117 protein-coding genes and 1 pseudogene (2 of these 118 running past the window's edge) are annotated in these 108,457 nt (G+C 67.1%); 57 read left to right on the forward strand and 61 right to left on the reverse strand.

The window, feature by feature from the left end; translation table 11 throughout:
* Both ACTIEF_RS10125 and ACTIEF_RS10130 read right to left on the reverse strand, forming a co-directional pair.
* Window positions 1-310: the 5' portion of a glycoside hydrolase family 16 protein gene (locus tag ACTIEF_RS10125; protein WP_439472013.1), read on the reverse strand. It extends 521 nt beyond the left edge of the window; the window shows 310 of its 831 coding nt (coding positions 1-310); its start codon is at window positions 308-310; its stop codon lies off the left edge, out of view.
* A gap of 404 nt (window positions 311-714) precedes the next feature.
* Window positions 715-1,062 (reverse strand): DUF1428 domain-containing protein, encoded by a 348-nt coding sequence (locus tag ACTIEF_RS10130; protein ID WP_439472014.1) that lies wholly within the window; start codon window positions 1,060-1,062, stop codon window positions 715-717.
* Between the two features lie 173 nt (window positions 1,063-1,235).
* Between ACTIEF_RS10130 and ACTIEF_RS10135 the strand changes: the two genes are divergently transcribed.
* Window positions 1,236-1,763 (forward strand): hypothetical protein, encoded by a 528-nt coding sequence (locus ACTIEF_RS10135; RefSeq protein WP_439472015.1) that lies wholly within the window; start codon window positions 1,236-1,238, stop codon window positions 1,761-1,763.
* Window positions 1,764-1,766: 3 nt separating this feature from the next.
* On the opposite strand, the gene ACTIEF_RS10140 is transcribed toward ACTIEF_RS10135, so the two are convergent.
* Window positions 1,767-1,976 (reverse strand): flagellar hook protein FlgE, encoded by a 210-nt coding sequence (locus tag ACTIEF_RS10140; RefSeq protein WP_439472016.1) that lies wholly within the window; start codon window positions 1,974-1,976, stop codon window positions 1,767-1,769.
* Window positions 1,977-2,081: 105 nt separating this feature from the next.
* On the opposite strand from ACTIEF_RS10140, the gene ACTIEF_RS10145 reads away from it, so the two are divergent.
* Both ACTIEF_RS10145 and ACTIEF_RS10150 read left to right on the forward strand, forming a co-directional pair.
* Entirely contained in the window at window positions 2,082-2,405 is a 324-nt protein-coding gene (locus tag ACTIEF_RS10145) for an Mpo1-like protein (protein ID WP_439472017.1), read from the forward strand.
* A gap of 100 nt (window positions 2,406-2,505) precedes the next feature.
* Window positions 2,506-3,258, forward strand: a complete 753-nt coding sequence (locus ACTIEF_RS10150) for an SDR family NAD(P)-dependent oxidoreductase (RefSeq protein WP_439472018.1) — start codon at window positions 2,506-2,508, stop codon at window positions 3,256-3,258.
* Between the two features lie 62 nt (window positions 3,259-3,320).
* On the opposite strand, the gene ACTIEF_RS10155 is transcribed toward ACTIEF_RS10150, so the two are convergent.
* Complete coding sequence (locus ACTIEF_RS10155; protein ID WP_439472019.1) at window positions 3,321-3,938, reverse strand: 3D domain-containing protein; 618 nt, start codon at window positions 3,936-3,938, stop codon at window positions 3,321-3,323.
* A gap of 219 nt (window positions 3,939-4,157) precedes the next feature.
* Between ACTIEF_RS10155 and ACTIEF_RS10160 the strand changes: the two genes are divergently transcribed.
* Window positions 4,158-4,742, forward strand: coding sequence for a glutathione S-transferase family protein (locus ACTIEF_RS10160; RefSeq protein ID WP_439472020.1), 585 nt, complete (start codon window positions 4,158-4,160; stop codon window positions 4,740-4,742).
* 250 nt (window positions 4,743-4,992) lie between these two features.
* Here the strand turns inward: ACTIEF_RS10160 and ACTIEF_RS10165 are convergent, their stop codons facing one another.
* Window positions 4,993-6,006, reverse strand: coding sequence for a M28 family metallopeptidase (locus ACTIEF_RS10165; RefSeq protein WP_439472021.1), 1,014 nt, complete (start codon window positions 6,004-6,006; stop codon window positions 4,993-4,995).
* A 120-nt stretch (window positions 6,007-6,126) separates the two neighbouring features.
* On the opposite strand from ACTIEF_RS10165, the gene ACTIEF_RS10170 reads away from it, so the two are divergent.
* The 4 genes from ACTIEF_RS10170 (at window position 6,127) to ACTIEF_RS10185 (ending at window position 9,163) form a co-directional block, all read left to right on the forward strand.
* On the forward strand, window positions 6,127-7,155 hold the full coding sequence (locus ACTIEF_RS10170; RefSeq protein WP_439472022.1) for a S1/P1 Nuclease: 1,029 nt from the start codon (window positions 6,127-6,129) through the stop codon (window positions 7,153-7,155).
* Window positions 7,156-7,271: 116 nt separating this feature from the next.
* Complete coding sequence (locus tag ACTIEF_RS10175) at window positions 7,272-8,060, forward strand: RNA methyltransferase (RefSeq protein WP_439472023.1); 789 nt, start codon at window positions 7,272-7,274, stop codon at window positions 8,058-8,060.
* The gene (locus ACTIEF_RS10180; protein WP_439472024.1) at window positions 8,057-8,380 is read left to right on the forward strand and encodes a YnfA family protein; all 324 of its coding nucleotides are present in this window, start codon (window positions 8,057-8,059) and stop codon (window positions 8,378-8,380) included. The genes ACTIEF_RS10175 and ACTIEF_RS10180 overlap by 4 nt, the downstream gene beginning before the upstream one ends.
* A gap of 213 nt (window positions 8,381-8,593) precedes the next feature.
* A complete protein-coding gene (locus ACTIEF_RS10185; RefSeq protein ID WP_439472025.1) occupies window positions 8,594-9,163 on the forward strand; it encodes a manganese efflux pump MntP in 570 nt (189 codons plus the stop codon).
* Here the strand turns inward: ACTIEF_RS10185 and ACTIEF_RS10190 are convergent.
* Together ACTIEF_RS10190 and ACTIEF_RS10195 are read right to left on the reverse strand one after the other, a co-directional pair.
* On the reverse strand, window positions 9,160-9,873 hold the full coding sequence (locus ACTIEF_RS10190) for an NAD-dependent deacylase (RefSeq protein ID WP_439472026.1): 714 nt from the start codon (window positions 9,871-9,873) through the stop codon (window positions 9,160-9,162). The genes ACTIEF_RS10185 and ACTIEF_RS10190 overlap by 4 nt on opposite strands.
* Window positions 9,870-10,127, reverse strand: a complete 258-nt coding sequence (locus ACTIEF_RS10195) for a hypothetical protein (RefSeq protein WP_439472027.1) — start codon at window positions 10,125-10,127, stop codon at window positions 9,870-9,872. The genes ACTIEF_RS10190 and ACTIEF_RS10195 overlap by 4 nt, the downstream gene beginning before the upstream one ends.
* 84 nt (window positions 10,128-10,211) lie before the next feature.
* On the opposite strand from ACTIEF_RS10195, the gene ACTIEF_RS10200 reads away from it, so the two are divergent.
* The 7 genes from ACTIEF_RS10200 to ACTIEF_RS10230 all read left to right on the forward strand — a co-directional run bounded on the left by ACTIEF_RS10200 (window position 10,212) and on the right by ACTIEF_RS10230 (window position 15,195).
* Window positions 10,212-11,318, forward strand: a complete 1,107-nt coding sequence (locus ACTIEF_RS10200; RefSeq protein ID WP_439472028.1) for an S-(hydroxymethyl)glutathione dehydrogenase/class III alcohol dehydrogenase — start codon at window positions 10,212-10,214, stop codon at window positions 11,316-11,318.
* A 64-nt stretch (window positions 11,319-11,382) separates the two neighbouring features.
* On the forward strand, window positions 11,383-11,763 hold the full coding sequence (locus ACTIEF_RS10205; protein ID WP_439472029.1) for a VOC family protein: 381 nt from the start codon (window positions 11,383-11,385) through the stop codon (window positions 11,761-11,763).
* A gap of 82 nt (window positions 11,764-11,845) precedes the next feature.
* Entirely contained in the window at window positions 11,846-12,547 is a 702-nt protein-coding gene (locus ACTIEF_RS10210) for a hypothetical protein (protein ID WP_439472030.1), read from the forward strand.
* 31 nt (window positions 12,548-12,578) lie between these two features.
* Window positions 12,579-13,127, forward strand: coding sequence for a hypothetical protein (locus tag ACTIEF_RS10215; protein ID WP_439472031.1), 549 nt, complete (start codon window positions 12,579-12,581; stop codon window positions 13,125-13,127).
* A gap of 15 nt (window positions 13,128-13,142) precedes the next feature.
* Window positions 13,143-13,976 carry an S-formylglutathione hydrolase gene (gene fghA, locus ACTIEF_RS10220; protein ID WP_439472032.1) on the forward strand — a complete coding sequence of 278 codons (834 nt, stop codon included), beginning with the start codon at window positions 13,143-13,145 and terminating at the stop codon, window positions 13,974-13,976.
* Between the two features lie 26 nt (window positions 13,977-14,002).
* Window positions 14,003-14,974 (forward strand): DUF4350 domain-containing protein, encoded by a 972-nt coding sequence (locus tag ACTIEF_RS10225; RefSeq protein ID WP_439472033.1) that lies wholly within the window; start codon window positions 14,003-14,005, stop codon window positions 14,972-14,974.
* On the forward strand, window positions 14,971-15,195 hold the full coding sequence (locus tag ACTIEF_RS10230) for a hypothetical protein (protein ID WP_439472034.1): 225 nt from the start codon (window positions 14,971-14,973) through the stop codon (window positions 15,193-15,195). Before ACTIEF_RS10225 ends, ACTIEF_RS10230 begins: the two co-directional genes overlap by 4 nt.
* Here ACTIEF_RS10230 and ACTIEF_RS10235 read toward each other — a convergent pair.
* Window positions 15,192-15,422 (reverse strand): hypothetical protein, encoded by a 231-nt coding sequence (locus ACTIEF_RS10235; protein WP_439472035.1) that lies wholly within the window; start codon window positions 15,420-15,422, stop codon window positions 15,192-15,194. The genes ACTIEF_RS10230 and ACTIEF_RS10235 overlap by 4 nt on opposite strands.
* Window positions 15,423-15,629: 207 nt before the next feature.
* On the opposite strand from ACTIEF_RS10235, the gene ACTIEF_RS10240 reads away from it, so the two are divergent.
* The 4 genes from ACTIEF_RS10240 (at window position 15,630) to ACTIEF_RS10255 (ending at window position 21,443) form a co-directional block, all read left to right on the forward strand.
* A complete protein-coding gene (locus ACTIEF_RS10240; protein WP_331046864.1) occupies window positions 15,630-16,241 on the forward strand; it encodes a superoxide dismutase in 612 nt (203 codons plus the stop codon).
* 115 nt (window positions 16,242-16,356) lie between these two features.
* Window positions 16,357-17,931 (forward strand): GH39 family glycosyl hydrolase, encoded by a 1,575-nt coding sequence (locus ACTIEF_RS10245; protein WP_439472036.1) that lies wholly within the window; start codon window positions 16,357-16,359, stop codon window positions 17,929-17,931.
* A gap of 65 nt (window positions 17,932-17,996) precedes the next feature.
* Entirely contained in the window at window positions 17,997-18,935 is a 939-nt protein-coding gene (locus ACTIEF_RS10250) for an MBL fold metallo-hydrolase (protein WP_439472037.1), read from the forward strand.
* Between the two features lie 171 nt (window positions 18,936-19,106).
* Window positions 19,107-21,443 carry a bifunctional diguanylate cyclase/phosphodiesterase gene (locus ACTIEF_RS10255; RefSeq protein ID WP_439472038.1) on the forward strand — a complete coding sequence of 779 codons (2,337 nt, stop codon included), beginning with the start codon at window positions 19,107-19,109 and terminating at the stop codon, window positions 21,441-21,443.
* An 11-nt stretch (window positions 21,444-21,454) separates the two neighbouring features.
* Here the strand turns inward: ACTIEF_RS10255 and ACTIEF_RS10260 are convergent, their stop codons facing one another.
* A complete protein-coding gene (locus tag ACTIEF_RS10260; RefSeq protein ID WP_439472039.1) occupies window positions 21,455-22,630 on the reverse strand; it encodes a serine hydrolase domain-containing protein in 1,176 nt (391 codons plus the stop codon).
* 207 nt (window positions 22,631-22,837) lie between these two features.
* On the opposite strand from ACTIEF_RS10260, the gene rpsD reads away from it, so the two are divergent.
* Together rpsD and ACTIEF_RS10270 are read left to right on the forward strand one after the other, a co-directional pair.
* Complete coding sequence (rpsD, locus tag ACTIEF_RS10265) at window positions 22,838-23,455, forward strand: 30S ribosomal protein S4 (protein ID WP_439472040.1); 618 nt, start codon at window positions 22,838-22,840, stop codon at window positions 23,453-23,455.
* 195 nt (window positions 23,456-23,650) lie between these two features.
* The gene (locus ACTIEF_RS10270; RefSeq protein WP_439472041.1) at window positions 23,651-24,037 is read left to right on the forward strand and encodes a hypothetical protein; all 387 of its coding nucleotides are present in this window, start codon (window positions 23,651-23,653) and stop codon (window positions 24,035-24,037) included.
* 24 nt (window positions 24,038-24,061) lie between these two features.
* On the opposite strand, the gene ACTIEF_RS10275 is transcribed toward ACTIEF_RS10270, so the two are convergent.
* Window positions 24,062-25,168, reverse strand: a complete 1,107-nt coding sequence (locus tag ACTIEF_RS10275; RefSeq protein WP_439472042.1) for an NADH:flavin oxidoreductase/NADH oxidase — start codon at window positions 25,166-25,168, stop codon at window positions 24,062-24,064.
* A 163-nt stretch (window positions 25,169-25,331) separates the two neighbouring features.
* On the opposite strand from ACTIEF_RS10275, the gene ACTIEF_RS10280 reads away from it, so the two are divergent.
* Together ACTIEF_RS10280 and ACTIEF_RS10285 are read left to right on the forward strand one after the other, a co-directional pair.
* Complete coding sequence (locus tag ACTIEF_RS10280) at window positions 25,332-25,457, forward strand: hypothetical protein (protein WP_439472043.1); 126 nt, start codon at window positions 25,332-25,334, stop codon at window positions 25,455-25,457.
* Entirely contained in the window at window positions 25,454-25,837 is a 384-nt protein-coding gene (locus tag ACTIEF_RS10285; RefSeq protein ID WP_439472044.1) for a hypothetical protein, read from the forward strand. Before ACTIEF_RS10280 ends, ACTIEF_RS10285 begins: the two co-directional genes overlap by 4 nt.
* A 43-nt stretch (window positions 25,838-25,880) precedes the next feature.
* On the opposite strand, the gene ACTIEF_RS10290 is transcribed toward ACTIEF_RS10285, so the two are convergent.
* Together ACTIEF_RS10290 and grxD are read right to left on the reverse strand one after the other, a co-directional pair.
* Window positions 25,881-26,309 carry an acyl-CoA thioesterase gene (locus tag ACTIEF_RS10290; protein ID WP_439472045.1) on the reverse strand — a complete coding sequence of 143 codons (429 nt, stop codon included), beginning with the start codon at window positions 26,307-26,309 and terminating at the stop codon, window positions 25,881-25,883.
* Window positions 26,309-26,674, reverse strand: a complete 366-nt coding sequence (gene grxD / locus ACTIEF_RS10295) for a Grx4 family monothiol glutaredoxin (RefSeq protein WP_439472046.1) — start codon at window positions 26,672-26,674, stop codon at window positions 26,309-26,311. The genes ACTIEF_RS10290 and grxD overlap by 1 nt, the downstream gene beginning before the upstream one ends.
* A 135-nt stretch (window positions 26,675-26,809) precedes the next feature.
* Here grxD and ACTIEF_RS10300 point away from each other — a divergent pair, with 135 nt between their 5' ends.
* Entirely contained in the window at window positions 26,810-27,886 is a 1,077-nt protein-coding gene (locus tag ACTIEF_RS10300; RefSeq protein ID WP_439472047.1) for a flavodoxin family protein, read from the forward strand.
* Between the two features lies 1 nt (window position 27,887).
* Here ACTIEF_RS10300 and ACTIEF_RS10305 read toward each other — a convergent pair whose 3' ends face one another.
* The 6 genes and pseudogenes from ACTIEF_RS10305 to ACTIEF_RS10330 all read right to left on the reverse strand — a co-directional run.
* On the reverse strand, window positions 27,888-28,811 hold the full coding sequence (locus ACTIEF_RS10305; RefSeq protein WP_439472048.1) for an oxidoreductase: 924 nt from the start codon (window positions 28,809-28,811) through the stop codon (window positions 27,888-27,890).
* A 2-nt stretch (window positions 28,812-28,813) separates the two neighbouring features.
* Window positions 28,814-29,053 (reverse strand): BolA family protein, encoded by a 240-nt coding sequence (locus ACTIEF_RS10310; protein WP_439472049.1) that lies wholly within the window; start codon window positions 29,051-29,053, stop codon window positions 28,814-28,816.
* 57 nt (window positions 29,054-29,110) lie between these two features.
* Complete coding sequence (locus ACTIEF_RS10315; protein WP_439472050.1) at window positions 29,111-29,629, reverse strand: GNAT family N-acetyltransferase; 519 nt, start codon at window positions 29,627-29,629, stop codon at window positions 29,111-29,113.
* On the reverse strand, window positions 29,626-30,618 hold the full coding sequence (locus ACTIEF_RS10320) for a N(4)-(beta-N-acetylglucosaminyl)-L-asparaginase (RefSeq protein WP_439472051.1): 993 nt from the start codon (window positions 30,616-30,618) through the stop codon (window positions 29,626-29,628). The genes ACTIEF_RS10315 and ACTIEF_RS10320 overlap by 4 nt, the downstream gene beginning before the upstream one ends.
* Complete coding sequence (locus ACTIEF_RS10325) at window positions 30,618-30,932, reverse strand: hypothetical protein (RefSeq protein WP_439472052.1); 315 nt, start codon at window positions 30,930-30,932, stop codon at window positions 30,618-30,620. Before ACTIEF_RS10325 ends, ACTIEF_RS10320 begins: the two co-directional genes overlap by 1 nt.
* Window positions 30,929-31,090: pseudogene (locus ACTIEF_RS10330) on the reverse strand (JAB domain-containing protein); the annotation flags it as partial. The gene ACTIEF_RS10325 and the pseudogene ACTIEF_RS10330, both read right to left, overlap by 4 nt.
* A 135-nt stretch (window positions 31,091-31,225) precedes the next feature.
* Between ACTIEF_RS10330 and ACTIEF_RS10335 the strand changes: the two are divergent.
* From ACTIEF_RS10335 to ACTIEF_RS10345, 3 genes are all read left to right on the forward strand, one after another.
* A complete protein-coding gene (locus ACTIEF_RS10335) occupies window positions 31,226-32,482 on the forward strand; it encodes a tyrosine-type recombinase/integrase (protein WP_439472053.1) in 1,257 nt (418 codons plus the stop codon).
* A 260-nt stretch (window positions 32,483-32,742) separates the two neighbouring features.
* Complete coding sequence (locus tag ACTIEF_RS10340; protein ID WP_439472206.1) at window positions 32,743-33,462, forward strand: tyrosine-type recombinase/integrase; 720 nt, start codon at window positions 32,743-32,745, stop codon at window positions 33,460-33,462.
* A gap of 3 nt (window positions 33,463-33,465) precedes the next feature.
* Window positions 33,466-34,476 (forward strand): tyrosine-type recombinase/integrase, encoded by a 1,011-nt coding sequence (locus tag ACTIEF_RS10345; protein ID WP_439472054.1) that lies wholly within the window; start codon window positions 33,466-33,468, stop codon window positions 34,474-34,476.
* Between the two features lie 57 nt (window positions 34,477-34,533).
* On the opposite strand, the gene ACTIEF_RS10350 is transcribed toward ACTIEF_RS10345, so the two are convergent.
* The 3 genes from ACTIEF_RS10350 to ACTIEF_RS10360 all read right to left on the reverse strand — a co-directional run bounded on the left by ACTIEF_RS10350 (window position 34,534) and on the right by ACTIEF_RS10360 (window position 36,800).
* Window positions 34,534-35,937 carry an exonuclease domain-containing protein gene (locus tag ACTIEF_RS10350; RefSeq protein WP_439472055.1) on the reverse strand — a complete coding sequence of 468 codons (1,404 nt, stop codon included), beginning with the start codon at window positions 35,935-35,937 and terminating at the stop codon, window positions 34,534-34,536.
* A gap of 9 nt (window positions 35,938-35,946) precedes the next feature.
* Window positions 35,947-36,387: an ImmA/IrrE family metallo-endopeptidase gene (locus ACTIEF_RS10355; RefSeq protein WP_439472056.1), complete on the reverse strand. Its 441-nt coding sequence runs from the start codon at window positions 36,385-36,387 to the stop codon at window positions 35,947-35,949.
* Between the two features lie 74 nt (window positions 36,388-36,461).
* A complete protein-coding gene (locus tag ACTIEF_RS10360; RefSeq protein WP_439472057.1) occupies window positions 36,462-36,800 on the reverse strand; it encodes a helix-turn-helix transcriptional regulator in 339 nt (112 codons plus the stop codon).
* Between the two features lie 376 nt (window positions 36,801-37,176).
* Between ACTIEF_RS10360 and ACTIEF_RS10365 the strand changes: the two genes are divergently transcribed.
* The 3 genes from ACTIEF_RS10365 (at window position 37,177) to ACTIEF_RS10375 (ending at window position 41,227) form a co-directional block, all read left to right on the forward strand.
* Complete coding sequence (locus ACTIEF_RS10365; RefSeq protein ID WP_439472058.1) at window positions 37,177-38,910, forward strand: HesA/MoeB/ThiF family protein; 1,734 nt, start codon at window positions 37,177-37,179, stop codon at window positions 38,908-38,910.
* A 29-nt stretch (window positions 38,911-38,939) separates the two neighbouring features.
* Entirely contained in the window at window positions 38,940-39,464 is a 525-nt protein-coding gene (locus ACTIEF_RS10370; protein ID WP_439472059.1) for a Mov34/MPN/PAD-1 family protein, read from the forward strand.
* Between the two features lie 137 nt (window positions 39,465-39,601).
* The gene (locus ACTIEF_RS10375) at window positions 39,602-41,227 is read left to right on the forward strand and encodes a DNA cytosine methyltransferase (RefSeq protein WP_439472060.1); all 1,626 of its coding nucleotides are present in this window, start codon (window positions 39,602-39,604) and stop codon (window positions 41,225-41,227) included.
* On the opposite strand, the gene ACTIEF_RS10380 is transcribed toward ACTIEF_RS10375, so the two are convergent.
* The 6 genes from ACTIEF_RS10380 to ACTIEF_RS10405 all read right to left on the reverse strand — a co-directional run bounded on the left by ACTIEF_RS10380 (window position 41,228) and on the right by ACTIEF_RS10405 (window position 46,715).
* A complete protein-coding gene (locus tag ACTIEF_RS10380; RefSeq protein WP_439472061.1) occupies window positions 41,228-42,088 on the reverse strand; it encodes a DUF3883 domain-containing protein in 861 nt (286 codons plus the stop codon).
* Window positions 42,085-43,830, reverse strand: coding sequence for a DEAD/DEAH box helicase (locus ACTIEF_RS10385; RefSeq protein WP_439472062.1), 1,746 nt, complete (start codon window positions 43,828-43,830; stop codon window positions 42,085-42,087). The genes ACTIEF_RS10380 and ACTIEF_RS10385 overlap by 4 nt, the downstream gene beginning before the upstream one ends.
* 76 nt (window positions 43,831-43,906) lie before the next feature.
* Window positions 43,907-45,214: a hypothetical protein gene (locus ACTIEF_RS10390; RefSeq protein WP_439472063.1), complete on the reverse strand. Its 1,308-nt coding sequence runs from the start codon at window positions 45,212-45,214 to the stop codon at window positions 43,907-43,909.
* Between the two features lie 2 nt (window positions 45,215-45,216).
* The gene (locus ACTIEF_RS10395; protein WP_439472064.1) at window positions 45,217-45,672 is read right to left on the reverse strand and encodes a BglII/BstYI family type II restriction endonuclease; all 456 of its coding nucleotides are present in this window, start codon (window positions 45,670-45,672) and stop codon (window positions 45,217-45,219) included.
* A 214-nt stretch (window positions 45,673-45,886) separates the two neighbouring features.
* Complete coding sequence (locus tag ACTIEF_RS10400) at window positions 45,887-46,108, reverse strand: hypothetical protein (RefSeq protein ID WP_439472065.1); 222 nt, start codon at window positions 46,106-46,108, stop codon at window positions 45,887-45,889.
* 16 nt (window positions 46,109-46,124) lie between these two features.
* On the reverse strand, window positions 46,125-46,715 hold the full coding sequence (locus tag ACTIEF_RS10405) for a hypothetical protein (protein WP_439472066.1): 591 nt from the start codon (window positions 46,713-46,715) through the stop codon (window positions 46,125-46,127).
* Between the two features lie 181 nt (window positions 46,716-46,896).
* On the opposite strand from ACTIEF_RS10405, the gene ACTIEF_RS10410 reads away from it, so the two are divergent.
* A complete protein-coding gene (locus ACTIEF_RS10410) occupies window positions 46,897-47,052 on the forward strand; it encodes a helix-turn-helix domain-containing protein (RefSeq protein ID WP_439472067.1) in 156 nt (51 codons plus the stop codon).
* A gap of 81 nt (window positions 47,053-47,133) precedes the next feature.
* On the opposite strand, the gene ACTIEF_RS10415 is transcribed toward ACTIEF_RS10410, so the two are convergent.
* The 3 genes from ACTIEF_RS10415 to sfsA are packed head-to-tail and all read right to left on the reverse strand — an operon-like array spanning window position 47,134 to window position 49,395.
* Window positions 47,134-47,793, reverse strand: coding sequence for a JAB domain-containing protein (locus ACTIEF_RS10415; protein WP_439472068.1), 660 nt, complete (start codon window positions 47,791-47,793; stop codon window positions 47,134-47,136).
* A gap of 29 nt (window positions 47,794-47,822) precedes the next feature.
* Window positions 47,823-48,647 carry a type I methionyl aminopeptidase gene (gene map, locus ACTIEF_RS10420; RefSeq protein WP_439472069.1) on the reverse strand — a complete coding sequence of 275 codons (825 nt, stop codon included), beginning with the start codon at window positions 48,645-48,647 and terminating at the stop codon, window positions 47,823-47,825.
* Between the two features lie 31 nt (window positions 48,648-48,678).
* Entirely contained in the window at window positions 48,679-49,395 is a 717-nt protein-coding gene (sfsA, locus tag ACTIEF_RS10425) for a DNA/RNA nuclease SfsA (protein ID WP_439472070.1), read from the reverse strand.
* 23 nt (window positions 49,396-49,418) lie between these two features.
* On the opposite strand from sfsA, the gene ACTIEF_RS10430 reads away from it, so the two are divergent.
* Entirely contained in the window at window positions 49,419-50,189 is a 771-nt protein-coding gene (locus ACTIEF_RS10430; protein ID WP_439472071.1) for a competence/damage-inducible protein A, read from the forward strand.
* Here ACTIEF_RS10430 and ACTIEF_RS10435 read toward each other — a convergent pair.
* The 6 genes from ACTIEF_RS10435 to ACTIEF_RS10460 form a co-directional block, all read right to left on the reverse strand.
* Window positions 50,181-51,278 (reverse strand): serine hydrolase domain-containing protein, encoded by a 1,098-nt coding sequence (locus ACTIEF_RS10435; RefSeq protein WP_439472072.1) that lies wholly within the window; start codon window positions 51,276-51,278, stop codon window positions 50,181-50,183. The two genes, ACTIEF_RS10430 and ACTIEF_RS10435, sit on opposite strands and share 9 nt — an antisense overlap.
* Window positions 51,279-51,351: 73 nt before the next feature.
* Window positions 51,352-52,176 (reverse strand): helix-turn-helix domain-containing protein, encoded by an 825-nt coding sequence (locus ACTIEF_RS10440; protein ID WP_439472073.1) that lies wholly within the window; start codon window positions 52,174-52,176, stop codon window positions 51,352-51,354.
* Window positions 52,173-53,279 carry an endo-1,4-beta-xylanase gene (locus tag ACTIEF_RS10445; protein WP_439472074.1) on the reverse strand — a complete coding sequence of 369 codons (1,107 nt, stop codon included), beginning with the start codon at window positions 53,277-53,279 and terminating at the stop codon, window positions 52,173-52,175. Before ACTIEF_RS10445 ends, ACTIEF_RS10440 begins: the two co-directional genes overlap by 4 nt.
* A complete protein-coding gene (locus ACTIEF_RS10450) occupies window positions 53,269-53,679 on the reverse strand; it encodes a flagellar export protein FliJ (RefSeq protein ID WP_439472075.1) in 411 nt (136 codons plus the stop codon). Before ACTIEF_RS10450 ends, ACTIEF_RS10445 begins: the two co-directional genes overlap by 11 nt.
* 13 nt (window positions 53,680-53,692) lie before the next feature.
* Window positions 53,693-55,039: a flagellar protein export ATPase FliI gene (gene fliI / locus ACTIEF_RS10455; protein ID WP_439472076.1), complete on the reverse strand. Its 1,347-nt coding sequence runs from the start codon at window positions 55,037-55,039 to the stop codon at window positions 53,693-53,695.
* A gap of 189 nt (window positions 55,040-55,228) precedes the next feature.
* The gene (locus ACTIEF_RS10460; RefSeq protein ID WP_439472077.1) at window positions 55,229-56,152 is read right to left on the reverse strand and encodes an EamA family transporter; all 924 of its coding nucleotides are present in this window, start codon (window positions 56,150-56,152) and stop codon (window positions 55,229-55,231) included.
* A gap of 83 nt (window positions 56,153-56,235) precedes the next feature.
* Here ACTIEF_RS10460 and ACTIEF_RS10465 point away from each other — a divergent pair, with 83 nt between their 5' ends.
* On the forward strand, window positions 56,236-56,724 hold the full coding sequence (locus tag ACTIEF_RS10465; RefSeq protein WP_439472078.1) for an Lrp/AsnC family transcriptional regulator: 489 nt from the start codon (window positions 56,236-56,238) through the stop codon (window positions 56,722-56,724).
* Window positions 56,725-56,933: 209 nt separating this feature from the next.
* The gene (locus ACTIEF_RS10470) at window positions 56,934-58,373 is read left to right on the forward strand and encodes a methyl-accepting chemotaxis protein (RefSeq protein WP_439472079.1); all 1,440 of its coding nucleotides are present in this window, start codon (window positions 56,934-56,936) and stop codon (window positions 58,371-58,373) included.
* 3 nt (window positions 58,374-58,376) lie between these two features.
* Here ACTIEF_RS10470 and ACTIEF_RS10475 read toward each other — a convergent pair whose 3' ends face one another.
* Entirely contained in the window at window positions 58,377-62,570 is a 4,194-nt protein-coding gene (locus tag ACTIEF_RS10475) for a PAS domain-containing protein (RefSeq protein WP_439472080.1), read from the reverse strand.
* Window positions 62,571-62,783: 213 nt separating this feature from the next.
* On the opposite strand from ACTIEF_RS10475, the gene cysK reads away from it, so the two are divergent.
* The 3 genes from cysK (at window position 62,784) to ACTIEF_RS10490 (ending at window position 65,629) form a co-directional block, all read left to right on the forward strand.
* On the forward strand, window positions 62,784-63,764 hold the full coding sequence (cysK, locus tag ACTIEF_RS10480; protein WP_439472081.1) for a cysteine synthase A: 981 nt from the start codon (window positions 62,784-62,786) through the stop codon (window positions 63,762-63,764).
* A gap of 77 nt (window positions 63,765-63,841) precedes the next feature.
* A complete protein-coding gene (locus ACTIEF_RS10485; RefSeq protein WP_439472082.1) occupies window positions 63,842-65,059 on the forward strand; it encodes a DUF2336 domain-containing protein in 1,218 nt (405 codons plus the stop codon).
* 141 nt (window positions 65,060-65,200) lie between these two features.
* A complete protein-coding gene (locus tag ACTIEF_RS10490) occupies window positions 65,201-65,629 on the forward strand; it encodes a MucR family transcriptional regulator (RefSeq protein WP_439472083.1) in 429 nt (142 codons plus the stop codon).
* Window positions 65,630-65,701: 72 nt separating this feature from the next.
* Here ACTIEF_RS10490 and ACTIEF_RS10495 read toward each other — a convergent pair whose 3' ends face one another.
* The 7 genes from ACTIEF_RS10495 to ACTIEF_RS10525 form a co-directional block, all read right to left on the reverse strand.
* Window positions 65,702-66,796 carry a DUF2336 domain-containing protein gene (locus ACTIEF_RS10495; RefSeq protein WP_439472084.1) on the reverse strand — a complete coding sequence of 365 codons (1,095 nt, stop codon included), beginning with the start codon at window positions 66,794-66,796 and terminating at the stop codon, window positions 65,702-65,704.
* Complete coding sequence (locus ACTIEF_RS10500) at window positions 66,793-67,665, reverse strand: hypothetical protein (RefSeq protein ID WP_439472085.1); 873 nt, start codon at window positions 67,663-67,665, stop codon at window positions 66,793-66,795. Before ACTIEF_RS10500 ends, ACTIEF_RS10495 begins: the two co-directional genes overlap by 4 nt.
* Before the next feature lie 73 nt (window positions 67,666-67,738).
* A complete protein-coding gene (locus ACTIEF_RS10505; protein WP_439472086.1) occupies window positions 67,739-68,491 on the reverse strand; it encodes an ABC transporter permease in 753 nt (250 codons plus the stop codon).
* Window positions 68,488-69,243, reverse strand: coding sequence for an ABC transporter ATP-binding protein (locus ACTIEF_RS10510; RefSeq protein ID WP_439472087.1), 756 nt, complete (start codon window positions 69,241-69,243; stop codon window positions 68,488-68,490). The genes ACTIEF_RS10505 and ACTIEF_RS10510 overlap by 4 nt, the downstream gene beginning before the upstream one ends.
* Window positions 69,236-70,291 carry an ABC transporter substrate-binding protein gene (locus ACTIEF_RS10515; RefSeq protein WP_439472088.1) on the reverse strand — a complete coding sequence of 352 codons (1,056 nt, stop codon included), beginning with the start codon at window positions 70,289-70,291 and terminating at the stop codon, window positions 69,236-69,238. Before ACTIEF_RS10515 ends, ACTIEF_RS10510 begins: the two co-directional genes overlap by 8 nt.
* 634 nt (window positions 70,292-70,925) lie before the next feature.
* Window positions 70,926-71,909, reverse strand: a complete 984-nt coding sequence (locus ACTIEF_RS10520; protein ID WP_439472089.1) for an alpha/beta hydrolase — start codon at window positions 71,907-71,909, stop codon at window positions 70,926-70,928.
* A 56-nt stretch (window positions 71,910-71,965) separates the two neighbouring features.
* Window positions 71,966-73,792, reverse strand: a complete 1,827-nt coding sequence (locus tag ACTIEF_RS10525) for an ABC-F family ATP-binding cassette domain-containing protein (protein WP_439472090.1) — start codon at window positions 73,790-73,792, stop codon at window positions 71,966-71,968.
* Between the two features lie 83 nt (window positions 73,793-73,875).
* Between ACTIEF_RS10525 and ACTIEF_RS10530 the strand changes: the two genes are divergently transcribed.
* A complete protein-coding gene (locus ACTIEF_RS10530; protein WP_439472091.1) occupies window positions 73,876-74,451 on the forward strand; it encodes a TetR/AcrR family transcriptional regulator in 576 nt (191 codons plus the stop codon).
* Window positions 74,448-74,786 carry an SMR family transporter gene (locus ACTIEF_RS10535; protein WP_439472092.1) on the forward strand — a complete coding sequence of 113 codons (339 nt, stop codon included), beginning with the start codon at window positions 74,448-74,450 and terminating at the stop codon, window positions 74,784-74,786. The genes ACTIEF_RS10530 and ACTIEF_RS10535 overlap by 4 nt, the downstream gene beginning before the upstream one ends.
* Window positions 74,787-74,790: 4 nt before the next feature.
* Here ACTIEF_RS10535 and ACTIEF_RS10540 read toward each other — a convergent pair whose 3' ends face one another.
* Window positions 74,791-76,641, reverse strand: a complete 1,851-nt coding sequence (locus ACTIEF_RS10540) for a hypothetical protein (protein ID WP_439472093.1) — start codon at window positions 76,639-76,641, stop codon at window positions 74,791-74,793.
* The gene (locus tag ACTIEF_RS10545) at window positions 76,632-78,338 is read right to left on the reverse strand and encodes an Hsp70 family protein (RefSeq protein ID WP_439472094.1); all 1,707 of its coding nucleotides are present in this window, start codon (window positions 78,336-78,338) and stop codon (window positions 76,632-76,634) included. The genes ACTIEF_RS10540 and ACTIEF_RS10545 overlap by 10 nt, the downstream gene beginning before the upstream one ends.
* Before the next feature lie 100 nt (window positions 78,339-78,438).
* On the opposite strand from ACTIEF_RS10545, the gene ACTIEF_RS10550 reads away from it, so the two are divergent.
* The 4 genes from ACTIEF_RS10550 (at window position 78,439) to ACTIEF_RS10565 (ending at window position 80,879) form a co-directional block, all read left to right on the forward strand.
* Window positions 78,439-78,894, forward strand: coding sequence for a YcgN family cysteine cluster protein (locus ACTIEF_RS10550; protein ID WP_439472095.1), 456 nt, complete (start codon window positions 78,439-78,441; stop codon window positions 78,892-78,894).
* Between the two features lie 169 nt (window positions 78,895-79,063).
* Complete coding sequence (locus ACTIEF_RS10555; RefSeq protein WP_439472096.1) at window positions 79,064-80,224, forward strand: phage portal protein; 1,161 nt, start codon at window positions 79,064-79,066, stop codon at window positions 80,222-80,224.
* A gap of 2 nt (window positions 80,225-80,226) precedes the next feature.
* Window positions 80,227-80,454, forward strand: a complete 228-nt coding sequence (locus ACTIEF_RS10560) for a hypothetical protein (protein WP_439472097.1) — start codon at window positions 80,227-80,229, stop codon at window positions 80,452-80,454.
* Window positions 80,451-80,879, forward strand: a complete 429-nt coding sequence (locus ACTIEF_RS10565) for an HK97 family phage prohead protease (RefSeq protein ID WP_439472098.1) — start codon at window positions 80,451-80,453, stop codon at window positions 80,877-80,879. Before ACTIEF_RS10560 ends, ACTIEF_RS10565 begins: the two co-directional genes overlap by 4 nt.
* Here the strand turns inward: ACTIEF_RS10565 and ACTIEF_RS10570 are convergent.
* Window positions 80,863-81,669 carry a hypothetical protein gene (locus ACTIEF_RS10570; RefSeq protein WP_439472099.1) on the reverse strand — a complete coding sequence of 269 codons (807 nt, stop codon included), beginning with the start codon at window positions 81,667-81,669 and terminating at the stop codon, window positions 80,863-80,865. The genes ACTIEF_RS10565 and ACTIEF_RS10570 overlap by 17 nt on opposite strands.
* Before the next feature lie 107 nt (window positions 81,670-81,776).
* Between ACTIEF_RS10570 and ACTIEF_RS10575 the strand changes: the two genes are divergently transcribed.
* From ACTIEF_RS10575 to ACTIEF_RS10605, 7 genes are all read left to right on the forward strand, one after another.
* The gene (locus tag ACTIEF_RS10575; RefSeq protein WP_439472100.1) at window positions 81,777-83,000 is read left to right on the forward strand and encodes a phage major capsid protein; all 1,224 of its coding nucleotides are present in this window, start codon (window positions 81,777-81,779) and stop codon (window positions 82,998-83,000) included.
* 65 nt (window positions 83,001-83,065) lie between these two features.
* Window positions 83,066-83,332: a head-tail connector protein gene (locus tag ACTIEF_RS10580; RefSeq protein WP_439472101.1), complete on the forward strand. Its 267-nt coding sequence runs from the start codon at window positions 83,066-83,068 to the stop codon at window positions 83,330-83,332.
* 277 nt (window positions 83,333-83,609) lie between these two features.
* Window positions 83,610-84,638 carry a GTA baseplate fiber-binding domain-containing protein gene (locus ACTIEF_RS10585; RefSeq protein ID WP_439472102.1) on the forward strand — a complete coding sequence of 343 codons (1,029 nt, stop codon included), beginning with the start codon at window positions 83,610-83,612 and terminating at the stop codon, window positions 84,636-84,638.
* A 90-nt stretch (window positions 84,639-84,728) separates the two neighbouring features.
* Window positions 84,729-85,646, forward strand: coding sequence for a DnaJ C-terminal domain-containing protein (locus tag ACTIEF_RS10590; protein WP_439472103.1), 918 nt, complete (start codon window positions 84,729-84,731; stop codon window positions 85,644-85,646).
* Window positions 85,647-85,653: 7 nt separating this feature from the next.
* A complete protein-coding gene (locus ACTIEF_RS10595) occupies window positions 85,654-86,817 on the forward strand; it encodes a phosphoserine transaminase (RefSeq protein WP_439472104.1) in 1,164 nt (387 codons plus the stop codon).
* A gap of 72 nt (window positions 86,818-86,889) precedes the next feature.
* A complete protein-coding gene (locus tag ACTIEF_RS10600) occupies window positions 86,890-88,185 on the forward strand; it encodes an adenylosuccinate synthase (RefSeq protein ID WP_439472105.1) in 1,296 nt (431 codons plus the stop codon).
* A 148-nt stretch (window positions 88,186-88,333) separates the two neighbouring features.
* Entirely contained in the window at window positions 88,334-89,140 is an 807-nt protein-coding gene (locus ACTIEF_RS10605) for a response regulator (RefSeq protein WP_439472106.1), read from the forward strand.
* A gap of 49 nt (window positions 89,141-89,189) precedes the next feature.
* On the opposite strand, the gene rpoH is transcribed toward ACTIEF_RS10605, so the two are convergent.
* The 3 genes from rpoH to ACTIEF_RS10620 all read right to left on the reverse strand — a co-directional run bounded on the left by rpoH (window position 89,190) and on the right by ACTIEF_RS10620 (window position 91,612).
* Window positions 89,190-90,077: an RNA polymerase sigma factor RpoH gene (gene rpoH, locus ACTIEF_RS10610; protein ID WP_439472107.1), complete on the reverse strand. Its 888-nt coding sequence runs from the start codon at window positions 90,075-90,077 to the stop codon at window positions 89,190-89,192.
* A 213-nt stretch (window positions 90,078-90,290) separates the two neighbouring features.
* Window positions 90,291-90,599, reverse strand: a complete 309-nt coding sequence (locus ACTIEF_RS10615) for a GNAT family N-acetyltransferase (protein ID WP_439472108.1) — start codon at window positions 90,597-90,599, stop codon at window positions 90,291-90,293.
* 11 nt (window positions 90,600-90,610) lie between these two features.
* A complete protein-coding gene (locus ACTIEF_RS10620; protein ID WP_439472109.1) occupies window positions 90,611-91,612 on the reverse strand; it encodes an RluA family pseudouridine synthase in 1,002 nt (333 codons plus the stop codon).
* A 123-nt stretch (window positions 91,613-91,735) separates the two neighbouring features.
* Here ACTIEF_RS10620 and ACTIEF_RS10625 point away from each other — a divergent pair, with 123 nt between their 5' ends.
* Window positions 91,736-92,374, forward strand: coding sequence for a DUF2799 domain-containing protein (locus tag ACTIEF_RS10625; RefSeq protein WP_439472110.1), 639 nt, complete (start codon window positions 91,736-91,738; stop codon window positions 92,372-92,374).
* A gap of 2 nt (window positions 92,375-92,376) precedes the next feature.
* Here the strand turns inward: ACTIEF_RS10625 and ACTIEF_RS10630 are convergent, their stop codons facing one another.
* The 7 genes from ACTIEF_RS10630 to ACTIEF_RS10660 all read right to left on the reverse strand — a co-directional run bounded on the left by ACTIEF_RS10630 (window position 92,377) and on the right by ACTIEF_RS10660 (window position 99,798).
* Window positions 92,377-93,141: a hypothetical protein gene (locus ACTIEF_RS10630; protein ID WP_439472111.1), complete on the reverse strand. Its 765-nt coding sequence runs from the start codon at window positions 93,139-93,141 to the stop codon at window positions 92,377-92,379.
* A 19-nt stretch (window positions 93,142-93,160) separates the two neighbouring features.
* A complete protein-coding gene (locus ACTIEF_RS10635) occupies window positions 93,161-94,186 on the reverse strand; it encodes a class I fructose-bisphosphate aldolase (protein ID WP_439472112.1) in 1,026 nt (341 codons plus the stop codon).
* An 83-nt stretch (window positions 94,187-94,269) separates the two neighbouring features.
* Window positions 94,270-95,046, reverse strand: coding sequence for a crotonase/enoyl-CoA hydratase family protein (locus ACTIEF_RS10640; RefSeq protein WP_439472113.1), 777 nt, complete (start codon window positions 95,044-95,046; stop codon window positions 94,270-94,272).
* A gap of 12 nt (window positions 95,047-95,058) precedes the next feature.
* On the reverse strand, window positions 95,059-96,255 hold the full coding sequence (locus tag ACTIEF_RS10645) for a phosphoglycerate kinase (protein ID WP_439472114.1): 1,197 nt from the start codon (window positions 96,253-96,255) through the stop codon (window positions 95,059-95,061).
* A 174-nt stretch (window positions 96,256-96,429) separates the two neighbouring features.
* On the reverse strand, window positions 96,430-97,437 hold the full coding sequence (gene gap, locus ACTIEF_RS10650; protein ID WP_439472115.1) for a type I glyceraldehyde-3-phosphate dehydrogenase: 1,008 nt from the start codon (window positions 97,435-97,437) through the stop codon (window positions 96,430-96,432).
* Window positions 97,438-97,555: 118 nt separating this feature from the next.
* The gene (locus ACTIEF_RS10655; RefSeq protein ID WP_439472116.1) at window positions 97,556-99,085 is read right to left on the reverse strand and encodes an ATP-binding protein; all 1,530 of its coding nucleotides are present in this window, start codon (window positions 99,083-99,085) and stop codon (window positions 97,556-97,558) included.
* Window positions 99,082-99,798, reverse strand: coding sequence for a response regulator (locus tag ACTIEF_RS10660; protein WP_439472117.1), 717 nt, complete (start codon window positions 99,796-99,798; stop codon window positions 99,082-99,084). Before ACTIEF_RS10660 ends, ACTIEF_RS10655 begins: the two co-directional genes overlap by 4 nt.
* Before the next feature lie 130 nt (window positions 99,799-99,928).
* Here ACTIEF_RS10660 and ACTIEF_RS10665 point away from each other — a divergent pair, with 130 nt between their 5' ends.
* The 3 genes from ACTIEF_RS10665 to ACTIEF_RS10675 are packed head-to-tail and all read left to right on the forward strand — an operon-like array spanning window position 99,929 to window position 103,251.
* Entirely contained in the window at window positions 99,929-100,630 is a 702-nt protein-coding gene (locus tag ACTIEF_RS10665) for a hypothetical protein (RefSeq protein WP_439472118.1), read from the forward strand.
* Between the two features lie 59 nt (window positions 100,631-100,689).
* On the forward strand, window positions 100,690-101,994 hold the full coding sequence (locus ACTIEF_RS10670) for a S41 family peptidase (protein WP_439472119.1): 1,305 nt from the start codon (window positions 100,690-100,692) through the stop codon (window positions 101,992-101,994).
* A gap of 9 nt (window positions 101,995-102,003) precedes the next feature.
* A complete protein-coding gene (locus ACTIEF_RS10675; RefSeq protein WP_439472120.1) occupies window positions 102,004-103,251 on the forward strand; it encodes a S41 family peptidase in 1,248 nt (415 codons plus the stop codon).
* Here the strand turns inward: ACTIEF_RS10675 and purT are convergent.
* From purT to tkt, 4 genes are read right to left on the reverse strand one after another with little or no spacing between them, the layout of a single operon-like run.
* Complete coding sequence (gene purT, locus ACTIEF_RS10680; protein ID WP_439472121.1) at window positions 103,222-104,418, reverse strand: formate-dependent phosphoribosylglycinamide formyltransferase; 1,197 nt, start codon at window positions 104,416-104,418, stop codon at window positions 103,222-103,224. The two genes, ACTIEF_RS10675 and purT, sit on opposite strands and share 30 nt — an antisense overlap.
* A 15-nt stretch (window positions 104,419-104,433) precedes the next feature.
* Window positions 104,434-105,258 carry an alpha/beta hydrolase gene (locus tag ACTIEF_RS10685; protein ID WP_439472122.1) on the reverse strand — a complete coding sequence of 275 codons (825 nt, stop codon included), beginning with the start codon at window positions 105,256-105,258 and terminating at the stop codon, window positions 104,434-104,436.
* Complete coding sequence (locus ACTIEF_RS10690) at window positions 105,258-105,653, reverse strand: VOC family protein (RefSeq protein ID WP_439472123.1); 396 nt, start codon at window positions 105,651-105,653, stop codon at window positions 105,258-105,260. Before ACTIEF_RS10690 ends, ACTIEF_RS10685 begins: the two co-directional genes overlap by 1 nt.
* A 4-nt stretch (window positions 105,654-105,657) precedes the next feature.
* Complete coding sequence (gene tkt / locus ACTIEF_RS10695) at window positions 105,658-107,607, reverse strand: transketolase (RefSeq protein ID WP_439472207.1); 1,950 nt, start codon at window positions 107,605-107,607, stop codon at window positions 105,658-105,660.
* A gap of 31 nt (window positions 107,608-107,638) precedes the next feature.
* On the opposite strand from tkt, the gene ACTIEF_RS10700 reads away from it, so the two are divergent.
* The 3 genes from ACTIEF_RS10700 to ACTIEF_RS10710 form a co-directional block, all read left to right on the forward strand.
* The gene (locus ACTIEF_RS10700; RefSeq protein WP_439472124.1) at window positions 107,639-108,007 is read left to right on the forward strand and encodes a hypothetical protein; all 369 of its coding nucleotides are present in this window, start codon (window positions 107,639-107,641) and stop codon (window positions 108,005-108,007) included.
* Window positions 108,007-108,318 (forward strand): cell division protein ZapA, encoded by a 312-nt coding sequence (locus tag ACTIEF_RS10705; RefSeq protein WP_439472125.1) that lies wholly within the window; start codon window positions 108,007-108,009, stop codon window positions 108,316-108,318. The genes ACTIEF_RS10700 and ACTIEF_RS10705 overlap by 1 nt, the downstream gene beginning before the upstream one ends.
* Window positions 108,319-108,383: 65 nt before the next feature.
* Window positions 108,384-108,457 carry the beginning of a MarR family winged helix-turn-helix transcriptional regulator gene (locus ACTIEF_RS10710; protein ID WP_439472126.1) on the forward strand. It continues 406 nt past the right edge of the window, so the window shows 74 of its 480 coding nt (coding positions 1-74); its start codon is at window positions 108,384-108,386; its stop codon lies off the right edge, out of view.

Consider the following 108,457-nt stretch of genomic DNA (forward strand, 5'->3'; position numbering starts at 1 on the left):
AATGCTGGCCGCCGTGGTCGGGGGCGCCGGTCAGGCTCTCGCGACGCGCCTCGATGACCAGATTGCCGTTCTCGACCCGGGCGTTCTCGGGCCGTCCGGCGGCGTAATACTGCAGCTCGTTATTGTACCAGCCGGTGCGGTTGGCGTGGGTGTCGTAGGTCCATTTCGCCGGATCGGGCAGGCCGGGCGTGTCGAACTCGTCCGACCACAGCAGCCGATAGCCCTCGGGCGCGACGGCGGGCGCGGTCGGGGTCTGGGCGAAGGCCGGGCTCGAGAGCAGGGCGGCGGCGAGGGCGAGCAGGGTGCGCATGGGGCGGACGATAGCGTGGGTTCGGGCGCGGTCTGTTCAAGCTTGGTGACGGTAGCGGTAACAGCGGCTCCCCACGTCCAGTATCCCTCTCCCGATGGGAGAGGGATTGAGCGCACGGCGGCTTAGCCGTCGTTCTTGCGCGAAAGGGTGAGGGTCGGCTGTATCCTTCGACGCAAGTCGCCGCTCCCGTCAGAGACGCGACCACGCCGAGTTCTGACCGTAGCCCCTCACCCTTTCGGCTGGCGCATCGCTGCGCTCTGCGAGCCTCAAGCCCTCTCCCGGCGGGAGAGGGAGCGCGTTCTCCGACATCGACGGAGCCGCCCTCTCCTGATCGGCACTGCGCGCCGATCTATCCTCTCCATTCGCTTGGAGGCGAATGGAGAGGTGAAACGCATCTCCCCGCCTCAATGCTCCGCGATCACCTCGAACCCCGCATAGATCATCCGCTTGCCGTCGAAGGGCGGTTCGTTGCCCATGAGGCGCTCGTCCTGCATGAGCTTTTCCCAGCCGGCGTCGCGGGTGGCCTTGTCGGGCCAGGTGATCCAGCCGACGGCGACGGTCTCGCCGTCCGCCAGCGCCACGGCGCGCTTGAAGTCGGTCAGCTTGCCGTCCGGCACGTCCTCGCCCCAGGTCTCGGTGACCGACAGGGCCCCGACCTCGCGGAACAGGGGCGAGGTGGTCGCTGAGTGTTCGAGATAGGCGTCCTTCCTGGCGGTTACGACGGGAATGACGGTGATGTCGACGAAGGGCATGATGTGGAAGCTCCTTTTTGGGCGCTAACGCTCGCGACGCGGTCGCTCGCTGGTTGAGCGCGATTGGGGATGTCCGGGGAGGGTGGTTTGGCCGCTCCTGTCCCTGATCCTTCCACATCGACAGCCGCCATAACAACGGTCATCCTGTGGTTAACCTCCGCCGGAGACTCGTCATGATCAGCCTGGCCCATCTGAAGCGCCGTCTGGGGCAGTATGCGGCCCTGTGGGTGGGGAGCTTCCTGCTGTCGGGCGCGGCGATCTGGGTGGGGACGCTGTTCCTGGACCTGATGGACGCCGCCGATCTGGTGCTGCCCGCGACCCTGCTGGGGGTGGTGCTGGGTCTGGGCTGGGGCGTGGTCGCCAGCCTGCTGTCGCGCGAGACGGTGGGGACCAAGCTGGCGGTGCTGGCGTTGGCGGTGCTGCTGGCCCTGCCGCTGCTGTGGGCGCCGGTGTCGGCTGCGGTGGTGTTCGCCTTCTTCGCCGACCGGTCGATCGAATATTCCCACGCCTACGCCGCCTTCCAGATCGGGGTGGCGCGCATCCTGTTCCCGATCAGCGAGGCGTTCGGCGACGGGGACCTGTTCGGCTGGGTGTGGACGGCGTTCCAGTGGGTGTCGAGCGTGGTCGGCTTCTTCTCGGCCCTGGCCAATATCTGGCCGGCGATCAAACGGTTGCTGGGACCGGAGCCCGCCGAGGTCTGAGCCTCAGGCGATGATGTCGAGCAGGGTCCCGTACATCTGGTCGGCGGTCTTCAGCACGGCGACATTGGCCTTGAGCGCGACCTCGGCCTCGATGCGCTCGACGCCCTCGCCCGCGAGATCGGCGAGGGGATCACGCGCGGTGCGCTCGGTGCTGGCGGCGAAGCGGGCGGTGGCGTCGGCGATGCCGGAGGCGGCGACGGCGAAGACGGACATGGGGCGCTCCCGTGGAGAGGGGAGTGTGGGCCGCAAGCCTTACCCGGCGGCTGACAGTCATGGTGAACGCTTGACCCGAGGCGCTTGCGGGCGGAACGTCGGTCCATGACCAGCCAGCCCGCGCCCGGCGAACGCTATCAGTCGTTCCGCCAGTTCTATCCGTATTACATCCACGAGCACTCCAACCGGACGTGCCGACGGATCCACATCGTGGGCTCGGCGCTGGTGCTGGTGGTGCTGGCCGTGGCGGTGGTGACGCTGAACCCGTGGTGGCTGCTGGCCCTGCCGGTGATCGGCTACGGCTTCGCTTGGGTGGGCCATTTCTTTTTCGAGAAGAACCGCCCGGCGACGTTCAAATACCCGCTGTGGAGCCTGATGGGCGACTGGCGAATGTTCTTCGAGACGGTGAGCGGGAAGCGGAAATTTTAACCCGAGATCGTCGTTCCATCGGTCACGTTCCGGCGATCCGGACGGCGAAGCTGGGCGGCTACGCCTATCTGTGGAGCTCCATTTCAGAGGAGCTTTTCGGATGGAACTCAGGGATCAAGCGATCATCGTCACGGGCGGCGCCAGCGGCATCGGCCACTCCACGGCGCTGGAACTGGCGAAGCAGGGCGCTGACCTAATCGTCGCCGACTTCGACCTCGATGGCGCGCAGAGGACCGCGACCGAGGTCGAGGCGCTCGGACGCCGGGCGTTCGCGTTCAAGGTCGATGTGTCCGATCCCGAGGCGGTCGAGGCCATGGTCGCCTTCGCGGTCGAGAAGCTGGGGACCCTGACGGGCGTCTTCAACAACGCGGGGATCTCGAAGGTCCAGTCGCTGCTGGAGATGGACCCGGCCTCGTATCGCCGGGTGATCGAGGTGGACCAGTTTAGCGTCTACTACGGCCTGTATTTCGGCGCGCGGAAGATGGTCGAGCTGGGCGTGAAGGGGGTGATCGTCAACACCGCCTCCATCTATGGCTCGGTCGCGGCCAAGGGCAGCTTCAACTACAACGCGGCCAAGGCGGCGGTGATCGCCATGACCCGGTCGGGCGCGCTGGAACTGGCCGAACACGGCATCCGCGTCGCCGCTGTGGCCCCGGGCTTTATCGACACGCCGATGATGAAGCAGGTGCCGGAAGAGGGCCGCGCGGCCCTGGCAGCCCAGCATGTCACCAACCGGCTGATCCCGCCCGAGAAGGTGGCCAGCGTCGTGGCCTTCCTGTTCAGCGACGCGGCCAGCGCGGTGAACGGATCGACCGTGGCGGCGGACGACGGCTTCCTGGCCTTCAAGGTCTAGAAGGCAAAGAAAAACCCCGGCTCAAGCGAGCCGGGGTTTTTGATGAGCGGTGCTCGAAAGGCTTAGTTCGAAGCGCCGACGCTACGGGCCGAGGCGGCCATCAGGGGCGCACGGCTGGGGGTGGCGTCCCACGACGGCGGGCAGCCGTCGAAGCGGCCGGCGTCGGCGATGGTCAGGGTGCGCATGTTCAGGCGCATGGCCTGCTGCATCGAGCCGCGACCGTGGCCGGTGTACAGGTCGACCTTCTGGCCCTTGATCGCGCCGCCGGTGTCGGAGGCGTACCAGTAGCCGTCGTGAATGGTGCCGTCGGCCATGCGCAGGCCGACCGTTTCACGGATGAACAGGACGCTGCGGCGCGGGATGTAGCGAGGATCGACCGCGACGGTGCGCATGGCGACCGGACGGCAGCCGAGGCTGTCGTTGCCCGTCGCGCCGCCGCCACCCGCGTGATAGAGGCGCGCCGAGGCGCTCCAGCGCGCATCGCCGTCCATCAGGGCCTGTTGTTCGGAGGTCAGCTCGACCACGACGCCGTTGGAACCTTCATTCACGCCATCGGTTTCCTCAGCACCCCACGCCTGCGACGTCGCCGCTTCGTAGGAGACCGGATCCTGGGTGGCGCCCGCTTGGGCGGGGAAGGCCATCGCCCAGAAAAGGGCGAACGCGGCGGCAGTGCCGAGCATGAGCAGACTCGCGGAATCACCGGCCCCTGACGCGTCCGGCGACGGGCTTTTCGTTTCCAATTGTGGCAAAAGGCAGACCTTGCAGGTTTGCTGCGACCACCTGTCCGGATGATCGGTGGATAAGCAGGGCTTCTGCATGGTCTGGCGGAACCATGCTTGGCTGACGCTGACAAGTCTGTAAGCTGTATTCGCAGATCAACAACTCTTTGCTGGCGCGTGATGCTTACTGTCTATGGTGATATTCGGTCGGGCAACTGTTTGAAGGTCAAGTGGTTGCTCGATTGGCTGGGGCGTGATTATCGCTGGGTTGAAACTGATGTCACAACCGGTGTGACCCGAAGCGCACAGTTTTTGGCCCTGAACCCCGCCGGGCAGACGCCGACCATTGTATTGGCGGACGGGCGGCCGCTGGCGCAGTCGAACGCCATACTTGTCCACATGGGCGAGGGCACGGCCATGATCCCCGCCGATCCCTATGACCGGGCGAAGATGTTCGAATGGCTGTTCTGGGAGCAGTACAGCCACGAGCCCTGCATCGCCGTGGTGCGGTTCCAGCGGGCCATCGCCGGGAACGCGGCCGAGGAGATTGATCCCCGACTGGTCGAGAAGGGCTATGCGGCGCTGGCCCGGATGGAGGCCGGGCTGGAAGGGCGCGACTGGCTGGCGGGGGAGGCGGCGTCCCTGGCCGACCTGGCCCTGGTCGCCTACACGCGAGTGGCCCACGAGGGGGATTTTGATCTGGCGGCGTACCCGGCGGTGCGGGGCTGGGTGGCGCGGGTCGAGGGGGTGTTCAACATCCGCTGAATCTTGTCATCCCGGCCGAAGCGAAGCGAAGAGCCCGGACGCTCTTGGCCATCTTTCATGCCCTCCCGGACAGCCCTTGGGCTGAGCCGGGAGCAGGGCAGCGATGGCAGGCTGTCGCCCGGATAGGCGCAAGCGCCTTCCGGGCGTGGCGTAAGGTTTGCGGATCTCGTCCCGGCTCGCCGCTGCGCGGCGGCCGGGATGACAAGCAGGAGAGGGCGCGATCTACTCCCTACTCCCTACTCCCTACTCCCTACTGCCTCGGCTGAGGCCGTCCGCCTTCCGCCCATTCCGGCTTGAAGTCGCTGGTGGCCATCCAGCGGACCGGCTCGACCAGGGACTGGATCGCGCGGGTCATGAAGGGGAAGTCCAGGTTCTCGATGGTGTCGTCGGCGGTGTGGTAGTTCGGAATGGTGGCCCAGCCCGAGATGGTGTGGGCGACCACGCCCTGCAGGGCCAATTGGTAGTTGTCGGACCGCTCGAAGAAATGCTGGTCCGGGTAGATGTCCGGCGCGATCAGGGCGCCGCGTTCCTTCAGCGTCGGGCCGAAGTTGGAGCGTTCGAAGCCGGTCATCATCATGATCCCGGCAGGCATGTTGGGATCCTGCTGCCCGATCATCTCGATCTCGAGGTTGGCGACGATGTCGCTGATCGGCACGGGCGGGTTGCGGGCGAACCACAGGGAGCCGAGCAGGCCCATCTCCTCGGCGCCGTAGCAGACGAACAGGATGGAGCGCTTCGGCTGCTCGCCCGCCGCTAGGGTGCGGGCCAGTTCCAGCACGGCGGCGACGCCAGACGCGTCGTCATTGGCGCCGTGCATGATGACGCCGTCACGGACGCCGAGGTGGTCGAGGTGGGCCGAGATCATCAGCACGCCCGCCGACGGATCCGAGCCCTGCAGCCAGCCGATGGCGTTGGTGGTGATCCGCTCGGCGCCGTCCGGGGAGATCACGTCCCAGCGCGGGCGGCGGTTGGGCTGGGTGGCCGGGCGCTGCACCACGCCCGCGGTCTGCAGATAGCCGGTCATGCCGGGGGCGGGCTTCAGGCCGTATTCCTGGAAGCGGGCGGCGATATAGGCGGCGGCCACGGCCTCGTCCGGAGTGGCGCTGCCGCGACCGCGCAGGGCGTCGCCGGCGAGGAAGGCCTCATGCGCCTCGATCCGGGCCTGTTCGACCATCAGATGCTGCGGCGCGGGCGCTGTCTGGGCCTGAACGGAGGAGGCGAGGGCCAGCAGGCCGGCGGCCAGCAACAGGGAGCGTTTGAACACGGGAATCTCCAATCGACAGACCCCGGTTATGCTGCGGTCACGGTGTCGCAACAAGACTCCTCTGGACCTGACGCCGAGGTGCATCTACCCCCTGAGCCTTCACAGCCCGGATCCCGCCCCATGAAGCGTATCGCCCTCGCCGCCGCCGCCGTCTGCGTGGTGGCCGCCGTCGCCGTCCCCGCCGTCGTTCAGGCCTGGGGCAATACCGGACACAGGCTGATCGGCATGGCCGCCGTGCGCGGTCTGCCGGACGAGATGCCCGCCTTCCTGCGCACACCCGGCGCTGCCGCCGACATCGGCGAACTGGCCCGCGAGCCGGACCGCTGGAAGGGTGGCGGCCAGCCGCACGATCGGGAGCGCGACACCGCCCACTTCGTCGACCTGGATGACAACGGCTTCGTCTTCAACGCCCAGGGGCCGTCGGTCGACAGCCTGCCGCGCCTGAAGTCGGAATATGACGCCGCCCTGATCGCCGCCGGTCTGGATGTCGATGACGCGGGCTATCTGCCCTACGCCATCTGGGACGCCTATCAGAACCTGGTGCGCGACTTCGCCTACTGGCGCGTGCTGAACGCCCAGGAAGCGCGCGAGACCGATGCGACGAAGAAGGCCTGGTATCGCGTGGATCGCCAGCGCCGCGAGGCCCTGATCCTGCGCGACATGGGCGTGCTGGGCCACTACATCGGCGACGGCTCGCAGCCGCACCACACCACGATCCACTACAACGGCTGGGACCGGAACACGCCGAACCCGGAAGGCTTCACCACCTCGCGCCAGACGCACAGCCAGTTCGAGGGCGCCTTCACCGCCCGCGTCGCGCGTCTGGACACCATCGAGGCCGCCATGGCCGCGCCGAAGCTGGACGGCTTCGATCTGCGCGCCCGCGTGCCCGCCTATCTGCGCGAGACGCTGGGACAGGTGACGCCCTTCTATCGTCTGGAGAAGGCGGGCGGCTTCGCCGACGGGGATCGTCGCGGCGCCGAGTTCACCATCGCTCGTCTGGCGGCCGGCGCCTCGGAACTGCGGGACTTCTACATCCTGGCCTGGCGCGACTCCGCCGACGACAGCATCGGCTGGCCCGTCGTGAAGGTCGCCGAGGTCGAGGCCGGGACGGCGGATCCGTGGCTGGCGATGGTCGGCGAGGACTGATCCCAAGCGGGTGAAGAGTGTTAGTGAGCAAGAGGTGAGCGAGATCGCACCGGTGGCCACGACAGCGGCTCACCCCTTCGCTCACTAGCACTGTTCACTTCTTCACCCGCGCTGCCATGTCCGACCTGACCCCTCCCGTCGTCATCCTCGACAAGTCCCAGCTGGCCGACAACATCGGCGCCGTCGCGCGGGTGATGGCCAATTTCGGCCTGTCCGAACTGCGCCTCGTCAGCCCGCGTGACGGCTGGCCGCAGGAGCGGGCCTGGGCCACGGCCTCGGGCGCCGACTGGGTGCTGGACGGGGTGAAGGTGTTCGACAGCGTGGCCGAGGCCGTCGCCGACCTGAACACCGTCTTCTCGACCACCGCTCGCCCGCGCGAGACGCGGATGCCGGTGCGCACCCCGCGTGAGAGCGCCCGCATCCTGTATGACGACACCGCCTCGGGCCTGCGGACCGGCCTGCTCTTCGGCGGCGAGCGCGCGGGGCTGGAGACGACCGACATCGCCCTGACCGCCGGGATCACCACCATTCCGATCGATCCGAAGCACCATTCGCTGAACCTGGCGCAGGCCGTGGCGATCAACGCCTATGAGTGGCGCACCCTGATCCTCGACGCTCCGCCGCCGCGCTTCCGCGAGCAGGATCCGCCCGCGTCCAATGATCTGCTGATCGGCATGTACGAGCATTTCGAGGCGGAGCTAGAGGCCGGGGGCTTCTTCTTCCCGCCGGAGAAGAAGCGGTCGATGAGCCAGAACCTGCGCGTCATGCTGGGCCGTTCGGCGTTCAGCGAGCAGGAGGTCGCGACCTTCCGCGGAGCCATCCATGCGCTGGCCAAGGGGCGCGGTCGGGTGTTGGCCAAGATGGCCGAGGCGCGGGCGGCGGCCGACAAGAAGGATGACGAGTGAAACTCGTCCTCATCTATCCTCTCGCGGCGCTGGCCGAGATCGCCGGCTGTTTCGCCTTCTGGGCCTGGCTGAGGCTGGATCGGTCGCCGCTGTGGCTGATCCCGGGCGTGGCCAGCCTGATCGCCTTCGCCTGGCTGCTGACCCTCGTGCCGACCGATGCGGCGGGGCGGGCGTTCGCGGCCTATGGCGGGGTCTATATCTGCGCCTCGCTGGCGTGGATGGCGCTGGTGGAGAAGAGCCCGCCGGACCGCTGGGACCTGATCGGCGGTGCGGTCTGTCTGATCGGGGCGGGGATCATTCTCCTCGCCCCGCGCGGTTGATCCGGGAAAACGAGTCCTGTAGACGGCGCCTCGTTGGGGAGTAGCCGCCGGCGCCCATAAAGGCCGGGTTCGCGTCAACATACTCGTGGCTTTCCGGCCCGTGGCGCGATCAGTGGACCTCGTGTCCGCCTGGCGAGACCAGCGTGCCTTGCGATCCCCAACCGGCGGGGACGTGAGCGCGCTGTCTCGTGCGTCCGGCGGATTTCAATTCTGATGACCCCTCTCTCCATCGCGGTGTTGTCGCTCAGCATGTCCACCGACGCCTTCGCCGCCGCTGTCGGGCGCGGCGCGGCCAACCGGCCCCCGGTCGCCACCGCCATTCGCAACGGTCTGGTCTTCGGCGTGATCGAGGCCATCACCCCGCTGATCGGCTGGGGACTGGGCCTGATCGCGGCGGGCTTCGTCGAACAGGTGGATCACTGGATCGCCTTCGGCCTGCTGGGCGCGGTGGGCGCCAAGATGCTTTGGGAAGCTTTCCAGCCGGTCGATGAGGATGACGGCGCGCGTCTGGCCCGTAACGGCGTGCTGGCCCTTGTCGCCACGGCGGTGGGCACCAGCATCGACGCGGCGGCGGTCGGGGTGGGCCTGGCCTTCATCGGCGCCAACATCTGGATCATCGCGGCGAGCATCGGCTTCACCACCTTCGTCCTGACCACCATCGGCATGCTGATCGGCAAGGCCGTCGGCGCTCGCTTCGGCAAAATCGCCGAGTTCGTGGGCGGCGTGGCCCTGATTCTGATCGGCGCGTCCATTCTGGCCGATCACATGGGCTGGCTCGCCTAGGCCCTCAGTAGCTGATCCACGAAGGCGGGCACGGTCTCGGTCGCGGGGCCGTACAGGCCCTCGTCGAACAGGCCAGCACCCTGGGTCGGTTCGAGATTGATCTCCAGCGTGCGGGCGCCGGCGCGGCGGGCGTCCTGCACGAAGCCCGCCGCCGGATAGACGGCGCCCGAGGTGCCGATGGAGACGAACAAGTCGGCCTGCGAGATCGCCGCGTCGATCAGATGCATGGCCAGAGGCATCTCGCCGAACCAGACGATGTGGGGGCGCAGCCAGCCTTCGGGGCTAAAGGGGCTGTCGTGACGCGGGTCCAGATCGCCGGGGCAGTCGATGACCCGGCCCGTGGCGGTGCAATGGGCCTTCAGCAGCTCGCCGTGCATGTGGATCAGCTGGAAGCCCGGGGCGGGCGGGACCACGGCGTGGGCGCGGTCGTGCAGGTCGTCGACGTTCTGGGTCACCAGCAGGAAGTCGCCCTCCCACCGCGCGGCCAGTTCGGCGAGGGCGTGGTGGGCCAGATTGGGCTGAACCTCGGCCAGTTGTCGGCGGCGCTTGTTGTAGAAGTCCTGCACCAGGGCGGGATTGGCCGCGAAGCCCTCGAGCGTGGCGACGTCCTCGATCCGATGGCCCTCCCATAGCCCGTCGCTGGCGCGGAAGGTGGGGACGCCGCTCTCCGCCGAAATGCCGGCGCCGGTGAGGATGACGAGGTTTCTCATGGAAGCGCCGTAAGGGAGCGCGCCGCGTACTGAAGAACGTAGGGCTTTTCCGTGGGTGGCCCGTCCGGGAACGCATCACCGAAGAAGGCCGCGTAGCAGTCGAACATGCCCATCTCTTCGCTGAACCCGCAGTGAACCACGATACCGAACTCCGGTGTGAGGAGGTCGCCTCCGTTGACGTAGCTGTCGAGCCGCACGCGCGTGCCGGGGGCGAGGTACTGATCGCCGGAGACTGGATCGATTGCATCAGTCACGGAACGCGCCTCATTCGAAGGAGCGGGTTTCTTGGCGCCCCCGGCTTCGTTTAGGAAGGGGCAGCTTTGCAAGGAGACCTCCCCATGAAAACCCGCGCCGCCGTCGCCTTCGAGGCCAAACGCCCGCTTGAGATCGTCGAGGTCGATCTGGAAGGGCCGCGCGCCGGCGAGGTGCTGGTCGAGATCAAGGCCACGGGCATCTGCCATACCGATGCCTATACGCTGGACGGTCTGGACTCCGAGGGCATCTTCCCGAGCATTCTCGGCCACGAGGGCGCGGGCGTCGTCGTGGAAGTCGGTCCGGGCGTGACCTCGGTCGAGGTCGGCGATCACGTGATCCCGCTGTACACGCCGGAATGCCGCCAGTGTAAGTCGTGCCTCAGCCGCAAGACCAACCTGTGCACCTCGATCCGCGCGACGCAGGGCAAGGGCCTGATGCCCGACGGCACCTCGCGCTTCAGCTACAAGGGTCAGGCCATCGCCCACTACATGGGCTGCTCAACCTTCTCGAATTACACGGTGCTGCCCGAGATCGCGCTGGCCAAGATCCGCAAGGACGCGCCGTTCGACAAGGCCTGCTACGTCGGCTGTGGCGTGACCACCGGCGTCGGTGCGGTGGTCAACTCGGCCAAGGTCGAGCCGGGCGCCAATGCGGTCGTCTTCGGTCTGGGCGGCATCGGCCTGAACGTCATCCAGGGCCTGAAGATGGTCGGCGCCGACATGATCATCGGCGTGGACATCAACGGCGACAAGGAAGAGTGGGGCCGTCGCTTCGGCATGACCCATTTCGTCAATCCGAAGAATGTGTCCGACGTGGTCGCCCATCTGGTCGAGCTGACCGGCGGCGGCGCGGACTACACCTTCGACTGCACCGGCAACACCGTGGTCATGCGTCAGGCGCTGGAAGCCTGTCACCGCGGCTGGGGCGAGAGCATCATCATCGGCGTGGCCGAGGCGGGCAAGGAGATCGCCACCCGCCCGTTTCAACTGGTCACCGGCCGCGTCTGGAAGGGCTCGGCCTTCGGCGGCGCGCGCGGCCGCACCGATACGCCGAAGATCGTCGACTGGTACATGGACGGCAAGATCGAGATCGACCCGATGATCACCCACACCTTCGGTCTGGAAGACATCAACAAGGCCTTCGACCTGATGCACGAAGGCAAGAGCATCCGGTCGGTGGTGGTGTTCTGATCCAAGAGGGTTGTTGAAAGCAACGGACTTGTGCGAGATCAGGTCACCTTGAGGGAGGAGACACATGTTCACACACATCACCGTCGGCGCGAACGACATCGAGGCGTCGCGGAAATTCTATGACGCGGCGCTGGGCGCGCTCGGAATCGAGCCGGGTCAGCCGGACGGCATGGGCCGCTACTGGTGGCGGACGGCGCGCGGCTCGTTCGCGGTCGGCAAGCCCATCGACGGCGACCCGGCCTGCCACGCCAACGGCGGCACCATCGGCTTCGGCGCGCGCGATCCGGAAGCCGTGAAGGCCTTCCACGACGCCGGCGTCGAAGCGGGCGGCACGTCGATCGAGGACCCGCCCGGTGAGCGCAAGGGCCCGTTCGGCGCGCTTTACCTGTCCTATCTGCGCGACCCGTCGGGCAACAAGATCTGCGCCCTGCACCGACCGAAGTAACGGCCGCGCTTGCGACAACTGACCACGTCATTGCGTCGATGTGAACGGGGCTACCAAGCCCCGTTCATTGAAGGGGGACAGGATGAAAATCGACGCGCAGAAGGCTCTGATCGCTTACTCCGGCGTGCTGACGGCGGTGCTGGTCGGGTTGATGGTTTCGGGCGCGGTGCAGGGCGTCGGCCCGGCCCGCTTCACCGAGATCGATGTCCAGCGCATCAATGTGCGCGAGCCGGATGGGACGCTGCGCATGGTGATTTCCAACCAAGCCGCCTTCCCAGAGATCCCCTATCGCGGGCGCGAGGTTCCTCATCCGGGCCGTGACACGGCTGGGATGCTGTTCATGAACGAGGAAGGCACCGAGGTTGGAGGCCTTGTGTTCGGCGGTCGCAATGCGGACGGCGTCAAGACCTCCGGCGGCAGCCTGACCTTCGACGGCTATGAGCAGGATCAGACGGTCCAGATCATGGGCTTCCAGCAGGGCGCGCGACGGGTGTCCGGCGTCTTCGTCAATGACCGGCCCGAGGAGTCGATCGACTATGACGTGCTGACCCGTCTTGCCGGTCTGACACCCGAAGAACAGCAGGCGGCCATGCTGGCGGCCAATATGGACGGGCAGCCGCGCGCCTTCCTGGGGCGTCAGGGCTCGGGGGCGTCGGAACTGGTGCTGCGCGACGGCGCTGGCCGGGCGCGTCTGGTGCTGAGCGTGGCCGTCGACGGTGGTGCACGCATCACCTTCCGGGACGAAAACGGACAGGCGACGCGTGTCGTGACGCCCGAGGGCTGAGGCGGCTGGATTGCGGATGGAGGAGCGGAAGATGAAGGCGAGGGCGGCGATACTGGCGACGCTGGCGGTGATCGGTCTGTCGGCCTGCGACAGGGGCGGCGGCTCGCCCGCGACTTCGGCCGAGACGGTCGCCGAGGCCTGGGTCGGCAAGGCGGTGGTCCTGTACCTGCCCGAGGCCGTGATGAAGAAGCGGATCGCGGTGTCGAGCCTGTCGCCCTATGTGAGCGCCGCGACGCAGGCGACCGAGGGCGCCGTGCGCGCCGCTCCGGTGCAACCGGGGGCGTCGGGCATGCTGCTGCTGATGGTCAAGCCGGGCGAGCGCTCGAAGGCCTGGGTCGTTACCGGCGATCCGGCTCCCGACGCCGACACGGTCGCGGCGGTGATCCGGGCGGTCGAGGCCGTGCCTGCCCCGTCCGTGCGTGAGGGAGCGATCCTGGTCGGGGTTGGCTTCGACGCCTGGGGCGGCGGCGCCCAGCCGGTTGGAGGCCGTCCGCCGATCCCGCGCGACTGGTATGCACATTTCCCGAAGGACGGCGGCCAACTGGACGACGCCTTCATGGCCCGCGTCTGGCCCGACTGACTGGAGTTCGAGTTGATGGAAACCACCAAGACCCACGCCGTCCACGGCGGCGGGCTGCGCTATCTGAAGCACGAAAGTGCGGTGACCTGCACGCCCATGACCCTGTCGGTCTTCGTCCCAGGCGGCGAAGGGCCGTTCCCGGTGCTGATCTGGCTGTCCGGCCTGACCTGCACCGAAGACAATTTCACCACCAAGGCCGGGGCCTATGCCGCCGCCGCCGAGCATGGGGTGATCATTGTCGCGCCCGATACCAGCCCACGCGGCGAGGGGGTGGCGGATGATCCGGCCTATGACCTAGGTCAGGGCGCGGGCTTCTATGTGGATGCGACGCAGGCGCCTTGGGCGCCGCATTTCCGCATGGAGAGTTATGTCACCGGCGAACTGATCGACCTGATCGACCGCGAGTTCCCGACGACCCGGGTCTGCTCGATTTCGGGGCATTCGATGGGCGGCCATGGGGCGCTGACCCTCGCCCTGCGCCACCCAGATCTGTTCCGCTCGGTTTCGGCCTTCGCGCCGATCAGCTCGCCGACCCGCTGCCCCTGGGGCGAGAAGGCCTTTACCGCCTATCTGGGCGAGGACCGGGCCGAGTGGGCGAACCACGACGCGGCCCTGCTGATCGAAGCGGGCGCGGCCAAGGGTGTCTACGACGACATTCTGGTGGATCAGGGCGACGCCGACAGCTTCCTGGTCGAGCAGTTGAAGCCTGAACTGCTGATCGCCGCGGGCGAGGCCAGCGGGCAGAAGGTCACGGTGCGGATGCAGCCGGGCTATGATCACTCGTACTTCTTCATGGCCAGCTTCATCGCGGACCACGTCGCCTTCCATGCGGAGCGGCTGAAGGCGTAAGCTCCGGGCGAACCGGAGCAACGACGATGAAACTTCCCGCCCTGATCCTGTCCGCCGTCCTGCTGGCGGCGCCCGCCGTGGCGCAGGAGCAGATGGGCGATCCGTCGTTCCGCCCGACCGTGGCGCGTCCCGCCTATGGCGCCGACGGGCCGATGATCCAGCTGGATGCGGCGCACGGCAGCGTCCAGACCATCGAGGGGCGCTACGCCGGGTTCGCGGCTCTGGTGCGGGCCGACGGCTATCGCCTCCGGGCCGGGGAGCAGAAGCTGGATCAGCCGGGAGCGCTGGACGGCGTGGATGTGCTGGTCATCTCCAATGCCGTGCGGCCGAGGGACGGCAGCAGCCCGGACGCCTTCACCCCGGGGGAGATCGCGGCGCTGGACGCCTGGGTGCGGGCGGGCGGATCGCTGCTGCTGGCGGCGGATCACGCCCCTTACGGCAGCGCCAATGAGACGCTGGGCCGGGCCTTGGGCGTTGAGATGGGCAAGGGCTACGCCTTCCGGTTCGAGGACGGCCAGATCACCTCGCAGCTGACCTTCTCGACCGAGGCGGGGACGCTGGGCGAGCATCCGATCCTGCGCGGGCGGGACGGGTCGGAGGCGATCCGCCGGGTGCGCAGTTTCACCGGCCAGTCGCTGTCGGGGCCGCCGGGGGCGACGGTGCTGATGGCGCTGAACCCCGACGACCTCGAGGCGGCGGACGTGCGGACGCTGCAGGAGATCAACGCCCGCATCGAGGCCGATCCGTCCAGCCGCGCCGCCGTGCTGGCCGAACTGGCGCGACCGGCCCTGACGGCGCAGGGGCTGGCGTTCGAGCATGGGCGCGGCCGGGTCGTGGTGCTGGGTGAGGCGGGCATGCTGACGGCGCAGGTTTTGCGTTTTCCGAACGATCCCTCGCGCCCTGAACGCGCTTTCGGTCTACAGACCCCCGGCCACGATGATCAGCAGTTCGCGTTGAACCTGCTGCACTGGCTGAGCCGCCTTGAGGGACTGCAATGAGTGACGACCGGTATGACGCGATGTTCGCGGCCCTGTGCAGCGAGGTCGGCTTCTGCCTGCACGACAAGGGACAGAAGAAGGTGATCGCGGCCCTGCCCGACGGGCTGGACGCGGCGACCAAGGTGGCCTTCGCGGCGGCGGGGGTGGACTACCTCAACTCGCTGGGCGACCACCGCCGGGCGGTGCGCGACTGCCTGAAGGCGCACCTGCCGAAGGCCTAACGCTCGTCCTGCACTTCAGCGGCGGGGGCCTGTGTGGTGGTTGTCGTCGTGGTCGTGGTGGTGACGGTCCGCGAGGTCGAATAGCTGATGGTGCAGCCCGGCGCGTTGACGAACTGACCGTCGCTGGTGTGGCAGGTGGAGGTGGTCGTGATCGGCTCGCCGCTCATGCAGCCGCCGAGGCCGAGCAGGGCGGCGGCGAGCAGCAGGGCAGGGCGTCGTAGGGTCATGCGGCGGCTCCGATCTGAAGGTACACCGTCGGATGTCCGGGCGGATCGCGCAAGGCCATCAATCCAAGCTTGACCGCGCGCGACGGATGCAGCCTTTGAGGGGGCGCAGGCGTTTCGCGCCTGAGAAAATCCCGCTGCGGAGTCTTTGGCTGAACGGCCTCGGCGCCTACATGCGGTTCAAGATCAATCTGTCGACAGGAGCCCTCCATGGCCTTCACCCTTCCGCCCCTTCCGTACGCCTATGACGCCTTGGAGCCGGCCATCGACAAGGAGACGATGACCTTCCACCACGACAAGCACCACCAGACCTACGTCGACAACCTGAACAAAGCCGTCGACGCCGACGCCTCGCTGCAGGGCAAGTCGCTGGAAGAGCTGTTCGCGACCATGTCGAAGCTGCCGAAGGCCGTGCGCAACAACGGTGGTGGCCACTGGAACCACAGCCTGTTCTGGGAACTGCTGGCCCCGCAGGGCGAGACCGGCGAGCCGTCTGCCGAGCTGGCCGCCAAGATCGACGCCGAACTGGGCGGTCTGGACAAGTTCAAGGCTGACTTCGACGCCGCCGGCGCCGGTCAGTTCGGCTCGGGCTGGGCCTGGCTGATCCTGCAGGACGGCAAGCTGAAGGTCACCTCGACCCCGAACCAGGACAACCCGCTCATGGACGTGGCCGACGAGAAGGGCGCTGTCCTTCTGGCCGCCGACGTGTGGGAGCACGCCTATTACCTGAAGTACCAGAACCGCCGCGTCGACTACCTGAAGGCCTTCTGGTCGGTGGTGAACTGGAACAAGGTCAACGAGCTGTACGAAGCCGCAAAGTAAGCGGTCCGCCAGTTGGAGATTTGGAAAGGCGCCGTAGCGATGCGGCGCCTTTCTTGTGTTTGGAAATGTTAGCGCTAACATCAATCCTGGCAAACATCTCGCCGGGGAGCGAAACATGAGGGATTGGGCGAAGCACGCGGGGCGTGCGGCGGCGGCGATCGCCGCTTGCGGACTGCTGCTGACGGGCGGCGCGGCGGCGCAAAGCCGGACCATTATCGCCGATGCAGGGGGTGAGAGCCGTCCGCGCGACCGGATGGCCGACTTCTCCATCGGGGCGGATTATCCGGCGGTTACTGGGCGCGAGGACGCGCTGGGCCAGTTGCAGATCGCCCGCGAGGAGCTGGGTTTCCGCTACATCCGCTTCCACGCCATCTTCCATGACGACATGGGCGTCTATCGCGAGGTGGACGGTCAGCCCGTCTATGACTTCAGCAAGATCGACGCCCTGTACGACCGCTTCCTGGCCATGGGGATCAAGCCGTTCGTGGAACTGGGCTTCACGCCGCATGACATGCGGACCTCGGATCAGACGATCTTCTACTGGAAGGGCAACACCTCCCATCCGCAGCCCGAGAAGTGGGACGCGCTGGTGGACGCCTTCGTGCGGCACCTGATCCATCGCTATGGCGCGGAAGAGGTGCGGACCTGGTTCTTCGAGGTCTGGAACGAGCCCAATCTGGACGGCTTCTGGGAGCGGGCCGATCAGGCGGCCTATTTCGACCTGTATGTGCGGACCGCGCGGGTGATCAAGGCGATCGACCCGGCCCTTCCGGTGGGCGGTCCGTCCACCGCCGGCGCGGCCTGGGTCCCGGAACTGCTGGCCTACGCCCGCGAACACGAAGCGGCGATCGACTTCGTGACCACCCACACCTACGGCGTGGACGGCGGTTTCCTGGACGAGATGGGCGTGAGCGATATCAAGCTGCTGCCCAATGAGGACGCGATCATCGGCGATGTGCGCCGGGTGCGCGAGCAGATCGAGGCGTCGGCGACGCCGGGCCTGCCGCTATACTTCACCGAATGGAGCAGCAGCTACAATCCCCGCGATCCGGTGCACGACGCGGCCCTGAGCGCCTCCTACATTCTCAGTCGCCTGAAACCGGTCGAGGGCGTGGTTCAGGGCATGAGCTACTGGACCTATTCCGACCTGTTCGAGGAGCCGGGACCGCAGACACGTCCGTTCGACGGAGGCTTCGGCCTGATGACCCCGCAGGGCATCCGCAAGCCGTCGTGGTTCGCATACAAGTATCTGAACCGGCTGGGCGACCGGGAACTGGCCAACGCTGACACGCAGAGCATCGTGACGCTGGACGAGGGGCGGCTGCAGGTTCTGGCCTGGCACTATGAGGCGCCGGACCAACCGGTCAGCAACCGGCCCTTCTTCCGCGCGGTGCAGGAGGCGCGTGTCCTCGAGCCGCTGGTGATCGAGGCGCGGGGGCTGGCGCCGGGCGAGTACCGGGTCGAGGTCCGCCGTGTCGGCGTCCGCCACAACGACGCCTACACCGCCTATCTGGAGATGGGGCGGCCCGAGCGGCTGAGCGCGGAACAGGTCGGCGCCCTGCAGGCCCTGACGCGAGATGAACCGGAGGTGCGGACCGTTGTCATCGGGCGGGACGGCGTCGGACGGCTGGAGCTGCCGATGTCGGCCTATGACGTGGTTCTGGCGGAATTCTCGCCCGTCGCGCGCTGAAGGGGCTGGCGTCCGGGCGCGGAGGCCCCAGATCAGGCGTCGCCCTATCGCACGCCGGAGCTTCCATGACCTTCCACGCCCGCCTCGCCGCCGCCGGATTGATGCTCGCCGCCCTCGGCGCCTGCTCGCCCGAGACCGAGAAGAAGGCCGAGGCCCCGGCGCCGTCGCCGGCGCCCGCGGTGGCGCTCGCCGCCGACACCTACGCCTTCCGCATCGGCCAACTGGAGGCCGTGGCGCTGCGGGACGGTTCGCTGGCCCTGCCCGCCGGGAATACGGGGGCCAGCCCGTGGGCGAACACGGCGGAGGTCTCGGCCCTGCTGCGCGCATCGGGCGTGACGGACGACACCATCCACCTGTCGATCCAGCCCCTGCTGATCAAGGACGGCGAGCGGGTGGTGCTGATCGACACCGGCGCGGGCGGCCAGATGGGCACCGAGGGCAAGCTGCAGGCTTCGCTCCGCACGGCGGGCGTGGTCCCCGCCCAAGTGACCGACATTCTGATCTCGCATGCTCACGGCGATCACGTCGGTGGGCTGGTCGCCAATGGCGCGCTGGTCTTCCCCAACGCCGTCATCCGGATGAGCATTCCGGAATGGACCGCAATGCAGGCCGACGCCGAACTGGCCGAACTGGTGCGCGTGATCACGCCGAAGGTGCAGGCCTTCGCGCCGGGATCGGTCGTGGCCCCCAGCATCACCGCCGTGTCGCTGGACGGCCATACCCCGGGGCATACAGGCTATGAGATCGCCGAGGGCGGGGGGCGGCTTCTCTATATCGGCGACGCCCTACACAGCTCGATCCTGTCGGTGCAGCGTCCTGACTGGCGCAACAACTGGGATGGGGACAGCGCCACGGCGATCGCCACCCGGCAGGGATTGCTGGAGCGCGGCGCGTCGCAGCGCCTGCTGATCTACGCCAACCACTTCCCCTTCCCGGGACTGGGCCGGATCGAGCGTCGCGACGACGGCTTCGTCTGGACGCCGGACCCCGCGCCCGCGTCCTGATTTTTGGGACCGCAGGTTGATTTTCGGTTGACCGCCTAAATCTGTGGTTGTTGTCGCATTGCATTGATTTGCAAGCAAAATTCATAACCTACTAACCGTGACCATTGGGGCGATGGTTAAGGGGTGGTTGGTTAGAGCAGGCGACCGATCTTCCCCCTGAGTTCGTCCCGCATGCGCGTACTGACCTGTCTGACACAGGAGCATAACCTGCTCCTTGTTCTGCTTGCCGCCATCATCTGTGTCGTGGGTTCGGTGGTTCTGAACCGCCTGTTCCAGAAGAACCGCCGCAGCGATCCGAAAGGCCGCCTGCCCTGGATGTTCCTGGGCGCCATGGCGGGCGGGGCGACGATCTGGTGCACCCATTTCGTGGCCATGCTGGCCTATCGCCCCGGCGTGGAGGTCGCTTATGCGCCCATGCTGACCGGCGCCTCCCTGCTGGTCGCCATGGCCAGCTGCGGCCTGGCCATCGGCATCGGCTCGATGCGCGGCCGGTACGCCGCCTTCGCGGGCGGGGCGGTGTTCGGCCTTGGCGTCACGGCCATGCACTACACCGGCATGGCGGCCTTCACCGCCGAGGCGGTGGTGATCTGGTCGCCCGCCTATGTCGTGGTCTCGGTGGTCGCGGCGGTGATCGGCGGCGCCGCGGCCTTCCAGATGGCGACGGACGACCGCCCGTGGCGACGGCCGCTGGTCGCGCCGCTGCTGCTGGTGCTGACCATCGTCTCGCTGCACTTCACGGGGATGGGCGCGCTGACGGTGATGCCTCTGGCCCCGAGCGCGGACGCCACCCTGCTGACCCAGGCGGAGATCATGCTGGCGGCGAGCGTCGCGGCCATCGGCTTCCTGCTGCTGGGGACGGCGGCGGCCAGCTATGCGCTGGAAGAACAGACCGAGCGCCAGTCGCGTGATCGACTGAGCTCGCTGATCGAGGGCAGCGTCGACGGCATGGTCGTGGTCGCGGCGGGCACGGTGCGACTGGCCAACCACGCCTTCAGTGAACTGTGCGGCGTGCAGGAAGGCGAGACCGTCGGCACGGTCATCGAGGAGTGGATCGAGGATGTCGGTTCGCTGCAGCCGGGCCTGCTGATCCAGAGCCGGGTCAAGGCCCGCGACGGGGCGCCGGTGCCGGTCGAGATCGCGGTGCGCGAAGAGATGGCTCCGGGCCAGACGGTGGTGCGCATCCTCGCCGTGCGCGACCTGCGCTCGCGCATCGCGCAGGAGCGCCGCATCGCCCATCTGGCGCGCAATGACAGCCTGACCGGGCTGGCGAACCGGACCTCCTTTATCGAGAAGCTGGATCGTCTGGCGGCCGGCGAGGGGGCTTTCGCCCTGCTGGCCATCGATCTGGATCGGTTCAAGGAGGTGAACGACCTGTACGGCCACGCCGTGGGCGACCGTCTGTTGATCCATATCGCTGAGCAGATGAAGGCGGCGACCCGCGAGGGTGAGTTCGTGGCCCGCCTGGGGGGCGACGAGTTCGTGGCCCTGATCCCGATCCGCGAGCGGATGGACGCCCACGCCGGCGCCGAGCGTCTGCGGCAGGCGATCCTGACACCGCTGCAGGCCGAGCATGTGGAACTGCAATGCGGCGCTTCAATCGGAATCGCGTTGTGGCCCGACGACGCGACCGAGACTTCGGTGCTGATCAATGACGCGGACCTGGCCATGTATAGGGCCAAGAGCGCGCTCACGACCGACATCTGCTTCTACGAAGGCGCGATGGATGAGGCGGTGCGTCAGCGTCGCCGGATCACGCTCGGCCTGCGCGATGCGCTGGAGCATGATCGGTTCGAATTGCACTACCAGCTTCAGGCCTCGGTCGAGACCGGCGCGGTCACGGGCTTCGAGGCCCTGCTGCGGTGGAAGCAGGCGGACGGCACCTATATTTCGCCGGCGGACTTCATTCCGCTGGCCGAGGAGACGGGGCTCATCCTGCCCATCGGCGAATGGGTGTTGCGTCGTGCCTGCGCCGAGGCGGCCGGCTGGGAGCAGCCGCACCGGGTCGCGGTGAATCTGTCGCCCGTTCAGCTATCTCACGTCGACCTGCCGCGACTGGTGCACCAGATCCTGATCGAGACCGGGCTGGCCCCGCACCGGCTGGAGCTGGAGATCACCGAGACGGCGATGATCTCGGACATGGAGCGCACGACCCATGTCCTGCGCCAGCTGAAGCTGCTGGGCGTGTCGGTGGCGATGGACGACTTCGGCACCGGCTATTCGTCGCTCTCGACCCTGCGCGCCTTCCCGTTCGACAAGATCAAGCTGGATCGCACCTTCATGTCCGAGCTGGACGGCGGACCGCAGTCCAAGGCCATCATTCGCGCCGTGCTGGCGCTGGGCGAAAGCCTGGACATCCCGGTCCTCGCCGAAGGGGTGGAGACCCAGGACCAGCTGAACTTCCTGCGCGAGCAGGGTTGTGACGAGGTGCAGGGCTATCTGCTGGGACGCCCGCGCCGGGAAGCCACGGCGCGGGTCGCCGAGGCCGAAGAGGCCAGCAAGGTCGCTTAGGGCGTCTGGCCCTAGGGCCGGTAGTTCGCGCCGTACTCCCAGTCGAACGGCACGCCGGTGTCGCCGAGGATGAAGCGGACGAGGGGGGCGAAGCCGTCCTCGGCGCGCACGTCATTGCCGAGAATGACCACACAGCGCTGTCCGCGCTCGAGGCAGACCATGGTGTTGCCGGTCGAGTCGTTATGGCCGCCCTTGAAGAAGCCCGGTCCCTGCGGACCCGTAAAGGTGACCACGCCCAGCCCGGCCTGAAGGTCGGGGCGGCGCTGAGCCGGGGGCAGTTCATCCTGGAAGGTCGGGAATTGGCTGGGGGTGGTGATCGGCAGTTGGGGCCGCAGCATCTCGGCGTGGGAGGCGGGGCTGAGGCCATCGCCGCGGACCAGGGCGGCGGCGAAGCGGCTCATGTCGGTGATGGTGGTGTCCATCGACCCGGCGACGCGGACCTTGGAGCGCTCGTCGTGGGGCTCGGGCGAGCCGTCCTCCTTCCAGCCGTCGGCCATGTTCTGTGCGAACTCGGGCCGCCAGATCAGGCTGGTGTTGGTCATGCCCAGAGGCGCGAAGACGTGGTCGCGGGTGCGGTCGCCCATGTTGATGCCGAGGGGCCCCTCCAGCATGTACTGCAGCATCGTCAGGCCCTCGCCGGAGTAGGCGAAGCGCGTGCCCGGATCGAAGTGGATGCGCAGCTTCTCTTCCGGCTCCAGCCAGTAGAAGTTCGCGAAGCCGGTGCTGTGGGTCAGGCTGTGGCGCGGGGTGATGGTCCGCCAGCGCGGGTCCTCGGCCAGATTGCGGTAGTCGGAATAGAAGTTGGCGAACTGCGGCGTGAAGGTCGACGGCAGGTCGGGCGCGATCTCGGCGATGGGGCGGTCCAGATTGACCACGCCCTCATCGACCAGCTGCATCACCGCATAGCCGAACACCGTCTTAGTCAGGGAGGCGCCGTACATGATGGTGTCGGTGGTCAGGGGATCGCCGGCCTCGTTGCGCTGGCCATAGGCCTTCACATGGACGGGGCGGCCCTGATCGATCACGGCGACGGCCACACCGCGCGCGCCGGTCTGCTGCATCAGGCGGGCGACGGCGGCGTCGACCTCCGGCCCGGTCGGCGTCGGGTGAGGAGTCTGGGCCGCGGCGGGCAGGGCGGCGGACAGGCCGAGGGCGGCGGCGAGGGCGGCAAGCAGGCGGGTCGTCATTCTGGGCTCCCCTTTTATAACTGACCTGAGCCGTAACACGGGTCGGCCCGGACGTTGACTTAAGCTTTCTCCATGGGCATAAGCGCCGCCTTCGCGCGCCTGACTCCGGTCGGGGGCGGGATTTATGACGGACGATGCGTGGACCGCCGTTGGGATCGTCTCTCCAGTTGGGGAGGGACCGGGCCGCATCAACATAGAGAGTGACTTATGTCCAAGCGCCACAGCGCCAAGTACAAGATCGACCGCGCCATGGGTGAAAACCTGTGGGGCCGCTCGAAGTCCCCGGTTAACAAGCGCTCGTACGGCCCCGGCCAGCACGGTCAGCGCCGCAAGTCGAAAGTCTCGGACTTCGGCCTGCAGCTGAAGGCCAAGCAGAAGCTGAAGGGCTACTACGGCAACATCACCGAGAAGCAGTTCGCCGCGACCTACGCCGAAGCGACCCGTCGCAAGGGCAACAGCTCGGAGAACCTGATCGGTCTGCTGGAATCGCGCCTGGACGCCATCGTCTACCGCGCCAAATTCGTCCCGACCGTCTGGGCCGCTCGCCAGTTCGTCAGCCACGGCCACGTGACCGTCGACGGCAAGAAGGTCGACATCGGTTCGTACCGCGTGAAGCCGGGCCAGGTGATCGAGGTCAAGGAAAAGTCGCGCAACATGGCTCTGGTGCTCGAAGCCCAGCAGTCGTCGGAACGTGACATCCCGGACTATCTGGAACTGGGTGACCGCGGCTTCTCGGTCCGTTACGTCCGCGTGCCGGAACTCGCTGACGTGCCGTACCCGGTGAAGATGGAACCGAACCTGGTCGTCGAATACTACTCGTCGTAATCCCTTCGGGATCACGACGATCTTCTTGGGCTACCGCGCTTCGCGCTACTTGAGCCTGGGAAGATTACAGAAGTTGAAGGGCTCTGGAGCAATCCGGGGCCCTTTTGCTTTGGATGACTGCCCGGAAGCGGTTCCTTTTCGGACCGAATAACGTCACAATACGCGCCGGTTCAGGATCCAGCCGAGGAGGCCGGGATGACATCGAAAATCACGCTCGCCGCCGTGCTGGCGCTCGCCTCGCTGACGGCCGCCTGCGGCACGGTTTCGTCGATGTGGTCGGGGGATCGCGCGGACGCTGATCTGCCGGGCAAGCTGGAGCCGATCCACGCCGCCGCCATCGGTCAGGATCAGGCCGTGTTCTGGGTCAGCTCGAACGGCTGCACCAGCAAGGCGGACCTGACGCCGGTCGTGCGTCGTCACCGCGACGCCTCGGTGATCACCCTGCGGCGGATCAAGGAGGACCGTTGTGACACGGTCCAGCCGCAGGGCGTCGAGATGCGCTGGTCGTTCGAGGAACTGGGCATCGCGCCCGGCGGCCGGGTGTCGGTCGAAAACCCCTATCAGGTCACGCCGTCCGCCTGACCTCCTGCGAGGGCTGAACCCGCCTCAGCCGTGGATGCGGTCGTAGGCGGGCCAGGTGGTCTGCGTCGCGCGCGCATATTGGTTCGGCAGGCTCTCGGGCTGGCCCAGCGCCGTTGCGGCGTGGTGCGGCCAGTTCGGATCGTCCAGAACCGCGCGGGCGATGCCGATGAAGTCCGCCTTGCCCCCGGCGATGATGGCCTCGGCCTGTTCGGGCTCGTAGATCATGCCGACGGCGATGACATTGGCCTCGGGGACCGCCGCCTTCACGGCCTCGGCGAAGGGAAGCTGGTAGCCCGGCTCGCCGCCCGGAATGTGGGCGCGGGCGACGTTGCCGCCGGTTGAGACGTGCAGATAGTCATAGCCCATGTCGTGCAGGGCGCGGGCGAAGGCCTGGACCTCCTCGAGCGCGATGCCGTCCTCGACCCAGTCCGAGCCGTTGAAGCGGGCGCCCAGGGCCTTGTCGCGGGGCCAGGCGTCCCGCATGGCCTGCGCGACCCGCAGCGGGAAACGCATGCGGTTCTCGGGCGAGCCGCCGTACTGATCGGTGCGATGGTTGGCGACGGGCGACAGGAACTCGCTGAGCAGATAGCCGTGGGCGGCGTGCAGCTCGACCAGATCGAACCCGGCGCGCAGGGCGCGACCGGCGGCGCTGACGAAGGCGTCGATGATGCGCTGCATGCCCGCCTCATCCAGCTCGACCGGGGTATGCCAGTCGTCGCGAAAGGGCAGGGCCGAGGGGGCGAAGGTGGTCCAGGCGCCCTCTTCCGGCGTTACGGAACGGTTGCCGATCCACGGCGGGGTGGTGGAGGCCTTGCGGCCCGCGTGGCCCAGCTGGATGCCGATGGGGGTGTCCGAATAGGTGCGGATGCCGCTGATCAAGGCGGCGAAGGCGGCTTCCTGATCATCATTCCACAGGCCGGTGTCGGCGGGGCTGATGCGGCCCGCGGCCTCGACCCCCGTGGCCTCGACGATCACCAGGCCCGCGCCGGAGACGGCGAGGCGGCCCAGATGCTGCACGTGCCAGGGCTGGGGCACGCCGTCGATGGCCGAATACTGGCACATGGGGGCGATGACGATGCGGTTGCGCAAGGTCAGGGGACCGACGGCGCGGGGGGTGAACAACTGGCTCATTGGGGGAGGCTCCGGGAGGATCGGAACGGTAGCTATGTCGGATGCCGATCCAGACAAGGGGCAGCCTTGCCGATTGTTCACGTGCCATTCAGGCCGCCGGACGGCACATTGTCCGCAAGCTTCACAAAAGAAGCGCTCTCATCGTCTGGAAGGGGATTCCAAAATGCGTCGTATCGCTCTCGTTCTCGCTCTCGCCATCGCCGCTCCGGTTCTCAGCGGCTGCATCATCATCGCCACCGACAAGCCGACCACCCGCGTGGTGCACAGCACCCCGGAAGCCGGTCAGTGATCCGCGCTCTGATCGTGGCGGCGCTGACCGCGCCGCTGCTGTCGGGCTGCGTCATCTATTCGAACGAGGGCGGTGAGCGCGACGTTGTGGTCAACTGGAGCGACCACGGCAAACCCGCGCTGGAAGCCGTGCGGTCGGCCCGGATCGCCGACGGTCGCCTGATCGTTCGGGTGGAGTCCAGCGGCTGCACGGACGCGACCCATTTCGCGGTCGATCTGACGCCGGTGGATGATGGGGTGACCAACATCGCCCTGCGCCGCAACGCCGAGGACCTGTGCAAGGCGCTGGTTCCCGAGGGGGTGGATGTCAGCTGGACGCTGAGCGAACTGGGCGTCGAGCCCGGCACGCCGACGCGGTTGCTGAACCCGACCAAGCTGTAAAAGACGAAGGGCCGGAACGCACAGCGCTCCGGCCCTTTCCTTGTCAGGCCTTCTGGAAGGCCGGAAGCATGTCCGCCGGTATGCGGTGGGGGCGCATGGTCTTCGAATCCACCAGAACCCATTCGGTCACGCCCTGGGCGCACAGGCGGCCCTCGGCGTCCTCGATGCGAACATAGCGATTGAAGCGCGGCCCCTGCGGATCTCCGACCCAGGTGCGGGCCTTCACGTCCACGGCGTCGGGCATCAGAGGGCGGAAATAGTCGATCTCGTGCCGGACTCCGACCCACGACCAGCGGGCGCGGGTGTCGTCGTCGAAACTGGCGTTCCAATGGGCCGTGCCCGCGTCCTGCAGCCAGCCGACGTAGACCACGTTGTTCACGTGGCCGTTCTCGTCGATGTGCTCGGGACGGACCTCCAGCGGAAGGACGAAGATCTCGCGGTCCTCGCGCGGCTCCAGCTGGGCGCGGGCCATCAGTCTTCCTGGCCCAGCGGCACGCCCTTGTCGACCAGCAGGGTCTGGAGCTCGCCCGCGTTGAACATCTCGCGCACGATGTCCGAACCGCCGACGAATTCGCCCTTCACATAGAGCTGCGGGATGGTGGGCCAGTCGGTGTAGGCCTTGATGCCTTCGCGCAGGGCTTCGTCCTGCAGGACATCGACGCCGACGAACGACGCGCCGACGTGGTCGAGGATCTGCACGGCCAGCGAGGAGAAGCCGCAACGCGGGGCGTCCGGGGTTCCCTTCATGAACAGCACCACGTCGTGCTGCGCGACAGTGTCGGCGATGAAGGCGTGGACGGGGTCGGCCCCGGTCTGGGCATGGGCTTGATCGGTCACAGCAGGAGGCCTTTCAGTGAAGGCCGTCAGCTAGGGACCGTCAGGCCACGGGTCAAGGGCGCCTGTCGCCGCGCCGGAACGGCGGAGATGGGCCGGCGTTAGCCCCGAGCCCCTGCCGGGCTGGAGAAACGCCCGATGAAGACGCCCGAGCCGCGCAAGGGGATGCCATCCCCCAAACTGACGAAGGCTGACTTCACCGAGCGCTATCTGAGCCAGTTCCGCGACCCGGCCTTCGCCCCCATGAGCGAGGCGCTGGACAGGATCGCGAGCGTCGCCTGGGAGGCCTATCGCGACGGCCGCAAGTCGCCGGTCACCCAGAAGGCGGGACCGGGCTATGCCGATCCGGAGTACGAACTGGCCGAGGACTGGATCAACGCCCGGGCCATGGTGGACGCGGCGCAGGCACGGTTCGAGGACGGGAAAGGGCCTTTGAGGGTCCTGCTGATCAACGGCTCATCGCGGTCGGAGCACACCTGCCCGGGTGAGATGTCCAAGAGCTTCCGGCTGGTCTCGTCAGCGCAGCGTGTACTGGAGAAGGCGGGGATCGACACCAGGGTGCTGGATCTGTCCCGGCTGGCCAGCGAGTACGGACGCGACATCCACCCCTGCAAGGCCTGCTTCTCGACGGCGGCGGCGCTCTGCCACTGGCCGTGCAGTTGCTACCCGAACTACTCGCTGGGGCAGGTTCACGACTGGATGAACGACATCTACCCGATGTGGGTGGAGGCGCATGGCGTGTTCATCGTCACGCCGGTGAACTGGTATCAGGTCTCCAGCCCGATGAAGCTGATGATGGACCGGCTGGTCTGCGCCGACGGCGGCAATCCCGATCCGACCCTGACGCAGGGCAAGGATGCGAAGCTGGCCAAGGCGGAAGAGTTGAAGGGCTGGGACTATCCCCGGCACCTGCAAGGCCGGGTCTTCTCCGTGGTAGTCCATGGCGACGTGGAGGGGGCGGAGAATGTGCGCCGGTCGGTCTCGGACTGGCTGAAGTTCATGAAGTTCACGCCCGCTGGGCCGGACGCGGAGATTGACCGCTACATCGGCTACTGGGAGCCCTACGCCACCAGCCATGAGGCGCTGGACAAGGACCGGGACATGCAGGCCGAGGTGCGGATCGCCGCCGAGCAACTGGCACGGGCGCTGAAGGCGCGCCGGGCGGGCGAACTGGTCACCACCTACGAAGGGCTGGAGAGCCCTCGTCAGAAATAGATCAGGCGGCGTTCGCCCCCGCGACCCGCGCCATTTCGATCTGGGCGGCCAGGCCGGGCGGCAGATCGCGGTCCGGAACCTGGGCCAGGGTGTTCAGGCGCTCGACGTCGGGGGCGTCGATCAGGATGCTGGCCACCGCCGGATCGGTGAGGGAGTAGGCCAGGCAGATGGCCTCAGCCGTCCAGGCGTTGGTCTGGTGGAGGAAGGCGAAGGCTCCGGGGGCGGCGGACGGCTCGGCCTTGGTCTTCCCGGCCGATTTGCCGAAGCCGAAGAAGCCCTTCTTCTCTTCCTGGACGGTCACCGTCTTCTTCATCGTGTCGAGGCTCTCGGGGAAGTAGCCGTAGACGAAGATGGCCATGTCGCGCTCGCGGGCGTCGCGCAGGCGCGAGCGGATCTGCCAAGGCGAGTTCACATGGTAGGGGGTGAACAGGACGTCGAAGGCGCCGGTGGAAACGTAGGTGTCCATCACTTCGCCGTCGCCGGAGATGCCCAGCAGGCGGATGCGCTGGGTGGCGCGCAGGGCTTTCAGCGCGTTCAGCGACGACTGGGGCAGTTCATGGTCTTCCGGCTGGTCCAGCACGGCCAGATCGAACCAGCCCAGACCCGAGGCGTGCAGGGCGCGGTCGATGGCGCTGGTCATGCCCTCGGCGGAGAAGTCGCGGTCCGAGCCGCGGCGGCCGTCGCCGGCGCCCAGCATCAGGGACACCTGAACCAGCTTGCGGTCGACGTGGCGCAGGGCCTCGCCCAGCACCTCGGCCAGCACGGGGTCGGCGGTGGTCAGGCGGTAGCTGTTGATACCCGCTTCGAGCGCCGAATAGATCAGTTCGCGCCCGGCCTCGGGGCCATTGGCGATGTCGTGCGCGCCGAGGCTGAGGGTGACGGCCGAGACCGCCTGGCCGACATTGCCGAAGGGACGGTAGCGCATGCTCAGCCCTCCGCCGGAACCGAGGTTTCGAGCGCCAGGGCGTGCAGTTCGCCGCCCATCTTGCCCTTCAGCGCCGCATAGACGAGCTGGTGCTGCTTCACCCGCGACAGGCCCGCGAAGGCGGACGAGACGATGCGGGCGCGATAGTGGTCGCCGTCGCCCGCCAGATCGTCGATAGCGATCTGGGCGTCGGGAAAGGCCTCGGTCAGGTGACCGCGAAGCTCTTCGACGGGCATGGGCATGGGCGGACGCACTCCGGAGTTCTGGCCGGAGAATGCCGCGTAAACCTTAATGGCTGGCTACGCTGCGTAGCGCTCGAGCAGCACCACCGCTTCGTTCTTGTAGGTGGTCTCGGCGTAGGGGGTGAAGCCCGCGCCCTTCGCCAGGGCGTGGGACGGGGCGTTGCCCGGGGCGATCATGCAGACGGTGCGCGGGGCGTTCAGGGCGTCATCGGCCCAGGCGAGCGCGGCGGACAGGGCCTCGAACGCCATGCCCTTGCCCTGGTACCGAGGGGCGACGCCCCAGCCGAGTTCCGGCGCGTCGAAAGGCGGGTCCATCAGGCGGCGGGCGTCGAAGATGCCGACGCCGCCGACATAGTCACCGGTGGCGGTCTCGCGGATCGCCCAGTTGCCGTGGCCCATGACCTCCCAATGGCCGATGTCGCGCAGCAGGCGGAACCAGACTTCTTCGCTGGACATGGCGGTCGGGAAGATGGCGGTGGCGAAGACAGGATCGCCCCATAGCGCCGTCAGGTCTGCGTAGTCCGAGACCTGCACAGGCGTCAGGGTCAGGCGTTCGGTGATCAGGGTGGTGGTCATGCGGTGAACAGGGCTCCCGCGCGCTCGATCCGGGTTTGCCCGGTGGCGTCGGTGACGGCGTAGGTGAAGCCCGGCTGCAGGGCGAAGGCGCCCGCGCGGCCCTGCTTGTCCAGCGCCAGCAGGGCGACCTGCGAAGCGGCGACCTTCGTTCCGCGCAGACGGGCGAGGCGTTCGATCACGCTGCGACAGGCGGCGGTCGGATCAAGGCCGTGGCGCATGGCCTCGACGACGGAATGGGCGCCGGCGACGCGGACGACATCCTCGCCCACGCCGGTGGCGGTGGCGCCGCCAACCGCGTCATCGACATAAAGGCCCGCGCCGATCAGAGGGCTGTCGCCCACCCGGCCACGCATCTTGAAGGCCATGCCCGAGGTGGTGCAGGCGCCCGCGATGCGATCGTCGGCGCCGATGGCGACGAGGCCGATGGTGTCGTGATTGCCCGGGCCGCCGGGCATGGAGCGCCAGTCAGTGTTCTCGCTGTTGATGCGCGGGGCGTATTCGGAGGTCTTCAGCCACTCGCGCCACGCCGCCTCGGCGCGGGGCGTCAGCAGGTTCTGGGTCGGGAAGCCCTGATCGACGGCGAAGGTGCGGGCGCCGGCTCCCACCAGCATGGTGTGGGGCGTCTTTTCCATAACCGCGCGGGCGACTGAGACGGCGTGGACCACGTCCTCCAGCGCGCAGACCGCGCCGATGTCGCCCGCCCAGGTCATGACGCAGGCGTCCAGCGTCACATGGCCGTCCCGGTCCGGCAGGCCGCCGAGGCCGACGGAAGAGTTGCCTTCATCCAGTTCCGCGACCTTGCCGCCCGCCTCGACCATGTCGAGCGCCGAGCCGCCCGCCTGACGCGCCGCCCAGCCCGCGGCGTTGGCGGCGGCGCCGAACTCCCAGGTCGAGACCATGACGGCGGGGGCGCCGGATTGGGCGACGGCGGAGCCGGCGAGGGCCGCAACCGGAGCGGCGGTGAGAAGGGTGCGGCGTGTGGTGCGCATCAGGAGGTCTTCGCGGTTTCGCCGATGAAGGGACAGGTCGGCGCAAGACAGTCGGGTGCGTAGGCCCGGCACGGCTGCTGTTCCATCCGCGTCTTCCGCAGGGCGGTCCCCGTGAAGTAGGTGCACTGCAGGTGCAGGTCTTCGATGGGCAGCCCGTGCGCGGTAGCGACAACATCGATCTTGTTGAAGACGGGGGCATTCCATTGCTCCGCCACGAGCACAGAGCTTTTCGTGGCGGCGAGGAAGATCGTCAGGGCGGCCCCGAAGGAGGCCACGCCTGACACGAAAACACCGAACCTTTTCAATCCCGTCACATCAACCCCAGCTGTTTGAAACTGGCGACCCCGTCTCTGCCGACCACCAGATGGTCGTGGACGGACAGGCCCAGCGCGCGGGCAGCTTCCACGACCTGACGCGTCATGTCGATGTCGGCGCGCGACGGGGTCGGATCGCCGGAGGGGTGGTTGTGCACGTTATGTTGCTAGCCTCGTTATGTTGCCGATCACAGGTTTCGAGCGGTTTTCCCCAGCCGCAGGCGAATGGGGGGTACATAACATCTGCAAACGGTTCAGCGTGACGGCTCCTTGTCGAAGGACAGGAGATACGCGTGCTGGAGGATCAGTACTCTTCACCGGTAGCCGATAGAATTCGCGGCCTTTGGCTCGGCCCGGCAATTGAGAAGTATGTCGATTGGCTCGCTGAGCGCCAGCACACGAGCGGGTCTATCCGCGTCTATGTCCAAACCGTCATCAAATTCGACACCTACGCGTCCCGGGCTGGGGCGATGTCCTGGGACGAGTTGCCGGACTTGGTCACGCCGTTTGTGGAGCATGGGCTAGGTCTTCCCTCCGCGAGGACCGTAAAATCGATCCCGGCAGCACGGTCGAACCTGCGGGCCCCTGTCGAGAGCATGCTGCAACTTGTCATTCCGGGATTTGAACGGCCATCCCGCACGAACGAGGACAATCCGTTTCCTACTACGGTGCCTGGCTTCTTCGACTACCTCCGCGAGGAGCGCGGCCTTCGACCAAACACCCTCCGAGTTTATAGGCATTATCTCCGGACGTTTGAGGCCTACATCCAGAACCGCGGTGTGGATCATCTGAGCCAACTGTCTCCAGAAGTCATCAGCGACTTTGTGACTGATAGAAGCCGAACACTTGGCTCACGCAGCATGTGGTCTGTCTGTCACACGATGAGGGGCTTGTTGCGCTACGCACTTCGCGAAGGGCACATCTCGTCCGATCTGGCGAGGGCGATTCCACGGGGACGAAACTACCGGCAAAAGTCGGTTCCCAGAGCCATCAGCTGGGAGGATGCGGGGCGCCTATTGGCGGTAGTAGATCGTGACTCTTTGGCCGGGTGCCGAGACTACGCGATGCTGCTTCTGCTCCTCACCTACGGACTGAGGGCGCGTGAAGTCGCCCATATGTCCCTGGACGACATAGATTGGCAGCGCAGCATCCTGAGGATCCCATCGCGCAAGGGCGGGCATTCGACCGTCTACCCCTTCGCCGAAGCGGTCGGCAGCGCCATCATCGATTACCTTCAAAGAGGGCGGCCAAAAGTGGATGGCCGGCAACTCTTCCGCCGGTGCAAGGCTCCGTTCAGCCACCTAGACCACTCATGCGTGTCCAGTCGCGCCAGTAAATATCTTAAGCGCGCGGGCATAACCGTGCCTCGCGCCGGCTCCCACACTCTGCGGCACACCTGCGTTCAGCGGTTGGTCGAAGCCGATATGCCCTTCAAGAACATTGGCGACTACGTAGGGCATTCATCGCCAGCCTCGACTCTCGTTTACGCCAAGGTCGCGCTTCACAAGCTGCGGCCACTGGTAATTGGGGAGGCCGAGGAAATGCTATGATCGCGAGGTGGAGCGGTTTCCGAAGCGTAATTGCTGATCAGGTTCTAAGGTACTTGGCTGCCAAGCGCGCCGTAGGGTGCAAATTTGTCAACGAGGACCGGGCTCTCCGACTTTTAGATAGCTATCTCATTAGATTCGGCGTCGAAACTATCGAGGACATTAATAACGATGTCTTGGAAAGATTCCTCGCCTCGCGGGGTCGAGATAATCCTCGAAGCTATAATGGGCTCTTGGGTCATGTACGGCGCTTTTTTGACTGGATGGTTGGTCAGCAAATCATACAGGCGTCGCCATTGCGACTTCGGGCCCGTCGCGAAACGGCTCGCAGATCGCCGGTTCTACTGACTTCGGAAGATATTCGCCTTCTGCTAGATGAGGCCTCCCAACTAGCCGATAATCCGCGTGCGCCATTGAGGGGGCCTACCTTCGAGACAATTTTCGCGCTGATTGCCGGTCTGGGGCTTCGCATTAGCGAAGCAGCCAATTTGAGGTGCATCGATGTGGACCTTGAAAAGGATGTTCTTGAAATCCGCGAGACTAAGTTCGGAAAAGACCGCCTGGTGCCGATCGGGCCGCGCCTACATGCCCGATTAGCCGGCTACCTTGAGCTACGCGCAGCTCGGGGCCTTCCCTCGGTCGGAGAAGCCCCTCTGTTTTCGTGGAAGGGTCAAACACCGGTCAGCACGAACACTATCAGGAATGTCTTTCGCGAGAAGCTTCTACCGCGGCTTCAAGTCGTAGCTGCGCCTGGAACCTTTGGGCCTTGTGTGCACGGGTTACGCCATGCCTTTGCTGTCAGGACCCTAACACGTTGGTATCGTCAAGGTGAGGACCCTGCTGCGAGGCTAAATCATCTTTCGACCATTTTGGGCCACGTTAATCCTAAGGCGACTGCTGTATATTTGACGATAACTGCCGACTTGCTTCAAGAATCGAGCCGTCGGTTCGAGTTTTGTGCTCCGACTGTCAGTGAGGGGTGAACAATGACGTCTACCATTGGTCCGCTTGTCTATAGCTTCTTTATCGATCATCTGCGCGAGCAGAAAGGATTGAGTGTAAGCTCAATCCGCAGCTATCGCGACACGCTTCGGCTCTTTCTCAACCACGTATCCGTCGTGGAAAAGTGTCCTGTCACCGCTTTGACGTTTGATCACATCAGGCCTGACGCAGTGTTTGGGTTCCTGCGGGCCCTTGAACACGAGCGCGGTAACTCGGTCTCAACTCGCAATCAAAGGTTGGCCGCGCTTCACACATTCTATGGCTACATTGCTCAGCGGGTGCCGGAAATGCTGGGTGCATGCGCCAAAGTGGCAGCTATTCCGAGGAAGCGAACGCCCCGTCCCGAAACGCGCTTCCTGACCCAAGACGAGGTTCAAGCGCTGTTCAATCAATTAAGCGATGGGCATCGACTGTCGCTTCGTGATCGTGCCTTAATGATGTTCTTGTATAACACGGGGGCTAGGGTAACGGAGGCGGCCAATCTCAAGGTTGGGCATCTTCGGCTGGATCGTCCCCCTCAAGTCCGCCTGCTGGGCAAGGGCGAAAAATGGCGAGCATGTCCGCTTTGGGATCGGACTGCGGATGTACTGCGCGAGTTGCTCGACCAACGCAAAGCAGACAATGCGGATGCACATGTGTTCGTCGGTGGCCGAAATCACCCCATGACAAGGTTTGGCATCTATAAGCGCGTTCTTAGGCTTACTAGTAGTTCTGGAACTGAGAGCGCCTCCTCCCCGAACCGGCGGATAACCCCGCATGTTTTCAGACACACAACGGCAGTTCACCTGCTCGAATCCGGCGTGGACGTGAACGTCATTCGTGGCTGGCTAGGTCATGTCAGCCTGGAAACCACAAACCGCTATGCGGAGATTACCCTCCGCATGAAGGCTGATGCGCTCAAGCTCTGCGAGCCGCCAAGCCTGATTGCGCCAACCGGGCGAAAGGCGAAATGGAAAGATGACGCTGCACTGATGGGCTGGCTTAGCGCCCTTTAGGCGACGCCTTGGAAAACAATACAAGTCAGCACCCTCTGCTAGGGGAGGCTGGCTCCGCTAAGCTTGGGCCAAAAAGGCCTTCGCCTTCTCCATCCGCACCTCCAACCAAGCGCTATAGCCCTTGAGGAGGTCATTGGTATCCGCCTCTCCCGCGATCAAAAGGTCGTGGATCAGGGTCTGGGCTCGCGGCAGCGTCAGAGGTCCCTCACAATCCTCCAACAACCGTTTGGCTAGATCGGTGTCTGCCGCGCGGCGATCGGCGTCCGTAAAAGCTGATCGGTGCTGGGCATGGAGCAGTCGCCAGGCAAAAGTGCGAAGCCGAGGATCGGCGAGTTGATTGATGATCGCGCGTCGACCTTCCTTCGAAGCTTCATGGAAATCGGCCATCAGGGCCTGATCATGATCGCTTGGAAAATGGTCATAGAGCTGCTGTTCGACGTGAGATGAGGGCGGGCGGTTCGCCCAGCGCATCGCATGTGCAGCCGCGACCCTCGCCCCGAAGCCGGGATTGGATTTCAACCAGGCGGCCCGCTCTTCCGCTTCGCCGATGTCTCCAAATCCCCATTCGGCCGGCGCATCCCAACTCATCGTGATCGCCGGCGCGGCGTTCACCCTTAAGCGGCGCACGGGACCGTCCGAGGGGGCCGCTAAGGCGGCTAACTCGGCATCGGCGAGCGCGGCAGCCTGGGCGGGATCTGCAGCCAAATCCCAGCAAAGTCGACCATTGGGATTGGCCTGTCCCTCTGGAGCCAGGAAGGACACCAGCCGGTGGGAGGCTTGGAAGCCGAAGAACTCGCTCAGGACGAATACGGGCTCGGAGGCCACCAAATCCGCAACCGCCGCCTTGTTGGCGGCGCGGATGAACCGGCTCCAAACCTCCGGTGCCGCGGCGGCGACTCGACGACACAGCGCCAAGGTCGTGGCGGCGTCAGAAGCTGCGTCGTGCGCCGGGCCCAGGGAGAAGCCGTTAGCGGCGGCCACGGCTTCCAGTCGGAAAGTCGTTCGGCCGTCCTCGTCCAACGGCAGGGTCAAGCAAGGCGCACTCTCCGCGCAGGCGGCCAAGGCGACATGCATGGCGTCGGCACGGCCGCAGCCCGGACTGGAGGTGAGATATGCGGGGAACAGGCTCTGGAAAAAGGCGTGCCTCAGCATCTCCTCGTCGAACCGGATCGAGTTGTAGCCGATGAAAATGGCCTTACCCCACTGGCTCAGGCGCCAACGAATCTCCCGCACCATCTCGTAGTGGGTGGGCAGGGTGGGGTCAGTCAGCCGCTCGATCGAGAGGCGATTGGCCGATAGGGCCTTCGGATGGGGGACGACATGAGGCTGTAACCGGCAGCGCAATTCAAAGCGGTCGAGCTCGTTCAGCTCGGCGTCCGTATGGATCGCGGCGAACTGGACGATCTGGTCGAATCCCTTGTTCAGCCCCGTCGTTTCGGTGTCATAGATGACGAAGCCCATGATCGACGCTCAGGCCAGAAGGCGGAAGCGAAGGGCCGAAGCGCTCACCCGGAACCGCCGCGCCAGGGCTTCGACCTTCTCATCATCCTCTAGGTCGAAACCGCCGGCATCCATCATCGTCTCGAGCAGGAACCGCGGCATGAGCAGCTCGGCGGCGAAGGCGTTGGCCTCGATCTCGCGCCAATCGACGCCTTCGGAGGTCAGCTGATCCCGCTTGAGAACCCGAAAGCCGCGATCCACATGCACCTCGGTCGTCAAGATGTCCGCGTGCAGCTCGTGGTGCCCGAATTCATGAGCAAGCGTGAAGCGTTGCCTGTTTGGATGATGAAGGGCGTTCACGCCGATCATCCCCACGCCGTCGCGGATGTAGGCCATCCCGGAAAGATCATCGGCCAAGGGTGCGTGCTGCAGCACGATGCCGCGTGCGCGGATGATCTTCTCGACGGGCACGGGCGCGGTTTTGACGCTTGCGTCCGATAGAACCCCGCGGGCTCGGGCGCGCGCCGCTTCGGTGTCCGCACGTCTCATTGGCGCGGACGGGCCACGGCCATCGCCGCCGCGATCATGCCCGAGATTTGGGCCTTGGCGGCGGGGCTCACGTCATCCGATAGCTCAAGCGCTTGGTCTTCCAGCGATAGTGCGGTCGCAGTGGGTAGGAGGTCTGTGACCGCCCGCAGTTTCAAGGCGGAGGCAACATCGCAAGCGTGGTGCAGCAGCACGCTTTGCCGACCGGCCTCAATGTTGGCGATGGAGGCGCGGGACAATCCCACGCGAGCCGCCAATTCAGCTTGTGTCATCCCCAGCTGTTGCCGCCGGAGGCTCATCGCCTCGCCGAACTGCCGATATCTTGGATCTGAGATCATGGCTGTTGTTTGGGTTGCGCCGCTACGGGTGTCAATGCGGCAAACCTGATGTTTGTAATGCAAACATACCTAAGTTTGTGTTGACGCCATTCGCGATTTCAGGAATCAATGGTCGCGCTCGGTCTCCCCGCGAGTCCCAGTTCGGATGCGAGCCTCTGGCGATGTCCGATTTCCCCCATCGGCCCGAACGAGGAAATTATGCCGAACAACAACAAGCCCGACCGCCCGGACCAGCCGGGCCGGCCCGACAACCCGGGCCGCCCCGATCATCCGCAGCATCCCGACGTCCCGCCGGGCCCGCCGAGCCACACGCCCGGCCGGCCGGATGGTCCGCCGGTTCCCAGCCACCCGCCCGCGCACCGACCGGTGGGCTGACATGGACGGCTCGATGCAGCGTGGGAGCGCGCTCGACTGGTGGCATCGCTATCCCGCGCTGCTCGAGACCGAACTCGACGCCTTCAAGGCTTATGGCGCGACCGCTTCTGTTAGTTGCCGGGAGAACGGTTTCCTGGTTCTCGAAGTGCGGTGGCCAACCCAGGCAGCCACCCTCGCCCTCAGGGTCGGATACTGTCCGACCCACCCCTATGGCCGACCGTCCGTGGCGACCTCGGATTTGGCCCTGTCCCGTCACCAGTGTCCCTTCAGCGGGACCTTGTGTCTCCTGACCCAGGAGTCCGGCCAATGGCGCCCCGGCGAAACGGCCGCCGCTCTGATCGCCTCGCAACTCCCGAGGGCGATCGAGGCCGCCGAGGCGCACGACGCGGGCGGCGACGCCCCTGCCATCGAGGAGAACGCGCCGGATCCTCTAACTACCTATTTCGACCATCTGTGCGATCGCGGCTCGATCGCCCTGTATGATGCGGACCTGAGGATTCCGCAGGGGGCCTCGGGACCGGTGACCTACACCGTGCGTCAGCGCCCGACCGGAGGCTTTGAGTTTATCCTGCGCACCGTCCGCCCCTCGAAGGGGCCTTGGTTCGCATCGGACTTCAAGCCGTGGGAAGACGCCGGCGCGCCCGCGCCCGTCATCGGCCGCTGGGTGCGAATGAAGCCAGAGGCGACGTCGGACCTCGCGCGTCTCGCGGCTCAGGCGGACGCCATCATCGCGCGCGATGAAGCCGGCGCCTTGGCGATGGGCCGGCGCCCAGCCAAGGCCCGGGCAGGATCCGAGCTGACCGTCATTCTGTTCGACGAGGAAGTCGAATACAGCCGTCTCGGGCCAGGGTGCCTTTTCCTCTTTCGATCCGCTCAGCGCCCGCCCCTCCTGGTGCGGGGGCGTCGCATCGCGTCTGATTTGCTGGCCCGGGCTCCCGTCTCGGCGGGCCTGAGGGACAAACGAGTCCTGCTTGTCGGTCTCGGCGCCATCGGCGGTTTCGTCGGCATGGAACTGGTGCGCGCGGGCCTCGGTCGCCTGGATGTTGTCGACGCGGACACTGTCGAGCCGGGCAACAGCGTCCGTTGGATCTTGGGCCGGGAATATTGGGGCCGGCCCAAGGTCGACGCTCTGGTCGACCACGCGGGGCGACACTATCCGCTCACCCAGGTGACGGGTTACCCCTTCAGGGTGGGCGGCGCGGTCAACTCGGCCGAGCGGGCCATCGAATGGGGAGGTCACCCGCTCGAGTGGCTGCGCGCCAGGGTGCTGGAGGCGGACGTCGTCCTCGACGCCACCGCCTCGGTCGAATGCCAGCTCTTCTTGGAGCGCTTCTGCCGGGAGCAGGGCAAGCCCTACATCCTGGGCCACGCCACCGAGGGGGCGGCGGGCGGAGTCGTCGCCCAGTTCGCTCCGGATCGGCCGGCGTGCCGCGTCTGCCTTGAGAACCATTGGCACGACGGGACGCTCCCCCAGCCGACCGTCGATCGCGCTGGGGTCCTGACGCCAGTCGGATGCAACCAGCCGACCTTCACCGGCGGAGCCTTCGATCTGCAGGAGGTTTCCATGGAGATAGTTCGAGCGGCGCTCGGCGTCCTCGTTCCGGACCTTTACCCGCGAGCGCAGCGGGGCCTGGCGGTAGCGGACCTCGCTGAAGCGGAGGGCGGGCGAGTCACGCCGCGTTGGACTATGCATGACTTGGCCCGGCATCCGCATTGCGGTTGCGGTGACCAGTGAGGCTCTGGGTTGCTCGCCCGGCGCTGGCCGTGCTCACTGGCTTGGCCGAGCAATACGCGCCCCTAGAAACGGGCGGCGTTCTGCTCGGCTGGCGCAAGGGCCCGGATCGCGTCGTCACGGCTATCGTCGGCCCGGGCCCGCGTGCGCTGCACGGGCGCCACATGTTCCTGCCGGACCATGTCTGGCAGATCGCCCAAATCGACGAAGCCTTTGCGAGGTCGAATGGTGATTTGGATTATCTGGGAGACTGGCACACGCATCCCGACGGAGCTGCCGCGCTCAGCGAACTGGACCGAAAGACGCTTCACAAGCTCGGCCGCAAGACCGCCGACTCAGTGATGGCGATCGCAGCCCCCGCCGAAGGAGTTGGTTGGACGCTCGCCGCCTGGCGGCAACCCAGAGGGCGCTGGCTGGACCGACCGGGGGCAGCGGCCTGCGAACTCGTTTACTTCAGTCCTGAGCCAGGATCGACCGACTGGCAGGATTTTATTTCCGGTACAGATGCTGAATCCCGCCCCGGCGCCGGCCGAAGGTCGCCGCTGGAGCCCGGATAGGTTTGTGGGCTGACTTCAGGCGAATCGCCCTGATAGGCCTATTGCCATGCTGGCCTTGGATCTTGCGAGTTGTCGCTAGTTCGCTAAACTGGCGGGATTGTTGTGGCTTGCGCGTGAGTCGCGCTGGAGCGATCCTTGTGCGTGCAATCGACCTCTATGCCGGTATCGGAGGATGGAGCCTCGGGCTGCGTCTGGCCGGCGTTGAGGTGGTGGCCTCCTACGAGTGGTGGCAGCCTGCGGTCGATACCCATAACGGCAATCACGGCGGGGTGCTGAAACCGACCGACGTCCGACAGTTGCGACTGGAAGACCTGCCGTTGAATATCGATCTGGTCGTTGGCAGTCCGCCCTGTACGGAGTTCTCCTATTCGAACCGGGGTGGGGGAGGCGACCTCGATGAGGGGCTCAAGGATCTCGTCCGGTTTCTCGAGGTCGTAGAGCATCTGAAGCCGAAGTTCTGGGCGCTTGAAAACGTTCCGCGGGTGGCCCAGGTGCTCGAGCGGGGGATGGCGGACGCCAAGCATCCGCTCTATCGCTTCCGCGACCTCGGCATGCAGATCGAGATCATCGACTTCTCGGATTACGGGACGCCTCAGTCGCGTCGGCGCTGCATCGCGGGCAATATTCCGTTCAGTCTGATCAAGGCCTACCGGCCGCGTCTGCCGCGGCGGACCTTGGGTGATGTCGTCAAGGCGATCGCCGCCAGCGGCGATGTCATCGATCCCGTCTGGGGGTGCGCCCTGCCCTCGGCGATGGTGACGGAACGGGAGACCGAAGGTCCTCTCAATTCGGAGGAGCTTCGCATGAACCGCGAGGCTAAGACCTATCATCCGGTCTACAATAATATGGCCTTCCCGGACGTGCTGGGTTTGCCGGCCCGGACCGTTACGGCCACCTGCACCCGGGTCTCGCGCGAGAGCATTGTAATCGGCGATGACGAAGCCGGCTTCCGCCGGCTGAGCATCCGGGAGCGCGCTTGCCTCCAAGGCTTCCCGATCACCTACCAATTCTATGCGCGCTCCTTCCCGGAGAAAGCGAAAATGGTCGGCAATGCCATTCCGCCGACCTTCACCTATCTGGTCGCTCAGGCGGCTCAGGACGTCTCGGCTGAAGACTTGATTCCCTACGCGCAGGCTGGTTTGGGCCTGCGTCGTCCTGAAACGGCGGCACCGGTGACGCCGCCGACCACGGAGGGCCGCATCTATCCGGCGGGCCGTAGTTTCAGGGCTGCCTTGCCGGGGTTGCGTTTTAAGAGTGGCATGAGGTTCGAGCTCGCTAACGGACGGGGGCGAAGACAGGACTGGCAGGTTCGCTTTTTCTTCGGCCCTTCGATCGATATTCGCGAGATCACCCTCGATGGCGATCTGCTCGGGGAGCTGCGCAGGTCGCCGCTGATACGGTCTCTGATGATGGCTCTAGGTGTCGAGTTCGCCAATGCCGGTCAGGTGCTTCAGACGACCACCCCGGATGATCTCCAGGCCGCATGGTCGCACCGCGCTGGCGGTCTTCGCCCCTATCAGGTCGCAGACCTCTTGGGGGAGCTAGCTGGCAAGGTTCACCAGCGGCTGCTCGCCGCCGCGACCGACGAGCAGCATGCGGTCATCGGCTATGTGATGGAGGCGGCGGCTGAGGGCGAGGAAGGTGACAGCATTCCGGGGTCCAAGAAGCTGACCACCCATGCCCTGCCCATTCTGAGCGGGCTACTGGTGGGCGCCTGGTTCAACACCTTGCCTTGGCATCGTCTCCAGAAGGCGGCCGCCTGATCAGGGGAGTGCCGGACCGAACAGGCTCTCGAAGGCTTGGAAGGGAACCTCGACGCTCTCCCAGCCGCCAGCGCCGGCGTCAGTCGGAATGTGGACGGCCATTTCCTCCATCCCGACGGTTGCCAGCCTTGGCGGCGCGCATGTCAAATCCCAGAGATGGAACAGATGAAGGGGACGATCGAGCGCGATCTCCCATTCATGCCGGGTGAGGTGAAGCGTTCCGCTCATCCCGCCCCGGCTGGCCTTGACCTCGATAGAGAGAAGGGCGCGGTTGTTCGCAGCCTCAACTGAAAGAACGTCGTAGCCGTCCTGATTGCTTTCGATCGCTACCCAGCGAGGCGGGGTTCCGGTGCGAGCTTCTTCGTGGGCTATCGTCAATCGCTCGCCTTCGCGTCCGATGGCGAGAAGATGATCCTTCTGAAGCCCCCGGGCGATGCCGGCGAGCCAATCCCAGAAGTCCACCACCTCGTCGTCCGGCGCGCCCGCCAGACCGGCTTCGACGAAGACCTGGCGAACACCGACAGGGCAGAAGTTCAAAACCCGGGAGCGGCCGTAGACGGCGTTCTGGAGCCAGTCGGGATTCTGGGTCTCGACGTAATGAAGCAAGATGCAACGCAGGGCCGCTTCATAACCCTCTGCGTCGTGGACCTTCAGGCCCGCCGCGGAGGTCTGCAATTGCCCCGCCTCATTGATGTCCAGCCAGTCCAGGGCCTCCGCCAACGACAGGGCGTCGCTCGAGGACATTCCGCCGATCTTGGGAAGGCCGGAAATCAGTTCAGGCGCAGACAGGGGGCGTCTTTGCAGCAGCTCAAGCAGGGCGATGCCCGCCTGGGCCAGGCCGGGCGACAGAAGGAGCGTCACTCGGGCCGACCCAAATCTGCGGCGATCGCCCGGATGTCGTCCAGCTGAAGTCCGGTGACATAGTCCTCCACGTCCGCGGTTCCGACTTGGACCGGGTCGATCGGGATGGGGTCCGGTGCCAGGGACGAGTCCGCTAGCGCCTTAGCCATCTCGCCGATCTTGAAGCCTAGCCGGTTGCGAACCGTCTCATCGACCGTGTCGATGCACTCCACAATCTCGATGACCGTCTCCTGCCCCTTCGGCAGGCCGAAGCGGTGAATCCGGTCTTCCGACTGAAGGTAGTGGGCGGCGTTGAAGGTGCGGTCCAGATAGATCGCATGGTGGCAGACGCGGTGCAGGCTGATGCCCTCGCTGGCGGCCGCCGGGTTGGCCACCATCACCCGGACGTTGTCGTCGTCATGGAAGGCCTTGATCTTTCCTTCCCGGGTATCGGCGTCATCCTCGTCCCCGGCGTCCACCCCGCCGTGAATATAGACCGCGCCCAGATCGGCTAGCCGGGAGGCCATATATTCGACGTTGCGGACAAAGGAAGACCAGATCAGCACCTTGTGGCCCTGGCGCGAAAGCTGACGTGCGCGTTTGAGCACGTACTCCAGCTTGGGGCCTTCGCCCTCGGCGAGCACGGCCGCCAGAAGGTCGTGGTGGGCAAAGCCGATCTGAGCAGCGAGGAGCGAGGGGTTGGAAACGAACTGGAGAAGGCGGGAGACGGAACGCCCAAGCGCCCGGAAGGTCTGCCGGCCTTGGGCGTCCAGCACGGCGGAGGCCTCGCGGGCGACCTCCAGACGCATCAGTTCGTACAGCTCCCGCTGGACAGGGGCCATCGGCAGGGGCACCAGATTGCGGGTGACCTCGGGAAGGTCGAGTTGCTTCTTGTTGGTCCGGACGTGGATCGGCCGCACCAAGTCGACCACCGTCTCCTCCTCGACGCGAACCTCCGGATAGAGGAACTGGAACTGCGGGATGAGATCGCCGATCGACTGGGGCATGGGCGTTCCGCTCATGATCAGTTTGCCGATCGGCAGGTGCGACAGTTCGATGACCGAGCGCCCACTGGCGCCGTTCACGCCCGATTTGATCCGATGGCTTTCGTCCAGAAAGACAAAGGTCCGGTGTTGGGCGAGGTGCTGGGTGATCAGGTCCTGGACCCTTGGCAGCTGCTGATAGGTCATCAGCATCAGCGGCGGGTCGGCCGCCAAGGCGGCGCGAATGCGGTCGCGGCCGCCGCGGAGGCGCACAAAGTTGCACGGCGTGTTGGGCAGACACTCTAGGATTTGTTCGTCCCAGGCCGCGAAGGCGTTCTTCGGTGCGATCACCAGGAGGCGGTCGCCCGGCTGGCCGCGAAGCGTGAAGAAGGCCAGCGCCTCGGTCGTCTTGCCTGCGCCCGGAACCGAAAAGGTCGCTGCCGCCGGCAGGGCGGCGAGGCGCGCCACATTGGGAGCCTGATGTTCGGACAGGCGCCGGCCGAACCCCGAGGCCTCAAGCGAGGCCTTCAGCTCATCCAGGGGCAGGGGCGGCGCGTCCGAGGCCGCCCAGTAGCTCGCGGCGGCGCGCTGCGACGATTGCAGAAGGGTTGTGGCCTCGGGGGTGATGACGAGGCCCGCCCCGAGCTTCAACCCGTTGGCGCGGAAGACCTGCAGGAACTGATCGCGGGCGCCGACGAACGCCCACCACGGCAGCGAAAAGCCCGCGACGCCTTCGAGCGTGGTGTCCGGACTCGCGTCGTAGGCGACACGGGTGAGCATCGCCGACCAAACGTTCGCGCCGTCCCCGACCTCCCAGGTGAAAACGGCTCGCCCGTCCCTGGCCCGGTAGGCGAGGCTAAGCATGTTCGGCCAAGTAGGCGCGGATGGCGGCGACGCGTGTCTCGATCTCGTCGAGCTGCTTGGCCACGCCCGTCAGCTTTGACTCAGGTCTGAGGCCTTCCTTCGCCGCCGCTGTCAGGAAGCTGTTCGCCTTGGCGCATTGATCCAGCAGATAGCCGGCCTTCTTCACGTCCTTTTTGACCTGCCGCTCGGTCTCCAAAACCTCCCCTATCGCTTCGCGGGCCTGCGCGCGTTGGGCGGGATTCTTCAGCGCTTGGATCAGTCCAGCTTGCTGGGCGTCGCTTTCGTCGTCCTGACCTCCGCCGAACAGATCGTCCAGACCGTCATTCGGCGCGGGCGTCTCCAAGTCCAGTTCACTGGCGAGGCGTTCGACGACCTTATCCAGGTTGGCCGCCAGTTCAGGGATGGCGATGTAGAGACGGCCGACCGCGGCGGGATCGTCGATGAGGGCGAAGGCGGCTTCCTTGAAGATTTCCTTGCGCCCCACGCCTGAGAGCTTGGACCGGCTTTGGACGAGACGCTGGAAGGTGTGTTCCTGGCCAGAGACCTCCGACCACCGGTTCGCCTTGTCGCGTGATCGCAGATACTCGTCAGCATAGGCGCGCATATCGAGCAGCTGGGCGAACTCACTATCCTTCATCTTGTAAAGCTTGCAGAGCTCTTCGGCCTTGATGTCGTCGCGTTCCATTTTGGCGATCATCATGTTGGCCTGGGCGTCCCAGCTATAGTCCGCCCGGATGTCCTTCTCGATCTGAAGCTGCGCCTCCAGTCGGTTGATATCCTTCTCCGTCGCATGGGGCAGGACGACGACTTCGATGTGCTCGAAATGGCCGTACTTTTGAGGGTCGTCGTGCAGGAGCTGGCGCCACATGGACAGACGGCGGTTGCCGTTGACGACGAAACCCTCTTCGTCGAGCAGCAGCGGGTTCACCTGCTTGTGGGCCGGATCTTCGAAATAGCCGTCCAGATCGGACAGTCGGGCCAGCTTGAGCAGAAGCTCGTGCTGGACTTCCTGGGCGTCCCACATCTCCGGATCGCCGGTGAAGAGGTCCGGGCGCAGGTCCGCATTGAGAGCGAGATGTTCGACCTGGAGAGACGCCGTCCGTCCGTTGACCAGCCGGTATTTAGGAAGATCAATCGGAATGCGGATGATCGGCAGGTCCTGGTTCAGGCCCTGAAACACCACCCGGTCGGTCGCCAGGCCCTTGGCTTCCAGTCGCGTCTTGAACTCCTCCAGCCGCGCAGGGCGAGGCCAGCCGAACCGCGAGCCCTTCGGCGTATCTGGAAGATCGATATCCGGCATGTTCACTCCAGTGCGACGATCAGGGTCGGGACGTAGAAGGCTTTGCGGAAGATTTCGAGCTCGCGCTCCAGACGCGAGGCCTGGGCGATATTGTCGCCGATAGCCAGTGCAACGGGCTGGGAGGGCAAGACGAAGACGGCGGCCTGGATGGCGTTGTTGAGGTAGAGCGTCTGGAGCTTCATCAGGTCGGCGTACATGCGCGCCATATTGCCGGTCTGAAGGCACAGACCGACGTCTTCGCGCATGGAGGTAATGCTCATGTCCGAGCCGCGGGCGACCGTCACCTCGCTCGACCAGCCCTTCAGGCGCAGGGCAGCGGTAAACTGGTCGCGGATACGCGGAGCGGCGCCGCGTTCTATGCGGATGTCGACAGCTTCAGCGGCCGCAAGAACCTCTTGGAGGATATGAGGCGGAACGCGTTCGGAGCCCGCGCAATGACTGTGCAGCGAGACCTTCATTGCGACGTCCTGAGGGTAATGGAGCGGGAGTTTTGTGTCACGGGCGTCTCAGAATCGTCAGGCGCACGCGCCGGAAGTCGCTCAACACCTAGCCTAAGTTGGCATGCTCCAAAACTGCCAAGGTAGTCAGGATCGACGCTTCAAGGAGTTGGACGGTCACTTCCCGTCGCTACCCGCGTCATCAACGCCTTGTCGTCAGCAGACGCCCACAAGATCATGGTTGCGAGTCCTTTGGCTCGGGGAGGCATCTGATGATCCTGTCGCTCACAAAAAATAGGATGAGGCCGACGACAAGGCCTGTCAGAATCTGATGCTGCATGAACCTGAGGCCAAGCATCCCTAAGATCGCGATCATGACGAAAGCGACTCCAGCGTGGCCGATATTGCGAGCCCACATGATGAGCCAGATCGACTGTTGATAGGGCGTCAGAGCCATCGACGTCTCCAGTGAGCTAGCGTCCGAGGGAAGGGCGGCTGCGAGAACCGGTTGCTATGTCCTTGGCGATCAAGATTGCTTCGCGCGAAAGGCGCAGCCCTGTCGGCGGCTCACTATTGGCAATTCGTTCCGCCAACGCCACGACAGCCAGTTCGAACACTTGGCCAGGGAAAAGGCCGTCGCCAGCAACGACCTTGAGGAACGCGTACTGGTAGCCCGGAACCTCGAATCGCATTCCGTAAATCCGCCCGCGGCCGCGCTCCGACCTTAGATAGCCGGTGGAGGCTTCGTCCGAGAAAACGCACATCAGCGGGCTTGCGAACAGGTCATCGGCGAGGACGCCGGTAAGAAGAACTCGCTCGTCCACGTCCAGGCGACGCGCTTGCGCTTGGAGTTCGGCCAGGCCGGCGGCGGAGACCTGGGCGTTCATGCAACGCTGTTCACGCCGCGGCGGCGGCCATAGGAGGTCTTTGCGTTCCAGGTAGGCGAGCCTGCGACCAGACGCCTCCAGTCGCCTGCGAATAGTCGTCCGGAGATTCGGCTCGCCCATGGCCAAGCGTTCGCGTTCTAGGCGGTCGAGGATGTCGGTATCGACGAGCACCGTCACCGGGACCTCTAGGTCCCGTCCATTCCGAGCGTGTTCGTGCGCGACGACCATGAATGCTACTTAACGTCTGTCGACGCAAAGTCATCAGATTCCGACCATCCCTTCGATGGCGGCGGCTGTAGCGAAACGACTGCGAGACGTTCTCGCCCGGAACGTCCGCGCGCTCCGGCGGGAAAGGGGCATGAGCCAAGAAGCTTTGGCTGACCTCGCCGGGCTTCATCGCACCTACGTGGGGTCGATCGAACGCAGTGAGCGCAATATCTCCCTAGATAGCCTAAATGCGCTCGCAGAGGGTCTCTCAACTGAGGTTTGGCGTCTTCTGAAGTCAGCAGACTAGCGCCCAACTTTTAGGGCGCTCGAGCATTTTACGCCCATCCCGTCGCGCGCGAAGCCGTCCGATTATGTGGCGAAAGACTGCCTATGACTTAGTGAGCTGGGCGGTTGGCTCTGGCCACGCACATAACCGGGGCGGGCACATAAGGTCCATTATGTGGCGGGCCACATAATGCACGATGATCATCGACTTGGCCGACAGTTCGAGCGCCCGGCGGACGACCTCGCGCGGATAGACGGGGGCGTGGTCGACGGTGCCGCGGTTCTGGATTTCGTCGAGGATCAGCTGGTTGCGGTTGTCGAGGTAGAGGACCCGGAACTGTTCGCGCGGCTCGTGCTGGAGCGACAGGCGGACGTAGGCCAGCAGGGCGGTCCATGATGAGATGACCGTGCGCTTGTTGGCCTCTTCCTTGGTGATGCGGCGGGCGACCTCATGCAGGGCGACGAGGTCGAGTGCGGTCTCGGCGCCGATGCCCTTGGAGCGACCACGCGAGTCTTCGGCCTTGACCGTCATCAGGTCCTCGACCGAGGCGGCGAGAACGGCGGCCAAGGATCCGAACCGGGCGAGCAGGGCCTTGGCGATCGGCTTTACGTCGCCCTGCGGCTGGCTGCGGAACAGGAAGAGCTCGAGCAACTCATAGTCGGGCAGATGTTGGATGCCCGCGCCACGCGCCCGCTCGCGCAGCCGTTCGCGATGGCCGGCGTGGTGGGGCGTCTTCGGCTTCTGCGGCGGGGTCTCGAGCATGCGCCCTCCGTGGACGCATGCAGCCTATCCTAGAATTTCGGACGGAACAGCCCGGCGGGGCTGGCGCTGAACAGCTCGCAGCCGTCGTCCGTGACGCCGATGGTGTGTTCGCACTGCGAGGACAGGGACTTGTCGCGGGTGACGGCCGTCCAGCCGTCCGACAGGACCTTCACGTGCGGCTTGCCCAGGTTCACCATCGGCTCGACGGTGAAGAACATGCCCTTCCTGAGCGTCGCGCCCTCGCCGCGGCGGCCGTAGTGCAGGACGTTCGGGCTGTCATGGAACAGGCGGCCGATGCCGTGGCCGCAGAAGTCGCGGACGACCGACATGCGCTGGGCCTCGACCACCTGCTGGATGGCGTAGCCGATGTCGCCGAAGGTGGCGCCGGGCTTCACGACCGCCAGACCGGCTTCCAGCGAGTCATAGGTGACGTCGATCAGCTTGCGGGCGCGGGCGTTGATGGTCCCGACCGCGAACATGCGGCTGGAATCGCCGTGCCAGCCATCGACGATGACGGTGTGGTCGATATTCACGATATCGCCGTCCTTGAGCACCTTGTCGCCGGGAATGCCGTGGCAGACGACGTGGTTGATCGAGGTGCAGACGGTCTTCTCGTAGCCCTTGTAGCCGAGGCAGGCGGGCAGGCCCCCGTTGTCGAGGGTGAACTCGCGGACCAGATCGTCGATACGGCCGGTGGTGACGCCGGGCTGGACGTAGTCGGTGATCATGTCCAGCGCGCGGGCGACCAGATTGCCGGCGGCGCGCATGCCCTCCCACGCCTCCTCGTCCTGATGGACGCGGATCTCGTGGGTGCGGACGAAGTGATCGGTGTCCAGTTCGGGGGTCTCGTACATGCGTCGTCTTTCGGCGCGACCCTTGTCGAAATCAGGGCCGCCAGGGCAGGGCGCGATCCAGACGGATCGCTTTAGGCGTGAGGTGGCAACTGTAGCACAGAACCTCAACCCCGTGGGAGGCGGCCTGCCGGAGGGCCGGGCCATAGGCCTTGTCGATGTCGTCGGCGGTGGTGAAGGCGGTGCAGTCCATGCGCTGGACGATGAACAGCATGACGGCGCGGTCGCCCGCATCAACGACCCGCTCCAGCGCCTTCAGGTGTTTGACGGCGCGCTCGGTCTTGCAGTCCGGGAACTCGGCGAGGCCGGGCATGCGGTTGAAATGGACGTTCTTGATCTCGACCCAGGCGGAGGGACGCTGGAGAGCGTCGGGGTCGCTCTGCAGAAGGATATCGATCCGGCTGTTCTCGTCGTAGCGGACCTCGCGTCGCAGGATCGGGTAGCCGCTCAGTTCGGCGATCCGACCCTCGGCGATGGCGGCCTCGCCGATGCGGTTGGGGTTCATGGTGTTGACCCCGACCAGCCCGGCGTCGGGCAGTTCGATCATCTCCAGCGTCAGGGGCAGCTTGCGCTTGGGATCGGGCGAGCGGGACATCCACACCGGCAGGCCCGGCTCGGTCAGGCCCAGCATGGCGCCGGGGTTGGGGACGTGGATGGTGGTCTCGGTCCCGTCCGCCAGGGTGACGTCGGCGAGGAAGCGCTTGTAGCGGCGGATCAGGGTTCCGCGTTCGAGAGGCGTCTTGAAGCGCATGGCGCAGTCTCTAGCTTGGGAGGATGACCGACGCATCCCCCACCGCCGCCGTCCTGATCATCGGGGACGAGGTCCTGTCCGGACGGACGCAGGACACCAATCTGAACACCATCGCCCGGTTCCTGACGGCGCTGGGGATTGATCTGATGGAGGCGCGGACGGTCGGGGATCGGACGGAGCAGATTGTCGAGAACCTGAACGCGCTGCGTTCGGCCCACGACTATGTCTTCACCACCGGCGGGATCGGGCCGACCCATGACGACATCACCGCTGATGCGGTGGCGAAGGCGTTCGGCGTGGCCTTGCCGGAGCATCCGGACGCGGTGGCGATCCTCGAGAAGCACTACAAGCGGGGCGAGTTCAATGCGGCGCGGCGGCGGATGGCGCGGATTCCGGAGGGCGGGACGCTGATCGCCAATCCGGTGACGGACGCGCCGGGATTCCAGATCGGCAATGTCTTCGTGATGGCGGGCGTGCCCAAGATCATGACCGCCATGCTGGAGGATGTGGCGCCGCGCCTACGGACCGGGGCTGTCGTGCTGTCGCGGACCGTGCGGGTCAGCGGCGTGGGCGAGGGCGCGGTGGCCGATATCCTGACAGCGGCGGCGACGGCCGAGCGTGAGGTCAGTTTCGGCAGCTATCCGTTCGGTCACGGCTCGGTCGGGGAGATGGGGACCAATCTGGTGTTGCGTGGCCGGGACGCGGCGAAGGTTGAGGCGGCGGCGGCCGGGCTGGTCGCCGAGCTGACGGCGGCGGGGATCGCCGCCGTCCTGGAGGTCCCGATCTCAGGCTGAGGTCAGGGCGACGAGGATGTGTTCGGTGATCAGGGTGTCGGAGATCCCGTGCGGATTGCGGACGCCGAAATTGGTGGTGGTGATCACGGCGACGGCCTTCAGTTCGGGGAAGATCATCACCCGGTTGCCGCCGGTTCCGGACAGCATCCACGCCGCGTAGTCCCGATCCCCGACGCGGAATTTCGGCAGCCAGAGCAGGTAGCCGTAGTCGCCACGTTCCGGGCTAACCTGAACCTGCGGTGAGGTCATTGCGCGCACCCAGTCGGCGGACAGCACCTGTCGACCGTCCCAACGACCGCCGTCCAGCAGCACCTGCCCCAGCGCCAACAGATCGCGGCTGCGCAGTCCCAGCCCGCCGCCGCCCATGGCCAGGCCGGTGGGCGACATCTGCCAGCGCTCGCCCTCGATCCCGAGCGGTCCGAACAGGGCCTCATGAGCGAACTCGGGCAGGGGGCGGCCGGTGGATTGTTGCACCACCGCGCCCAGGGTCACGACGCCGGTGGTGCAGTAGCTGAAGGCGCGGCCATAGGGAGAGGCCTCCGGGCGAGGCGTCCACTCCGGAAAGCCCTTGATCGGCAGGTCGAAGGCGAACTTCACCCAGTCCTCGATCAGATACATCCGCTCCTCATTGCCGCGCGAGAAGCTGTTGTCGTCATCGCATTCCAGCAGGGAGCTCATGGTGAGGAGGTCTTCGACGGTGATCCGGTCCTTGCGCGGGTCCGGATTATCGAAGGGTCTGTGCTCACGGATGTACGGCATGACCTCGGCGTCCGCGCTGCCCAGAAGGCCGCGATCCACGGCGGCTCCGACCAGCATGGCGGTGACGGTCTTGGTGACCGAGCGGGTGTTGCGACGCGCCTCGGCGCCTTCGTCGTCGAAATAGGCCTCGTGGATCAGCTGCCCGTTGCGGGCGATCAGGACGCTGGTGATCTTCTGGAAGGTCCCGGCGCGGATCGCCTCATCCATGGCCGTCAGCCGGGTTGCCGAGGTCTGCTGGGCCGCCGGGGGCGAGACCCGCCAAGGGACCTCGGCCCGGGCGGGGGCGGCGAAGGCGAGCAGGGCGGTGGTGGCGAGGATCAGGCGACGCATGGACAACTCCGAACGTAGGGAGGCCTCGGGGTGCCACCGGGGCGCCGGGCAGTCTTGAACAGATGAAACCGGATCACCCGAAAGCCGCGGTCAGACGGCGCGGCGGAAGGCCGTAGAAGGCGCGAACCTCGCGGGTCAGGTGGCTTTGATCCGCATAGCCGGTGGCGGCGGCGAGGTCGGCCAAGGGGACCGCGCCGGTGAGAGCGCTGATGGCCCGGCTGATCCGGGCATGACGGATGGCGGCGGCGGGGGAATGGCCGAAATGCCGACGGTAGCGGCGCGCGAGGCTGACCGGGTGCACGCCGACAAGGGCGGCGATGTCGCGCACCTGCAGACCCGGATTGGCGGAGAGGTCCTCAATGGCCTCGCGGGCGCGGAACAGCCAGGCCGGCGGGGCGTCGCCCGGACGGGCGTCACGGTCGTGGAAGACGGCGGAAGCCATGTCGAGCGCGAGGGATTCGACGGCGATCTCGTCGCCGGCAAGGAAGGCGGCGGTGCGCCCGATGAGCAGCCTCGCGGCCCGTTCGGCGCGGTGGTGGGTCAGGCGGGCGGGGTCGGCGCCGGTCAGTTCCCCCGTTGGCATGAAGCTGACGGACAGGAAGCGTCCGCCGGGGCGCTCAAAGCTGTCGCGATGCTCCACGCCGGGTGGATTCCAGATCAGGGTCCCGGCGCGAAAGGCAACGTCGCGGGGCTTCTCCCGGTCATGCGCCTGGCTGTGGTAGCCGCTGTCGAGCGTCAGGACGAAGTGGGCGTCGTCATGGACGTGCTCGTGCACCCCTTCGGGCGGCAGGGCGGCGCGCCACAGGCCGATCTTGAAACCTCCGGTCTCGACCGAGAGGGAGCGGGAGCCGATGAAGTCGCCGGACGGAAGGCGCGTCCCGCGCGGCGACGATGTCATGCGCCGGCGCGACCGGTGAAGGCGTCGACCACCGCCTGATAGGCAGGATTGCCCCGGCCCTCGCGGTCCAGAAGCACCGGGCTGTCGTCGGGGCGGTTGCGGCCTTCCTCGCGGGTCAACCAACTGTCCTGATCGCGCAGGCCCCAGGTGGTGAAGGCGTAGCGCTGGCGTTCCGGCAGGGCGTGGAAGGCCTCGGCCAGTTCGCCGACGCGGGCGACCTGCTGGGCGCGCTTTTCCTTGAGGGAACGCAGGTCCGGCATGCGGCGGCCGTCGCGGAACAGGGAGAAGTCCAGCTCGGACACATGGATCGGCAGGCCCAGCGAGGCGGCGTCGCGGAAGAAGGTCCGGATGTTGCCGTCGGGGATCTCGATGCTGAGGTGCGATTGGGTCCCGATGCCTTCGATGGGGGCGCCGAGTTTCAGCAGACGCTCGACCAGCTTAAGGAAGGTCGCGCCCTTCTGGGGGATGTTCTCGAGGTTGTATTCGTTGAGGAACAGGACGGCGTCCGGATCAGCCTCCTTGGCGATCTGGAAGGCGCGGACCATGTAGCCGTCCATCCCGAGCGCTCGGCTCCAGTGGCATTCCCGCAGGCCGGTTCCGTCTTCGGAGACGGGCTCGTTGACCACGTCCCAGCCCGCCATCTGGCCGCGATAACGACCGGCGAAGGCGCGGATGTAGCGCTCGAACTCAGTGGCGAAGCGGGCGCGTGGGACGACGGCGTCGTTGAAGACTTCGCCGCCCTGCGAATACCAGATCAGGGTGTGGCCGTGAACGCGCAGGCCGTTCTCGCGGGCGAAGCCGACGACGCGATCCGAGGCGCTGAAGTCGTAGGTGAAGCCGGGCCCGAGGGTCCGCTCCATCTTCTGCTCCCATTCGGGAGTCATCTGGGTGCAGTGACGCCGGACCTGTTCGATCCAGTCCTGCTGATCCAGCTGCCACGTCATGCCGATCGTGCCGAAAGGCGCGGGAACGATGTCCTTGAGCGGGGCGGCCAGAGGGCCGGGCGAGGGCTGGGCCGTGGCGAAGCGGTCGCAAGCGGTCAGAGCGACCGCCGAGCCGAGCGTGGAGCCCAGCACCGTCCGGCGGGACAGCTTATCCGGCACGCCGGCGCAGGCCCATTTCGTCGAAGGCGGCGGTCTCGCGCTTGCCCGCGGCGATCATGGCGTTCAGGCGGGTGGTCTCGGCCACGTGCTCGAACTTCTTCAGTTCTTCGAAGGCGCCGGTGAGAGCGTCGCGGGCGCCGACTTCCTCGGCGTCGATCTCGGCGACATCGGTCTCGGCGGCGGCTTTACGGAGCTTCCAGCCGTTCAGATAGGCCTGCAGCATCATGCCCGCCTCGGCGTCCTGACGGGCGCGCTCCTGCTCGACCTCGGCCTCGGCGTCGAGGACGGCGAGGCGCATTTCCGCGGAGGCGCGGCGGGCGGTGATCTCGGCGAGGCGCTTCTGGAGGGTCTCGACCTCGTAATTCGAGATCCGGATCAGCGATTGGGCCCAGGCGGTCATTGGTTCACTCCGGTCACTGGCTGATCATGCCTTGGTTCAGAATTGCCTCGAGCCTGGTAAAGGAATCGGAAAGGGACGTGTGATCGTCCTTGTCCTGTCCCAGGAAGGCTTCGAGGGCGGGGTTCAGCGCGATGGCGCGGTCCACGATGGGGTCGGCGCCCGAGCGGTAGGCGCCGATCTTGATCAGCTCCTCCATGTTCGCATAGGCCGACAGCGACTGGCGGGCGCGCTTGTTCAGCTCGCGCTCCGGCGGGGTCTGGCAACCCGGCATGGTCCGGCTGACGGACTTGAGCACATCGATGGCCGGGAAGCGGCCGCGCTCGGCGATCTTGCGGTCCATGACGATGTGGCCGTCCAGAATACCGCGCACGGCGTCGGCGATGGGCTCGTCATGGTCGCCGCCGTCCACCAGCACGGTGAACAGGGCGGTGATCGGACCGGCGGTGGTGCCATCGGGACGGACTGGGCCGGGACCTGCCCGCTCCAGCAGCTTGGGCAGTTCGGTGAAGACGGTGGGCGTATAGCCCTTGGTGGTCGGCGGTTCGCCCGCGGCCAGGCCGATCTCGCGCTGCGCCATGGCGAAGCGGGTGACCGAGTCCATCAGGCAGAGAACCTCAAGGTCCTGATCCCGGAAATACTCCGAGATGGCCATGGTCATGTAGGCGGACTGGCGACGCTTGAGCGCGGGCTCGTCGGAAGTGGCGACTACGACGACGGCGCGACGGAGACCTTCCTCGCCCAGGGTCTCCTCGACGAACTCGCGAACTTCCCGGCCCCTTTCGCCGATCAGGCCGACGACGACGACGTCACAGGTGGCTTCCTTGGCCAACATGGACAGCAGCACTGACTTGCCGACGCCGGAACCGGCGAAGATGCCGAGGCGCTGACCCCGGCAGGTGGTGGTGAAGACGTCCATCGAGCGGACGCCGAGGTCGAGACGCTCGCCGACGCGGCCGCGCGAGTGGGCCGGGGGCGGCGGGGCGCGCAGGGGGTAGGCGGCAGGCCCCTGTTGCAGCGGGCCCTTGCCGTCGATGGGATTGCCGAAGGCGTCAATGATCCGGCCGAGCCAGGCGGTGGTCGGGCGGACGCTGGCGGCGGTGTCGATGATGCGGATGTCGGCGCCCGGGGCCACGCCCTCCACCGGGCCGAAGGGCATCAGCAGGGCCTTGGCGTCGCGGAAGCCGACGACCTCGGCAGGCAGGGGATTGAGGCCGCGTCCGCGCTCGATTTCGGCGCGGGCGCCGACGGCGAGGCGGCTTAGTCCGCCGCGGGACTCGATCAGCAGTCCGCTGACGCCCGCGACCTTGCCGGTCACGACCAGCGGGTCGATCGCTTCGACGGCGGCGGCGAGATTGCGCAAACGGAGCCCCTGAACAGGTCTCCACGGATGCGGGAACGTGGTTAATCGAAGGTGAAGATCGGCCTAGAGCCTGATCGGTTGAGGTGGAATCGCTGTGCGATTCCACCGATGCCGTGAATCAGGCTCCAGAATTATGCTGGAGCGAAATCTGAGGCGATCTGGACTGCGTCCAATTCGACCGATTTCGCTCTAGTTGGCTGTGGGAACCGGCGCGTCGGCGGGCTGGTCGTTGGTGTCGCGGCCCGTGGTCAGGATAGCGCCGACCGAGGCGACGACGATGCAGGCGATGGCGAGCCATTGCAGGCTGCTGAGCTGTTCATGGAGCAGGATCAGGCCCGCCACGGCGCCGATGGCCGGTTCGCCGGACAGGAGGACACCGAAGGTGCGCTTGGGAATATGTCGCAGGGCGATCATTTCCAGCGAATAGGGCAGGGCGCTGGAGGCGATGGCGACACAGACCCCGACCAGAAGCACGGACGGCAGCAGCAGGTTCACGCCCGCCGTAGCGACGCCAAACGGCAGGATGACCAGGGCGGCGGTGCTCATGCCCAGGGCGACGGACTGGCCCGCGTGCATGTGGGACAGGCGTTTGCCGAAGATGATGTAGAGCGCCCAGAACAGGCCTGCGGCGGCGGCGAAGGCCACGCCCATCGGATCGAGCGCATGGGCGCCGCTCCAGATCGGCAGCAGCATGCCGAGGCCGAGAACGGCGCAGGCGATCCAGACGAAATGGATCAGCCGCCGGGCATGGAGCAGGGCGAGGACCAGAGGGCCGGAGAACTCGATGGCGATGGCCAGTCCAAGCGGGATGGTCCGCAGCGACATGTAAAAGCTGAGGTTCATCAGGCCGAGGACAAGGCCATACAGCAGGACGCGCCCGGCGTCGGAGCGCGTCAGCCGGAACCGCCACGGCCGCCAGAACGCGATGAGGATGAGGGCGGACAGGCCGACGCGGAGCGCCGAGGTGCCTTCGGCGCCGACGACCGGGAAGAGTTGTTTGGCGAAGGATGTGCCGACCGCCAGGGACACCATGCCCGCGAGGAGGGCTGCATAGGGCAAGGCTGCCGCGACTGCGGGGGTAGACAGGGAGCGGCGGGCCATGGCGATCGACATGCCTGATGGTAGCCGGGATCGGGTTGCGCTTCTCGGCGATTTCAGGCTCGAGTGTGCCTGAAATCATCACGAAAGCCTATCTTATGGCGGAATTCGTCAGCCTCGATCCGTTCGACCATAAACTGCTCGAGCGGGTCCGACGCAACAATCTTGAGCCCGCGCGAGTGACAGCGGAGGCGGTCGGCCTGTCGGAATCAGCGGTGCTGAGGCGTTTGCGCGGCCTGCGGGCCGAGCGGGTGATCGTGTCGGATGTGGCGATGATCGATCCGGCGCGGGTCGAGCCTCGAATCGTTCTGCATGTGATGGTCGAGATGAACACCCAGGAGCGCGGGATGATGAACGCCTTCCAGACCTCCATGCGCGCCAGTCCGGAGGTGCAGGGGTGCTGGGATGTGACCGGGCCGACCGACTATCTGCTGACCGTCTCGGTGCGTTCGATGGCGGAGTATGAGGCGTTCGGCATTCGCGAATTGACGCCGGAGAAGGGCGTTCGCGCCTATCAGAGCATGATCGTGATCCGCGAGGTCGTTGGCTTTGAACCGGGGCGGGCGGTGCTGTCGCGGCAGGGCTGAAACCGGGCGAGGTGGTTAAGCGGACCTGAAGGACGGACTACGCATTTGTCCGCGAGCCATGGACAACCAATCGTAAAGTTCCGTGGCGGAACTATGCACTCATAAGTGGCGACGTGACAAGGCTCGCCCTATGGGAGACTAGAATGTTCACTGCGCACCGGCGTCAGAACAGTGAGCTTAAGGAGCGTGTCGAGGGGTTGGAGGGGCGAATGGCTGCCATTGGCCGTTCGCAGGCGGTCATCGAGTTCAATCTCGACGGGACCATCATCACCGCGAACGAGAATTTCCTGCTGACGATGGGATACGCCATCGAGGAGATCCGGGGCGCACACCACCGAAACTTCATGGAGCCCACGGAAGCGGCGTCTGCGGATTACGCGGCCTTCTGGCGATCCCTGAACGAAGGGCAGTTCGCGGCGGGCAAGTTCCGGCGACTGGCCAAAGGCGGGCGCGAGGTCTGGCTGCAGGCTTCCTACAATCCGATCCTCGGGGCGGACGGTCGGGCGATCCGGGTGATCAAGCTGGCCGTCGACATCACGAAGGAAGAGCAGGAGAACCGCCGCAACGAAGCCGCGCGCGTCGAGGCGGAACAAGCGCAGACTATGCTGGTCGATGCGCTGGCGTCCAGCCTGTCGAAGCTGTCGGACGGCGACCTGACCACCTCGGTCGAGGGCGAGATGAGCGGGGCGCACCAGCGCATCTGCCAGGACTATAACTCGGCGGTCAGCAGCCTGAGGGCGGCCCTGACGCAGGTGACGGAGGCCGTGGGCGGCTTGCGCGGCGGATCGGACGAAATCTCGTCCGCCTCGGATGACCTGTCGCGGCGCACCGAACAGCAGGCGGCGTCGCTGGAAGAGACCGCGGCGGCGCTGGACGAAATCACCGCGACCGTGAAACGCAGCGCCGAGGGTGCGCGCAAGGCCTCGACCGCCGCCGCCGGCGCGCGTTCCGAAGCCGAGCGCTCGGGCGAGGTGGTGCGCGACGCCATCGCGGCCATGGGCGAAATCCAGAAGAGCTCGGTCCAGATCGGCGAGATCATCGGGGTGATCGACGAGATCGCTTTCCAGACCAATCTGCTGGCCCTGAATGCGGGCGTGGAGGCGGCGCGGGCCGGAGACTCCGGACGCGGCTTCGCGGTCGTGGCCTCGGAAGTGCGCTCGCTGGCCCAACGGTCGGCGGAGGCGGCCAAGGAGATCAAGACGCTGATCTCGACGTCGACCAGCCAGGTCGCGGCCGGGGTGAAGCTGGTCGATGAAGCCGGATCGGCCCTCTCGGCCATCGGCGTGCGGGTGGCGGAGATGGACGCGCTGGTGTCCGAGATCTCGGCCTCGGCGCAGGAGCAGGCGACCGGGCTGCAGCAGGTCAACACCGCCGTGAACCAGATGGATCAGGTGACCCAGCAGAACGCGGCCATGGTCGAGGAGACAACGGCGGCGGCGGCGAACCTGAAGACCGAAGCGGCGCAGTTGGCCTCGCTGGTCGAACGGTTCGAGACCGGGTCCGGCAGGCCGCAGGTCCACACGCTCAAACCCCGGCCGGGCGCGCCGGTGTCGCTGGTGCGGGATCGGGCCAAGATCGTCGCCTTCGCGGGCGGCGGGGCGGCAAGCAGCGGCGGCATGGCGCGGGAGGACGGCTGGGAGGAGTTCTGATCCTCAGCCGTCGATCAGCTCGCCTACCTTGTTGATCAGGTCGGTCATGACGAAGGGCTTGGTCAGGACCGCCATGCCGACATCCAGCAGACCGTTGCCGACGGCGGCGTTCTCGGCATAGCCGGTGATGAACAGCACCTTGAGGTCCGGGCGCTTGACCCGGGCTGCATCCGCCACCTGGCGTCCGTTCAGACCGCCGGGCAGGCCGACGTCGGTGACGAGCAGATCGATGCACACGTCGCTGTTGAGAATCTGCAGGCCCGAGGGACCGTCGACGGCCTCGATCACCGCATAGCCGGCATCGCCCAGCACCTCGGCCGCCAGCATGCGCACGGTCGGCTCATCGTCGATCAGCAGGACGGTCTCGCCGTGGCCCGGATGACCGGCGATGACGGGATCCAGCGGATCAACCGCGTCGAGGTCGCCGGTGTAGCGCGGCAGGTAGAGGCACATGGTCGTGCCCTTGTCGGGCTCTGAATAGACGCGGACCTGGCCGCCCGACTGGCGCACGAAGCCGTGGATCATCGACAGGCCGAGGCCCGTGCCTTGACCGATGGGCTTGGTGGTGAAGAAGGGATCGAAGATCTTGTCGACGATGTCGGCGGGGATGCCCGAACCGGTATCGGTGACGCACAGCGAGATATACTGGCCGGGGACCAGTTCCCGTTCCTTGGCCCCGCGATCATCCAGCCATTTGTTGGCCGTTTCGATGGTCAGGCGACCGGGGGTGGGGGCCATGGCGTCCCGCGCATTGATGCACAGGTTCAGTAGGGCGTTCTCGAGCTGTGAGGGATCGACCCGGGTGGTCCACAGACCGGCGGCCCCGACGACCTCGACCTCGACATCCGGTCCCATGGTGCGGCGGATCAGGTCTTCCATGCCGTTGATCAGACGGTTCACGGCGACCGGCTTGGGATCGAGCGTCTGGCGGCGGGAGAAGGCCAGCAGGCGCTGGGTCAGGGCGGCGGCGCGCTGGGCGGCGCCTTGGGCGGCGTCGATATAGCGTTCCACCCCCGCGAGACGGCCCTCATGCAGGCGGCGCTGGAGCAGTTCGAGGCTCCCGGAAATACCCGCCAGCAGGTTGTTGAAGTCGTGGGCGATGCCGCCGGTCAGTTGGCCGACGGCTTCCATCTTCTGGGACTGGCGCAGGGCCTCGTGGGCGGTCCTGAGTTCTTCCGTCCGCTCCTCGACGCGCTCTTCAAGGGTGGCGTTCAGGGTCTGAAGGGCTTCTTCCGCCCGCTTGCGCGCGGTCAGGTCCTTGAACAGAACCGCGACCTGCTTGCGCTCGGGGGGCTCGACGCGGAAGGCGGAGAGCTCGAGCCAGCGCCCGGTCTCTTCCAGTTCTTTCTCAAAGCGGATCGGTCGGCCGCCGGTAAGGACGCCGCGGTACAATCTGACCCATTCATCCGCCTCGCCACCGACCATTTCACGCACCTTCTGGCCCACCACGTCCGGAATCCCGGCGTTGGCGGCGTAGGCGGCGTTCGCTTCCACGTGGACGTAGTCGCTCAAGGGGCCGTGAGGACCATCGAAAAATTCGATGATGCAGAACCCCTCGTCCATGGTGTCGAACAGGGTCCGGTAGCGGGCCTCGCTGTCACGCAATTCGGCTTCGGCGCGAACCCGCTCAATGTGCGCCCAAGAGCGCTCAGTGACCTCGCGGATTGTTTCAAGTTCTTCGGACGTCCAGACCCTTGGAGCCTTGTCGTGGATGGCCATCAGGGCGGTAAGTCGCCCATCCTTGACCAACGGCATGCAGATGGTGGCGGAGATGCCGATGCTCTGGAAGGTCGCAGCCTCTTCAGGGGCGAGTTCGGCCTCATTGTCATTGACGACCAACGGACGACCGGCGCTCAGTTCCTGCACAGCCAACTTGCCGAAGTCGGCGAGGCTATAGTGGCCCACGATGCTGGAGGAGCCTTCCGCCGCCCAGTCGCCGCGGATCGTGAAACCGTCCTGATCCGGGTCCATGTCAGCATATGCGCAGACGGACACGCCGAGATGCTGACCGACCAAGCGCGTGGTGACAGCCAGCATCTCGTCCGCATCCCACAGTCGTTGGGTCTCGCCGGCGAGGGTGTTCAGAAAATCGAGACGAACGGCGTTGCGTTGAAGCGCCACCTGATCCCTGTGCTGGGCTGAAATGTCCTGCACCATGGCGTAGTAGCCGTCGATACGACCGTCTGCATCGTAGCGCGGGACGAACTCGGATCGGACGTGTCGTTCGCCAACGCGAGCATAGATGACGGTTTGCTCGCTGATGAAGGTTTCACCGGCCAAGGCGCGATGAACAATCGGCCCCATGACCTCCCACGCCGGGGCGCCGACGATTTCAGGGACGAGGCGGCCCTTGAGTTCGCCTGGAACCAGACCGAACCAGTCCTCGTAGGCTTTGTTGGCGAAGACGTAGCGGAGGTCGGTATCTACGAAGCTAACAAGTAGCGGCAGGCTGTCCGCAAGCCGCTGCAGTTCAGCTGCATTGTCGCTGGATGCCTGTTCTGCGTGCCGTCGGGCGATCGCCGCCCGGGTACGTTCGGCAAAGCTGCGGACGAAAGCGATCTCGTCGGCGGTCCAGCTTCGGGGTTCAGAGGAATGGACCAAAATCTGACTGACAACCTGTCCGTTCTCGGCAACCGGCACGTCCAGCAAGGCGCGGATGCCATACGCCAGCAAGGCTTCCGGCGCTTCCCGCGTGCGGGGATCACTTTCCACATCCACGATGACCGCCGGCTCGCCCGCCAGGATGTCAGAGATATAGCTGCCGTAAGTCCGGAAATTGTGGACGCCCGCGACGCTGGGGCCGTCGCCCCGCACCCAGTCGCGTTCAACGACTATGGTCTCGCTGTCGGCGTCGATGACGCCGTACCCGACGCGGGACGCCTGCAGGGCGTGGCCAAGGATACGGGCGGCCGTGTAGCCGATTTCGGCGGCATCGCTGACGGAGGCGATAGCGTCGTCGAGATCGATCAGGGCCGCTTGCTGAGTCTCGAACCGCTTCCGATCCGTGATGTTGTTAAACAGGATGGCGACGCGGTGGGCGGTTGGATCGCCGATGCGCAGAGCCTCGACATCGTACCAGCGACCGAAGATGTCGGCGGGGTTCTCGAAACGGACCGGCTCGCCCGTCAGGGCCACGCGACCGTAGAGGTCGAACCAGTGCTGCTCGAGTCCTGGAGCAATTTCGGAAACCCACTTGCCGTTAGCGTCGACAAGGCCGGTCATCTCCTCAAACGCCGGATTGCCCTCGACGATCATGTAATCAACGGGACGCATCGCCTCGTCGAACTTCATCTGGATAATGCAGAAGCCAGAGGTGATGGCGCCGAACAGGGCGCTGTATCGGGTCTCGGTCTCGGCCAAAGCCGCTGTTTCGGCGCGGCGATCAGTAATGTCGAATGTCACACCCGGAAAGCGCGTCGGCTTGCCGTCGTCATCGGTGATGATCCGGCCTTCGGCGGCGACCCAGCGGATTTCTCCATCGGGCTGGACCAGCCGGTATTCGGAACGGAAGGGCTCGCGGGTCGCAATAGCGCGGGCGATCTCTTCACTGACGCGGCCGGCGTCATCGGGGTGCATGGCGGTAAAGAACTCGGCGATCGGCGCGCCTTCAAGCGCCGTGACCGGATCGACGCCGTAGATCTGAGCGAAGCGGGCGTCGGCGATGACGCGGTCAGCGGCGAGGTCCCACTCCCAAGTGCCTACTCCCCGACCTGCGGACAGGGCGAGTTCCAACCGCTGATTGGTCTCGGTGCGTCTACGTTCGGCCTCCATGCGCTCGGTGGTCTCGGTGACAAAAACCATCAGCCCAGCAGGATGACCGGTCTCGTCGGGGACCGGAGCATAGTCGAGGTCCATCCATCCTGACGCGGGCGCTCCATTCCGGTCGAGCACCAACTCTTGGTCCTTCAGCGACCAGCTTTCACCGGCGAGGCCGCGACGGATGTTCTCATCGTTGAAGTCGGCGATTTCGGGCCAGCCTTCGCGCGCGCCCATGCCGAGAAGCTCGGGGTGGCGGCGGCCAGCGAAGCGGGCGTAGCCGTCGTTGTAGATCAGAACGCCTTCCTGGCCCCACATGATGACCATGGGGTTGGGCGCGGCGACCAGCATGCCGACAGCGGTGCGCAGGCTCTGGGGCCAGGCCGTGAGCGGACCGAGAGGCGTGCGCGACCAGTCGAACGCACGGATGCGCTCGGCCATCTCGCCCCCGCGGTTCAGGAAGGCGATATCGGCGGTGATCTCGGACAGTGTGACTCTCCCCCGGCATGAACGCGCCGCAGACGCCCGAACGCCCGAAGTTGGTAAAGGCTTCACCGTGCCATTGCGAGAGCGCGCGTTATCCCTAGATCGAGGGGGTTCTGTCCCGCAGATCGTGCTTTAATGTCACGCTCGACGCCGCCTGGAGATCTCCCCATGTCCAACGCCTCGTATGACGCCAGCCGCCACCGCAAGGCGGGCCGCGGCAAGGTTTATGGCTCCATCATCGAGACGATCGGCGATACACCGCTGGTGGCCCTGCCGCGTCTGTCGGCCGAGTATCAGCCCAAGGCGCGGGTGCTGGCCAAGCTGGAGTTCTTCAACCCGATCGCCTCGGTGAAGGATCGGATCGGCGTGGCGATGATCGAGGCGCTGGAGCAGGCCGGGAAGATCGGGCCGGGCAGCGTGCTGATCGAGCCGACCAGCGGCAACACCGGCATCGCCTTGGCCTTCGTGGCAGCGGCCAAGGGCTACAAGCTGATCCTCGTCATGCCAGAGAGCATGTCGATGGAGCGGCGCAAGATGCTGGCCCTTCTGGGCGCTGAACTGGTGCTGACCCCCGCCGAGAAGGGGATGAAGGGCGCCATCGCCATGGCGCAGGAACTGCTGGACCGGACGCCTGGCGCGGTCAGCCCGGCCCAGTTCGACAACCCGGCCAACCCGGCCATCCACCGCGAGACGACGGCCGAGGAAATCTGGGCCGATACGGACGGCGCGGTGGACTTCGTCATCGCGGGCGTGGGCACGGGCGGCACCATCACCGGCGTTGGTCAGGTGCTGAAGGCCCGCAAGCCGTCGGTGCGGATGATCGCGGTCGAGCCCACCGCCTCGCCCGTGCTGTCGGGCGGCGAACCGGGACCGCACAAAATCCAGGGCATCGGCGCCGGGTTCATTCCGTCCATCGTCGACCGGTCGGTGATTGACGGCGTGGAGCAGGTGTCGAACGAGGACGCCTTCGAGATGGCGCGCAAGGCGGCGCGAGTCGAGGGCATTCCGGTCGGCATCTCGTCCGGCGCGGCGCTGACGGCGGCGTTCCGGGTCGCGGCGCGCGAGGAGAATGCGGGCAAGACGGTGGTCGCCATCATCCCGAGCTTCGCCGAACGCTATCTGTCGACGGCGCTGTTCGAGGGGCTCTAACGCGGTTTATCCGGTGTTGCCGCGGGTTCTGCGTCGTCACAGGCGGTTAACCGCACCGGATTTATCGTCGGCCCGAAATGTCCGAGCCTGCCGCCCTGCCCGAGGAGACCGCGCCCGCCGCCGGTCTTCGCGCGCGCCATGCGCTGCTGAAGCGACTGGCGGACGTGGTGTCCCTGCCGGCCAGCCGGATCAACGCTTTCGAGCGCTCGGTGACCGGGGACCTGCTGGTCGAGATGCTGCGACTGGCGTCGCCGGAGGACCGGCGGCGGGTCGCGGCGCGACTGGCGCCGCTGGCGGAGTTGCCCAACGCCCTGGCCCGGATGCTGTTGCGGGACGAACCTCAGATCGCGGGCCTGCTGATCGAACAGTGCGCTTCGCTGTCGGACGCCGATCTGGTGGCCTGCGCGCGGGACGCGACGATCGAACATCGCTTCCTGATGGCCAGTCGTCGCGGCCTGTCGGAAGTGGTCAGCGAGACGCTGCTGAGCTTCGGCGAGAGCCAAGTCATCGAGGCGGTTCTGCGCAACAATACGGCGCGGCTCAGCCAGGTGGCGATCGAGGGCGTCGTCAGCCTGAGCCGGACTGAGCGCAGCCTGTGTCCGCATCTGCTGAAGCGGCCGGAGCTGAGGCCGTCGGGCGCCTATGTGATGTTCTGGTGGTGCCCGCCAGAGGATCGCCGGACCATCCTGCAGCGTTTCGCCGTGTCGCGTGAGGTGATGCAGGAGGTGGCCGAGGACGTCTTCGCCATGGCCGCGGAGGAAGGCTGGCAGGACCCGGTGTCCCGCAAGGCCCTTCAGTTCATCGAACGTCGCCAGCGCAACCGCGCGGCTATCGCCAAGAGCCCTTATGGCGGGCTGGAGGAGGCGGTGACGGCGGCCGGCCAGAAGGGGCTGTCGCGCGAGATCGCGACCGAGATCGCCTATCTGTCCGGGGTCAAGCCGATCACCGGGGCCAAGATCATCGGCGATCCCGGCGGCGAGCCGCTGGCCATCCTGTGCAAGGCGACCGGTCTGGGGCGTGCTGAACTGTTGTCGCTGTGGCGATCCATGAGACGTCCGGAAGTGCAGGCGGACGGATCGGTCGATCCGGTCTGGGAACGGGTCCAGATCACCTATGAAATGCTGGCGGTCGACCGGGCGCAGACCGTTCTGCGTTACTGGAACTGGTCGCTGTCCTCGGCCCTGACGCCCGCCCTGCTGCGGGCCATTCGGGATGGCGAGGAAGAGGCGTTGGACGACTATTCTGCGCCAGAACGCGCCGCGATGCTGGCTCTGGCGGAAAACTTCGGTCGCTAGGGCGCGATCCGTCGCACCTCTTCTGATTTGTATATGCTGCAGCGCGGCATTGCTTTCAAAACAGAACGTATCTATTCAAAGCGCTAACGATTGATCGCGACTGATTCAGTCGATCCACAACAGATATCAGGCCGGATAAGCATGGAAGAGAATTCGCAACTGCTCGAGATGACGGCTGACATCGTGTCCGCCTATGTCGGCAACAATAACGTGCAGGCTTCGGAAGTTCCCGGTCTGATTTCGAGCATCCACGCGGCGCTGTCACAGGTTTCGACCGGTGCGGTCGAGCCGGAGCCGGAACCCCGCGAGCCGGCCGTGCCGGTCCGCAAGTCGATCACCCCGGACTACCTGATCTGTCTGGAAGACGGCCGCAAGTTCAAGTCGCTGAAGCGTCACCTGCGCACGAAGTACAACATGAGTCCCGAGGAATACCGCGCCAAGTGGAACCTCCCGAAGGACTATCCGATGGTCGCCCCGAACTACGCCAAGGCGCGTTCGGACCTGGCCAAGCAGATGGGTCTGGGCCAAGGCGGCCGTAAGCCGGCCCGCGCCACCCGCGCCAAGAAGTAAGCGTCCGCAAGGACAGACGAAGACGCCCGCCGGAGTGATCCGACGGGCGTTTTTGTTATTGATCTCCGGGGATCAGGCCGCCTGGGCGCCGCGTCGCATCTTCCAGAAGCGCAGGGTGCGCAGCGCGGCCTCGCGGCTGAGCTCGGCGTACATGCGGGCGTAGGCGTGGGCCTTGGCCATGGCGTCGCCGTCATCGTTCAGCAGGACCACGGCGTAGGTCAGGAACAGGGCGCGATCCAGATCGGCGGCCTTGCAGACCACGGCCAGGGCGTCTAGCTCGCGGCGATCCACGATCTGGCGGGCGGTGTGGAAGTCCACGTCCGACAGCTGGGCCAGAGCGATCAGGAAAGAGGTCCGGCCGCCCGAGCGGAGGAAGCGGGCCAGCATCTGGGGCGTCAGTTGCCCGGCGGCCTTCAACTCCTCGACGTAGGCGAGGCATTCAGAATAGTCGGCGGGCAGGGCGCCGTCGTCGGTGGCCACGCGGGCGCGACCGGCGGCGAGGGCGGCGTCCAGAAGCGACGGATCCATGCGGGCGTTCTGTTCGAGGATCTGGTTCCGCAGCCGCGCCTCGACGACGAAATACATGTCGTTCAGGAGGTCGGCGGGCAGGCCCGCGCGCGAGACGGTGGCGTCGTGCAGGCCCGGATTGGCCTTGGCGCGTTCGACGGCCGTCTCGGACGCCTTGCGCGACAGGCGGGCGCCGTCGTTGCGCAGCAGGGTCCCGAGGGTCTCGTCGTCGCCGCGTTCGACGATGACGTCCGAAATGGCTTCAGACACCGAAGGGCGGGCGGAGACGGCGCGCAGGTGGTCCTGACCATGCTTGCGCACGACGCCCAGCAGGTCCTCATCGGTCAGCACCGGCGAATGGGCCAGAACGGCGCCGGCGACCGAGGCCTCGTCATTTGCGAGGCGGCGGATCAGGGCGTGGGGCGCGTCGGCGGCGCTGGCGAAGCGGCTGGAGAGCTCGGCGCGGACGGCGATCTCCATGTCGTCGGCCAGCTTGGCCAGCACGGCGCCGTAGAGGTTGTCCTCGGTCGCGGTGCGGGTCGGGGCGCCGAAGAAATGCTCGGTCAGTTCGCGCAGCAGGGCCCGACGCTTCTCGCTGGAGCCTTCTTCGGCCAAGGCGATCAGATCGGGCAGGCGCGACACGGTGGCGGCGTCGCTCACTGATAATCCCCTTCCGGCGCGGCGGGCTGGACCCGGACGCGACCTTGGGCGTCACGGATCAGGGTCGGAGCCTGTTCCGGCTGGGCGAGATCCTGGGAGGCAATGGTCACGGGCGTGCTGATCGCGAGGGCATCGACATAGGTGGGCTGGGGCAGGGTCAGGGCGTCGGGCTCCCGCCCGGCCTGACGGTGCACCGAATAGTAGCGGGCGCCTTGCGCGGCGGGCCGGTCGGCGGGGTTGGCCGTGACGGTGGCGACGCGGCGCGGCTCGGGCGCGGCGGGCGCTGCCTGGGCTTGGGCCTGGGGCTCCGGCGCGGCCTGGACGGGCGCGGGCGCCGGGGTTTGTTGCATGCGGAAGATGGGGGCGTCCCGACGCGGAGCCATAGGATCGTCCACCGGACCGGCGACGGCGGCGACGGGCGCGGGCTGGGCGATCTCGGCGGGGACGGGCTGGCCGCGTCCGCCCTGGTCGGGAATGAAGTCGGGGACCGTGCGCGCGACCGGGGCCGGCTGCGGCTGGGGGGCGACGGGAACCGGTGGGGGAGCCGGGGCAGGCGCGGCCGGGCGGAGCCAGGCGCTGGCGGGCGTCAGGGTGCGGCGGGGCGGCTCTGGCGCGGCGGTTGGGGCGACCGGTGCGGCCTCATAGGCCACGCCATGCGGGATGACGCGATTGGATCGACGGTGCGGCGCGTTCGGCTGGTTCGGCGCCGCGGCGACCGGCATGGCGAACTCGCCGCGACCGGCCCAGTTCAGATGACGTTGCGGCGCGGGCGTCGGGGCCGCACTCTGGGCGAACGCCATACTGACGGGCGCCCCCGCCGCGAGGGCGAGGACCGCAAGGCCGAGGGTCTGGCAGCTGGCGCGACGCAAGGGGCGTCTCCGAAGGCAGGGCTTGGGACGTCACGGTATCTGTGTCGGGCTTAACCCGTGACTAACGGGCGGATCAGGAAAGATGCGCGCGTACGCGGCGCTCGATCAGGCCGACAAGCCCGCTGAGCGCCAGCCCCATGACCATCAGGCAGACCAGGGCCGCGAGCATGTCGGCGGTGCGCAGGCGGTTGCCGGATTCCAGCAGGCGCCAGGCTAGCCCCTGTGTCGCGCCGGAGCCGGAGACGAACTCGGCCACCACGGCGCCGATGACGGACAGGCCGGAGGCGACGCGCAGGCCCTCGAGTGCGAAGGGGAGGGCGGCGGGGATGCGCAGACGCGTCAGCCGCTGCAAGGGCGAGGCCCCATAGAGATCGAACAGGCGCTCCAGATCCGGTTCCGCCGACTTCAGGCCGGTCAGCACGCCGGAGAAGATCGGGAAGAAGGCGACAGCAGCGGCCAGGGCGACGACGGCGCGGTCGGCGTGGTCGAGGCCTGCCCAGATCAGGACCAGGGGCGCGATGGCGACGACCGGGGTGACCTGAAGCGCGACCGCCAGCGGGCGGACAGCCTGTTCGGCGGGGCGGCTGAGCGAGACAGCAAGCGCCAGTCCGCCGCCGAGGAGGGCCGAGACGGCGAGGGCTTCCAGCGCCATGCGGAAGGTCTGCAGGGCGGAGGCCGCCAGAACCGGGGCGCGGTCGACGAGGGCGAGCGCGACGGCGCTGGGCGGCGGCAGGAAGTAGACGGGCACGTCCAGCGCCCGGCAGGCGATCTCCCACGTCGTCAGAAGCAGGGCGATCAGCAGGGCGGGGGCGAGAAACCGGCTCATGCCACGCGATCCGGCATGGCGTGGGCGAGGGCGGCGGCCAAGGCCTCGACGGTTTCGCGATAGGTCGGATCGGCGCGCCAGCCCGCGGGGCGCGGCGCCTCGCCCGGCGTGGGGCGGGCCACGGCCACCTGACCGCTGACGGCGTCCAGAACGACGGTGCGTCCGGCCAGATAGACCGCCTCCTCGACGTCATGGGTGACGAAGACGATGGCGGGGCGCGGCGACCGACCGGCCCAGAGCTTGTGCAGGTCTTCTATGAGGTGGCGTCGGGTGACGCTGTCCAGTGCGGCGAAGGGCTCATCCAGCAGAAGCAGATCGGGCTGGGTCACCAACGCGCGGGCGAGGGAGGCGCGCATGGCCATGCCGCCCGAGAGCTGGCGTGGGCGGGCGGTCAGGCGCTCGCCCAGACCGACGGAGGCGAGGGCGACGGCGGCCTGTGCCCGGGCCTCGTCCTTGGGCGTTCCGGCCAACTCCAGCGGCAGAGCGACATTGGTCTGGGCGTCGGCCCAGGGCATCAGGGTCGGCGACTGGAAGACGAAGGCGGTGCGTCCGGGCGGGGCGGTGACGGCCTGTCCCTCGGAGGGGCGTTCCAGTCCGGCCAACACGCGCAGGGTGGTGGACTTGCCCGCGCCGGATGCGCCGACGACGGCGACGATCTCGCCCGCCGCGATGGACAGGTTCAGGGGGCCGATGGGCGGACGGTCCGGATAGCGGACGACGGCGCCGGTCAGCGCCGCGACGATGTCAGCCACGACGGCCGCGTCCGGGCAGGTACTGGCCGGTGAAGGCCTGCCGCCAATCGAGATTGGGCGGATAGATCCCGGCCTGGCTGGTGACGTCGAAGAAGGCCTGCCAGCGCTCCTCGGTCATGGTGCCGAGGCCGTAGAGGGCGGCGTCGCCGCTATCGACGATCCCATTGGCGCGCAGCTTCTCGCGGGCCTGATCGAGGATGTCCTGCGTCATCTCGGGGTTGTCGCGGCGGATCAGTTCGTCCGCGGCCTTGCCGTCGCCCTGGATGTAGTCCCGCCAGCCCTCGGCGGAGGCGGCGATGAAGGCGCGCAGGGCGTCGCCGTTGTCCCGGGCGAAGGCGTTCGGGGCCAGCACCATGGTGGCGTAGGATGGATAGCCTTCATCGGCCAGCAGGAAGACCTTGGGATCGAAACCCGCCTCCTTCTGGATCGTATAGGGCTCTGAGGTCAGATAGCCTTGCTGGACCGCGCGCGGATCGGCGAGGAAGGGCGCGGGGTTGAAGGTGTATTTGCGGACCTGATCGTCGGTGAAGCCGTATTTGGCCTTCAGCCAGACCCAGAAGGCGTTGATCGAGGCGTCGGCCAGAAGGAAGGGGCGCCCGGCGAGGTCGGCGATGCTTTCGAGCGCCGGGTCGGGGTGGGCTATGAGGACCTGCGGGTCCTTCTGGAAGAAGGCTGCGACGGCCTTCACCGGGGCGCCTTCGGCGACGAGGTTCAGCGGGATGAAGCTGTTGGAGCCCATGCCCAGTTCGACGGCGCCCGCGGCCAGCAGCTGGGGCACATTCACGCCCGGGCCGCCCTGGATGATCTGAACGTTCAGCCCCCGCTTGGCGTAGGCCCCCGATGCGACGGCCTGATAGAAGCCGCCATGCTCGGCCTGGGCGCGCCAGTCGGTGGCGAAGCGCAGACGGATGCGACCGTCGGCGTCCGGCTCGACCTCGGAGTTGTTGTTGAAGCAGGAGGCCACCGCGGCGCTGGCGGCAATAGCGCCCGCCCCGGCCAGAAGGGCGCGGCGGTTCGGCGCAAGTCTGCGATTCCCACGCGAGGTCATGGCCTTATGTACGGCCAAGCCGCAGGCGGCGAAAGGGCGAAGAGAGGGATGCCGGGAGCCGGAATTGAGCGAGGGGACGAAAGGCCCCGGCGAACCGGTGCTCCTCGTCCCCTCGCCAAGTCCGGGTTGGACTTGGCCTTTGAGGTGTCAGACCCTGGCTTCGGCATCAGCGAGGCGAACCTCGACGATGGTCAGCTGTATCTTCTCGCGCTCCTGGTCTCCGGCGTTCCGCGGGTCTGGCCCGCGCCGTCCTTCGATCCCGATCCGGTTCCCCGTGAACATCCCCGGCCGAAGCCGTCTCCGTTCTGGAGCCTTGATCCTGCCTTCCGCCCGTCTGGTCCGAAGACCACCCGAAGCGTTGGGTCAGAGAGCCGGGCCGGTTCGCCTTGAGCCCCGGGTCTCCCCGGTTTTCCGCGCCGCCGTGTCCCTCGGCCTGATCAAGCTCGCTCCAAACCCCCGATCCAGCAAGCACCAGGAATGCTCCGCTTGTGGATCAAATCGGGGATAAAACTTGTCCAATCCCTGTATCGACAATTCCAGATCGGCAATTTTCTTCGACGTGTGAAGATATTGCGACGTTATGCACAGGGCGGTGAAACAGGGTCAATTTTGATCCGGAAGACCCCGAAATCGATCAGCCCGGGACGGTCCGATCCAGCCATCCGCGGATTTCGGCCAAGGTCCGGGCGGCGACGGGGCCGCCGAAATGGACGAAGCCGTGCGGGGCCAGCGGGACCTCTATCAATTCGGCGGGGGCGGACGCGGACCAAGCTTCGGCCATCAACACGCTGTCATCCCGCAGCGGATCCAGATCGCCGGCGACGAAAAGGGCGGGCGGCAGATCGCGCATGGCGGCGTAGAGCGGCGAGACATCAGGGCGGCGACGACCGGCCTCGTCGCGATCAGGAAGCAGGCGGGCGAGGTCGGCGGCGAGCGTGGGGCCGTTGAGGATCAGCGCCTCGCGCCCGGCGGTCCGGACAGACGGCGTGCCGCCCAGATCGTAGACGCCATAGACCAGAACGCAGCCCCGGACGGCGGCGACACGGTTCTCGTCGCGAAGGGTCATGGCGGTGAGGGCGGCGAGGTGGCCTCCGGCGGACTGGCCGCACAGGAAGATATCCATCGTTCCGAAGCGGGCGGCGGCGTTGTCGATCAGCCAGCGTCCGGCCGCGGCGCAATCCGCGATGGCGTCATTCAGCATGACGCCCCGGCTTTCGCTGAGTAGTCGATAGTCGACGGAGACGACGGCGAGGCCGGTCTCGGCGGCGAGATCAGCGTTGAGATGGTCGTTCAGGCCAGCGCTGCCGACCACCCAGCCTCCGCCGTGCATGTCGAGCACCACCCCACGGGGCGGCTTGGGGGGATGCAGGACACGTATCGGCACGCCGCCATCGGGCGAGGGGATGCGGAAGGTCTCGACCCGGACACCCCGGCGGCGGAGCCAGGCGGCGGTGACGGTCTGGGCCGCGCCGCCGAAGGTCGTGCTGGCCCACTGTCCGGCCTCAAGACGCCAGCCGTCGGGCTTGAGGCGCGGCATGACGCCGAGGGTCGCATTGATCCGGGCCGCCGCGCGGCGTTCGGACGGGGTCAGCTCAAGGCGGCGAACGACAGCGGGCATGAGAGTGCAACCTAATGCGGTTCACTGAACCTGACGATGCGGCGTCAGGACGCCGGTCAACCCGCGAGAGCGGCCTTCTTTTCTTCCAGTTCGAGCCATTCGAGCTCGGCGTTCTCAAGGTCGGTGCGGGCCTTTTCGGCGGCCTTCATGGCGCGGTCGAAGGCGGCGGGATCGCGGCTGTAGAGATTGGGATCGGCGAGGATGGCATCCTGCTTCTCGATCTGGACGGGGAGGGTCTCAAGAAGGCCCTCCAGCTCCTTCAGGCGGTGCACGTCCTTGAAGGACAGTTTGCCGGGTTTCTTCGGCGCGGCGCTGAGAGAGGCCGGAGCGGGATTGGCTTCGGCCCGCTTGGCCGCCTCCTTGTCCTGCGGACGCGGGTTGGCGCCCGGCTGCAGAAAGCCCGGGTTCTGGCGGATGAAATCCGTCCAGCCGCCGGGGGTTTCGACGATGTCGCCGCGGCCGTTCATCGCGATGGTCGAGGTGGCGAGGCGATCCACGAAGTCGCGGTCGTGGCTGACCAGAATCAGGGTGCCGTCATAGCTTTCGAGCAGCTCTTCGAGCTTCTCGAGCGTATCCATGTCGAGGTCGTTGGTCGGCTCGTCGAGGATGAGCATGTTGGCCGGCTTGGCCAGGGCGCGGGCCAGCAGCAGACGATTCCGTTCGCCGCCCGACAGGGTCGAGATCGGCTGACGGAGCTGGCCTTCCTGGAAGAGGAACTCCTTGGCGTAGGCGGCGACGTGCTTGGAATGGCCGCGCACCAGGATCGAGTCGCCGCCACCGGGCGTCAGGGCGTCCCACAGGGTCATGTCCGACTTCAGTCCCTCGCGGGACTGGTCGAGATAGACCGGCTCCAGATTGGCGCCCATGCGGACCGTGCCCTCGTCGGGTTCGAGTTCGCCGAGGAGGACCTTGACGAGAGTGGTCTTGCCCGCGCCGTTGGGGCCGACGATGGCGAGGCGGTCGCCGCGAATGACCCGGGTGGTCAGGTTCCTGAAGATGGTCCGGTCGCCGAAGCTTTTGGCGACGCCCTTGAGGTCGGCGACCAGCTTGCCGGAGGTGACGCCGCTGTCGACGCCGAGCTGGAGCTCCCGCGGCAAATCCTTGACCCTCTCGGCGCGGTCGGCGCGCATCGCCATCAGGGCGCGGGCGCGGCCTTCGTTGCGAGTCCGCTGGGCCGTGATGGAGCGGTAGAAGGTATAGGTCTCGGCCTCGATCTTCTTGGTCAGGCGACGGAGGGACTCGGCTTCCTCCTCCATGACCTTGGCGGCCCATTCGTCAAACGCGACGAAGCCCTTGTCGAGGGTGCGGACCTTGCGGCCTTCCAGCCAGTGCACGGATTGGGTGACGCGGTTCAGGAAGGCGCGGTCGTGGCTGACGACCAGAACGGCGAAGCGGGCCGAGAGCAGTTCGTTCTCGAGCAGTTCGATGGCCAAGATATCGAGGTGGTTGGTCGGCTCGTCGAGCAGGAGCAGGTCCGGCTCCTCGGCGAAGGCCTTGGCCAAGGCGGCGCGGCGGGTCTCGCCGCCGGACAGGTTGACGGTCGACTTGTTCGGATCGAGCCCGAAGGTGGTCAGCCAGCTCTCGGCGGTCCAGCGCTCGGCCTCGCCCGAGGCGGCGTAGTCGAGAAGGGTCTCGCCCTTGATGTCCGGCTCCTGCGGGACGTAGGCGAAGCGAGTGCCGGCCTGCACCGAACGGTCGCCGGCGTCGGGCTCGATCAGGCCCATGACCAGCTTCATCAGGGTGGATTTGCCCGCGCCGTTGCGACCGACCAGCGCCGCGCGCGTGCGCGGCTCGATGGCCATGTCGACACCGTCGAACAGGGGGCGTTGACCGTCCTGAAGACGGACATCCTTGAGGGCGACGAGAGGGGGACGGGCAGCCATGGCGGGCCATATAGAGGAGGGGGCGGCTCATCGCCACGGCCTTGAACGATTGACGCTTACCGTCCAGACGGTATGTAAGGCGAATGGACACGCTGACCCGCCGCCGCGCCCCCGACACCACCCGCGCCGAATTGCTCGAGAAGGCGCTGGAGGTGATCGCCGCCCTTGGAGCCAAGGGGTTCACTCTGGACGCCGTGGCGGCGCGCACCACGGTCAGCAAGGGCGCGCTGCTGCATCATTTCCCGACGAAGATGGCCTTACTGGAAGGTGTTGTGGATCATCTCGGCGCGATGTTCACGGACGCCATCCTTTCTGAGGCCGCGCGCGATCCGCAGCCCTATGGCCGGTCGGCGCGGGCCTATCTGCGGGTGACCATAAACGACGCCATTACCCCTGATGACACGAGCATCGGTCGGGCGATCCTGGCGGCGTGCGCGGTCGAGCCCTCGTTGCGAGATCGCTGGACGGCGGCGACGGCGGCGGCGCGGGCGGATGACCCTACCGATCCCGTGGGCGCCGATGACGCTCTGCTGTTGCGACTGGTGGCAGACGGTCTGTGGATGTCGGACATCTTCGGCGTCTATCAGGTCTCGCCCGAGCAGAGGCAGGCGTTGCTGTCGCTGTTGACCCCCGGCCATGTGCTGATGGAGGCGGCATGAACCCGGTGACTTGGGCGGCGCTGGCCGGAGCGATCCTGCTGGAGGTGGCGGGGACGACCCTGCTGCAGATGTCGCAGCAGTTCACCCGCCTGTGGCCGACGACCGGCATGGCGCTGTGTTATCTGGCGGCCTTCTACCTGCTGTCGATTGCGTTGAGGCAGATCCCGGTCGGGCTGGCCTATGCGATCTGGAGCGGTCTGGGCGTTGTGATGATCGCGACCATCGGCGCGGTCCTGTTCAAGCAGAAGCTGGACCTGCCCGCGATCGCGGGGCTGACGCTGATCGTCAGCGGTGTTCTGGTGATCAACCTGTTTTCGAAGTCGGTCAGCCACTGAACCGTCAGGCGCGTCGCTTCTTCCGCTTTTGACCGGGGGCGGGAAGGAAGGCGGCCAGACCGGTGAGCAGGCCCGCGAACGTCAACCAGACGCCGGCGGCGATCGGCAGGATGCGCTCGACAGGGCCGCCGACCATGCCCGCGACCGTAAGGGCGGCGATCCAGCCGACCAGCAACCAGCCCCGCCGGAGTTTGAAGACCGGACCGAACCGGCTGGTGGCGAGCGCGCGGTCGGCGAAGGCGACGCCGCAGACCAGGCCGATGGCCAAGCCGGGCACGCCGGCGAGGGCGGACAGGACCCCGGTCGCGCCTGCGAAGGCTGCGCCGCCAAGGAGGGCGGCCGACGCCTTCCGCTGACGAGGAACGTCGGCGTAGGACCACGCCTGTGAGATAGCGTGTCCGCCGATGCGGAAGGTCAGGACTGCGCAGAGCAGGGCCGCGAGCATCGAGGGTTGAGAGGCCGAGCCCGGCATGACCAAGGCATAGGCGATAATAGGAATGACGCCGACGAACTCGGCGATCCGATAGCGGGACACCGGGGGCGCGGGAATGTGCGAAGTCACGATCTTCGCCCAGCCGGCGATGCCCAGTCCTGTCAGCAGGACCGCGGGCCAGAGCCAGTCGACGGCGGTGAAGAAGGGGGCGATGACCACCAAGGCGACCATGGCGGGCGCCCAGCCGAGCCGCTTCCAGAAGGGTTCGCTCCAGGGCTGGCCGTCCCTCCATTTGCGGGCAGGGATGAGCACGCCTTCGATCCAGGCGGCGCCGATCCCGGTCATGGCGGCCAGCGCGGCGACCCAGGCGGCGATGACATTGGGAAATGTCGCAGGCCCGAATAGGCCGGCCGCGATCATGGCCAGGGAGAGAATGGGCGGAAGGATCAGCAGGGACAGCAGGAAGACCGCGCTGAACCGGGGGCGGGCGAACCGGGCTCGCCAAGCGGCGACGGCGTCCGGATCGAGGTGCCCTTGGAGTTCGGGCAGATCATGGGCCGCCCGGTCCAGAAGGTCCGCGACCTGTCGTGACAGGAAGGGATCGAGCCGATCGGCGAGGCGTCGGAATGGGGTCTGCTTGGCGCGGAGGGCCTTCCAGGCGTCGTGGCCGAGGGTCAGGGGGCGCGCCAGTTGGGCGATGGCCTGAGCGGCCTCGCGGCGCCGCAGGACGGGGTAGGCGTGGGACAGGTCGAGACCGATGCGGGCGTCGTCCCAGCCAAAGAAGCGGATCGCCGGCTCGATCAGGCTGTCCGCCGCGGGACCGCCCCGCGCGATGGCGGAGGCCAGCCAGTATTCCGTGTTGGCGTGGACGCGCAGGGAGTCCATGGCCGGTGAGCGGAAGAGACGCAGCATGACGCTGAGCGCCTCGTCGGACGGGGCGGAGGTCCGACGGAGCAAGGCGTCAAGCTCTTCGCAAAGCGCCGTATGGGCATCCTGACGCTTCTGCTCGGCCTCGAGCTCTGCGCGGACTTCCGGGGACAGCTCCGGCACGGGCGGCGGTTCGGGCGGCGGCGCCTCGTCCCAGCGCTCGGGCGTGGAGTCGTCCCAGGCTTCGCCAGCGTCGGCTTCCGGCTCGGACCAGCGGTCGGCGTCTTCAGACGCCCAGTTGGTGTCGGCAGACGGCGCGTCCGTGACGGGCTCGGCCTTCTTCTTGCGGTTCCGGGTGCGGGCGGGCGGCACGGCCCAACCGCGACGGGCCATGTCGACGGCGCGTTCGTAGGCTTCGCGCAGGGCCTGGAACCCTTCCGGATCGTCCTCGGGATGAACCTCCTTCAGCCGTCGAGCATAGGCGCGACGAACCTCGCGTTCGTCGTTGGTCGGCTCGACGCCGAGGGTGGACCAGATTGATCCGCCTAAAGCCACGTCTGACCCTCGAACTGGTCGAGGATGCCGGTAAGGTGGCCGATGGCGTGCTCGATCTCGCGCGGGTCCTGCCCCTCGACCACCATCTCGAAGCGGGTGATCTCATGGCCGAGGTATTGGCGGGTGTCGCCCAACGCGTTCTCGTAGCAGCGGTGACCGCGGGCCAGCACGGTCTTCACCGCGTCGGAATCGCGGGGGTGCTGCTTGAGCGCGGCGAGGGCGGCCCGGCGCTTCTCGAAATCGGGCGCGGCGGCGACGTCATCATCGACGATCATCAGTTGGCGGGTTTCGCCGGTCTTGGTCACGGTGACGTCGACCTCGAGCAGGCCGTTGATATCGTAACTGAAGCGGACATCAGTGGCGCCGTCTTCAGCGCGGCCGCCGACGAGCGGCACCCTGATCTCACCGAGGTGGACGTTGTCGATGACGTGCCGGGATTCGCCCTGATAGATTCGCAGGACGAGTTCGCGCTGATTGTCGTGAATGGGGACGTAGCCCTGCATCCGACTGGCCGGGATGACGGTGTTTCGCTCGATAATCGGGGAGAAGATGCCGTTGGCGATGCGTCCGCCCGGACCGCGCTCGGAGATTTCCACCCCGAGGCTATAGGGGCAGACGTCGGTCATGACGACTTCCTTCAGCGCCACGTCGCGGGACTTGAGCCCGGCCTGGACGGCGGCGCCGAGAGCGACGGCCTCATCCGGATTGACGGCGTTGGCGGGGAAGCGGCCGAACATGCGGGTGATGGCCTTGCGCACCACCGGCATGCGGGTCGAGCCGCCGACGAGGATGATCTCTGACAGGTCCTCGGAGCGGATGCCCGCGTCGCGCAGGGAGCGCAGCACCGGTTCGCGCAGACGGTTGAGCAGGCCCGCGCAGACGGTTTCGAAATCCTCGGTGGTGACCTGGCGCTCGATCGCCTTGTCCTTCCAGACAATGGACATGGTGGTCGAGGGATTTTCGGTCAGGGCGCGGCGGGCCCGCTCGGCGGCGATGCGGATGCGCTCGCGCAGGGTCGAGTCCGAGCGATCCTTCTCGCTTATGTCCTTGCCCGCAGTGCGGCGGAATTCGTCCATCAGGACGTCGTTGAAATCCTCGCCGCCCAGTCGGTTGTCGCCAGTGGAGGCGCGGACCTCGATCACGCCCTCGAAGATTTCGAGGACGGAGACGTCGAAGGTGCCGCCGCCGAGGTCGAAGACGAGGAAGCGGCTCTCGTTGCCGAGCTCATGGATGCCGTAGGCGAGCGCGGCGGCGGTGGGCTCGTTGAGCAGGCGTTCGACCTTGAGGCCAGCCAGTTCGCCCGCGCGGCGGGTGGCCTTGCGCTGTTTGTCGTTGAAGTAGGCCGGGACGGTGATGACCGCCTCGGTCACGGGCTCGCCCAGATAGGCTTCGGCGTCCGCCTTCAGGCGACCGAGCACCAAGGCCGAGAGTTCTTCGGCGGTGAAGTCACGCTTGCCCAGACGCGTGGTCCGGTTGGCGCCCATGTAGCGCTTGAAGGCGGTGGCGGTGTGGTCCGGGTGGGTGGACTGGCGCTCACGCGCGGCCAGACCAACGAGGACCTCGCCGGAGGTTTCATCCAGGCTGACAGCCGAAGGCGTCAGGACGTGGCCGAGGCTGTTCGGAATCAGCTCCGCCTTGCCATTGCGAAAGACACCGACCGCGCTGTTGGTCGTGCCCAGATCGATGCCGATGATCACCCGTATCCCCCGAACGCCACTCGATTTTCCCTAGCTTGACCAGCGCTATCAGGGAAGTGCCCGGGCGACACAGCGTTACGATCGGCGTATGGAGCGCCCGATGAACGCCTTCTGGGAAACCAAGACCCTCGAACAGATGTCCGCTCAGGAGTGGGAGAGCCTGTGCGACGGGTGCGGTCTGTGTTGCCTCGTCCGGTTCGAGGACGAGGATACGGGCGAGGTCATTCCCACCCGGGTGCATTGCAAGCTATTCGATCCGGTGCGCTGCACCTGTTCCGACTACGCCAATCGCAAGAAGCATGTGCCGGACTGCATCAAGCTGACGCCGCAGAACATTGAAGCGCTGGAGTGGATGCCGAAGTCCTGCGCCTATCGCCGGATCCATGAGGGGCGGACGCTGGCGCCCTGGCACCATCTGGTTTCAGGCAGCAGGGAGACGGTGCATGAGGCCGGGGTCTCGGTGCGCGGCCAGACCGTGTCCGAACTGGCGCTGAGAGAGGCCGAAGACGCGCTGGATTTCGAAGCGCCGGAGTGGCGCGATGAGCGCGGGCTCTGACGAAATTTGAATCTTAAGCAAGACTGGCGAAGAAAAACGTCAGCTGATCAGAGGCTTGTAAAAAAGAATCCGCTTTCTTCCAGCGGTCGGTCGCTGGCGCCGCATACTATTGGCAAGACGGAAAAGACCGACCGGCGGCGGCCGCGGTCCCGAGCCAATGGAGATCATGATGCTGAACTGGCGACGGCCCTTCGGGGACCGGCGGCGCGTCGTCGCGCCCGAAGCGAAGGCCAGCCGGGCCGGAGCCCTGATCGCGCTGGGGACCAGCGGGCGGGCGCGGTGGACGCCGAAGGATTATGCGAGCCTGGCGACCGCGGGCTTCATCCAGAACCCGGTGGCCTACCGCTGTGTGCGGATGATCGCGGAAGCGGCGGCGGCGACGCCGCTGGCGGTGTTCGCGGGCGGCGTCCGGGCGGACGATCATCCGCTGGCGGCCCTGCTGGCGCGGCCCAATCCGGAACAGTCCGGGATCGAGTGGCTGGAGGGCGTGTATGGCGCGCTGCAGACGGCGGGGAACGCCTATGTCGAGGCGGCGGGAGATGCGGCGCCGGACGAGCTGTGGTCGCTTCGACCCGACCGGATGAAGGTGGTGCCGGGGCGTAGCGGCTGGCCCGAGGCCTATGAGTACGCGGTGCACGGGCGGACGGTGACGCTGGGCCGGGAAGCCGACGGCTGGATGCCGGTGCTGCATCTGAAGCTGTTTCACCCGGTCGATGACCACTACGGCTTCTCGCCGCTGGAAGCGGCGTCTTTCTCCATCGATGTGCACAACGCCTCTGGCCAGTGGAACAAGGCGCTACTGGACAACTCGGCCCGCCCATCCGGTGCGCTGGTCTTCTCGGCGCGGGATGGCGAGCGGCTGAGCGATGAGCAGTTCGTGGCGCTGAAGGCCCAGATCGATGACCTGCACAGCGGCTCGGCCAATGCGGGGCGGCCGCTGGTTCTGGAGGGCGGACTGGACTGGAAGCCGTTGAGCTGGACGCCCGCGGACATGGACTTCATCGCAGGCAAGCATGCGGCGGCGCGGGAGATCGCTCTGGCCTTCGGCGTGCCGCCGCAACTGCTCGGCATTCCCGGCGATGCGACCTACGCCAACTATCGCGAGGCCAATGTCGCCTTCTGGCGCGGGACGGTGGCGCCGCTGGTTCGCAAGACGGCGGCGGCGCTGACCGGCTGGCTTGGCGGGCGGTTCGAGGATGTTCGGATCGAGGCCGATCTGGACGCGGTGCCTGCGCTGCAGCCCGAACGCGAGGCGCTGTGGGCGCGGCTGGAGGCCGCGAGCTTCCTGACCGATGAGGAGCGTCGGCGGATGGCCGGGGTGGGGAACTGAGCATGGAGACGGTGCGCAAGGTCCCGGTCGCTCTGATCACGGCGCTGGTGGTGCAGACGGTTGGCGGACTGGTCTGGGCCGGTGGCGCTGCGGCGCGGATCGGAACGCTGGAGGAGCGGGTGGCGGAGCAGCGGCTGGTGGCTGAACGGCTGGCGCGGCTGGAGGCCCAGGGCGAGGCGACGTGGGCGGCGGTGGATCGGATCGAACGACGACTGGAGGCCAGGCGATGACGGATGTGGCGGCGCGGACCGGTCTGGTCATCAAAGGCTACGCTTCGCTCTGGGGCGTGGCGGACCTGAACCGGGACGTGGTGGCGAAGGGCGCCTTCGCCGCGGGACTGGCGAAGACTGGGCCTGCCGGAGTGCGGATGCTGCACCAGCACGAGGGACGCGCGGTTGTCGGGGTCTGGGACCGGCTGGTCGAGGATGAGCGGGGCCTGTTCGTCAGCGGGCGGATCATGGACTGGTCCGCCGAGGCGCGGTTCGCGACGGCCCTGGCCAGGGCGGGGGCGATGGATGGCCTGTCCATCGGCTTTCGCGCCTTGCGGGCGCGGCGGGATGGCGCCCTGCGGGTGCTGACCGAGGTGGAGCTGTGGGAGATCTCGCTTGTGACATTCCCAATGCTGCCGGGCGCGCGGTTCAGTCCTTCAGGATGACGCGGGAGGTCCGCCAATTATCCAACACCTTGCGGATGGCGGACAGGACGGACGGCTGTTTCACGGCGCGACCAGCGAAGATGGCGAAGATGACGGCCGCGACGAACGAAAAGTCAAAGACGATCACCAGGAGGACTGCGATGACGCCGATCAGGGCCCACAGGCCGATCAGCAGGGAGGTGGCGTCCGTGGGCGTGCGCACTTCGGGCTCAGGCTCAGGTTCGGACAATCCTGCGCGGCCGAAGACGGCATCCATGAAGTTGGTCGCCGGCGGCTCGGTCTCCTGAACGCGCTGGAGCGCGCCCACATTCTTCAGCGGCGTCGGTTCCGGTGCGCGAGAGGGGGCGTGATCAATGTGGCGTTGCAGGTCCGGCAGGGGACTGGGCCGCGTGTATTTCGCGGGCTCGAACGGAATGGATCGGCCCTGGGCGTCGACGGTGAAGACCTGATCGAAGGCCACGGTCGCAAAGTCGATGGCGCGGGTGTCCTGACCGTAGCTGTCGCCCATGAGGCCCAGCAGGACGCCCTGTCGGACCCGCGCCTTGAAGGCGATCGAATCGGGCAGGGCTCCAACCATGGCGTGAACCGTGCCGAGATCTCCGGTGGGGCCGGAGACCGGAACGGGGCGCGTCCGATCAACGATCATCTCGGTGAACAGGCCAAAGCCGGAGTTGCGGCGCTGGCTAGGACGGCTTTCCTCGAACTGGCCCGCCAGGTCGGGGATTTCGGCGCGCAGATCGTGGGCGAGCGCGTCCATGACCGCGCTTTCGAGGCGGGTGTAACGGCTCATCGGGCGGCTCCTAAGGGAGCAGCCGGACGGGCGACGAGACGATGAGTTACGGGGCGATCCACGCCCCGACCCTAACCGCGATCGGCGGTTCTTCAACCGGAGACAGCATGAAAGAGACCAAACAGGCCCCGGCCACGCCGGAGGCGCGCGCCGCCATGCACGAGATGATGGCGGCGTTCGAGGCGTTCAAAGGCGCCAATGACGCTCGACTGGAGGAGATCGAGCGCAAGGCGTCGGCGGATACGCTGCTGGAGGAGAAGGTGGCGCGGATCGATCAGGCGGTCGCCAGCGCCCAGGCCCGCCTCGACAGGGTGGTCAGCGAGGGCCGTCGGCCGCCGCTGGGTGCCGAGCCCCGCACCGTCGAGGCGCCGGAGGCCAAGGCGGCCTTCGACGGCTATCTGCGCGCCGGGACCGCCTTCGGGCTGGAGCTCAAGGCGGGGCTGTCGTCCGCCTCGAACTCGGGCGGCTATGTCGTGCCCGAACAGACCGAACGCGCCATCGAGCGCCGTCTGATGGCGGGTTCGCCTATGCGCGAGATCGCGACCGTGCGAACGGTGCAGGCGGGCGTCTTCCGCAAGCCGGTCTCGATCGCCGGCGTGGGCTCCGGCTGGGTGGCAGAGACGGCGGGGCGACCCGAGACCGACCCCGCCACCCTGGCCCTGCTCGAGTTTCCGTCGGCGGACCTGTACGCCTGCCCGGCGGCGACCCAGTCGCTGCTGGATGACGCGCTGGTTGATCTGGACGAATGGCTGGCCGCCGAGGTGGAGGACGCCTTCGCCGCGCAGGAGACCCAGGCCTTCGTGACCGGTGACGGGGCCAACAAGCCGCGCGGCTTCCTGAACTACGACATCGTGGCCGACGCAGATCAGGAATGGGGCGATATCGGCTATGTCGCCTCTGGCGGCGCCGGCGCCTTCGCGGCGCTCAATCCCACCGACCGGCTGATCGATCTGGTCTATGCGCCGAAGGCTCAGTACCGGCCCAATGCACGCTTCGTGATGAACCGGCGAACGGTCTCGGCGGTGCGCAAGTTCAAGGACGGCGACGGCAACTACATCTGGCAGCCGGCGCAGCGGGCGGGCGAGACGGCCTCCCTGCTCGGCTATCCGGTCAGCGAGATTGAGACGATGCCGAACATCGCCGCCAATGCCGCGGCCATCGCCTTCGGCGACTTCCGGCGTGGCTATCTGATCGTGGACCGGGCAGGCGTGCGGGTGCTGAGGGACCCGTACTCTGCCAAGCCCTATGTGCTGTTCTACACGACCCGGCGCGTCGGCGGCGGGGTGCAGGATTTCGACGCGATCAAGGTGATGAAGTTCTCGGCGACCTGATCGCCGGGACCACGGGCGGCGGGCGTCGGGCCCGCCGCCTTCCTTTTCAGACAATCGAGGTTTCCATGACCGCACCGGTGTCTCTCACCGAGGCGAAGCTGTTCCTGCGCGTCGAGCACGACGCGGAGGACGGGCTGATCCAGACACTGATCGACGCGGCCCGGGCGCGGGTCGAAGGGGATGTGGGGCTGAGCCTGACGTCCACTTCGCCGGCGCCGCTGCGGCTGGCGATCCTGATGCTGATCCTCGGCGCCTTCGAGCGGGGCGAGACCGGGATGCCGGTGGCCGCCGTTGACGCCTGGCTGGCGCCGTACCGGGTGGTGCGGCTGTGAGCGCCCCGCGCCTACCGCGGTTGGCGGAACTGTTCGAGGTGGTCGAGGCGCAGACGCCCTATGGCGGTCGCAGCCTGACCTATGAGCGGATCGGCTCGGTCTGGATACGGGGCGGTCCTGTCCGGCGACGAAGTCGGGGCGAGGCCGGGGAAGCCGAGACGACGGAAACCCAGACCGCCGAAGGGCGATCCGACCCGCGGCTGACGGTCGGACGCCTGCTGAGGGTCAGCGGCGCCGACTGGCGGATCGTCGGGAGCGAGACCGTGGGCGGGCGTCGATGCTGGATGTGGCGGAGATGGCGACGGCGACGCTCGAGCCCGTCAACGCGGTCAGGCCGGATGAAGACACGGTGGTTCCGAGCGGAGTGGGCGGAAACGGAGTCGTCGGCGCGCCCTTCTTCCGGATGATTGAGCTGCCATCTTTGCCCGGCGCCGAGAACGATCATGGACCGATCGCGGTGGTGGCCGCCGATCCCTGGCGACCGATGCAGGTGAGGGCCGGACCGTCTGTCGACGCCCTCACCACACGGGCGGACATTGAGCGTCCCGCGACGGTCGGCGTACTGACCTCGGCGCTGACTTCGGGGTTGCTCTATCGCTGGGATGAGGTCTCGGCGCTGACGGTTCGTGTCGAGGGACGGCCGCCGGAAAGCCGCGCCGACCTCGCCGTGCTGGCGGGCGCAAGTGTTGTCGCGGTCGAGACCTCCGTCGGATGGGAGGTGATCCAGTACCGTAAAGCGGACCTGATCGGCGAGGACCTGTGGCGTCTGACCGGACTGCTACGGGGACAGCAAGGAACGGAGCGGGCGATGGCGGTGGGCGCTGAGCCGGGGGCGGTCGTGGTCCTTCTGGACGTCGCTGGGGTGCGGGTGCTGTCGCCGAAGGCCGAGCGTGGCGCCCCGCTGATCTGGCGCGCGGGGCCGGTGGGCGCGCCCGGAGGTCCCGGCGTCAGTGAACTGTACTGGACGCCGACCGGAGCTGGCGACCGTCCATGGCGTCCGGCCCACTTGAAGGCGCTGGCGGCGTCGGACGGCGGTCTCGACCTGACCTGGATCCCGCGCGCTCGGCTGGACGGCGACGGCTGGAATGGGGAGGTGGTCGCCAGTGATCCCCTGCGGTACCGGCTGCGGGTGCTGAGTGGCGACGACCTGATCCGAACCTTTGAGGTCGATGGCGCCTCCGCGACCTATGCGGCCGCGATGCTTGTTGCGGACTTCCCGGATGGCCTGCCGAGCGGGGTCATCGTCGCGGTGGCGCAGTGGGGCGAGGGCTACGGCTGGGGCGAGGAAGCGACGCTTGTCCTGTGAAATCGTCCGGTAATCACGCTTGAGGTTTGCGGAATCCGCCGGATGGCCTAACTGAAACGCTCGGCATTTGACGCAGGAGCGAACTCGAACGTGGCGGGCGATCCCTACAAGGAACTGGGCGTGGCCCGGGGCGCGAGCCAGGACGAGATCAAGAAGGCGTTCCGCAAGCTCGCCAAGGAACTCCATCCCGACAAGAACCCTGGCAACAAGGAAGCCGACGAGCGCTTCAAGCGTATCACGGCGGCCTTCGACATCCTGGGCGACAAGGACAAGCGCGAGAAGTTCGACCGGGGCGAGATCGACGCCGATGGTCGCGAGCAGTTCCGCGGCTTCGGCGGCGGCGGAGCCGGCGGTCGTGGCCCCGGCGGAAACCCCTTCGGCCAAGGCGGCGCGCGCGGCGGCTTTGAAAATATCGACCTCGATGAAATCTTCGGCGGCATGTTCGGCGGTGGGCGGCCTGGTGGCGGTGGCGCGCGCGGCGGCTTCCCCGGCAAGGGGCAGGACGTCCGGGCGACGCTGGAGATCAGCCTCGAAGACTCCATCTCCGGCGCGACGCGACGCATCCAGTTCTCGGATGGTCGCACGCTGGATGTCGCCATCCCCAAGGGCGCGGGCGATGGCCAGACCATCCGTCTGAAGGGCCAGGGCATGCCGGGCCGTGGCGGTGAGAACGGCGATGCGCTGATCGAGCTGAAACTGGCCCCGCATCCGATCTTCACCCGGGACGGCGCCGATCTGACCATGGAGCAGCCGGTGCCGCTGTACGATGCGGTGCTGGGCGGCAAGGTGCCGGTGCGGACCCCCGAGGGCACCGTCAGCATGACCATCCCCGCCGGGTCCAGTTCCGGCAAGGTGCTGCGGCTGAAGGGGCGGGGGGCCTACGCCAACGGCAAGCGCGGCGATCTGCTGGCCAAGCTGATGATCGTCCTGCCCGAGGGTGACGCCGCCCTGACCAAACTGGCCCAGAAGGCGCGCGACGAAGGGCCGATCCGGCCATTCCGGGACTAGGTTGAGCATGAGCAGCAAGCCCAACGCCAAGCCCAAACGTCCGTGGTTCTCCTCCGGCCCGACCGCGAAGCGTCCGGGGTGGTCGTCGCAGAACCTGCCGCATGAGCTGCTGGGCCGCGGCATCCGGGCGCCGGAAGTCGTCGCCCGCTTTGCTCATGGACTGAAGCTGACTCGGGACCTGCTGCAGGTCCCGGAGGACTGGGTGCTGGTCTATGTGCCCGGGTCGGACACCGGAGCGGTCGAGGCCGCGATGTGGTCGATGCTGGGCGAGCGCTCGGTGCAGGTTCTGGCCTTCGAAAATTTCGGCAAGGTCTGGGCGACCGACGCCAGGACCCATCTGAAGCTGGAGCCTGAGGTGCTGTCCGCGCCATGGGGCCAGTTCCCGGATATCTCGGCGGTCGATCCGAAGAAGGATCTGGTCTTCCCTTGGAACGGCACGACCTCGGGCGTGAAGGCGCCGGGGGCGGACTGGATCGCGTCGGATCGTGAGGGGATCGTCATCTGCGACGCCACCTCCGCCGCCTTCGCCATGCCGCTGCCCTGGGCCAAGCTGGATGTGGTGACCTTCAGCTTCCAGAAGGCGCTGGGCGGCGAAGCGGGGCTGGGCGTGGCTGCCCTGTCGCCGCGCGCGGTCGAGCGGCTCGATCGCTATGAACCGCCCCGTCCCGTGCCCAAGGTGCTGCGTCTGCGCGATGACAAGGGCTTTGATCGTCTGCTGGCCACCGGCTCCATGCTGAACACCTTCTCGGTCTGGACGCTGGAGGACTGGATCGACGGGGTCGAGTGGGGGCTGTCGGTCGGCGGCCTTGACGCCCTGATCGCCCGCACGGACGCCAATGCTGCGGCGCTGGACCGCTGGGTCTCGCGCACCTCCTGGGTCGAGTATCTGGCGGAAGAGCCGGGAATTCGCTCGACCACCTCGGTCTGCCTGAAGATCGTCGATCCCCGCGTGACCGCGCTGGACGACGAGGCGCGGCGTGATCTTGTCAACCACATGAAGATGCTGGTCGAGGTCGAGGGCGCGGCCTTCGACATCGAGGGACACCGCAATGCGCCCGCCGGCCTGCGCATCTGGTGCGGCTGCACGGTCGATGTGGCCGACATCGAGGCCCTGACGCCGTGGCTGGACTGGGCTTTCGCGATGGCCATGGCGGAATATTCCGCCGACTGAGCAGGACACCCGGCGATTCCCCGGCTATAGGCTGCGCCCGCATTCCGGAAATCGGATCAGCGGAGAAGTGCTTTGGCGAACGTCGCGGTGGTCGGCGCCCAGTGGGGCGACGAGGGCAAGGGCAAGATTGTCGACTGGCTATCGAACCGGGCCGACATGGTCGTGCGGTTCCAGGGCGGCCACAACGCGGGCCACACGCTGGTCGTGGACGGCAAAGTCTACAAGCTGGCGCTGCTGCCCTCGGGCGTGGTGCAGGGCAAGCCTTCGATCATCGGCAACGGGGTGGTCGTCGATCCCTGGCATCTGGTCGGCGAGATCGAGAAGATCCAGGCCCAGGGCGTGGCCATTACCGCCGACATCCTGACCATCGCCGACAATGCCTGCCTGATCCTGCCGATCCACCCGGCCTTGGACGTGGCGCGCGAGGCCGCCGCCAGCGCGCCAGGCGCCAAGATCGGCACCACGGGCCGCGGCATCGGCCCGGCCTATGAGGACAAGGTCGGCCGTCGCGCCATCCGTGTCTGTGATCTGGCCAATGCCGAGGACCTGAAAGTCAAGATCGACCGCCTGCGCTCGCACCACGATCCGCTGCGCGCGGGCCTGGGACTGGAGCCCATCGATCCGGCGGCGCTGCTGAACCAGTTGCTCGAAATCGCGCCGAAGATCCTGCCCTATGTGAAGCCTGCCTGGCGCGTGCTGGATCAGGCGCAGAAGTCGGGCAAGCGCGTCCTGTTCGAAGGGGCGCAGGGCGCCTTCCTTGACGTCGATCACGGCACCTATCCCTATGTGACCAGCTCCAACACCGTGGCCGGTCAGGCCGCGGCCGGTTCGGGCATCGGTCCGCGCGGGGTCGGCTATGTGCTGGGCATCGTAAAGGCCTACACCACCCGCGTCGGCGAAGGGCCGTTCGCCTGCGAACTCAGCGACGCCGTGGGCGAGCATCTGGCGACCGTGGGTCGCGAGGTTGGCGTCAATACCGGTCGCGCCCGCCGCTGCGGCTGGTTCGACGCCGTGCTGGTGCGCCAGTCGGTGGCGATCAACGGCATCGACGGCATCGCCCTGACCAAGCTGGACGTGCTGGACGGCCTGGAGACGCTGAAGATCTGCGTCGGCTACCGGGTCAACGGCGAGGTGCTGGACTACCTGCCCTCGAGCCTGAAGGAACAAGCCGCCGCCGAGCCGGTGTTCGAGGAGCTGGAAGGCTGGAGCGAAAGCACCGCCGGCGTCCGCAGCTTCAAGGACATCAACGCCAATGCGATCAAATACGTGCGTCGCATCGAGGAGCTGATCGGTGCGCCGGTGGCCCTGCTGTCGACCAGCCCGGAACGCGACGACACCATCCTGATGCGGGATCCCTTCCTCGGCTAAAGCGACAATTCCGGAGCCTGATCCACGGCCTCTTCGGAATCGCGCAGCGATTCCCCCTCAGACGATCAGGCTCCAAGGGCAAGTCCTTAGCGTTCAAGGCAATTTAACTCTGTGCGGTCATGGTCGGCGGACCTGAGGAGGTCCGCGCGTGTTCGCAATTGATCGTCGTATCCTGGCCCGCATCGAACCGGTGACGAAACGGGTCCTGATCGTGGACCCCAATCCGCACGCCGCGCGGCTGCTGACCGATATCGTCAAGGCGCTGGGCGCGCGCGACATCATCGTCGAGGCCCAGGAGGATCGGGCACTGAAGGCTGCCGCGGCGCTGGAGCCCGGCATCGTCTTCACTGAACGCACAGGCCCCGGGCTCGACGGCGAAAGCCTGTCGCGCCGTATCCGCCGCTCGGACATGGACTGCCGCCGCGCCCCGATCATCATGGTGACCGCCGAGGCGACCGCCACCACAATTCTGGGCGCCCGCGACGCCGGGGTGCACGAGTTCCTGCGCAAACCCTTCACCAGCGGCGACCTGCTCAAGCGGGTCGAGAACGTCGCCCTGAAGCCGCGCGACTGGATCGAGGCCGTCGGCTACGTCGGCCCCGACCGGCGTCGGTTCAACTCGGGGGAATACACTGGCCCGGCCAAGCGCAGGGGCGACCGGGCGGGCAGCGCCGCCGCCGCCGCGGACGCGGCCAAGGATCAGGCCATGCGCATCCTCGCTTCGGCGCTGGACCAGTTCGATCATGACCCCATGCAGGCCGTCCGCGCCATCCGCGAGCAGGCGGGCGTGCTCAAGGGCGTGGCCATGAAGGTCGCCGACACCCGCCTTGTGGTCGCCGTCGGCGCGCTGGAGGTGAGTCTGGCCTCGGGACCGGGCACCAAGGAAACCCTGTCGGCCCCCATCGGCGCCCTGCTGGCCATGCATCAGGCCCAGCCCATGAAAAAGGCGGGCTGAACCAGCCCGCCTTCATCATTCTTGCTTGGCGCTCTCTGATTGAGCGTGATCAGGCGTCGACCAGGTTCCGCTCTTCGGCGGCGGCGCGCATGGCCTTCTGCAACTTTTCGAAAGCGCGCACCTCAATCTGGCGCACCCGCTCGCGGCTGACGCCGTACTCGCCGGCCAGTTCTTCCAGCGTCACCGGATCGTCCTTCAGGCGGCGCTCGGTCAGGATGTGCTTCTCGCGATCGGTCAGCTCTTCCATGGCCTCCTGCAGCAGGCTCATGCGGATCGACTTCTCTTCGTCTTCCGCCAACTGGGTCTCTTGCGAGACGGCGGTGTCGTCCGCCAGCCAGTCCTGCCACTCGCTTTCGCCGTCCGCGCGCAGCGGGGCGTTCAGCGAGGCGTCGCCGCCGAGGCGGCGGTTCATGCTGATGACGTCCTCATTGGTCACGCCCAGCTTGGTGGCGATGGCCTCGACGTGTTCCGGGTGCAAGTCGCCTTCCTCGAAGGCCGAGATCTGGCTCTTGGCCTTGCGCAGGTTGAAGAACAGCTTCTTCTGCGCGGCGGTGGTGCCCATCTTCACGAGTGACCAGCTGCGCAGGATGTATTCCTGGATGGACGCGCGGATCCACCACATTGCGTAGGTCGCCAGGCGGAAGCCCTTGTCCGGATCGAATTTCTTGACCGCCTGCATCAGGCCGACGTTGCCCTCGGAGATCACTTCGCCGATCGGCAGGCCGTAGCCGCGATACCCCATGGCGATCTTGGCCACGAGACGAAGGTGCGAGGTCACGAGACGGTGGGCGGCCTCGGGGTCCTGGTGCTCGGTCCAGCGCTTGGCCAGCATGAACTCTTCGTCCTTGGCCAGCATCGGAAACTTGCGGATTTCCGTGAGATAGCGCGACAGCCCCTGTTCGGGCGACATCACCGCGAGCGTAGTATTGGAAGCCATAATCTTTGGTCCCTCCGACCGTATTCCCGAGCGGGTCCAACGGTATCGGCCACCGAATGTGCACCGACGCCTCACCCCTCAACTGGATAGATGGGGACGGGTTTCCGTCTTTGTCAGAGGCGGATTGTCACACGAAAGCGTGACCGTTGCCCGGGCGCCACTACGCCAGTCGAGGGAGCTTATAGCGGATGGTTAGTTTTTAATCAATACCCACTATTGAAGGCCCAGAATCTGGCGGTACGTCGGGTGAACGACGTCGGCGTGTTCCGGGTGCTTCTGGAAATAGCCGGCGAAGAAGGGGCAGACCGGCAGGATCAGCAGGCCCCGCGCCCGCGCGTCCTCGATCACATGCTTGGCCAGACGGCTGGCGATGCCGCGGCCTTCCAGCTTCTCCGGCACCAGGGTCTCGGTGATCATCAGATTGGGCGGCGACAGATTGTAGGTGACCACGGCGATCTCACCGTCGACGGGCAGTTCGTAGCGCTTGGCCTCGGCGTTATCGCGGATCTCGGAATCGAGCACGGGCGGTCCTTTCAGAGGTCTGACAGCAGGGCTTCCAGCGTCTGCATGTCGGGGGGAGGGAGGGTTTCGAAGCGCAGGGCCTCGCCGGTCACCGGATGCACGAAGCCCAGCACGGCGGCGTGCAGCGCCTGGCGGGTCAGGCCGGCTTCGGCGACGGCGGCGCGGACGGCGGCGGCGGGGCTGCCTGAGCCATAGACCGGATCACCGAGGATGGGCGCGCCCTTCGAGGCCAGATGCACCCGGATCTGGTGCGTCCGACCGGTATGCAGGGTGCAGGCGACGCGTCCGGCCAGCGGGGCTCCGCCAGCGCGCGCGGGCTCGCCGAAGGTGCGCTGGACCTCATAGTCGGTAATGGCGTTGCGACCGCCCGACTTCAACACCGCCATCTTCTTCCGGTCCGAGGACGAGCGTCCGATCTGGGTCTCGATCCGGCCCTTCGTCGGGTTCGGCGCACCCCGCGTCAGGGCGATGTAGGTGCGCTCAATGTCGTGGGTGGCGAAAAGGGCCGACAGGCCGGCATGCGCCCGGTCCGACTTGGCCGCGATCATGACGCCGGAGGTGTCCTTGTCCAGCCGGTGGACGATGCCGGGGCGGGCCACGCCGCCGATGCCGGACAGGCTATCGCCGCAATGAGCCAGCAGGGCGTTCACCAGCGTGCCGCTCTCGGTGCCCGGCGCCGGATGGGCGGCCATGCCCGCGGGTTTGTCGATCACGATCAGGTCCGCGTCCTCGTAGAGGACCGTCAGCGGGATCGCCTCGGGCTGGGGCGTCGCAGGCGCCACTGGGGGCAGGGTGACAGTGTAGAGGCCGGGGCGGGCCTTGGACGAACCGCTGCCGATCGCCTCGCCGTCCAGGCTGACGGCGCCCTCGGCCAGCAGGGCCTGCAGCCGGGCGCGCGACAAGGTTGGGAAGGCGTCGGCCAGGGCCTTGTCCAGACGCACCCCGCCGGTCTCGATGCGGGCCTCCAGCACCGTCGTGTCGTCGTCTTCCAGCGATTGTTCGTCGGCCACCATGCGCTCCACCGCCTCACGCGGTCCGGTCCGTCTAGCATGTTCGGCGAGCCCGCCGTCAAACCGGGGCGGTTGGAAAGAGCTTAACCGTAAGTTAGTCTCGTCCCATCTTCGGCGGAGGATTCAATGCGCACCGCTCTGTTCTGTATCGGTCTGATCGCCGCCAGCACCCTGCTGGGCAGCTGCGCGACCATGAGCGAGGAAGAGTGCCTGGCCGGCGACTGGGGCGGTCGCGGGTTCGCGGACGGCGCTGCGGGCTACGCCCAGAGCCGTCTCGGCGAACATGCTGAGGCCTGCGCCAAGCACGGCATAACCCCGGACGATTCCACCTATCGCGCGGGCTGGGCCCAGGGCGTGCTGCGCTACTGCACCCTTCCGAACGGCTTCATTCAGGGCCGCGAGGGCTCGGCCTACAACGGCGTCTGCCCCGCCGACCTCGAAGCGGACTTCCTGCCTGCCTATCGCGACGGCCAACTGGTCCATGCAGCCGAAGAGGCGGTCTCCAGCGCGCGCAGCAGCGTCGACAGCCTGCGCCACCGGCTCGGGGAACTGGACGACAAGATCGAGGCCAAGCAGGGCGAATTGCGCGCTCAGGGACTGACCGACGAACAGCGCGACCAGATCCGCGGACGCATCCAGGAAATCCGCCGCGAGCGCGAGGATACCCAGCGCAACTGGCGGCGGGCGCAGGACGAGCTCGACGACGCCGAGAGCAACAGCCGGGACGTGCGCTACCGCTTCGAGCGTCGCTACGGCGCCTGGTAGGCCTATCGGACCGAGGCGTCGATCGTCAGGACGGCCCTTTCACTGTTGAAGCGGCCGTCCGGCGTGGTCGGCGGGATCAGGACGACGGCGCTCAGCAGGACCGGTCCCGTCGTATCGGCGGGCAGCAGAACCCGGCCGTGACGGTCGGTCGTCAGGCGGCGACGGCCTTGCGCCGCCGTGGTGACGAAGACCGCATGGGCGATGCGCGGCTGGCCATCCTCCAGCAATCGCCAGGCCTCGTCCGAGGCCACGAACTCCAGCCTTGAGCTGGACGGTCGCTCGGGCGCCAACCCGTCGCAGGCGGCGACGCAACTCATCAGCTTGAGATGTCGGGTCTCGGTCACGCTTAGCCGCCCCTCGCGGGCGACAACGGCCCGGACCGTGGCGGCGACATCCGGAGCCGCGCCGATCTCGTTCAGCCAGGCGTCGATCTGGTTGGCCTCGATCTCGATCAGCGCCGGCCCGAGATCGACGGCGGCGACCACCCCGTTCTGATGCGGGCGAATGGTCTCTGGCCATTCCAGCGTCACCGTCGGCGAGGCGGGGTTCGCCGGAAGCGTTGCGGCCAGCCGCGTCCCGGCGGCGCGAGCCCGGACCTGCGCCACCTGTCCCGGACGGACGCCGTGATCCTGCGTCGGAAAGTCCCCGGAGCCGATCCGCAGCAAAACGGGCGCCCCGTGTGTCAGGGCGCCCGTCGGAGCAATGAAGATCTCAGGCGTGGCGGCCGCGGCTGCGGCGGGGGCGGCGGCGAGGATCAACACCGCCACGCCCGCCCGCCACATCGGATCAGGCCGCCTTCTTTTCCAGCTTGGCGTCCCACTGGCCCAGCGAGGCGAGGCCGTTCATGCGGGCGCGGTGATGGAAGGCCGCCTGGGCCTTGGCCACGTTCTCGGCCTTGCCGGACCAGGCGCGCTGCGGCGCGGCCTGCAGGGCGCGGCCGTACGAGAAGGTCATCTTCCACGGGAAGCCGCCGATGCGGTTCATGGCGTCGAGGTGGGCGGTGGCCTGCTCGTCCGTCTGGCCGCCCGACAGATAGGCGATGCCCGGCACGGCCGACGGCACGGTGGCCTTCAGGGCGGCGATGGTGCGCTCGGCGACTTCATCGACCGTCGCCTGACGGACGCTGCCCTTGCCCGAGATGACCATGTTCGGCTTCAGGATGATGCCTTCCAGCGCCACGCGCTGTTCCGACAGTTCGTTGAACACGGCCTGCAGGACCTGACGGGTGACCTCGTCGCAGCGGGCGATGTCGTGCGAGCCGTCCATCAGCACTTCCGGCTCGACGATCGGCACGATCTGCTCCTGCTGGCAGATGCGGGCGTAACGGGCCAGGGCGTGGGCGTTGGTCTTGATCGCGCCCCAGCTCGGGATGCCGTCGGCGATGTCGATGACGCCGCGCCACTTGGCGAAGCGGGCGCCGCGCTCGTAGTGGGCGCGCAGGCGCTTGGACAGGCCGTCCAGACCCTTGGTCGCGGTCTCGCCGGGGAAGCCGGCCATCTTCGAGGCGCCCTTGTCCACCTTGATGCCCGGGATCGAACCGGCGGCCGAGATCAGCTCGACCAGCGGGGTGCCGTCCTTGGCGTCCTGGTACAGGGTTTCCTCGAACAGGATCACGCCCGAGATGTGCTCGCGCATCGTCTGCTCGGCGCGGAACATCAGCTCGCGATAGTCGCGGCGGTTCTCTTCGGTGTTCTCGACACCGATCGCGTCGAAGCGCTTCTTGATCGTGCCGGTGGATTCGTCAGCCGCCAGAATGCCCTTGCCGGGCGCGACCATGGCTTCGGCCACCTGATTCAGAGCCGCCAGATCCATCGCATTTCCCCTGAGTTGGTAAGTTGCGTGCGGCATAGCGCCGAACGCGGACGAAGTCATCACGTCTTGTTACAGTGAAGGCTTCAGCGGCCGGTGAAGACCGGCGTCTGGCGGTTCACGAAGGCCACCACGGCGGCCTTGGCGTCCTCGCTGCCCATCAGGGCGCGGACGTCATCGTAGATCGGGGCGGCGGCGGCCTCCGGGTCCTGCTGGGCGAGGCGGGCGGATTTCAGCGTCGCCGCGACGCCGAGCGGGGCCTGCGCCGCGATCCGTTGGGCGATCTCCACCGCCCGCTCCAGCGCCAGACCCGGCGCGACGATCTCCTGCACCAGACCCAGCCGGCGGGCCTGCTCGGCGTTGAACTCGTCGCCCGTCAGCAGCCAGCGCATGGCGTTCTGATAGCCACCGGCCTGCGCCATGCGAATGGTCGCCCCGCCGAAGGGGAAGATGCCGCGCGCGACCTCGATCTGGGCGAAGGTCGCGGTCCCGTCGGCCACCACGATCTCGGACGCCAGCGCCAGTTCGATGCCCAGCGTCAGGCATTTTCCGTGGACGGCGACCACCATCGGCTTGGGACAACGCTCGGCGTACAGGCCCCACGGGTCGATCCGGGCGCCGGCGGTGATGCTGTCGCCCGCGGCGATGCGCGGCGCGACGTCGGCCAGATCCAGCCCGGCGGTGAACATCGAGCCGTGGGCGTGCAGGACGCCGCACCGGATGTCCGGCGCATCGGCCAGATCGGTGTAGGCCCGCGCCAGCTCGGCCAGCATGTCGAAGGTGAAGGCGTTGCGCTTCTCGGGCCGGTTCAGCCCGATCAGGCGAACATGGCCGCGATCCTCGATGGTGATGGTCCCGGCCATGGCGCTCGCTCCTTACTTGACCTGCAATGCCTCGACGCCGGGCAGGGGCTTGCCCTCCATCCATTCCAGGAAGGCGCCGCCCGCCGTGGAGACGAAGGTCATGTCGTCGGCCACCTTGGCGTGGTGCAGGGCCGCGACGGTGTCGCCGCCGCCGGCCACGGCAACCAGCGTCCCGGCCTTGGCCAGCTCCGCCGCGTGCTTCGCCGCCGCCACGGTGGCGCGGTCGAACGGCGGCACCTCGAACACGCCCAGCGGCCCGTTCCAGATCAGGGTCTTCGACGCGTCCATCGCCGCGATCAGGCGGGCGACGGTTTCCGGACCGGCGTCCAGAATGCGGTCATCTGCCTGAATGGCGTCGAGCCCGCGCACGTCCGGCTCGACGCCCGGCGTCAGGCCCTTGGCCGTCACTACATCGACCGGCAGCAGCAGTTCGCAGCCCTTGGCCTGGGCCTCCGCCATGATCTCGCGCGCGGTGTCGGCCAGGTCCTTCTCGCACAGCGAAGCGCCGACATCGTGTCCTTCGGCGAACAGGAAGGTGTTGGCCATGCCGCCGCCGATGGCGAGGCGATCCAGCTTGCCGACGAGGTTCTTCAGCAGGTCCAGCTTGGTCGAGACCTTCGAGCCGCCGACGATGCCGATGACGGGCTTCTGCGGATTGCCCAGCGCGGCGTTCAGCGCGTCCAGCTCGCGGCGCATCGACTCGCCCGCATAGGCGGGCAGCAGGCGGGCCAAGCCCTCGGTGGAGGCGTGGGCGCGGTGCGCCGCCGAGAAGGCGTCGTTGACGTAGACGTCGCCCAGTTCCGCCAACTGCGCGGCGAAGGCCGGGTCATTGTTCTCCTCACCCGCGTGGAAGCGGACGTTCTCCAGCAGGATCACGCCGCCGGCGTCCAAGTCCTCCAGCGCGGCCTTGGCCACATCGCCCACGCAGTCATCGGCGAACCGCACCGGCGCGCCCAGCAGGGCTTCCAGCGGCTCCACCACCGGCTTCAGGCTCATGGTCGAGACCCGCTGACCCTTGGGGCGGTCGAAGTGGGCCAGCAGCGCCACCTTGGCGCCCGCGTCCCGCAACTTGTTGATCGTCGGCAGGGCGACCCGCAGGCGGGTGTCCTCGGTGACCTTTCCGGCCTCCATCGGCACATTGAAGTCCACGCGAACCAGCGCGGTTTTCCCGGCGAGATCGGTGGCGTCGTCGAGGGTGCGGAAGGTCATGGTCGTTTCCCTGTCTCCTCCCTGTCGCGCAGCGATGGGGAGGTGGCGCGACGCGACTTTGCGTCGTGACGGAGGGGCCTTGAGCCCCAGGTATTCAGTACGGCGGAAAGAGCCCCTCCACCGCTTCGCGGTCCCCCTCCCCATCGCGCCGCGACGGGGAGGAGAAGCGGGGTCTTAGAGGAACTTCGCCATCTGCAGGGCGGTGTCGCTCATGCGGGTCGCGAAGCCCCACTCGTTGTCGTACCAGCTCAGCACGCGGGCCAGCTTGCCGTCGACAACTTGCGTCTGCGGCAGGGCGGCGGTCGAGGAGGCCGCGATGTGGTTCATGTCGTGCGAGACCACCGGATCATTGGTGGTGAACAGCACGCCCTTCATCGGGCCGTCAGCGGCGGCCTGAAGGGCGGCGTTGATCTCGTCCACGGTCACGTCGCGACCGGCCACGACCTTCAGGTCGACGACCGAGACGTTCGGAGTCGGGACGCGGATCGAGGAGCCGTCCAGCTTGCCCTTCAGTTCCGGCAGGACCAGGCCCAGGGCCTTGGCGGCGCCGGTCGAGGTCGGGATCATCGACAGGCCGGCGGCGCGGGCGCGGTACAGGTCCTTGTGCATCGTATCCAGCGTCGGCTGGTCGCCCGTGTAGGCGTGGATGGTGGTCATGTAGCCGCGCTCGATGCCGAACAGGTCGTTCAGCACCTTGGCCACCGGGGCCAGGGCGTTGGTGGTGCACGAACCGTTCGAGACGATGATGTCGTCGGCGGTCAGGGTCTCGTGGTTGACCTTGTAGACGATGGTCTTGTCGGCGTTCTCACCGGGAGCCGAGATCAGCACGCGCTTGGCGCCGGCCTTCAGGTGGGCCTCGGCCTTGTCACGGGCGGTGAAGATGCCGGTGCACTCGAACGCGATGTCGACGTTCAGTTCCTTGTGCGGCAGGTTCGCGGGATCGCGTTCGGCGGTCACCTTGATCTTGCCGAGGCCGACGTCGATCCAGTCATCGCCGTGCTCGACCGTGCCGGGGAAACGGCCGTGGACCGAGTCGTACTTCAGCAGGTGGGCGTTGGTGGCCACCGGGCCCAGATCGTTGATCGCCACGACCTCGATGTCACGACGACCGTGCTCGACGATCGAACGCAGGACGAGGCGGCCGATGCGGCCGAAACCGTTGATGGCGACGCGGATGGTCATGGGCGGGGCTCCCTTGGGCTGATGCCGGAATATAGGTCGGCGCTTCAATGAGACCCAGAGCGCGGCGATACAACCCCGCAGCTGTAACAAGACGTGATGAACTGTAACGCCGGGACGGTCAGCCCGCTCGAAGCGGCACGTGCAGACGCGCCATCAGTCCGCCGTCGGGCCGGTTCGACAGGGTGACATCCCCGCCGGATCCCCGCGCCGCCTGCCGGGCGACGGTCAGGCCCAGCCCGGCGCCGCCGGTCTCGCGGTTGCGGGACCGCTCGCCGCGATGGAAGGGCTCGAACACCGCCTCCAGTTCGTCGTCGGGCAGGCCGGGGCCGTCGTCCTCGACCGTGACCACCGCCACACCGTCGGCGATGAAGGCCTTCACCCGCGCGCCGCCGCCGTACTTCACCGCATTGCCGATCAGATTATCCAGGGCCCGGCGCAAGGCCGCCGGATCGGACAGGACGGGCAGGGCGGGACCGCCCTCGAAAGCGACGGACGCACCGGTTTCGGTGAACCCGTCCGCGCAGTCGGCGGCCAGGGCGTTCAGGTCCAGCGCCTCGCGCCGCTCCGGCGTGGTCTCCCCGCGCACGAAGGCCATCGCCTGGGCGATCAGGGCGTCCATCTCCTCGATGTCGGCGGCCATCCGGTCACGCACCGCCGCCGGCGCCTGTTCGGCCCGAAAGCGCAGCCGGGTCAGGGGGGTGCGCAGGTCATGGGCGATGGCCGCGACCGTCTGGGTGCGCTGGCGCATATGGTTGCGCAGCGACGCCTGCATGTCGTTGAAGGCGTGAATGGCGGTTCGGACCTCGCTGGGGCCAGACGGCGTCAGCGGCTCGGCGTCGGGGTTGGCGCCCAGCCGCTCGGCGGCGTCGGCGAACACCCGGATCGGCCGCGTCAGCCGCCGCGCCATCCACCAGACCAACGGCGCCAGCAGCAGCATGGAGATCAGCAGGCCCAGCAGCACCCGCTGCTGCCACGGCGACAGCAGACCATGCGGCGGCTCCACCGTCGCCCACCGCCCGTCATCCAACTGCAGCGAGGCGGTGAAGGGCGCGAAGGTCAGCCGGTCGGCGCGGATGGTAAAGGGCTGCGCGGACGAGCTCACGATCACCCGTCCCCCGGCCTGCCCCCGCATGGTGAAGCGGGTGACGGTCTCGGTGGTGGAGGTCGTTCCGCCGGTCACCTCCGTCGGGACGGAGGATGGGGCGGCGCCGCCCTCGGGCCGGACGAAGACGAAGTTCGCGTCGCCCCGGACCCGGACGGTGTTGTCCCTGTCGCTCCGGGGCGGACGGTCGGGGCGTGGTCCTCCACGTCGGGGGGGGCGGTCCACCGACACCCGCACCTTGTTCGGTTCGACCTCCAGCCGCTGGGCCAGCGCCCCGGCGATGACCATGGCGATCGGGTCGTGGGTGTCGCGGTCGCTGCGCCGGACCGGCTCATCGGTGATGCGACGCCGCAGGGGCCGTCCGTCCGAGGTCTCGGCGGCTTCCCCTTTCAGCGCTCGGCTTGCGGAGTCGATGCTGAAGCCCACCGGCTTGGGCTCGGGCGTCAGCACGACCAGGGCGAAGGTCACGGCTTGCGACAGCACCAGCGCCGCCGCGGCCAGCGCGGCGACCTGAACGAAAACCGGAAAGGACGAGGGACGCTTCAATTCGCGGCCCGCTGCCGTTCGACCTTCACGTCGAACATATAGCCTTCGCCACGCAGGGTCTGGATCATCTCCAACCCGGAGCCGTCATCCAGCTTCTTCCTCAGGCGGCTGATCTGCACGTCCATGGCCCGGTCGAAGACGTCGGCGTCGGCGCCGCGCGCGCGTTCCAGCAACTGGTCGCGGGTCATCACCCGGCCCGGCCTCTCGGCGAAGGCGCGCAGCAGGGCGAACTCCCCGGCGGACAGCCCGACCTGCTCTCCATCCGGTCGCGTCAGTTCCCGGCGCAGCAGGTCCAGTCGCCATCCGGCGAAGCTCAGCGCTGGTCCGGTCGCGCCCGGCTCCTCGCGCGGGCGGCGCAGCACTGCCCGCACCCGCGCCAGCAGCTCGCGCGGATTGCACGGCTTGGCCAGATAATCGTCGGCGCCCAGCTCCAGCCCGATGATCCGATCTGTGTCCTCGCCCATGGCGCTCAGCATCACGATGGGCGTGCCCTTGCCCGACAGGCGACGGCAGACGGACAGGCCGTCCTCGCCCGGCATCATCAGGTCCAGCACGATCAGGTCCGGCGCGCGACCGGCGATGGCCCGGTCCATCTCGGTCGCCGAGCCGGCGCCCACGGCGTCATAGCCGTGCTGGATCAGGTAGTCGCACAGCACCTCGCGGATGCCGGGGTCGTCGTCGACGACGAGAATGCGGGACGTCTCGGTTTGCATGGTCCTCATTCTGCCCGGCCTTCAAGGCGGCGTCATTTCAGCGCTGAAACATTGTCCGCGAACGCGGAAATATGGGTGCAAGGCCAGCGTGATCCAAACGGGTATCGCAACTCCGGAAGGGTCTTCCTCCATGCTGTCCCTCATCGCCTTCTCAACCGTCCTGATGCAGGACCCGTCGGCCCCGACGCCGCCCCCGCCGGTCGAGGTGCGCAGCCACCTCGTTTTCACGGGCGCCGGCCCCGGGCGTCTGGACGCCGATGGCGACGGCCAGATCACCCGCGAGGAGTTCGCCGCTCCCCTGAACGACGCCTTCGCCAAGCTCGACAAGGACGGCGACGGCCGCCTGTCGGCCGAGGAACTGCCCTCCGGTCGCGAGGACGCCGACGTGAACGTCACCGTGCGTCGTCGCGGCGGCGGCGATGTCGAGCGCCTTGAACTGCGTCGCCCCGGCCCCGGCGGGGCACGCTTCGAGCGCGACGGCGAGCGCACCATGGTCTTCGTCGGCCCCGAAGGCCGTGACGAGGACTCGCGCGTCATCGTCCGCACTCTGCCGCGCGGCGGCCCCGCCGTCGTCCACTTCCGTCGCGGCCCGGCCGGCGACGGCCTCGGCCACGTGGTGGTTCGCGCCTCCGATATCTCTGGCGAGGGATCCGACGGTCTGGACAAGGACGGCGACGGAAAGATCAGCGAGGCCGAATTCCTCGCCCCGCTGCGCGAGGCCTTCGCCCGCATGGACGCCGACCGCTCGGGCTTCATCGAGGACGGCGAACACGGCGGCGGCAATCAGGTGCACGTCTTCACCCGCCGCCTCGAGACCCGGGACGAGGAGTGATCCGCACCCGGCGATTTCGTGATTTGTCGGTCACGGGAACGGCGCCCTAACGTAAGGTGATGTCTTTCCGTCGTCTGGTGTCACGACTGACCGTGTCAGCCGCGATGGGCCTTGTGCTCGTCGCTGCTCCGTCGTTTGCGGCCACGCCCGCCGCGGAAGACGCCGCGGCGGTCACCACGCCGCCCGTGGCGCTGTCGCCCGCGCGTCCTTCGCGCGACCGGGCGCGTATGAACCAGCGAGTGTTCGATCAGGTCTGGAGCGAGGTCCGGACCCAGTACTACGACCCGCGCCTGCACGGCGTGGACTGGAACGCCGCCCGCCGCACCTATCGTCCGCAGGCGATCGCCGCCGCGGATGACCGCGCCCTCTATCTGGTGCTCGACAAGATGCTGGGTCTGCTGGACGACGACCATGCGGGCGCCGCGCCACCCGCCGTCGCCCGCCGTCAGGATCGCCTGCGCGAGCGGCGCGCCGCCATCGGCGTCACCTTGCGTCCCGATCCGGATCAGCCGGGCGATTATACCATCGAGAGCGTGCGTCGCGGTTCCCCCGCCGAGGCCGCGGGCGTGCTCGAGGGCTGGCGCCTGCATACCGGTGAAGGCTTGTGGAGCCCGGACCAGGAAGTCGTCGCGGACCGCACCATCACGGTCAACTTCATCGATGAAGAGGGACGTCCGCGCCCCCTGGACCTGACGCCCGTCGTCATGGAGCCCCAGCCGGCCTTCGTCGCCGACCGCTCGCGCCCCGGCGTAGTGGTCCTGCGCGTCGACGGCTTCGAGGCCGGGCTCGGTCGCTGGATGGGGCAGGAGCTGGCGGATCTGACGCCTGACACCGACGTCATCGTCGATTTGCGTGGCAATCCCGGCGGACGCTTGCTGGAAGCCGACGCCGTGCTCAGCTGTTTCCTGCCCCGCGATCAGGTCTGGGCCACCCGGACGCCCCGGTCGGGCCGCGAGATCGTCATGCGGACCGGCGGCGGGTGCGGCGCGCTGGAGGGACCGGTGGCCAATCCGGTCGCTGTTCTGGTCGACAGCAACAGCCGCAGCGCCGCGGAACTGACCCCCGCCGCCCTGCAGGAGGCCGGTCGCGCCGTCGTGGTCGGCGAACGCACCGCCGGGGCCGTCCTGATCTCGCAGGAGACTCGCCTGCCTGACGGCGGTCGCCTGATCCTCAGCCGGGCGGACTTCATCACCTCGGGCGGCGTCCGGCTGGAGAAGCGCGGCGTGACCCCCGACCGCGAGGCGGCGGTCAGCCGCGAGGACCGTCGCGCCGGGCGCGATCCGGCCCTGCAGGCGGCGATTTCGGCCCTCGCCGACGAACAGCATGGCGAAACGGCCTTGGCCGAGCCCGTTCCGGCCCTCTAGCTTGGGCGTATGATCCGCACCGGCCTTCGCGCGCTTGTCGCCGCCCTCGCCCTGTCCCTGGCGGCCTGCGCCTCTATTCCGTACGCCAAGCAGGACGAACTGCCGCCGCCCGTCAGGGTGGCCGACGGTTCTCCCGAGCGCGCCGCCCTGAACGCCCGCGTCTATGACGCCGCCGTCGGCTATGCGGAGCGGCTGTTCTACAAGCCCGACTTCGGCGGCGTGGCCTTCCCGGAAGCCGCCGCCTCGCGTCGCGCCGACGCCGTGGCCCAGTCGGACGAGGACGGCTTCTACGCCCATCTGACGGAACTGCTCGAACTGCTCGACGACGACCACACCCACACCCTGAGCCCGGTCGAGCGCGAGATGGTCCGCGCCCGCGAGCAGGGCGAGGCGCGGGCGGGCTTCGGCATCGTCGTCACCCCGCGCGGCGATGATCGCTATGTGGCTCTGGTGCGTCCGGGCACGCCCGCGGCGGAGGCCGGGGTGCTGCCGGGCTGGAAGATCGAGACCATCGGCGGGCGCTCGGCCCTGCTGGCCGCGCCGCCCGTGGTCGGCCGCACCGACCGCGTGGTCTTCCTCGACGAAGAGGGCGTCCAGCACGCCATGGACCTGACCGCTGTCCTGACCCCGCCCATCCCGCGCTTCGAGACCCGGACGCTGGAGGACGGCGTCGCCTACATCCGCTTCGATGACTTCGATCGCGCCCGCTACGACGACTTCAAAAGCGAGATGGAGCGACTGGCTGAAAACCCGCCGCCCGGACTGATCCTGGACCTGCGCACCAACGGCGGTGGATTGCTGAATATCGAGGGGGCGATGACGTCCTGGTTCTTCGAAAACCCGCAGGACTATGTCGTGCTCAAGGGGCGGTTCATCGATCGCCGCCTGCGCGTGACCGCCTCTGAAGGCGCCTATACGGGGCCGCTCGTCATCCTGACGGGGCCGGGCTCGGCGAGCGCGGCCGAATTGCTGGCCGGCGTGCTTCAGGAGAAGGGCAGGGCAACCATCGTCGGCGGAACCACGCGGGGCGCCGTCACCGGCACTCGGGCGATCAACCTGCCGGACGGCGGCCTGCTGCGGGTCGGCATGCTGGTCATGACCACGCCAGGCGGTCGCAACCTGGAGAAGGTCGGGGTCACGCCCGACATCGTCGTGGCCGACGACTGGCGCGCCGTGCGCGAGGGCCGCGATCCCGCGTTGGATGCGGCCCTGCTCGCCGTGCGGGCCTCAGCCGGCGACCGGCCGGACCTTCCCTGACGCCTCGCGAGCGCGTTCACGGGCCTGATCGGTGTCCGCGCCTCGCGCCAGAGCCACGCCCATGCGGCGCCGCTCAAAGCTCTCGGGTTTACCGAACAGGCGCAGATCGGCGGCCGGCACCGACAGGGCCTCGGCCACGCCCTCGAAGGCGATGCCGACGGCGTCCATGCCGCCGTAGATGACCGCGCTGGCGCCCGGCTCGCGCTGGCTGACGTCGACCGGCAGGCCCAGGATGGCGCGGGCGTGCAGGGCGAACTCGCTCATCGTCTGGGTCGCCAGCGTCACCAGTCCGGTGTCATGCGGACGCGGGCTGACTTCCGAGAACCAGACCTGATCGCCCTTCACGAACAGCTCGACCCCGAACACACCCAGACCGCCCAGCGCATCGGTGACCTTGCGGCCGATGTCCTGCGCAGAGGCCAGGGCGGCGGCGGTCATCGCCTGCGGCTGCCAGCTCTCGACATAGTCGCCCTTCACCTGCCGGTGGCCGATGGGGGCGCAGAAGTCGGTGCGGATCGATCCGTCCACCGCCTTCGACCGCACCGTCAGCAGGGTGATCTCGAAATCGAAGTCGATCCGGCCCTCGACGATCACCGTCGCCGTCTCGACCCGTCCGCCCGATTGGGCATAGGCCCAGGCGTTGGCCGCATCCTCGATGGCCTCGATCATCGACTGGCCCTTGCCCGAGGACGACATCACCGGTTTCACGAACACCGGAAGGCCAATCTGATTTGCGGCGGCGGCCAGCTCTTCGGCCGAGGTGGCGAAGGCGTAGGGGCTGGTCGGCAGGCCCAGCTCTTCCGCCGCTAGACGGCGGATGCCCTCGCGGTTCATGGTCAGCTGGGTCGCGCGGGCGGTCGGGATCACCGTCGCCATCCCGGCTTCCTCGATCCGCGCCAGCACGTCGGTGGCGATGGCCTCGATCTCCGGCACGATGATGTGTGGGGCCTCGGCCATGATCACGCCGTTCAGCACCTGCGGATCCGTCATCGGGATGACGTGGCTGCGGTGCGCCACCTGCATCGCCGGGGCGTTGGGATAGCGGTCGATCGCGATCACCTCGGCGCCCAGCCGCTGCAGCTCGATGGCCACCTCCTTGCCCAGTTCGCCCGAGCCCAGAAGCATCACGCGAATGGCGGAGTCGGAAAGCGGGGTGCCGATACGCATGGGGTCAGTCTCCGGTCAGTTGGCGGGCGGCAGGGCGTACAGCCGCCGGAAGGCGTCCAGCGCCGCGCCGTGATAAATGGTGGCGTGGCTCTCGGTCGGACGCGGCTCATAGGTCCAGGTCACGCCCGGCATGGCAAAGTCGCGCAGATTGCCGACCAGCACGTCCATCGCGGACTGCATCGCTCCGCCCTCGTCGCCGATGGTCAGGATCAGGGTGCGCGGATCATTGGAGTGGTCGCGCAGATGCGCGCCCGCCTGCCGCGCCAGCTGCCCGCCGTCCCACCACAGGCTGGGGCTGACGGCGACATAGGCGTCGAACATCTGCGGTTCCTTGAGGAAGGTCTCCACCACGAACAGGCCCGCCAGCGACTCGCCCATCAGCGCCGTCTCGCCATTGGTGCGGTAGCGGGCTTCGACGAACGGCAGCACCTCGTCGTTCAGGAACTGGCGGAAGCGCAGCGAATGCCCCTGCGTCGGGTACTCTGCGATAAGGTTCGGATCCTCGGTCGGCAGGGCCAGTTCATTGCGGCGATCCACCGAGGCGACGCCGACCACGATCACATCGCGGGTCGTGCCGACGATGGTCCCCAGTTGGGCGATGCCCGAGATGTGGTGGAAGTCCTGCGCCTGTCCGCCGTCCAGCAGATACAGCACCGGATAGGTCTGGTCCGACTCCGCATAGCCGGGCGGCAGCCAGACATTGATCTCCCGCGCGACGCCATAGGTCTGCGAGGGCAGGGCATAGGATTGGCCGATCACGATGGGCGTGGGTTCGACTGTCTGCGCTACCGCCGGACCAGCGAACGCCAGGACGGCCACGGCGGCGACGACACGGAACATCAGGCGGCTTCTCCGACGGGCTGGATCAGATCACAGGCGTTGCCATACAGATCCTCGAACACCGCGACCACGCCATAGGGCTCATGCCGCGGCGCCTCGCGGAAGGTCACGCCCGCCGCTGTCCACGCCGCATGATCCCGCGCGAAGTCGTCCGTCTCAAGGAACAGCCAGACCCGCCCCCCCGCCTGATCGCCGACACGCGCGACCTGCTCCGGCGTCGTCGCCTTGGCCAGCAGCAGGGCGGTGTCCCCGCCCTTCGGCGTTACGGTCACCCACCGTTTTCCGCCGCCCATATCGGTGTTGGTGTTCAGGCCGAAACCCAGCGTGCCGACATAGAAGGCGATGGCCTCGTCATAGTCGCGAACCAGAAGGCTGACGGCGCCAAGGCGGCTCATGCGATCAGAGCCGCGCCTTGACCGCCGCGACGACCGCCTCGGTGGTGATGCCGAACTTCTCGTACAGCACTTCCGCCGGGGCCGAGGCGCCGAAGCCGGTCATGCCGACGAAGCCGCCGTCCTCGCCGATGAACCGCTCCCAGCCCTGCTGCAGCGCGGCCTCGACGGCGACACGCACGGTGCCGCGACCGAGGACGCTGTCCTGATAGGCCTTGGGCTGCTGGAAGAAGAGCTCGAAGCAGGGGACCGAGACCACGCGGGTCGGGATGTTGTTGGCCTCCAGACGGTCGGCCGCTTCCAGCGCCAGCGGAACTTCGGTGCCGGTGGCGAACAGGGTGGCCCTGGCCTCACCCTTGGCGGCGCGCAGTTCGTAAGCGCCCTTGGCCGTCAGGTTCTCCGACGACGCGGTGACGCGCACGGCGGCGGTCTTCTGGCGCGACAGGCACAGGGCCGACGGGGCGGTCTTGGTCTGCAGCGCGACCTTCCAGGCTTCCATTGCCTCGACAGTGTCGGCCGGGCGGAAGACCAGCAGGTTCGGAATAGCGCGCAGGGCGGCCAGATGCTCGACCGGCTGGTGGGTCGGGCCGTCTTCGCCCAGACCGATCGAGTCGTGGGTCAGCACATGCACCGCGCGCACGCCCATCAGGGCGCCGAGGCGGATCGCCGGGCGGCTGTAGTCCGAGAAGACCATGAAGGTGCCGCCGTACGGGATCACCCCGCCGTGCAGCGCCAGACCGTTCATCGCTGCGGCCATGCCGAACTCGCGGATGCCGTAGTTGATGTAGCGGCCTTCATAGGTCGGGGCGTCGAGGATCGGGGTGTTCTTGACGAAGGTGTTGTTCGAGCCGGTCAGGTCGGCCGAGCCGCCAACCAGTTCCGGGATGGCGGCGAACAGTTCGTCCAGCGCCGCGCCCGACGACTGGCGCGTGGCCTGCGCCGGCCTAGTCTCGACCAGTTCGGCGATCTTGGCGTCCAGCTTGGCGAAGGCGGCTTCCGGCAGGTCGCCCTTCATCGCGCGGGTGAAGTCGGCGGCCTGCGCCGAGTCCTTCAGACGGGCTTCCCACGCCTTGCGGTCCTTGGCGCCCTTGCGGCCGACCTTGCGCCAGGCCGACAGCACGTTCTCCGGCATCTCGAACGGATCGTGATCCCAGGCCAGACCCAGACGGGTCGCCGCGATCTCGGCCGCGCCCAGCGCCGCGCCGTGGGTCTTGTGGCTGCCTTCCATGGTGGCGGCGCCCTTGCCGATCTTGGTCTTGCAGGCGATCAGCGTCGGCTTGTCCTGCTTGGTCGCCCATTGCAGGGCCGACTTCACCGCCTTCATGTCGTGGCCGTCGACGGCCTTCACGGCCCAGCCCGCGGCCTTGAAGCGCGCCTTCTGGTCGGTGACGTCCGAGAGTGAGACCTTGCCGTCGATGGTGATGTCGTTGTCGTCCCACAGGACGTGCAGCTTGTTCAGCTTCAGGCGGCCCGCCAACGCGATGGCCTCCTGCGACACGCCTTCCATCAGGCAGCCGTCGCCCGCGACGACCCAGGTGCGGTGGTCAACCAGATCGGCGCCGTATTTGGCGGCCAGGTGACGCTCAGCGAGGGCGAAGCCGACCGAGGTGGCCAGACCCTGACCCAGCGGACCGGTGGTCACTTCAACACCCGGCATGTGGCCGTACTCGGGGTGACCCGCCGTCTTCGAACCCCACTGACGGAAGTTCGACAGCTCTTCCTTGGTCGCGGCCTTGTAGCCGGTCAGGTGCAGCAGGGCGTAGATCAGCATCGAGCCGTGGCCGGCCGACAGGATGAAGCGGTCGCGGTCGGCCCAGTCGGGGCGGCTCGCGTCGAACTTCAGAAACTTGGAGAACAGGACCGTGGCGACGTCCGCCATGCCCATCGGCATGCCCGGGTGGCCGCTCTTCGCCTTTTCTACGCCATCCATGGCCAGTACGCGGATCGCGTCCGCCATCTGCTTCGGGGTGGCTTTCGCGGATACGGCTTTGGCGTCGGTCACTGTGGAGACCTTTCGTCGGGAGGCGGAAAAAGGGAGGCGGGCCGCTTTACCCCGGCGCGCGCGCGGGTTCTATACGGATTCTGGAGGTTACGACCGGATGGATGCTGCATCGGCCGCAAAGGATCGCGTTGATCGGGCTCTCGCCCTGCTCGAACGCCGCCTGCTCGACCTGAAAAGCCGCGCTGCGGGCTCTAGCCGCGTGCCTGAGGACGATTTGTTCGCGCCCCAGCCGTCGAGCGAGACGGATCGCGCGCGGATTCACGAGCTCGAGGCCGCCGGTCGCGACGCCGCCGAGGCCCTCGCGCGGGCCGCCGATGCGATTCGCGAGACCCTGTCCGAACAGGAGGGGCGCTGATGGCCACCGTCACGGTTGAGATCAACGGCCGTCCCTATGCCGTCGGTTGCGCCGACGGCCAGGAGGACCGCGTTCGCGCCCTCGCCGGTCAGTTCGACGGCCACGTCCGTCAGGTGGCGGGAGAGGTCGGCCATGTCGGCGACCTGCGCCTGTTCCTGATGGCCGGGCTGCTGCTCGCCGACGAACTGCACGAGGCGCGGACCAACGGCGGGGCCGCGCCCGTCGAGCCCGCGGCTCCGACCACCGACGGCGTCGCCGAGGCGCTGAACGCCGTCGCCGCCCGCCTCGAAAAGATCGCCCAAGGTCTCTGAAGGTCCGGAATATCTGTCCCATTTGTCATTTGCTGAGATGTAACAGCGCTTGTACATCGTCACGCATGGCCTACTCGCAGCGCACCCACGGCGTTCTCCTCCGCCGCCTGATCGATCACCTCGATGGGGCTGTCGAGCA

It is taken from the genome of Brevundimonas sp., from assembly GCF_051858995.1.
Classification (GTDB): Bacteria; Pseudomonadota; Alphaproteobacteria; order Caulobacterales; family Caulobacteraceae; genus Brevundimonas.

Excerpts from the sequence above, each read along its gene's own strand:
- ACTIEF_RS10130 (WP_439472014.1), bottom strand. The coding sequence starts at position 1,062 with ATGCCCTTCGTCGACATCACCGTCATTCCCGTCGTAACCGCCAGGAAG.
- ACTIEF_RS10135 (WP_439472015.1), top strand. The coding sequence starts at position 1,236 with ATGATCAGCCTGGCCCATCTGAAGCGCCGTCTGGGGCAGTATGCGGCC.
- ACTIEF_RS10140 (WP_439472016.1), bottom strand. The coding sequence starts at position 1,976 with ATGTCCGTCTTCGCCGTCGCCGCCTCCGGCATCGCCGACGCCACCGCC.
- ACTIEF_RS10145 (WP_439472017.1), top strand. The coding sequence starts at position 2,082 with ATGACCAGCCAGCCCGCGCCCGGCGAACGCTATCAGTCGTTCCGCCAG.
- ACTIEF_RS10150 (WP_439472018.1), top strand. The coding sequence starts at position 2,506 with ATGGAACTCAGGGATCAAGCGATCATCGTCACGGGCGGCGCCAGCGGC.
- ACTIEF_RS10155 (WP_439472019.1), bottom strand. The coding sequence starts at position 3,938 with ATGCTCGGCACTGCCGCCGCGTTCGCCCTTTTCTGGGCGATGGCCTTC.
- ACTIEF_RS10160 (WP_439472020.1), top strand. The coding sequence starts at position 4,158 with ATGCTTACTGTCTATGGTGATATTCGGTCGGGCAACTGTTTGAAGGTC.
- ACTIEF_RS10170 (WP_439472022.1), top strand. The coding sequence starts at position 6,127 with ATGAAGCGTATCGCCCTCGCCGCCGCCGCCGTCTGCGTGGTGGCCGCC.
- ACTIEF_RS10175 (WP_439472023.1), top strand. The coding sequence starts at position 7,272 with ATGTCCGACCTGACCCCTCCCGTCGTCATCCTCGACAAGTCCCAGCTG.
- ACTIEF_RS10185 (WP_439472025.1), top strand. The coding sequence starts at position 8,594 with ATGACCCCTCTCTCCATCGCGGTGTTGTCGCTCAGCATGTCCACCGAC.
- ACTIEF_RS10190 (WP_439472026.1), bottom strand. The coding sequence starts at position 9,873 with ATGAGAAACCTCGTCATCCTCACCGGCGCCGGCATTTCGGCGGAGAGC.
- ACTIEF_RS10200 (WP_439472028.1), top strand. The coding sequence starts at position 10,212 with ATGAAAACCCGCGCCGCCGTCGCCTTCGAGGCCAAACGCCCGCTTGAG.
- ACTIEF_RS10205 (WP_439472029.1), top strand. The coding sequence starts at position 11,383 with ATGTTCACACACATCACCGTCGGCGCGAACGACATCGAGGCGTCGCGG.
- ACTIEF_RS10210 (WP_439472030.1), top strand. The coding sequence starts at position 11,846 with ATGAAAATCGACGCGCAGAAGGCTCTGATCGCTTACTCCGGCGTGCTG.
- ACTIEF_RS10215 (WP_439472031.1), top strand. The coding sequence starts at position 12,579 with ATGAAGGCGAGGGCGGCGATACTGGCGACGCTGGCGGTGATCGGTCTG.
- fghA (WP_439472032.1), top strand. The coding sequence starts at position 13,143 with ATGGAAACCACCAAGACCCACGCCGTCCACGGCGGCGGGCTGCGCTAT.
- ACTIEF_RS10225 (WP_439472033.1), top strand. The coding sequence starts at position 14,003 with ATGAAACTTCCCGCCCTGATCCTGTCCGCCGTCCTGCTGGCGGCGCCC.
- ACTIEF_RS10230 (WP_439472034.1), top strand. The coding sequence starts at position 14,971 with ATGAGTGACGACCGGTATGACGCGATGTTCGCGGCCCTGTGCAGCGAG.
- ACTIEF_RS10235 (WP_439472035.1), bottom strand. The coding sequence starts at position 15,422 with ATGACCCTACGACGCCCTGCCCTGCTGCTCGCCGCCGCCCTGCTCGGC.
- ACTIEF_RS10240 (WP_331046864.1), top strand. The coding sequence starts at position 15,630 with ATGGCCTTCACCCTTCCGCCCCTTCCGTACGCCTATGACGCCTTGGAG.
- ACTIEF_RS10245 (WP_439472036.1), top strand. The coding sequence starts at position 16,357 with ATGAGGGATTGGGCGAAGCACGCGGGGCGTGCGGCGGCGGCGATCGCC.
- ACTIEF_RS10250 (WP_439472037.1), top strand. The coding sequence starts at position 17,997 with ATGACCTTCCACGCCCGCCTCGCCGCCGCCGGATTGATGCTCGCCGCC.
- ACTIEF_RS10255 (WP_439472038.1), top strand. The coding sequence starts at position 19,107 with ATGCGCGTACTGACCTGTCTGACACAGGAGCATAACCTGCTCCTTGTT.
- ACTIEF_RS10260 (WP_439472039.1), bottom strand. The coding sequence starts at position 22,630 with ATGACGACCCGCCTGCTTGCCGCCCTCGCCGCCGCCCTCGGCCTGTCC.
- rpsD (WP_439472040.1), top strand. The coding sequence starts at position 22,838 with ATGTCCAAGCGCCACAGCGCCAAGTACAAGATCGACCGCGCCATGGGT.
- ACTIEF_RS10270 (WP_439472041.1), top strand. The coding sequence starts at position 23,651 with ATGACATCGAAAATCACGCTCGCCGCCGTGCTGGCGCTCGCCTCGCTG.
- ACTIEF_RS10275 (WP_439472042.1), bottom strand. The coding sequence starts at position 25,168 with ATGAGCCAGTTGTTCACCCCCCGCGCCGTCGGTCCCCTGACCTTGCGC.
- ACTIEF_RS10280 (WP_439472043.1), top strand. The coding sequence starts at position 25,332 with ATGCGTCGTATCGCTCTCGTTCTCGCTCTCGCCATCGCCGCTCCGGTT.
- ACTIEF_RS10290 (WP_439472045.1), bottom strand. The coding sequence starts at position 26,309 with ATGGCCCGCGCCCAGCTGGAGCCGCGCGAGGACCGCGAGATCTTCGTC.
- ACTIEF_RS10300 (WP_439472047.1), top strand. The coding sequence starts at position 26,810 with ATGAAGACGCCCGAGCCGCGCAAGGGGATGCCATCCCCCAAACTGACG.
- ACTIEF_RS10305 (WP_439472048.1), bottom strand. The coding sequence starts at position 28,811 with ATGCGCTACCGTCCCTTCGGCAATGTCGGCCAGGCGGTCTCGGCCGTC.
- ACTIEF_RS10310 (WP_439472049.1), bottom strand. The coding sequence starts at position 29,053 with ATGCCCATGCCCGTCGAAGAGCTTCGCGGTCACCTGACCGAGGCCTTT.
- ACTIEF_RS10315 (WP_439472050.1), bottom strand. The coding sequence starts at position 29,629 with ATGACCACCACCCTGATCACCGAACGCCTGACCCTGACGCCTGTGCAG.
- ACTIEF_RS10320 (WP_439472051.1), bottom strand. The coding sequence starts at position 30,618 with ATGCGCACCACACGCCGCACCCTTCTCACCGCCGCTCCGGTTGCGGCC.
- ACTIEF_RS10340 (WP_439472206.1), top strand. The coding sequence starts at position 32,743 with ATGGTTGGTCAGCAAATCATACAGGCGTCGCCATTGCGACTTCGGGCC.
- ACTIEF_RS10345 (WP_439472054.1), top strand. The coding sequence starts at position 33,466 with ATGACGTCTACCATTGGTCCGCTTGTCTATAGCTTCTTTATCGATCAT.
- ACTIEF_RS10350 (WP_439472055.1), bottom strand. The coding sequence starts at position 35,937 with ATGGGCTTCGTCATCTATGACACCGAAACGACGGGGCTGAACAAGGGA.
- ACTIEF_RS10360 (WP_439472057.1), bottom strand. The coding sequence starts at position 36,800 with ATGATCTCAGATCCAAGATATCGGCAGTTCGGCGAGGCGATGAGCCTC.
- ACTIEF_RS10365 (WP_439472058.1), top strand. The coding sequence starts at position 37,177 with ATGGACGGCTCGATGCAGCGTGGGAGCGCGCTCGACTGGTGGCATCGC.
- ACTIEF_RS10385 (WP_439472062.1), bottom strand. The coding sequence starts at position 43,830 with ATGCTCACCCGTGTCGCCTACGACGCGAGTCCGGACACCACGCTCGAA.
- ACTIEF_RS10390 (WP_439472063.1), bottom strand. The coding sequence starts at position 45,214 with ATGCCGGATATCGATCTTCCAGATACGCCGAAGGGCTCGCGGTTCGGC.
- ACTIEF_RS10395 (WP_439472064.1), bottom strand. The coding sequence starts at position 45,672 with ATGAAGGTCTCGCTGCACAGTCATTGCGCGGGCTCCGAACGCGTTCCG.
- ACTIEF_RS10400 (WP_439472065.1), bottom strand. The coding sequence starts at position 46,108 with ATGGCTCTGACGCCCTATCAACAGTCGATCTGGCTCATCATGTGGGCT.
- ACTIEF_RS10410 (WP_439472067.1), top strand. The coding sequence starts at position 46,897 with ATGAGCCAAGAAGCTTTGGCTGACCTCGCCGGGCTTCATCGCACCTAC.
- ACTIEF_RS10415 (WP_439472068.1), bottom strand. The coding sequence starts at position 47,793 with ATGCTCGAGACCCCGCCGCAGAAGCCGAAGACGCCCCACCACGCCGGC.
- map (WP_439472069.1), bottom strand. The coding sequence starts at position 48,647 with ATGTACGAGACCCCCGAACTGGACACCGATCACTTCGTCCGCACCCAC.
- sfsA (WP_439472070.1), bottom strand. The coding sequence starts at position 49,395 with ATGCGCTTCAAGACGCCTCTCGAACGCGGAACCCTGATCCGCCGCTAC.
- ACTIEF_RS10430 (WP_439472071.1), top strand. The coding sequence starts at position 49,419 with ATGACCGACGCATCCCCCACCGCCGCCGTCCTGATCATCGGGGACGAG.
- ACTIEF_RS10435 (WP_439472072.1), bottom strand. The coding sequence starts at position 51,278 with ATGCGTCGCCTGATCCTCGCCACCACCGCCCTGCTCGCCTTCGCCGCC.
- ACTIEF_RS10440 (WP_439472073.1), bottom strand. The coding sequence starts at position 52,176 with ATGACATCGTCGCCGCGCGGGACGCGCCTTCCGTCCGGCGACTTCATC.
- ACTIEF_RS10450 (WP_439472075.1), bottom strand. The coding sequence starts at position 53,679 with ATGACCGCCTGGGCCCAATCGCTGATCCGGATCTCGAATTACGAGGTC.
- ACTIEF_RS10460 (WP_439472077.1), bottom strand. The coding sequence starts at position 56,152 with ATGTCGATCGCCATGGCCCGCCGCTCCCTGTCTACCCCCGCAGTCGCG.
- ACTIEF_RS10465 (WP_439472078.1), top strand. The coding sequence starts at position 56,236 with ATGGCGGAATTCGTCAGCCTCGATCCGTTCGACCATAAACTGCTCGAG.
- ACTIEF_RS10470 (WP_439472079.1), top strand. The coding sequence starts at position 56,934 with ATGGCTGCCATTGGCCGTTCGCAGGCGGTCATCGAGTTCAATCTCGAC.
- ACTIEF_RS10475 (WP_439472080.1), bottom strand. The coding sequence starts at position 62,570 with ATGGCCGAGCGCATCCGTGCGTTCGACTGGTCGCGCACGCCTCTCGGT.
- cysK (WP_439472081.1), top strand. The coding sequence starts at position 62,784 with ATGTCCAACGCCTCGTATGACGCCAGCCGCCACCGCAAGGCGGGCCGC.
- ACTIEF_RS10485 (WP_439472082.1), top strand. The coding sequence starts at position 63,842 with ATGTCCGAGCCTGCCGCCCTGCCCGAGGAGACCGCGCCCGCCGCCGGT.
- ACTIEF_RS10490 (WP_439472083.1), top strand. The coding sequence starts at position 65,201 with ATGGAAGAGAATTCGCAACTGCTCGAGATGACGGCTGACATCGTGTCC.
- ACTIEF_RS10505 (WP_439472086.1), bottom strand. The coding sequence starts at position 68,491 with ATGAGCCGGTTTCTCGCCCCCGCCCTGCTGATCGCCCTGCTTCTGACG.
- ACTIEF_RS10515 (WP_439472088.1), bottom strand. The coding sequence starts at position 70,291 with ATGACCTCGCGTGGGAATCGCAGACTTGCGCCGAACCGCCGCGCCCTT.
- ACTIEF_RS10520 (WP_439472089.1), bottom strand. The coding sequence starts at position 71,909 with ATGCCCGCTGTCGTTCGCCGCCTTGAGCTGACCCCGTCCGAACGCCGC.
- ACTIEF_RS10525 (WP_439472090.1), bottom strand. The coding sequence starts at position 73,792 with ATGGCTGCCCGTCCCCCTCTCGTCGCCCTCAAGGATGTCCGTCTTCAG.
- ACTIEF_RS10530 (WP_439472091.1), top strand. The coding sequence starts at position 73,876 with ATGGACACGCTGACCCGCCGCCGCGCCCCCGACACCACCCGCGCCGAA.
- ACTIEF_RS10535 (WP_439472092.1), top strand. The coding sequence starts at position 74,448 with ATGAACCCGGTGACTTGGGCGGCGCTGGCCGGAGCGATCCTGCTGGAG.
- ACTIEF_RS10550 (WP_439472095.1), top strand. The coding sequence starts at position 78,439 with ATGAACGCCTTCTGGGAAACCAAGACCCTCGAACAGATGTCCGCTCAG.
- ACTIEF_RS10555 (WP_439472096.1), top strand. The coding sequence starts at position 79,064 with ATGCTGAACTGGCGACGGCCCTTCGGGGACCGGCGGCGCGTCGTCGCG.
- ACTIEF_RS10560 (WP_439472097.1), top strand. The coding sequence starts at position 80,227 with ATGGAGACGGTGCGCAAGGTCCCGGTCGCTCTGATCACGGCGCTGGTG.
- ACTIEF_RS10565 (WP_439472098.1), top strand. The coding sequence starts at position 80,451 with ATGACGGATGTGGCGGCGCGGACCGGTCTGGTCATCAAAGGCTACGCT.
- ACTIEF_RS10570 (WP_439472099.1), bottom strand. The coding sequence starts at position 81,669 with ATGAGCCGTTACACCCGCCTCGAAAGCGCGGTCATGGACGCGCTCGCC.
- ACTIEF_RS10575 (WP_439472100.1), top strand. The coding sequence starts at position 81,777 with ATGAAAGAGACCAAACAGGCCCCGGCCACGCCGGAGGCGCGCGCCGCC.
- ACTIEF_RS10580 (WP_439472101.1), top strand. The coding sequence starts at position 83,066 with ATGACCGCACCGGTGTCTCTCACCGAGGCGAAGCTGTTCCTGCGCGTC.
- ACTIEF_RS10585 (WP_439472102.1), top strand. The coding sequence starts at position 83,610 with ATGCTGGATGTGGCGGAGATGGCGACGGCGACGCTCGAGCCCGTCAAC.
- ACTIEF_RS10595 (WP_439472104.1), top strand. The coding sequence starts at position 85,654 with ATGAGCAGCAAGCCCAACGCCAAGCCCAAACGTCCGTGGTTCTCCTCC.
- rpoH (WP_439472107.1), bottom strand. The coding sequence starts at position 90,077 with ATGGCTTCCAATACTACGCTCGCGGTGATGTCGCCCGAACAGGGGCTG.
- ACTIEF_RS10620 (WP_439472109.1), bottom strand. The coding sequence starts at position 91,612 with ATGGTGGCCGACGAACAATCGCTGGAAGACGACGACACGACGGTGCTG.
- ACTIEF_RS10625 (WP_439472110.1), top strand. The coding sequence starts at position 91,736 with ATGCGCACCGCTCTGTTCTGTATCGGTCTGATCGCCGCCAGCACCCTG.
- ACTIEF_RS10635 (WP_439472112.1), bottom strand. The coding sequence starts at position 94,186 with ATGGATCTGGCGGCTCTGAATCAGGTGGCCGAAGCCATGGTCGCGCCC.
- ACTIEF_RS10640 (WP_439472113.1), bottom strand. The coding sequence starts at position 95,046 with ATGGCCGGGACCATCACCATCGAGGATCGCGGCCATGTTCGCCTGATC.
- ACTIEF_RS10645 (WP_439472114.1), bottom strand. The coding sequence starts at position 96,255 with ATGACCTTCCGCACCCTCGACGACGCCACCGATCTCGCCGGGAAAACC.
- gap (WP_439472115.1), bottom strand. The coding sequence starts at position 97,437 with ATGACCATCCGCGTCGCCATCAACGGTTTCGGCCGCATCGGCCGCCTC.
- ACTIEF_RS10660 (WP_439472117.1), bottom strand. The coding sequence starts at position 99,798 with ATGCAAACCGAGACGTCCCGCATTCTCGTCGTCGACGACGACCCCGGC.
- ACTIEF_RS10665 (WP_439472118.1), top strand. The coding sequence starts at position 99,929 with ATGCTGTCCCTCATCGCCTTCTCAACCGTCCTGATGCAGGACCCGTCG.
- ACTIEF_RS10670 (WP_439472119.1), top strand. The coding sequence starts at position 100,690 with ATGTCTTTCCGTCGTCTGGTGTCACGACTGACCGTGTCAGCCGCGATG.
- ACTIEF_RS10675 (WP_439472120.1), top strand. The coding sequence starts at position 102,004 with ATGATCCGCACCGGCCTTCGCGCGCTTGTCGCCGCCCTCGCCCTGTCC.
- purT (WP_439472121.1), bottom strand. The coding sequence starts at position 104,418 with ATGCGTATCGGCACCCCGCTTTCCGACTCCGCCATTCGCGTGATGCTT.
- ACTIEF_RS10685 (WP_439472122.1), bottom strand. The coding sequence starts at position 105,258 with ATGTTCCGTGTCGTCGCCGCCGTGGCCGTCCTGGCGTTCGCTGGTCCG.
- ACTIEF_RS10690 (WP_439472123.1), bottom strand. The coding sequence starts at position 105,653 with ATGAGCCGCCTTGGCGCCGTCAGCCTTCTGGTTCGCGACTATGACGAG.
- tkt (WP_439472207.1), bottom strand. The coding sequence starts at position 107,607 with ATGGCGGACGCGATCCGCGTACTGGCCATGGATGGCGTAGAAAAGGCG.
- ACTIEF_RS10705 (WP_439472125.1), top strand. The coding sequence starts at position 108,007 with ATGGCCACCGTCACGGTTGAGATCAACGGCCGTCCCTATGCCGTCGGT.